The 115,343-nt window shown below is 73.7% G+C and carries 86 protein-coding genes and 2 pseudogenes (1 of these 88 running past the window's edge); 49 read left to right on the top strand and 39 right to left on the bottom strand.

Features of this window, described 5'->3' with window-relative positions; all coding sequences use genetic code 11:
* From ACWCXC_RS25985 to eccD, 9 genes are all read right to left on the bottom strand, one after another.
* A protein-coding gene (locus tag ACWCXC_RS25985; RefSeq protein WP_450890690.1) for a WXG100-like domain-containing protein crosses the window boundary here: on the bottom strand, positions 1-7,659 show its 5' portion. It extends 4,602 nt beyond the left edge of the window; the window shows 7,659 of its 12,261 coding nt (coding positions 1-7,659); the start codon lies at positions 7,657-7,659; the stop codon falls past the left edge of the window.
* 3 nt (positions 7,660-7,662) lie between these two features.
* A complete protein-coding gene (locus tag ACWCXC_RS25980) occupies positions 7,663-7,983 on the bottom strand; it encodes a WXG100 family type VII secretion target (protein ID WP_450682021.1) in 321 nt (106 codons plus the stop codon).
* Entirely contained in the window at positions 7,980-8,480 is a 501-nt protein-coding gene (locus ACWCXC_RS25975; protein ID WP_450682022.1) for a YbaB/EbfC family nucleoid-associated protein, read from the bottom strand. The genes ACWCXC_RS25980 and ACWCXC_RS25975 overlap by 4 nt, the downstream gene beginning before the upstream one ends.
* 46 nt (positions 8,481-8,526) lie before the next feature.
* The gene (locus ACWCXC_RS25970) at positions 8,527-11,421 is read right to left on the bottom strand and encodes an AAWKG family protein (RefSeq protein ID WP_450890689.1); all 2,895 of its coding nucleotides are present in this window, start codon (positions 11,419-11,421) and stop codon (positions 8,527-8,529) included.
* 65 nt (positions 11,422-11,486) lie between these two features.
* Positions 11,487-11,954: a type VII secretion system-associated protein gene (locus ACWCXC_RS25965; protein ID WP_450682024.1), complete on the bottom strand. Its 468-nt coding sequence runs from the start codon at positions 11,952-11,954 to the stop codon at positions 11,487-11,489.
* 57 nt (positions 11,955-12,011) lie between these two features.
* Positions 12,012-12,356: a WXG100 family type VII secretion target gene (locus ACWCXC_RS25960; protein WP_450682025.1), complete on the bottom strand. Its 345-nt coding sequence runs from the start codon at positions 12,354-12,356 to the stop codon at positions 12,012-12,014.
* Positions 12,357-12,442: 86 nt separating this feature from the next.
* Positions 12,443-12,790 carry a hypothetical protein gene (locus tag ACWCXC_RS25955; protein ID WP_450682026.1) on the bottom strand — a complete coding sequence of 116 codons (348 nt, stop codon included), beginning with the start codon at positions 12,788-12,790 and terminating at the stop codon, positions 12,443-12,445.
* A 198-nt stretch (positions 12,791-12,988) separates the two neighbouring features.
* Positions 12,989-14,461: a type VII secretion protein EccB gene (gene eccB, locus ACWCXC_RS25950; RefSeq protein ID WP_450890688.1), complete on the bottom strand. Its 1,473-nt coding sequence runs from the start codon at positions 14,459-14,461 to the stop codon at positions 12,989-12,991.
* 13 nt (positions 14,462-14,474) lie between these two features.
* Positions 14,475-15,863: a type VII secretion integral membrane protein EccD gene (gene eccD / locus ACWCXC_RS25945; protein ID WP_450890687.1), complete on the bottom strand. Its 1,389-nt coding sequence runs from the start codon at positions 15,861-15,863 to the stop codon at positions 14,475-14,477.
* A 363-nt stretch (positions 15,864-16,226) separates the two neighbouring features.
* Between eccD and eccCa the strand changes: the two genes are divergently transcribed.
* The gene (gene eccCa / locus ACWCXC_RS25940) at positions 16,227-20,198 is read left to right on the top strand and encodes a type VII secretion protein EccCa (RefSeq protein WP_450890686.1); all 3,972 of its coding nucleotides are present in this window, start codon (positions 16,227-16,229) and stop codon (positions 20,196-20,198) included.
* Positions 20,199-20,237: 39 nt separating this feature from the next.
* On the opposite strand, the gene ACWCXC_RS25935 is transcribed toward eccCa, so the two are convergent.
* The 5 genes from ACWCXC_RS25935 to ACWCXC_RS25915 form a co-directional block, all read right to left on the bottom strand.
* A complete protein-coding gene (locus ACWCXC_RS25935) occupies positions 20,238-21,431 on the bottom strand; it encodes a S8 family serine peptidase (protein WP_450890685.1) in 1,194 nt (397 codons plus the stop codon).
* Between the two features lie 47 nt (positions 21,432-21,478).
* Positions 21,479-24,784: a right-handed parallel beta-helix repeat-containing protein gene (locus ACWCXC_RS25930; RefSeq protein WP_450682031.1), complete on the bottom strand. Its 3,306-nt coding sequence runs from the start codon at positions 24,782-24,784 to the stop codon at positions 21,479-21,481.
* A 284-nt stretch (positions 24,785-25,068) separates the two neighbouring features.
* Positions 25,069-25,674, bottom strand: a complete 606-nt coding sequence (locus ACWCXC_RS25925; protein ID WP_450682032.1) for an Rv1733c family protein — start codon at positions 25,672-25,674, stop codon at positions 25,069-25,071.
* 135 nt (positions 25,675-25,809) lie between these two features.
* Positions 25,810-26,634, bottom strand: coding sequence for an MOSC domain-containing protein (locus tag ACWCXC_RS25920; protein WP_450682033.1), 825 nt, complete (start codon positions 26,632-26,634; stop codon positions 25,810-25,812).
* Positions 26,635-26,700: 66 nt separating this feature from the next.
* On the bottom strand, positions 26,701-27,186 hold the full coding sequence (locus tag ACWCXC_RS25915; protein ID WP_450682034.1) for a DUF6643 family protein: 486 nt from the start codon (positions 27,184-27,186) through the stop codon (positions 26,701-26,703).
* A gap of 431 nt (positions 27,187-27,617) precedes the next feature.
* Between ACWCXC_RS25915 and ACWCXC_RS25910 the strand changes: the two genes are divergently transcribed.
* The 4 genes from ACWCXC_RS25910 to ACWCXC_RS25895 all read left to right on the top strand — a co-directional run bounded on the left by ACWCXC_RS25910 (position 27,618) and on the right by ACWCXC_RS25895 (position 30,392).
* Positions 27,618-27,959, top strand: coding sequence for an ArsR/SmtB family transcription factor (locus tag ACWCXC_RS25910; protein WP_450682035.1), 342 nt, complete (start codon positions 27,618-27,620; stop codon positions 27,957-27,959).
* On the top strand, positions 27,956-28,396 hold the full coding sequence (locus tag ACWCXC_RS25905; RefSeq protein ID WP_450682036.1) for an ATP-binding protein: 441 nt from the start codon (positions 27,956-27,958) through the stop codon (positions 28,394-28,396). The genes ACWCXC_RS25910 and ACWCXC_RS25905 overlap by 4 nt, the downstream gene beginning before the upstream one ends.
* 187 nt (positions 28,397-28,583) lie before the next feature.
* Complete coding sequence (locus ACWCXC_RS25900) at positions 28,584-28,946, top strand: ArsR/SmtB family transcription factor (RefSeq protein WP_450682037.1); 363 nt, start codon at positions 28,584-28,586, stop codon at positions 28,944-28,946.
* Positions 28,947-29,036: 90 nt separating this feature from the next.
* On the top strand, positions 29,037-30,392 hold the full coding sequence (locus ACWCXC_RS25895; RefSeq protein ID WP_450890684.1) for a TerD family protein: 1,356 nt from the start codon (positions 29,037-29,039) through the stop codon (positions 30,390-30,392).
* Between the two features lie 13 nt (positions 30,393-30,405).
* On the opposite strand, the gene ACWCXC_RS25890 is transcribed toward ACWCXC_RS25895, so the two are convergent.
* On the bottom strand, positions 30,406-31,578 hold the full coding sequence (locus ACWCXC_RS25890) for a glycosyltransferase (RefSeq protein ID WP_450682039.1): 1,173 nt from the start codon (positions 31,576-31,578) through the stop codon (positions 30,406-30,408).
* Between the two features lie 58 nt (positions 31,579-31,636).
* Between ACWCXC_RS25890 and ACWCXC_RS25885 the strand changes: the two genes are divergently transcribed.
* Together ACWCXC_RS25885 and ACWCXC_RS25880 are read left to right on the top strand one after the other, a co-directional pair.
* Entirely contained in the window at positions 31,637-32,422 is a 786-nt protein-coding gene (locus ACWCXC_RS25885) for a glutamate racemase (RefSeq protein WP_450682040.1), read from the top strand.
* Positions 32,423-32,490: 68 nt separating this feature from the next.
* Positions 32,491-33,063, top strand: a complete 573-nt coding sequence (locus ACWCXC_RS25880) for a hypothetical protein (RefSeq protein ID WP_450682041.1) — start codon at positions 32,491-32,493, stop codon at positions 33,061-33,063.
* Between the two features lie 42 nt (positions 33,064-33,105).
* Here ACWCXC_RS25880 and ACWCXC_RS25875 read toward each other — a convergent pair whose 3' ends face one another.
* On the bottom strand, positions 33,106-34,131 hold the full coding sequence (locus ACWCXC_RS25875; protein WP_450890683.1) for an O-antigen ligase family protein: 1,026 nt from the start codon (positions 34,129-34,131) through the stop codon (positions 33,106-33,108).
* Positions 34,132-34,319: 188 nt separating this feature from the next.
* Between ACWCXC_RS25875 and lnt the strand changes: the two genes are divergently transcribed.
* The 3 genes from lnt (at position 34,320) to ACWCXC_RS25860 (ending at position 37,417) form a co-directional block, all read left to right on the top strand.
* A complete protein-coding gene (lnt, locus tag ACWCXC_RS25870; RefSeq protein ID WP_450890682.1) occupies positions 34,320-35,909 on the top strand; it encodes an apolipoprotein N-acyltransferase in 1,590 nt (529 codons plus the stop codon).
* A 29-nt stretch (positions 35,910-35,938) separates the two neighbouring features.
* Positions 35,939-36,421, top strand: coding sequence for an NUDIX hydrolase (locus ACWCXC_RS25865; RefSeq protein WP_450890681.1), 483 nt, complete (start codon positions 35,939-35,941; stop codon positions 36,419-36,421).
* Between the two features lie 177 nt (positions 36,422-36,598).
* The gene (locus tag ACWCXC_RS25860; protein ID WP_450890680.1) at positions 36,599-37,417 is read left to right on the top strand and encodes an SAM-dependent methyltransferase; all 819 of its coding nucleotides are present in this window, start codon (positions 36,599-36,601) and stop codon (positions 37,415-37,417) included.
* Between the two features lie 66 nt (positions 37,418-37,483).
* Here the strand turns inward: ACWCXC_RS25860 and ACWCXC_RS25855 are convergent, their stop codons facing one another.
* A complete protein-coding gene (locus ACWCXC_RS25855; RefSeq protein WP_450890679.1) occupies positions 37,484-38,578 on the bottom strand; it encodes a hypothetical protein in 1,095 nt (364 codons plus the stop codon).
* A 33-nt stretch (positions 38,579-38,611) separates the two neighbouring features.
* On the opposite strand from ACWCXC_RS25855, the pseudogene ACWCXC_RS25850 reads away from it, so the two are divergent.
* The 4 genes and pseudogenes from ACWCXC_RS25850 to ACWCXC_RS25835 all read left to right on the top strand — a co-directional run.
* Positions 38,612-39,587: pseudogene (locus tag ACWCXC_RS25850) on the top strand (glutamate synthase-related protein); the annotation flags it as partial.
* 39 nt (positions 39,588-39,626) lie between these two features.
* A complete protein-coding gene (locus ACWCXC_RS25845; RefSeq protein ID WP_450682048.1) occupies positions 39,627-40,613 on the top strand; it encodes an L-threonylcarbamoyladenylate synthase in 987 nt (328 codons plus the stop codon).
* A 53-nt stretch (positions 40,614-40,666) separates the two neighbouring features.
* Positions 40,667-41,431 (top strand): GNAT family N-acetyltransferase, encoded by a 765-nt coding sequence (locus ACWCXC_RS25840; RefSeq protein WP_450890678.1) that lies wholly within the window; start codon positions 40,667-40,669, stop codon positions 41,429-41,431.
* Complete coding sequence (locus ACWCXC_RS25835) at positions 41,410-41,763, top strand: GNAT family N-acetyltransferase (protein ID WP_450890677.1); 354 nt, start codon at positions 41,410-41,412, stop codon at positions 41,761-41,763. Before ACWCXC_RS25840 ends, ACWCXC_RS25835 begins: the two co-directional genes overlap by 22 nt.
* A 78-nt stretch (positions 41,764-41,841) precedes the next feature.
* Here the strand turns inward: ACWCXC_RS25835 and ACWCXC_RS25830 are convergent, their stop codons facing one another.
* Together ACWCXC_RS25830 and ACWCXC_RS25825 are read right to left on the bottom strand one after the other, a co-directional pair.
* Positions 41,842-43,500, bottom strand: coding sequence for an acyl-CoA dehydrogenase family protein (locus tag ACWCXC_RS25830; RefSeq protein ID WP_450682050.1), 1,659 nt, complete (start codon positions 43,498-43,500; stop codon positions 41,842-41,844).
* A 25-nt stretch (positions 43,501-43,525) separates the two neighbouring features.
* Positions 43,526-44,137: a TetR/AcrR family transcriptional regulator gene (locus ACWCXC_RS25825; protein WP_450682051.1), complete on the bottom strand. Its 612-nt coding sequence runs from the start codon at positions 44,135-44,137 to the stop codon at positions 43,526-43,528.
* A gap of 73 nt (positions 44,138-44,210) precedes the next feature.
* Between ACWCXC_RS25825 and ACWCXC_RS25820 the strand changes: the two genes are divergently transcribed.
* From ACWCXC_RS25820 to ACWCXC_RS25800, 5 genes are all read left to right on the top strand, one after another.
* Complete coding sequence (locus tag ACWCXC_RS25820) at positions 44,211-45,737, top strand: class I adenylate-forming enzyme family protein (RefSeq protein WP_450890676.1); 1,527 nt, start codon at positions 44,211-44,213, stop codon at positions 45,735-45,737.
* 59 nt (positions 45,738-45,796) lie between these two features.
* Positions 45,797-46,399, top strand: coding sequence for a TetR/AcrR family transcriptional regulator (locus ACWCXC_RS25815; RefSeq protein ID WP_450682053.1), 603 nt, complete (start codon positions 45,797-45,799; stop codon positions 46,397-46,399).
* A 282-nt stretch (positions 46,400-46,681) separates the two neighbouring features.
* Complete coding sequence (locus ACWCXC_RS25810) at positions 46,682-47,608, top strand: TauD/TfdA dioxygenase family protein (RefSeq protein WP_450890675.1); 927 nt, start codon at positions 46,682-46,684, stop codon at positions 47,606-47,608.
* A gap of 152 nt (positions 47,609-47,760) precedes the next feature.
* Entirely contained in the window at positions 47,761-49,059 is a 1,299-nt protein-coding gene (locus ACWCXC_RS25805; protein ID WP_450890674.1) for an MFS transporter, read from the top strand.
* Positions 49,060-49,112: 53 nt separating this feature from the next.
* Positions 49,113-50,825, top strand: a complete 1,713-nt coding sequence (locus ACWCXC_RS25800) for an aldehyde dehydrogenase family protein (RefSeq protein WP_450890673.1) — start codon at positions 49,113-49,115, stop codon at positions 50,823-50,825.
* A gap of 17 nt (positions 50,826-50,842) precedes the next feature.
* On the opposite strand, the gene ACWCXC_RS25795 is transcribed toward ACWCXC_RS25800, so the two are convergent.
* Positions 50,843-52,738: an alkyl/aryl-sulfatase gene (locus ACWCXC_RS25795; protein WP_450890672.1), complete on the bottom strand. Its 1,896-nt coding sequence runs from the start codon at positions 52,736-52,738 to the stop codon at positions 50,843-50,845.
* Positions 52,739-52,902: 164 nt separating this feature from the next.
* On the opposite strand from ACWCXC_RS25795, the gene ACWCXC_RS25790 reads away from it, so the two are divergent.
* From ACWCXC_RS25790 to ACWCXC_RS25765, 6 genes are all read left to right on the top strand, one after another.
* Positions 52,903-53,916: a LuxR family transcriptional regulator gene (locus ACWCXC_RS25790; protein WP_450890671.1), complete on the top strand. Its 1,014-nt coding sequence runs from the start codon at positions 52,903-52,905 to the stop codon at positions 53,914-53,916.
* A 162-nt stretch (positions 53,917-54,078) separates the two neighbouring features.
* Positions 54,079-55,575, top strand: a complete 1,497-nt coding sequence (locus ACWCXC_RS25785) for a hypothetical protein (RefSeq protein WP_450890670.1) — start codon at positions 54,079-54,081, stop codon at positions 55,573-55,575.
* Positions 55,576-55,626: 51 nt separating this feature from the next.
* Positions 55,627-56,013 carry a VOC family protein gene (locus ACWCXC_RS25780; protein ID WP_383634306.1) on the top strand — a complete coding sequence of 129 codons (387 nt, stop codon included), beginning with the start codon at positions 55,627-55,629 and terminating at the stop codon, positions 56,011-56,013.
* 119 nt (positions 56,014-56,132) lie between these two features.
* On the top strand, positions 56,133-56,750 hold the full coding sequence (locus ACWCXC_RS25775) for a TetR family transcriptional regulator (RefSeq protein ID WP_450682060.1): 618 nt from the start codon (positions 56,133-56,135) through the stop codon (positions 56,748-56,750).
* 176 nt (positions 56,751-56,926) lie between these two features.
* Complete coding sequence (locus ACWCXC_RS25770) at positions 56,927-57,862, top strand: ABC transporter ATP-binding protein (RefSeq protein WP_450890669.1); 936 nt, start codon at positions 56,927-56,929, stop codon at positions 57,860-57,862.
* Between the two features lie 86 nt (positions 57,863-57,948).
* On the top strand, positions 57,949-58,896 hold the full coding sequence (locus tag ACWCXC_RS25765; RefSeq protein WP_450890668.1) for an aminoglycoside phosphotransferase family protein: 948 nt from the start codon (positions 57,949-57,951) through the stop codon (positions 58,894-58,896).
* Here the strand turns inward: ACWCXC_RS25765 and ACWCXC_RS25760 are convergent.
* Complete coding sequence (locus ACWCXC_RS25760) at positions 58,880-59,827, bottom strand: methionyl-tRNA formyltransferase (RefSeq protein WP_450682063.1); 948 nt, start codon at positions 59,825-59,827, stop codon at positions 58,880-58,882. The genes ACWCXC_RS25765 and ACWCXC_RS25760 overlap by 17 nt on opposite strands.
* A gap of 262 nt (positions 59,828-60,089) precedes the next feature.
* On the opposite strand from ACWCXC_RS25760, the gene ACWCXC_RS25755 reads away from it, so the two are divergent.
* From ACWCXC_RS25755 to ACWCXC_RS25720, 8 genes are all read left to right on the top strand, one after another.
* A complete protein-coding gene (locus ACWCXC_RS25755) occupies positions 60,090-61,400 on the top strand; it encodes a lysine N(6)-hydroxylase/L-ornithine N(5)-oxygenase family protein (protein ID WP_450682064.1) in 1,311 nt (436 codons plus the stop codon).
* Positions 61,401-61,443: 43 nt separating this feature from the next.
* A complete protein-coding gene (locus ACWCXC_RS25750) occupies positions 61,444-62,502 on the top strand; it encodes a FecCD family ABC transporter permease (RefSeq protein WP_450890667.1) in 1,059 nt (352 codons plus the stop codon).
* On the top strand, positions 62,499-63,575 hold the full coding sequence (locus ACWCXC_RS25745; RefSeq protein WP_450890666.1) for a FecCD family ABC transporter permease: 1,077 nt from the start codon (positions 62,499-62,501) through the stop codon (positions 63,573-63,575). Before ACWCXC_RS25750 ends, ACWCXC_RS25745 begins: the two co-directional genes overlap by 4 nt.
* Positions 63,572-64,459: an ABC transporter ATP-binding protein gene (locus ACWCXC_RS25740; protein WP_450890665.1), complete on the top strand. Its 888-nt coding sequence runs from the start codon at positions 63,572-63,574 to the stop codon at positions 64,457-64,459. Before ACWCXC_RS25745 ends, ACWCXC_RS25740 begins: the two co-directional genes overlap by 4 nt.
* A 116-nt stretch (positions 64,460-64,575) precedes the next feature.
* The gene (locus ACWCXC_RS25735) at positions 64,576-65,634 is read left to right on the top strand and encodes an iron-siderophore ABC transporter substrate-binding protein (protein WP_450682068.1); all 1,059 of its coding nucleotides are present in this window, start codon (positions 64,576-64,578) and stop codon (positions 65,632-65,634) included.
* A 34-nt stretch (positions 65,635-65,668) separates the two neighbouring features.
* Positions 65,669-67,456, top strand: a complete 1,788-nt coding sequence (locus ACWCXC_RS25730) for an ABC transporter ATP-binding protein (protein ID WP_450890664.1) — start codon at positions 65,669-65,671, stop codon at positions 67,454-67,456.
* A gap of 60 nt (positions 67,457-67,516) precedes the next feature.
* On the top strand, positions 67,517-78,451 hold the full coding sequence (locus ACWCXC_RS25725; RefSeq protein ID WP_450890663.1) for an amino acid adenylation domain-containing protein: 10,935 nt from the start codon (positions 67,517-67,519) through the stop codon (positions 78,449-78,451).
* On the top strand, positions 78,438-80,138 hold the full coding sequence (locus ACWCXC_RS25720) for an ABC transporter ATP-binding protein (RefSeq protein WP_450890662.1): 1,701 nt from the start codon (positions 78,438-78,440) through the stop codon (positions 80,136-80,138). The genes ACWCXC_RS25725 and ACWCXC_RS25720 overlap by 14 nt, the downstream gene beginning before the upstream one ends.
* A 52-nt stretch (positions 80,139-80,190) precedes the next feature.
* On the opposite strand, the gene ACWCXC_RS25715 is transcribed toward ACWCXC_RS25720, so the two are convergent.
* Positions 80,191-81,282, bottom strand: coding sequence for an alpha/beta hydrolase-fold protein (locus tag ACWCXC_RS25715; protein WP_450679772.1), 1,092 nt, complete (start codon positions 81,280-81,282; stop codon positions 80,191-80,193).
* A gap of 135 nt (positions 81,283-81,417) precedes the next feature.
* Here ACWCXC_RS25715 and ACWCXC_RS25710 point away from each other — a divergent pair, with 135 nt between their 5' ends.
* Both ACWCXC_RS25710 and ACWCXC_RS25705 read left to right on the top strand, forming a co-directional pair.
* The gene (locus ACWCXC_RS25710; RefSeq protein WP_450679773.1) at positions 81,418-81,630 is read left to right on the top strand and encodes an MbtH family protein; all 213 of its coding nucleotides are present in this window, start codon (positions 81,418-81,420) and stop codon (positions 81,628-81,630) included.
* Between the two features lie 2 nt (positions 81,631-81,632).
* A complete protein-coding gene (locus ACWCXC_RS25705; RefSeq protein WP_450890661.1) occupies positions 81,633-82,127 on the top strand; it encodes a GNAT family N-acetyltransferase in 495 nt (164 codons plus the stop codon).
* A gap of 9 nt (positions 82,128-82,136) precedes the next feature.
* Here the strand turns inward: ACWCXC_RS25705 and argB are convergent, their stop codons facing one another.
* The gene (gene argB / locus ACWCXC_RS25700; protein ID WP_450890660.1) at positions 82,137-82,991 is read right to left on the bottom strand and encodes an acetylglutamate kinase; all 855 of its coding nucleotides are present in this window, start codon (positions 82,989-82,991) and stop codon (positions 82,137-82,139) included.
* A gap of 211 nt (positions 82,992-83,202) precedes the next feature.
* On the opposite strand from argB, the gene ACWCXC_RS25695 reads away from it, so the two are divergent.
* The 4 genes from ACWCXC_RS25695 (at position 83,203) to ACWCXC_RS25680 (ending at position 88,462) form a co-directional block, all read left to right on the top strand.
* Positions 83,203-83,589 carry an SAV_915 family protein gene (locus ACWCXC_RS25695; RefSeq protein ID WP_450890659.1) on the top strand — a complete coding sequence of 129 codons (387 nt, stop codon included), beginning with the start codon at positions 83,203-83,205 and terminating at the stop codon, positions 83,587-83,589.
* Positions 83,590-83,607: 18 nt separating this feature from the next.
* A complete protein-coding gene (gene lysA / locus ACWCXC_RS25690; protein ID WP_450890658.1) occupies positions 83,608-84,954 on the top strand; it encodes a diaminopimelate decarboxylase in 1,347 nt (448 codons plus the stop codon).
* Positions 84,955-85,070: 116 nt separating this feature from the next.
* On the top strand, positions 85,071-87,626 hold the full coding sequence (locus tag ACWCXC_RS25685) for an ATP-dependent Clp protease ATP-binding subunit (protein ID WP_450890657.1): 2,556 nt from the start codon (positions 85,071-85,073) through the stop codon (positions 87,624-87,626).
* A 77-nt stretch (positions 87,627-87,703) separates the two neighbouring features.
* Positions 87,704-88,462 (top strand): IclR family transcriptional regulator, encoded by a 759-nt coding sequence (locus ACWCXC_RS25680; protein ID WP_450890656.1) that lies wholly within the window; start codon positions 87,704-87,706, stop codon positions 88,460-88,462.
* A gap of 36 nt (positions 88,463-88,498) precedes the next feature.
* Here the strand turns inward: ACWCXC_RS25680 and ACWCXC_RS25675 are convergent, their stop codons facing one another.
* Positions 88,499-88,912: an organic hydroperoxide resistance protein gene (locus ACWCXC_RS25675; RefSeq protein WP_450679780.1), complete on the bottom strand. Its 414-nt coding sequence runs from the start codon at positions 88,910-88,912 to the stop codon at positions 88,499-88,501.
* A gap of 116 nt (positions 88,913-89,028) precedes the next feature.
* Here ACWCXC_RS25675 and ACWCXC_RS25670 point away from each other — a divergent pair, with 116 nt between their 5' ends.
* Entirely contained in the window at positions 89,029-89,544 is a 516-nt protein-coding gene (locus ACWCXC_RS25670) for a MarR family winged helix-turn-helix transcriptional regulator (protein ID WP_450890655.1), read from the top strand.
* Between the two features lie 122 nt (positions 89,545-89,666).
* On the top strand, positions 89,667-89,984 hold the full coding sequence (locus ACWCXC_RS25665) for a hypothetical protein (protein WP_450890654.1): 318 nt from the start codon (positions 89,667-89,669) through the stop codon (positions 89,982-89,984).
* 46 nt (positions 89,985-90,030) lie between these two features.
* Here the strand turns inward: ACWCXC_RS25665 and ACWCXC_RS25660 are convergent, their stop codons facing one another.
* From ACWCXC_RS25660 to ACWCXC_RS25645, 4 genes are all read right to left on the bottom strand, one after another.
* Complete coding sequence (locus ACWCXC_RS25660; RefSeq protein WP_450890653.1) at positions 90,031-90,663, bottom strand: class I SAM-dependent methyltransferase; 633 nt, start codon at positions 90,661-90,663, stop codon at positions 90,031-90,033.
* Positions 90,664-90,803: 140 nt separating this feature from the next.
* Positions 90,804-91,817: an NAD(P)/FAD-dependent oxidoreductase gene (locus ACWCXC_RS25655; RefSeq protein ID WP_450890652.1), complete on the bottom strand. Its 1,014-nt coding sequence runs from the start codon at positions 91,815-91,817 to the stop codon at positions 90,804-90,806.
* A complete protein-coding gene (locus ACWCXC_RS25650; protein ID WP_450890651.1) occupies positions 91,814-92,341 on the bottom strand; it encodes an isoprenylcysteine carboxyl methyltransferase family protein in 528 nt (175 codons plus the stop codon). Before ACWCXC_RS25650 ends, ACWCXC_RS25655 begins: the two co-directional genes overlap by 4 nt.
* A 13-nt stretch (positions 92,342-92,354) precedes the next feature.
* Positions 92,355-93,410 (bottom strand): type III polyketide synthase, encoded by a 1,056-nt coding sequence (locus tag ACWCXC_RS25645; protein WP_450679786.1) that lies wholly within the window; start codon positions 93,408-93,410, stop codon positions 92,355-92,357.
* 118 nt (positions 93,411-93,528) lie between these two features.
* Between ACWCXC_RS25645 and ACWCXC_RS25640 the strand changes: the two genes are divergently transcribed.
* Positions 93,529-94,401, top strand: coding sequence for a UbiA family prenyltransferase (locus ACWCXC_RS25640; RefSeq protein ID WP_450890650.1), 873 nt, complete (start codon positions 93,529-93,531; stop codon positions 94,399-94,401).
* Positions 94,402-94,462: 61 nt separating this feature from the next.
* On the opposite strand, the gene ACWCXC_RS25635 is transcribed toward ACWCXC_RS25640, so the two are convergent.
* The 3 genes from ACWCXC_RS25635 to ACWCXC_RS25625 all read right to left on the bottom strand — a co-directional run bounded on the left by ACWCXC_RS25635 (position 94,463) and on the right by ACWCXC_RS25625 (position 96,039).
* Positions 94,463-94,981 carry an HAD domain-containing protein gene (locus tag ACWCXC_RS25635; protein ID WP_450890649.1) on the bottom strand — a complete coding sequence of 173 codons (519 nt, stop codon included), beginning with the start codon at positions 94,979-94,981 and terminating at the stop codon, positions 94,463-94,465.
* 4 nt (positions 94,982-94,985) lie between these two features.
* Entirely contained in the window at positions 94,986-95,720 is a 735-nt protein-coding gene (locus tag ACWCXC_RS25630) for an SDR family NAD(P)-dependent oxidoreductase (RefSeq protein ID WP_450679789.1), read from the bottom strand.
* Positions 95,721-95,856: 136 nt separating this feature from the next.
* Positions 95,857-96,039 carry a DUF6381 family protein gene (locus ACWCXC_RS25625; protein WP_383634237.1) on the bottom strand — a complete coding sequence of 61 codons (183 nt, stop codon included), beginning with the start codon at positions 96,037-96,039 and terminating at the stop codon, positions 95,857-95,859.
* Positions 96,040-96,226: 187 nt separating this feature from the next.
* Between ACWCXC_RS25625 and ACWCXC_RS25620 the strand changes: the two genes are divergently transcribed.
* Complete coding sequence (locus ACWCXC_RS25620; RefSeq protein WP_450679790.1) at positions 96,227-96,919, top strand: ribonuclease H family protein; 693 nt, start codon at positions 96,227-96,229, stop codon at positions 96,917-96,919.
* Between the two features lie 156 nt (positions 96,920-97,075).
* Positions 97,076-97,810 carry a CDP-alcohol phosphatidyltransferase family protein gene (locus ACWCXC_RS25615; protein ID WP_450890648.1) on the top strand — a complete coding sequence of 245 codons (735 nt, stop codon included), beginning with the start codon at positions 97,076-97,078 and terminating at the stop codon, positions 97,808-97,810.
* Here ACWCXC_RS25615 and ACWCXC_RS25610 read toward each other — a convergent pair.
* The gene (locus ACWCXC_RS25610; RefSeq protein ID WP_450679792.1) at positions 97,779-98,225 is read right to left on the bottom strand and encodes an adenylyltransferase/cytidyltransferase family protein; all 447 of its coding nucleotides are present in this window, start codon (positions 98,223-98,225) and stop codon (positions 97,779-97,781) included. The two genes, ACWCXC_RS25615 and ACWCXC_RS25610, sit on opposite strands and share 32 nt — an antisense overlap.
* Positions 98,226-98,441: 216 nt before the next feature.
* On the opposite strand from ACWCXC_RS25610, the gene ACWCXC_RS25605 reads away from it, so the two are divergent.
* From ACWCXC_RS25605 to ACWCXC_RS25595, 3 genes are read left to right on the top strand one after another with little or no spacing between them, the layout of a single operon-like run.
* Positions 98,442-99,707 carry a glycosyltransferase gene (locus ACWCXC_RS25605; RefSeq protein ID WP_450890647.1) on the top strand — a complete coding sequence of 422 codons (1,266 nt, stop codon included), beginning with the start codon at positions 98,442-98,444 and terminating at the stop codon, positions 99,705-99,707.
* Complete coding sequence (locus ACWCXC_RS25600; RefSeq protein WP_450890646.1) at positions 99,704-101,425, top strand: lipopolysaccharide biosynthesis protein; 1,722 nt, start codon at positions 99,704-99,706, stop codon at positions 101,423-101,425. Before ACWCXC_RS25605 ends, ACWCXC_RS25600 begins: the two co-directional genes overlap by 4 nt.
* Positions 101,422-102,666: a hypothetical protein gene (locus ACWCXC_RS25595; RefSeq protein ID WP_450890645.1), complete on the top strand. Its 1,245-nt coding sequence runs from the start codon at positions 101,422-101,424 to the stop codon at positions 102,664-102,666. Before ACWCXC_RS25600 ends, ACWCXC_RS25595 begins: the two co-directional genes overlap by 4 nt.
* Here the strand turns inward: ACWCXC_RS25595 and ACWCXC_RS25590 are convergent.
* Entirely contained in the window at positions 102,635-104,152 is a 1,518-nt protein-coding gene (locus ACWCXC_RS25590) for a hypothetical protein (protein WP_450890644.1), read from the bottom strand. The genes ACWCXC_RS25595 and ACWCXC_RS25590 overlap by 32 nt on opposite strands.
* 105 nt (positions 104,153-104,257) lie before the next feature.
* On the opposite strand from ACWCXC_RS25590, the gene ACWCXC_RS25585 reads away from it, so the two are divergent.
* A complete protein-coding gene (locus ACWCXC_RS25585; protein ID WP_450890643.1) occupies positions 104,258-105,430 on the top strand; it encodes a glycosyltransferase in 1,173 nt (390 codons plus the stop codon).
* Here ACWCXC_RS25585 and ACWCXC_RS25580 read toward each other — a convergent pair.
* Genes ACWCXC_RS25580 through gmd form a run of 5 tightly spaced genes read right to left on the bottom strand, consistent with a single transcriptional unit; the run spans position 105,419 to position 112,968 of the window.
* Entirely contained in the window at positions 105,419-106,246 is an 828-nt protein-coding gene (locus ACWCXC_RS25580) for a glycosyltransferase family 2 protein (RefSeq protein WP_450890642.1), read from the bottom strand. The genes ACWCXC_RS25585 and ACWCXC_RS25580 overlap by 12 nt on opposite strands.
* The gene (locus ACWCXC_RS25575) at positions 106,243-106,935 is read right to left on the bottom strand and encodes a hypothetical protein (RefSeq protein ID WP_450890641.1); all 693 of its coding nucleotides are present in this window, start codon (positions 106,933-106,935) and stop codon (positions 106,243-106,245) included. Before ACWCXC_RS25575 ends, ACWCXC_RS25580 begins: the two co-directional genes overlap by 4 nt.
* Positions 106,932-109,187 carry a LamG-like jellyroll fold domain-containing protein gene (locus tag ACWCXC_RS25570; RefSeq protein ID WP_450679800.1) on the bottom strand — a complete coding sequence of 752 codons (2,256 nt, stop codon included), beginning with the start codon at positions 109,185-109,187 and terminating at the stop codon, positions 106,932-106,934. The genes ACWCXC_RS25575 and ACWCXC_RS25570 overlap by 4 nt, the downstream gene beginning before the upstream one ends.
* Positions 109,184-111,958 carry a LamG-like jellyroll fold domain-containing protein gene (locus ACWCXC_RS25565; RefSeq protein ID WP_450890640.1) on the bottom strand — a complete coding sequence of 925 codons (2,775 nt, stop codon included), beginning with the start codon at positions 111,956-111,958 and terminating at the stop codon, positions 109,184-109,186. Before ACWCXC_RS25565 ends, ACWCXC_RS25570 begins: the two co-directional genes overlap by 4 nt.
* Positions 111,955-112,968, bottom strand: a complete 1,014-nt coding sequence (gene gmd, locus ACWCXC_RS25560; RefSeq protein ID WP_450679802.1) for a GDP-mannose 4,6-dehydratase — start codon at positions 112,966-112,968, stop codon at positions 111,955-111,957. Before gmd ends, ACWCXC_RS25565 begins: the two co-directional genes overlap by 4 nt.
* A 114-nt stretch (positions 112,969-113,082) precedes the next feature.
* On the opposite strand from gmd, the gene ACWCXC_RS25555 reads away from it, so the two are divergent.
* Positions 113,083-114,066, top strand: a complete 984-nt coding sequence (locus tag ACWCXC_RS25555) for a GDP-L-fucose synthase family protein (RefSeq protein ID WP_450890639.1) — start codon at positions 113,083-113,085, stop codon at positions 114,064-114,066.
* 98 nt (positions 114,067-114,164) lie between these two features.
* On the opposite strand, the pseudogene ACWCXC_RS25550 reads toward ACWCXC_RS25555, so the two are convergent.
* Positions 114,165-115,280, bottom strand: a pseudogene (locus ACWCXC_RS25550) (sugar transferase); the annotation flags it as partial.
* Positions 115,281-115,343: the final 63 nt, after the last annotated feature.

Here is a 115,343-nt window from a genome sequence, read left to right as displayed (position 1 = left end):
CCTTCCGCTCTCCTCGGCGACGGACTGCGCGCGGTAGAGCGCCTCGACGCGGGCGGCGGGGGTGGGGTTCGTCCCCAGGTCGAGCCAGAGCTGCGGTACGGCCCCGGGCGGCGGCGCGGCCTCCGGGGCGGAGATCAGCCGGGCGACCTGGGCGGGGGTGAGATCCCTGGCATCGGGGGCGGACAGATCGAAGACCCCGTCGCCCCGGTGCGCCTGGGGGAGCACGCCGAGGCCCAGCAGGTCCCGTTCGGACACCCGCAGCACGGCGGTGCCCGTCGCGTACCTGACCGATCCGTCCGGACCGGTCAGGGTGGTGACGGTGTCCACCTCGACCTCGTACGTGCGCAGGCCCTGTGACGCGTCCGGCTGCCCGGCGGCCCCGGTCTTCTCCCAGTGCCGGGTGAGCGCGGACACCCCGCCGCCCTGTCCGCCCGGGGTGGACTGGTGCGACAGCAGGGGGACCGAACCGCCGAAGTCGAAGGCACCCTTCTCGTCCAGTGTCACCGAGACACCGAGGCCGAAAGTGCCGTTGCGGGCGGTCGAGGATCCGGAGGTGGTGCTGAATCCGGCCACCCTCAGCCGGTCGACCGTCACGCCCTTCGTGGTGTCGATCAGCCGGGGGCGGAACACCTCGGTGCGCAGGGTGACCTTGGGGTGCTTCGCCGTCCCGGTGACGGCGCCGCCCGCGCCGGCCGCGCCACGCACCGGGTCGACGGTGATCTCCCCACCGTGCAGCAGTTCGGTGAGTCGCGCCGCGGCACCGTCGGCGGTGTGCCCGCTGCCGAGGTCGCCCCCGGTCAGTTCGGGCGCCAGTTCCTGCACCGCGAGCAGCAGCTCCTGCTGGTTGCTGAGCGCGTACGCGACCTCGTTGCCGGTGGGACGGAGCGGTGTGGCCGTGGCGAGCGGACCGGTGAGCCTGGGGTCCGTGGTGCCGACTTCGTAGACCAGCTGCTCGTTCTCCGGCCGGGGCGTCAGACTCCGCTGCTGGTCGTGATCCCCGGCGAAGCGCAGCGTGACCCGCCCGGGGACGTCCTCCGTCGACGGACGGCTCGTCAGATCGGAACCCTCGATGTGCAGGTCGGCGGTGAAGACGTATCCGAGGGTGAACTCGTTGCCGCTCTCCACCCGCTGCCACACACGGTCCTCGCCCGTGACGGTCGTGGTCACGGTGTCGGTGCGGTTCGTCGAGCCGCCGGCCGTGGGGCTGAGGGTCGTCTTCCGGGAGCTCTCGCCGGAGAACGGCCGCACGATGGCGGCCGGCACCGACAGTGCCCAGCGGGTGGTGCGGCTCCGGCTCTCCGTGACGTTCGCGGGGGCGTGCGCGGAGTAGTTCTCCACCCCCGCACCGCTGTTCGCCCTGCGGCCGCGGACTCGCCGGAGCTGCTCCTTCGTCCAGGCCGGTCTGCCGTGCACCCGCACGGTGACGGTGCGGGTGACCCCACCGCCGGTGTACGGGAAGGTGAACGCCAGATGCCCGTCCCCGCCCCGGCCCGGCAGCGCGCCGAGACCCGCGGGCGAGGTGTAGTCGGCGATGCGCTGGGCCAGCCCGGGCACGTAGTTGCGGTGGCCGGGCGTGAGGCTGCCCGGCGCGTGGGCCCTCACCAGCTCGGTGAGCCGTTCGCGCAGGAGGTGCGGTCGGCGGGGGTCCTCGTTGGTGTCGGGACGGGTGGGCGCCGTGCTCCCGGAGCCCTGAGGGCTCTGTCCCCGGTGCGCGGCCGGGACGGCACCCGGGACCGGGGCCGGCAGCGGCGCGGCGAGGGGCGTCGCCTCCAGCACGGCCGCCAGCCCGAGCACGCCGTGCTCGACGAACCGGTACGGCAGCTCGGCGGTGGCCGGGACGGGTGTGCCGGTCTCCTCGGCCGCGAACGACTCCAGCATCGTCCCACCGCGCCGCAGCTGGTCGTCGGTGGCGAGGAAGGTGATCCCGCCCGGAACGCTCACCGTCCGGGTCACCGCCGCGGCGCGCTGGTTCAGCGGTGAGAGGCGCCGGTGCCCCCGGCGGACCGTGATCTCGTAGGTGATGTCCGCGCTGATCCGATGCTGGACGCCGCTCTCCGAGGGCACCCGGGTGACGTTGGTGGACGCCGACGTCGTCACCGAGTTGCTGTGTCCCCGTCCGAAGGCGAACTTGAGGTTCGCGCCGCCCGTGGTCGGCTTCGGAGCGCCGGTCACGGGCGGCGCGGAGTCCGGTGGCGGGGCGGCGGCCTGCTCCGTCTCCTGGCGGCTTCGCCCGGACTTCATGGAGATTCCCGGGCCGCCCTCGTGGGAGGACGCCTTCGTGACCTGGTGAGAGGCGCTGTCGGTGGCCCCGAGGTCCGTCTCGCCGTACTGCGTGACGGTGCCGAGGTCCTGCGGACGGGTCAGGACGGCACGCACCTCGACCACCAGGTCGGTGCCCGCCGTCACCCCCGGCACGAACAGGTCGTCGATGACGAAGACGCCCTTCACCATCTGGTGCGCGCGCGACATCAGGGCGGCGGGGGTCAGCTGCGCGTGGAGGGCCTCGTGCAGCAGCATCCCCTGGTCGGACCGGTCCCCGCCGGTCACGGTCTGCTGGACCACCGTGCCCAGGTGCAGCAGCGTGCCGACGGCGGACCTCGCGGCCCCCGTGGCGGCCGCCCACCACGACGACGGGGCGGAGGAGGTGACCCGGCGAGGGGCGGTGGCCGGCAGGGGCAGGCCGTCGGGACCGTCGGCCTCGTTCAGGTCGTTCAGTGGAATGTCGCCCGGGTACGCCCCGGGCAGGTTCGACCCCGTCGCGCCGAGGGGCCCCGCGGCCTGCTGGGCGGCGTAGTCGGGGCCCGGCCCGGACTCCGGCTCCGCCGGGGGCTCCGAGAGCTCCGCCAGGATCGCCTCGACCGCCTGGTACAGCTGCGCCCTGCCGCGTACGACGTCGACGAGGGAGCTGTCGGGCAGCAGGAACGTCTCCTCGGCCGGGGGCAGCGGGGTGCCCGACGGCAGGAGCACCGCTTCCCCGTAGGCCGTCGACGCGTTCCCGGTGCGCTTCTCCGGCACCGCGAGATCGACGTACACCGGCCGGGTGCCCGAGGTGAACGGGGCGGTGGGCAGCTCCTGGGACCCGCCGGTGAACTCCGCCGTGAAGACGGCCGGGACCCGGAAGACCTCCGTCGTCTGACCGGTCGTGATGATCATCTGGGCGTGCGAGAGCGACGAGCCGGCCGTCGAGGTCTCCGTCGACTGCCAGGTGCCTTTGTAGTCCGCCGTGAGGCCGCCCCTGAAGTGGCCGGGCGCCAGACCGGTCAGCTGGCCGCCGAGCTGGAACGTGCCCGTGCTCCCCGACGACTTCTGGCTGGTGCCGGGCACGGTGAGACTGGTGATGTTGGGCAGATGGACGTCGCTCAGCGTGGTGAGGTGAGTGGGGTTCCCGTCGGGACCGGGGAGCTTGTCCAGGGTGAGGCGGAGCTGTACACGGTCCACGCCGCCGCCGGCCCCGGGCTTGGTGAAGTGCAGCGTGGCGCCGCCGTCGACGAGCTCGTCCACGATGCCCAGGAGGCCGTGCTGCGAGCCCAGCAGCGAGAGCTTCCGCAGGTTCTCCAGCCGCGCCTTGACCAGCCGTTCGTCCATGAGGGGGCTGTCCTGTTCGCCCGGCTTCGGCAGATAGCCGTTGTCGTGGAGCCACTGGCGCGCCTGTTCCAGCACCGGTGCGACCCCGCCGCCGTGCACCCTCAGCGGGGTGGTGGTCAGTCCGAGGGCGTCCAGCCGCGCCACCTCGGTGGGTGCCTTCTTGCCCCCGCCCTCCGCGGGCTCGGTGCCCCGCGCGGTCTCCGGGGTGAGCATCCTGATCCGTACCGGGGTGGCGGGCACGGGCCGCGGCGTGCTGCGCGTTCCGTCCGCCGGGATGAACTCCACGTGGTAGACGACGTTCGCCGGGCTCAGCACATGGCCGCCGTTGGTGCGGATATTGCGTGTCAGGCTGTGCGTGGCACCGGCGCCCAGCGCGCGGTCCCCCAGCTTGCTGAAGCCGCCCTTGGGCACCACGGAGCCCCCCAGGTGGAAGTCCCGGAACGCCTTGTCCGCCTCGGCCGGCTTGGCGTTGAAGACGGGGCCCAACCCGCCGTCAACGCCGTACGCGTACGACACCTTGGCCAGCGAGTCGGCCTTCAACTGGCGCTCCAGGAAGCGCTCCAGGCTGTACTTGGGGCCGACCCGGATGTCCTGGCCCGCCCGGCCCGTCACCTCCGCGGTGACCTTGAACACGCCGAGCGCGTTGCCCTTCCTGTCCAGCAGGACCGGTGACCAGGTACCCGTTTTCCCGCCGGGGTCCTCGGTCGTGCGCTGCAGGGGGAGGGCCCCGAGAAGGTGTTCGGGGCCGAGGAACTTCTCCAGGGCGGTCAGCGAACCGGCGTCGAGCGCGGAGAGGCGGTCGCCGAACAGGGACCGCACCTCGCGCAGCAGGACGCCGGGGTCGGACATCGAATCCAGCACCCACAGCGGCGATTCGTCCAGATGTTTTCCGAGAGCGGCGGGGTCCCCGGCGTCGAGGACGTTGCCGTCCGCCGTTCCGTAGGCGGGCGTGGCGAGGTGCTCGGGGAACCACGCGGTCACCGTGCCGAGTTCCCGTACGCCCGCCCGGTCCTGCGGGATCTCGGGGAACGGGGTGGTGGCCGCCTCCCGGACCCGGCCCAGCGCGGCGTACTCGAAGGGGCTCGCCGGTTCCGAACTCCGGAGCAGACTCGTGGTGTTGACGGCACCGCTCACCGTCGTGGACAGGCTCTGCTGCTGATGGGTGACGTTGAAGGTCAACGAGGCGGGCGCCCCGGTGATGCCGAGGAAGCTCTTGATGGCGTTGAAGGTGTGGGAGAACGGATTCAGGGACACCGTGCGTACGGCGGTGGTGGAGGACGTCGACGTGCTGTCGAAGGCGGCGGCGTGCCGTTGCTCGTTGTTGTGCGGTGGCATCCGGTTGCCCGCGCCGAACACGGTGGAGGGACGCGGCCGCTCCAACTGGAGTTGTACGTCCAGCGAACGCGGTACGCCACCGACGTCCAAGGTGATCCGGTACCCGTCCCTGCTGAGCAGCATCAGACGGTTGTCCTGGAGAGCCTGCGGGGAGAGCAGTGCGGCGAGCCGGGTGACGGCGTCCGCCCGTTGCCCCGCGGTGAGCGGGCCGGCGATCTCCTCCAGCCGGGCCAGCGTCTGCTCCTGGAGACCGGCGGCCACCTCGTCCGCGAGGGGGGCGAGGTGCACGCCGCTGACGCCCTCGCCGGCCGAGGTGCCGAAGTTCCGCACCTCGTCGGAGAGCGTCGAGCGATTCGGGCCCGAGGAGGACGACACCGACGGGGTGGACTGCGGAGGCGGTGGAGGAACGGGCACCGGGACGCCGGAAGCGCTCGGGGCGACGTTCCCGTCGTCCTCGGCGTTCCCCTCCGCTTCGATGTCCAGGGTGATGTGGTGCGGGGTCTCGTCGTCGAAGGTGACGACCGTGTCCGGAGGGTTGACCGGGGGTGCCTGACTGATCGTCCACGCGGGCACGGACTGCTGGGCGGCCCGTTCCGGTTCGTCGTCCTCCTCCGACGGGGCGAGGCGGGACTCGGCGGGGGAGAGCCGGCTCTCCTCCTGCGAGAGGGTCTGGGGGGCGGACTCCTGGCTCTGCTGCCGGTTCTGGTCCTGGGCCAGGGGCTGTTCCTGGTTCTGCTCCTCCTGTTCCTGTTCCTGGTTCTGCTCCTGGTCCTGGTCCTGGTTCTGCCGCTCCTGGTCCTGGGTCGGCTGTTCCTGCACCTGCTCGGTGAGAGGCGCGGTCGACGTGGTGAGCGGGCCCGATACCGGACTGCTCGTTTCGGTGGACGAGGACGTGGTGCTCGACGACGTGCTGGTGGTGGCCGGGCCCCGGTCCTTCTGGGGGGTGGTGAGGGGTGGCGCGCCGGTGTTCGTGGCGGTCGTCGCGGTGGGGGTGCTGGACGACGCCGTCGGCGGTCCGGGCGCTTGCTGGGGCTGGGGTGAGACCACGCCGACCGGGGACGGGACCGCGTGCGGAGGGTCCTCGGAGCCGGGGAGGCCGTCGTCGTCGGGGGTGGAGCCGGGCACATCGAGGGATTCGTGGCCGTCCTCCTCGCGCAGGACCTCCGCTGTGGCGAGGGGGCTGACCTGCTCCGAGGCGTTCGGCTGGCCCGGCCGGTCGGAGTCGTTCGATCCGTTCGACAGGATCGAGGAGTTGTCGGGTCCCCCGGCGGGAGTGAGTGGTGTCGTGGAGTCCGGGACGCCGTTGGCGCCGGCTCCGCCCCCGCCGGTCGTGGCAAGCCCGGCGCCCGAGCCCGTCCCGCCCCCGGGGGACGCCGGGCCGGGCCCCGGCAGCTTCAGCCCGGCCTCCAAGAGCTTGTTGCGGGCGGCGTCGCCGAGATGCTCGCCGCCGGTCTCCAGCAGATGGCCGATCCGGCCCTCGACCATGCCTGATCCGAAGGTCAGGCCGGAGGTCTTGAAGGTGTGCTCATCGCTGAAGATCAGGTTGTACGTGCCTTCGGACACCGCGGCGTGCCCGCCCTCGAACACGCCCTTGCCCAGGCCGTGGGCGCCCGCGCCGGCCATCGACTGCAGGATGTTCCTGCCGAGGGCGTCGGCCGCTCCCCGGCTCAGCACCGTGCCCAGCGGGCCGTCCGCCACGTCGCCCAGCGGCCCGAGGGTCTTGCCCAGCGATGCGGCGAGATCCTTCTTCCCCGTGTTCTCCAGCAGCGACCGCGCCCAGTCGCGGCCGACGTCACGGGCCTCGTCGCCGCCCATGTGCTTCTTGAAGGTCTCGCCCACGGAGTGCACGAACCGGTCGCCGGCCGCCTTGCCGCCGGGCCCCGCGGTGTTCGGCAGATGGTCGGCGAAGTTCTTGGCGATGTCGTCACCGAAGGTCTTCGGCGCCTTGGGCCCCACCCCGTTCGGCCCCTTCGGTCCGTGCACCGGAGGCGGCGGGAAGGCGTTGTCGATCTGCTTGCCGAGGTTCTTGCCCCCGTCCTTGCCGAAGAGCTGCGCGAGCCCCTTGCCGAACTTGTTGCCCAGGAACTGGAACGGGCCGGCCATGAGCCCCTGGATCATCCCCGAGAGGGCCGCGCCCTTGGTGAGCGATCCGTCGTACGAGTCCCTGGAGCCCTGGTTCAGTTGCGACCACTGGACGAGGAGGTCCATGGCCACACCCATGCCCACGTTGATCACCTGATGCATGAGCAGCGTCATGACCAGCCGCCCGAGCCACGAGCGGATCAGGAACCGGACGATCGCCACCTTCGCCAGGTACGCCTGGATCGACGCGCCGAAGAAGAACGCCAGCGCCGCCGCCACCACCGCCTCGAAGAGCAGCTCCACGAGCTGGGCGATGATCATGTACTTGGTGTACTGGAGCTGGGTCGCACCCTCGCGGGTGAACTCGCCGAGAAGTTTGGCCTGGTCGGCCACCGCGTCGAAGTAGTTGAGCCCTTCCTCGCCGACAAAGCTCTTCATGGCCGCCTGGTACATGTCGGCGGCGTCCCCGTCGAAACTCTGCCTGGTGAAGCCGAGGGCTTCGGCGATCTGCTGCTTGAGGTCGTTCGACAGCTTGCCGTGCAGGTCCTTGTGGACCTCGGCCAGCTCGAACATCTTGTCCTCGTCGCCGTTCGGCGGCAGCTCGCCGGTGAGCGCGGCGAACAGCCACGCACATTCGGGCGGGAACTCCAGGGACACGGTTCAGCGCCTTCCACCGTGGTGGCTCAGGGAGTCCGTGATCTGCTGCTGCTGCCTGCCGAAGTCGTCGGCGGCGTCCTTCAGGCTCTGCGAGCTGCCGGAGAGCGCCTCGCTGAGTTCCCGGATGCCCTTCCGCGCGGCGTCGACCCCCTCCAGGTACTTCTCGGCGAACGTCTCGCCGAACTCCCCGTCGCCCCAGCAGCCGTGGTAGCTGGTGATCTTGTCGAGATAGTCGTCGCGGATCAGCTTGATCTTCTCGGCGACCTTGTCCATGTCCTCGCCGCTCTTGCCGAGCTTGTCCGTATCGACGTCCAGGGAGGTCATCGGCCGGCCGTCCCGTCCCGGAGATCGCCCGCGGCGTCCTCGTCCTCCACCAGCTCGTCCAGCAGGGCCCCCGAGGAGGGGGTCCGCGGCGCCTTCATCGGCGGTGTCGGCAGCCCGGCCTCGCGCATCGGCGCGAACAGCTCGTCCCAGTCCAGCTCCTGGAAGCCGCCCTCGGCGGTCGGGGACATCCCCGGTATGGGACCGAAGGGCCGGTACACATCGGCCAGTTGCTCGGCGGCCCGGGTCCGGGCGGTGGCGATGGTGGACATCAGGACGCTCGCCAGCTGGGCCGGGGGCATCGTCCGGTACCTGGTGCTGGGGAAGCGCAGATGCGTGAGCTGGCCCTGGGCGCCTACGGTGGCTTCCACCGTGCGGTCCTTGGACATCACGGTGGCCGAGATCCGGGAGGCCGCCGCGCCCGCCTCGGCCAGCCTGGCGCGGGTCTCCTCGAACTCCGCCAGCGCCTCCGCCAGCCGTTCTTCCATCGGGTTGCTCATCGCTGTTCCGCCGTTCTCGTCGGGTGGGGGACTGTCGCGGTCGTGGTCATCGTCCGATCACGGCCGACACCCCGCCCTCGTCCGTCCCCCAGGTGTCCTCGTCCTCGCTCACCCAAGTCGACCGCTCCCGCTCGTCGCTCTGGGTACCGCCGCCCATGCCGCCCATGCCGCCCATCGGGGGCATCATCGGCGAGCCCCCGGACGAACTGGTGGTGGCGGGGCGCCGCAGTGCCGCCGCCTCCTCGGCCGCGAGCTGGGCCGCCCGGGCGGAGCGGGCGCCGGCCGCCTCGCCCACCGCCGTCGACCGGGTGCCCTGGGCGGCGAGGCCGGCACCCGCCGCGGAGGCGCCCCCCGGGGTGAGCCCCTGGCCGCCCAGCGGGTTGAGGCCCAGCGGTGGGACCCGGCCGCCGTCGGTCCCGCCCGGGTTTGTACCGCCCGAGTAGCCTCCGCTCAGGGGGGAGCCGCCGCTCCCGGCATCCGGGTAGTCGTAGAAGTCGTCGTCCCCCCAGCCGCCGGAACCCGCCTGGCCGAGGCCGGTGCCTGCCGACCCCGTGGTCCGGCCGTACGCGTCGGTGGTGACGGTGCGCCCGTCCGGATAGGTGATCTGGTGGCCGCCGTTCTTGAGCGTCCTGTCGACGGTTCCGTCGGTGTACGTCGTGGTGCTCGTCCCGTCCGCGTGGTGCGTGGTCCGGGGGCTCGTGGTGCCCGTCGCGCCGAGGTGCTCCGTCGTCCGGTGGCCGTCGGCGTCGGTCGTGGTGTACGTGCCGTCCGGGCCGATCCTGGTGGTGCTGCCGTCCTTGTACGTCGTGGAGACGGTGCCGTCCGCGCCCACCTGGGCCACCGAGCCGTCCGCGTAGTGAATGGTCGACGTGGCCCTGCCGAGGTGCGAGACGGTCTTCGTGCCGTCCGGATCGACGGTGGTGACGGTGCCGTTCGCCGCGACGGTGGTCTTCGCTCCGTCGGCGTGCGTGGTCGTCGTCGCACCGTCCTCGCCGTAGACCGTGGTGGAGCCGTCCGGGTTCCGCGTCGTCGAACCCGGTCCGGGGTGGCTGACGGTGCTGTGACCCTGCGCGTCGGTGGTGGTGAGGGTGCCGTCGGCGGACAGCTTCGTCGACGTGCCGTCCGGGAAGCGGGTGGTCGTGGTGCCGTCCGGCGCGATGGTGGTCTTCGTGCCGTCCTGATAGGAGACGGTCTCGCTGCCGTCCTTGTTCAGCACGGTCCTCGAACCGTCCGGATTGTCCGTGACCGAGGAACCGTCCGGATAGACCGTGGTCTTCGTGCCGTCCTTGTGCGTCGTGGTGCGCGAGCCGTCGGAGTTGTACGCGGTCGTCGAGCCGTCCGGGCCCTTGACGGTCCTGCCCGCGGCCCCCGTACCCCAGCCGGCGCCCGTACCGTTCGGGGCGAGGGCGGGCGGCAGGACGCCCGGAGGGGTGGTCTCCTTGTGGCCGTCCGGGTAGGTGGTGGTCGTGGAGCCGTCGGGGTTGGTGGAGGTGACGGAGCCGTCGGGGTTGGTGACACTGCCGTCGAGCCCCGAACCGAGTCCGCCGTCGGTGCCGTTGAGACCGAGCGGGGGTATCTGCCCTGCGGTGGGGAGCTTCTGGCCGTCGGCACCGAGGCCGTCGGCACCGAGGCCGTCGCCACTGAGGCCGTCGCCACTGAGAGGGTCGCCGTCGGTCGCGTTGGGGTCCAGGTCCGGGAGACCGGTGCCGCCGTCGTCGCCGGCGCCGCCGTTCTTGAGGTCCTCCATCTTCTTCTCGGCGTCCGCCTTCTCCTTCTCGGCGTCCGCCTTGGCCTTGGCCGCCTCGTCGGCGGCGTTGGCCTCGGAGAGGGAACCGGCGCCCGGCCTGAAGGTGAAGTCCGAGGTGGCGCCCGGGTCGATCATGGCCTGGTTGAGGTCCAGCATCGCCTGCTGGGCCGCCGCGTCCAGCGAGGCGAGGTTGGCCGTCCACGCCGTGCAGGCCGCCCGGGAGAGCGCCTTCCAGCTCGCTTCCTTCGTCAGGTCGCCGTAGACCGGGTGCACGACCAGGAAGCCCGTCCCCGCCCGGGACGCGCCGGCGCCGTTCTGCTGCATCCGCCGGATGTTGTTCTCGTTGAGCCAGACGGCCACGTCGTCGAGGAGCCTGTCGAGATGGGCGGTCCCCAGCCACAGGTTTCCGGAGACCCACGCGTCCCAGGCCCGCCCGAGTGTGGTGGCGGCGTTGAAGATCGTCTGCTCCGCCCGCAGGATGCGGTCGCTCACGACGGAGTCCGAGGTGTACGAGGGCTCGCTGACGGACACGGTACCGGCGGACCCGGTCGAGGACAGTTCCTCCAGGAAGTCCTTGTATCCGACGCTCAGGGCGTCGATCAGGTCCCGGAAGACATCGGCTCCGCTGCCTTGGTACGCCGAGTACTCCCCGTCGAGGTCCTTGACCCACCCCTCCAGCACCGGGGTCCGCTCGCGGAAGTACGCCGTGACCCGGTCGAACGCCCTGGCGGTGGCGGGAAACGTCCGCAGGTCCACCGAGTCCTCGTCCGCCACGGCCTTGGCGTGCGGGTACTGCCCGCCGAACCCCGCCGTGCGGAATTCGGTCCGCAGCTTCGTCAGCGCCTCGCCGTAACCCCAGTCGAAGGCCCCCGCGTTACCCGTGTCGCTCCAGTCGGCCCCGTTCGACGAGGACCAGGGCAGCCGCAGCTCCACCGTGCAGACCGAGACGTTCTGCGAATCGGTGTCCGGAACGCCGTAGAACCTCATGGTCCGTCCGAGCGTGCCTCCGGGCGAGTCCAGATCGGGGGTCGTCTCGCGGGCTCCGTCGCCCAGGTCGATGGTGATGATCATCCACTCGCTGCCGTCGCCCGCCTCGGCGTCCGCACCGCCCACGGCCGCCACGTTGACCCGGGTCCCGCCGTCGAAGCCGGTGAGCTGCTTGACGACGGATTCCCAGCTTGAGTCGACGGCCATGGGCGGTTCGTTTCTCCCTGTGACGAAATGGCGGTGCGGGACGTGGCGGACGGGCGGGCGGTGCTTCAGCTCTGCCGGGTGGGCGCCAGGTCGGTGTTCACGGTGCGCAGGTCGTTGAGGAACGTCTGGCTCTCGATGTCCTCAAGACTGTCCTTCTGCGTCTTCTCCATGTCGGTGATCACCGTGCCCAGCTCGCGCCTGATGTCCTTGAACAGCTTGAGCTGGTCCTTCTCGACAGCGGCGAGCGAGGTGCTGGACGAGGCCAGGTAGGAGATGAACGGGGCGATCGACAGGGGGCCTTCGGCCTTGTCGTCGGCCGCGGCCAGCCTGCCCACCTTCAGCGCCGTCTTCACGTAGCCGATCTTCATCGACTCGAACTGCGCCGCGAGGGCCCCCATACCGGCCACGTCGTGCTGCGCGGTGTCGCCGATCAGGTCCGTCAGCAGCTTCACGAACCCTTCCACATCGGTGTCGAGGAACGTGCGCAGGGTCTCGGTGTCCAGATGCGACAGATCGGTCGGTGCGGGCGCCATCACTTCTCTCCATCGGCAGGTCGGGGGGGGCGTACAGGGGCCGGTAGCGGGGGCGGATCAGCCGCCGATGCGGATGCCGCCCCACTCCGAGGCGCTGCGGTTCTCGTGCCTGCGGTACAGGTCCGCGATCTCGTTCAGGGTCGAGCTGTGCCGCGTCAGAACCTGGCCGAGCTGATCGGCCGCGGTGTTCCAGCTGGTCTGGAGCCCCGCGTACGTGGCCGCGTCCGCCCCCTGCCAGGCGCCGTGCAGGCCCTGGAGCTCCTCGTTGAGGGCGGTGACGAGGGCCTTGATGCGCTGCGTCTGCAGGCGCATGTCCTCGGCGGCCTGGTCCACGCTCTTGTACTCGACGTGGATGATGCCGTCGGTCTTGTTGGAGTGGTCGTAGCCGGCGGGGATGGTCATGGCGGACTCCTTGCGGGGCGGGCGGGGAAGGCGGGCGGGGGGGCTGACGGGGTCGGTCCGGCCGGATCGGTCCGGCCGACGGCGGATCAGGTCAGCTGTTCGAAGACATCGTTGGACCTGCCGCTGCCGAGGATCGTGTCCGTGGTCTGCTGCTGCACGATCCGCTGCTGGACGCCCGTCTCCTGGAGCTTCTGCATCATCTCGCCGATGTTCTTGACGATGAGGTCCACCTGTCCGTTCCAGTCGGCGAGCAGCCGCTGGAAGGCGCCGCCGTCCTGGCCGCCATAGGCCGCCATGAGCGTGCCCATGGTGGTGCGCACCTCCTGCTGGGACTGCTGGATGCCCGACTTGACCATGCTGAGGGCGGTGTAGCCCTTCTCGTTCTCGGACTGGGCGGATGTCTGGATGCTTCCGGCGGGCGGTGGAGTCGTCATGACAGGGAGTGCCTTCCTGGAGAGCGAGGAGTGGCCACTGCTACGCGCGTGGTCATCCGATGCTAGAGATGCGGGTGTGGGGCAAACAATGATCCGGAGTTAAATCTGAGCCCTATTTGATCTTCGGCTCCCGTGCGGGCGCCGCTCGGGGCACGCGCCCGTGTCCGGTTGACGGCGGATCAGCCGGACACGGGCGATTCACGCGCAGGCCCCCGGGCCCGCGCCGGCCGTCCGCGCGGCGGGCGCGTACCCGGTCGCGACGGCGGCGTCCAGCACCGGTCCCGTCGGCAGCATGTCCAGCAGCCGCGACGGAACCGCCTGCGCGTGGCCGCCCTTGAGGCCCAGCCGCTCGACCGATGTCGCGTCCGGGAGCCGGTACTTCACCCCGACGTCCGTGACCAGGTACGTCGTCGTCCCGATCACGGAACCGCCCGCGCCCAGCGCCTGCACGAGCGCACCGCCGCCCGGCCGTATCCCCACCCCGTCCACCGGCAGGCACGCGCGCGCGATCTCGGGGCCCGCCGCCGGCGCGTCCGCGGCAGCCGCCCCCGGCAGCAGTGCGAGCCGGACCCTGGGCGACGCCCCGTCCGGCGTGATCTGCGCGCACACCGCGGTGCCGGGGCCCGGCTCCTGGACCGACGGCGTACGCGTGGGCCACTGCGCGGGGTCCCGGACGGCCGTCGCCGGAGCCCGGTGCCGCGCCAGTTGATCGGCCGTCAGCCGGATCGCGGCCGGGGCCGCGCCTCCGTACGCGAGCTTCGCCGTCCGGTCGTCCCCCAGGACGAGGGCCGCCCCCGGGGCGCTCAGCGCCCGCAGACCGGCCTTCTCCAGCAGGTAGTGCTGCGATGCCGCGCCGGGCGAGTCGAGCACGTACACCTGGCCGATGCGTCCGGCGGCGCCGCCGATGCGCGGGCCCGCCGTACCCCGCCCTTCCACGTCGGGAGCCTCCAGGTCCGGGCCCGCGGGCACGCTGTCCAGGAACGCCGCCGACACCCGCGTCGGAGTCGCCCCCGCGTAGCCGAGGGACTCGGCGGCGCCGTGTCCGCCGATCCGCAGCCGGTGGTTGCCCCACAGCGCGTACCGGCGCCCGTCCGGGCCTTCGACGAGAAGCGCGCGGCCCGCCCCGGGGGACGTCCCGGCGACGGGGAAGCCGACCCGCAGCGTGGTGACGGCGGCGCGGCCGGTGCCGTCGGGCCCGGTGTGCTCCGGCTCGTCCGCGCAGACCTGCCAGGCGCCCGTCTCCAGGTCTCCGGCGGCGGGCAGGGAGTCCGGGGCGCCGGGTATGCCGACAGGGGTGCCGTGCGGTTCCCCGCGCAGTGAGGCGCCGGACACCTGGACCGCCTTGAGCCGGTCGGCCGCGATCAGCTTCGCCGAGGCGTAGTTGCGCACCGGCCGCAGCTTGCCTCCGAGGTAGAGGTAGCGGGTGCCGGTCTCCTTCTGGACGATGAGCGCCGACTCCTGCCGCCATGCCCGGGAGCCCGCCGGGGAGATCAGGCCGAAGAGGAGGAAGCCCACCGCCAGTACGGCACCGAGGCCGATGCCCCAGGCCATGCCCCGGTTGGTGCGGCCGACGGGGGACTCCGGGGAGTCCGGGTCGCCCCGGAGCATTCCGCTGGTGAGCCGCCCCATGACGAACATGTGGGCCTGCACCTGGTCCTTGCGTGACTGCATGTGACCGCCCCCCTCAGCCCGTCGCGGTGCGCAGCGCGGAATACACGCCGAGTACCCACAGGGCGAGCGGGATCAGGGCGACCGCCGCGAGCGAGTGCGCGATGTCGGCGGCCCTGCCCCAGTGCGGGAGCATCCGGCGGCCCGGGACCGTCCAGGACGCGATGGCCGCCGTGGCGGCGAGGGCCAGCAGCGCGGCGAGGAGCGCCGGCCGTTGTCCGGGCGTGAGTACGGCGGCGGCGTGGACCGCCATCAGGACGAGCCCGTACAGGCCGGGAAGCATCACGGCGGGCCGCTGCCAGACGTTGCCGATGCCGCGTGCGTGCAGCAGCAGGAGGACCGACAGCACGGTCGCGGTCACCTGGGAGGCGGTGCCCCGGTCCACGGCCAGGGCGGTGAGCACGCCCGCGCACACCAGGCCGGTCGCCGCGTACAGGGCGGTCATCCACTCCTCGGCAAGCGCCGTGCGGGTCACCACCCGCTGGTTCGGATGGGGTTCGATGCCCTCCTGCAACTGCTCGGCGTTGGCGGGCAGCGCGGGCAGCCTCAGACCCGACAGCCGGAAGGAGATCCCCGGGACCATTCCGCCGAAGGCCACGGCGATCACGGCGACGATGCTCGCCGCGTGCGTGGCGGGGACGTCCATGGTGAGCATCAGCACCCCCCACACCGCCCCCGCGACCGCGACCACGGCGGTGCACATCAGCAGCGGGACGAAGGCCGCGACGGCGGCCACCGACAGGACCGCCCCGCCCGCCGCGGCGGCCGACGCGGCGAGCAGGCGCGAGCCCAGCAGCTGCGGGCCCGCGTCGCCCGCGGGCAGCAGCCAGCCCGCCAGGGCCAGATACGGCGCGACCAGCATCCCGAGGGCCGCACCGGCCGCCGCGTCGCCGACCGCGCGGCTCGCGGAGGCCGCCCCGAACAGCACCAGCAGGCCGGTGCCCGCCGCGACGGCGGCCCGCAGCGCGGGCGACCCGCCCGGCAGCGCCGGCACCAGCAGTCCCGCCGCGAGCAGCACCACGGCGGCGCCCCGCAGCAGCCACCGGCTGGTGCGCGCGGCCCATCCGTGGGGGCGCTCGCGCATCGTGGTGGATACCCCGTCGACCAGGTCGTCGAAGTGGATGGCGGGCAGGGCGTCGTTGCGAGGACGGAGCAGCAGGGTCTCGCCGTCGCGCAGCGACAGCGCCTCGGGCGTGCTCTCCTCGTCGAGGGGCTTCTCGCCCAGGCGTTGCAGGACCCAGCCGCCGTGCTCGATGCCCTTCTCCGCGAGACCGTCGCCGGCGTGGTCGAGCAGGATGGGCAGCAGGTCGGCGACGGGGACGTCGGCGGGGACCGCGAGATCGATCAGGCGTTCCGGTGTCCGGACCGTGAGCCGGCAGAGGCCGGGGGCGGATATGTCTGTCATGGCGGCTGGGCCACACCTCTCCGAGGGGCCGGGATTCCGAAGTGGATCTCCGCACACTACCGTTGACCCCGTGTCGGGTCGCACACCCGTTTGCCTGCGTCGTGCGCCGGACTGCCCCTTTTTGTCCGGCCGTGGTCGCCTTCTCGGCAGCGTCCGGCGCGAACAGGTCCTAGGGCGTGTGGTGAAAGTCCCGCCTGCTCGGCGACGTCTGGCACACACGCTCGCCGCGTTGTCGGAATCGCCCCGATGCATCCAGTATCGGGGCGACCCTCCGCCTTGCGATCGCACGCACCAGACGCCGCCTAGCCCGCCCTGCGGGCGGACGGCGCCACTGTCACCACACGCCCTAGGAGAGACGCCCCATTGAGCACCGTTCTGTTCCGCCGCCCTGCCCGCAGACGGGGCCCCGACATGCCCGACGGCGAGATCAGCCTCCAGGAGCCGCCCACGCTCCCGGAGGCGGAACCCAACACGTCCGCCATGTGGATGTACCTGCCGATGGGCCTGACCTCGCTCGCCATGCTGATGATGTTCATCCGTCCCGGACAGGTCACCACCTTCAGCTACTTCGCGATCGGCCTCATGCTGCTCTCGTCGGTGGCGATGATCGTCGGCCAGCTGATCCGCAGCGCGGGGGAGCGCAAGCGCAAGCTCAAGGGCGAGCGCCGCGACTATCTGCGGTACCTCGCGCAGACCCGGCGCAGGATCCGCCGCACCGTTGCCGAACAGCAGAAGGCCCTCGCCTGGCGGCACCCCGAGCCCGGCGCCCTGTGGGCCCTCGTCGGCACCAGCCGACAGTGGGAACGCCGCCCCTCGGACGAGGACTTCGCGGAGGTACGCGTCGCCGTCGGCGAGCAGAAGCTCTCCACCCGCCTGGCCCCGCTGTCCACCAAGCCCGTCGAAGACCTCGAACCGCTCTCCGCGCACGCCCTGCGCAGCTTCATCCGCGCCTACGGCACCGTCCCTGACCAGCCGATCGCCCTCTATCTGCGCGCCTGGTCGCGCGTCCTGATCGAGGGCGACGAGGACCGGGCCCGGGCCCTGGCCAGGGCCCTGGTCGCCCAACTCGCCGCCTTCCACGCGCCCGAGGAGCTGACCGTCACGCTCTGCGTCTCCGACGCCCGGCGCGCCGACTGGGAGTGGCTGAAGTGGCTTCCGCACGCCCAGCACCCCTACCAGCGCGACGGCGCGGGCGCCGCCCGCACCGTCGCCGCGGGCCTGGCCGAGCTGGAGGAACTGCTCGGCGCCGACTTCGGTGAACGCCCTCCCTTCGACCCCGAGACGCCACCGGGCCGCGAAGAGCCCTTCACCGTGATCGTCGTCGACGGCGGTTCCGTCCCCGGCGGCCACCGGCTGGACGGTCCCGGCTACCGCAACGCGGTCGTCGTCGACCTTTCGGGCGCGTTCCCCTGGAAACCCGCGCGCGGCACCCTGCGGCTGCGCCTCCGGGACGACGGCCTGCACCTGGTGCGCACCGACCGGGACCGCAAGGAGCGGACGACGCTGCTCGGGGAACCCGACGCGCTCGGTCCCGTCGCCGCCCGCGCCCTGGCCGCCAGGCTCGCCCCGTACCGCCTCGGCGGCGGCGTGGCCGCCGCCGAGCCCTTCGCCACCGACACCGAACTCACCACCCTGCTCGGCATATCCGATCTGCGCGGTCACGATCCGCAGCGGCTGTTCGACCGGCCGCTGGAGAGCCGCGAGCGGCTGCGGGTGCCGATCGCCGTCGGCGAGGACGGCCTGCCCGTCGCGCTCGACATCAAGGAGTCCGCGCAGGGCGGGATGGGACCGCACGGCATGCTCATCGGCGCCACCGGCTCCGGCAAGAGCGAACTGCTGCGCACCCTGGTCCTGGGCCTGGCCCTGACGCACTCGTCCGAGACCCTCAATCTCGTCCTCGTCGACTTCAAGGGCGGCGCCACGTTCCTCGGCATGGACGTCCTGCCGCACACCTCCGCGGTCATCACCAACCTCGCCGAGGAGACCCCGCTGGTCGGCCGCATGCAGGACGCCCTGCACGGCGAACTCGTGCGCCGCCAGGAGCTGTTGCGGCGGGCCGGCAACTACTCCTCCGTCCTGGAGTACGAGAAGGCGCGCGCCGCGGGAGTTCCCCTCGCCCCGCTGCCCTCGCTCTTCGTCGTCGTCGACGAGTTCTCCGAGCTGCTGGCCGCGCACCGGGAGTTCATGGACCTGTTCGTGATGATCGGCCGGCTCGGCCGCTCGCTGGGCGTCCATCTGCTGCTCGCCTCCCAGCGGCTGGAGGAGGGGCGCATGCACCAGCTGGAGAGCCACCTCTCCTACCGCATCGGTCTGCGCACCTTCTCCGCCATCGAGAGCCGCGGCGTCCTCGGCGTCCCCGACGCCTACCACCTGCCGCCCACGCCCGGCAGCGGGTACCTCAAGAGCGGCGTCGAGGCCCTCACCCGGTTCCGCGCCGCGTACGTCTCCGGTCCGTACACGCCGAAGCGAGGCAGCGTCCAGCAGGCACAGATCGCCCGCCAGGTGGTGCCGTGGGGCACCGGATGGGTGGTGCCCCGGACCCTGCCCGCCACCCCCGACCCCGAACCGGCGACCCCCGAGCCGGACTCCGGCGAAACCCTCCTCGCACTGGCCATCGAGCGGCTCCGGGACAGCGGCCCGCCCGCCCACCAGGTGTGGCTGCCGCCGCTCGACGCCCCGCCCGCCCTGGACGCCCTGCTGCCGCCGCTGGTACCCGACCCCGACTTCGGCCTCACCTGCGCCGGCTCGCCCGACCGGGGCATGCTGCGCGTCCCCGTCGGCATCGTCGACAAGCCCTTCGAACAGGTGCGGGACCTGCTCACCGTCGACTTCTCCGGAGCCGGCGGCCACTTCGCCGTCGCGGGCGGGCCGCAGAGCGGCAAGAGTACGGTCCTGCGCACCCTCATCACCTCGCTGGCCCTCACCCACACCCCGCGCGAAGTGCAGTTCTACTGCCTGGACTTCGGGGGCGGCGCGCTGCTGGGGCTGGCCGGGCTGCCGCACGTCGGCGGTGTCGCGGGCCGACTGGACGCCGAGCGGGTCTCCCGGACCCTGGCCGAGGTCACCTCGCTGCTCAACCGGCGCGAGGTGTTCTTCCAGGAGCGGGGCATCGACTCCATGGCGACCTACCGCAGGCGGCGGGCGGCCGGGGAATACCCGGACGAGCCCTTCGGCGACGTCTTCCTCGTCGTCGACGGCTGGTCCACGGTCCGCAACGACATGTTCGACGACGTCGCCGTCTTCAACGGTCTCGCCACCCGGGGACTCAACTACGGCATCCACCTGATGATCAGCACCTCGCGCTGGGTGGAACTCTCCTCCGCGCTGCGCGACCAGGTGGGAAACCGCCTGGAACTGCGCATGGGCGACCCGATGGACTCCGGTGTCGACATCCGCAAGGCGGCCACCGTCCCCGCCCAGCCGGGCCGCGGACTGAGCCCCGACAAGCTGCACTTCCTCACCGCGCTGCCGCGCATCGACGGCGGCGAGCGGGCGGAGGACCTCACCGAGGCACTGGCGGACCTCGTCGACGCCGTCGCCGAACACTGGGACGCCCCCGCCGCGCCGCCGGTCCGCATGCTGCCCACACAGCTGCCGTCCACCGCGCTTCCGGCCGTGGACGCGGCCCGGCCGCTGCGGATCCCGCTCGGGCTCGACGAGGCGGAGCTGGCCCCGGTCTGGCACGACTTCGAGCAGAGCCCGCACCTGATGGTCGTCGGCGACACGGAGAGCGGCAAGACCGGCGCGCTGCGCCTGATCGCCCAGCAGATCATGGCCGCGCACAGCCCGGACGAGGCCCGGATCCTGGTGGTCGACTACCGCCGCGAACTCGTCGAGGCGGTCCCGGAGGCATACCGCCTGGGCCATGCCGTCGCCGCGGACCCCCTGCGCGAACTCGTCGACGGCGTGGGGCGCGCCATGGCTGTCCGCGCGCCGGGCGAGGACATCTCACCCGCCCGCATGCGCCGGGCCGACTGGTGGACCGGCCCGCGCCTGTTCGTCCTGGTCGACGACTACGAGATGGTCGGCACCGCCTTCAACGGCCCCTTCGAACCCCTGCTGCCCCACCTCCCCCTGGGCTTCGAGGTCGGACTCCATTTCGTCGTCGCCAGGGCCGCGGCGGGCGCCTCCCGGGCGGACCCTCTGATGCGCAAGCTCCAGGAGGTCAACTCCCCGGCTCTCCAGTTGTCCTGTCCGCCGTCGGAGGGGTACGTCTTCGACAGCGTCAAGCCCCGCACTCTGCCGCCGGGGCGGGCGCTGCGCATCGCCCGCCGCAAGGCCGCACTGGTGCAGCTGGCGGTGGCCCGGGAGGTGCCGGGCGAAGTGGAGGACTGACGCCGAAGGGGCGGGTCCGGCCGCCGGGACGAGTGCCGCTCACCGGACCGCGGCCCGCTCCGGCGTGTCCCGCCGGCCGGGCCGCCACCTCCGGGACCTGCCGCGCGGCACGACCGCCCCCAGGAAGGCCACGAGCAGCACCACCGCCACCGCGCCGGCGGTGATCAGCAGCGCCGTGGAGCGGGCGCCTTCGGTGTCCGGCGCGGCGGGGAGGCGGACCGGATCGGGCGGGGCGGCCGCCGCCGGAGCGGCGCTCGCGGTGACGCCCGCCACGGCCCCGTACGGATCGAGGGCCGGGACGTCCCCCGGATAGGCGGTGCGCAGCAGCCGGGAACGCACCTGGGCCGCCGTCAGCTCCGGACGGTAGGCGCGGACGAGGGCGGCCGTGCCGGCCGTCACCGCCGCCGCCATCGAGGAGCCGGACCCCGTCCATTTGCCGTCGCCCACCGGTCCCGGACCGACCAGTGAGTCGCCCGGTGCCGTCAGATCGGCACGGGTGAATCCGGGAGCGGTGTCCGGACGTGTTCCTTGCGGCCCGGTGTCGAGGACCGCCAGGGCCCCTGCGGGGGGCGACGGCGCGGGTCGTGGTGTCGCACCGGAGGCGCCGACCGGCACGCTGTCCGCCGCCGCGGGCACGATCACCAGGGCGTCCGCGCGGGCGGCGGCCGCCAGCGCGTCTCGTACAGCCGCGTCCGCGCCGTCCATCGGTGCCGTCACCGTGATCACCTTGGCACCCGCCTCGGCGGCCTTCCGCACGCCCGCCGCCAGCCGGGCCGGGTCCGGTTCGCCCCTGGTGCCGGTGCCGCGCACCGCGAGGACGCGCGCCTGGGGCGCGACGCCGGCGAAGCCCTGACCGGCCCGCACGGCGCCGGCGATCAGCCCGGCCTGGAACGTGCCGCGGCCCACGCAGTCCTCGTCCGCGCCCTCGAGCGCGTCGACCCGGCCGGCCAGCACGGCGGGCGCGTCGCTCACCCCCGTGCCGACGACCGCGACCGTCACCCCTCGTCCGCGGGAGAGCGCCCACACCTGGTCCAGGGCGAGCGCGTTGCGCGTCCACGGGGCTTCCGAGGTGGCACGCCCCGTGAACGAGGTGCACGCCTGCCGCGCGGAGAGCCGCTCGGGAACATCCGGCAGGACCACCTGGGCCGCATCCCCGTCGTCGGCCGAGGCGGTCGGGCCCGTGAGACAGGCGAGGGTGATGGCGAGCAGCAGCGCCGCGGCGGGTCGGGGCATGGGCCGTTCCTCGATTCGGTACGGGATGACGGGGTGGGGACGCCGGGTCAGCGCGTGACCGGCAGGTCCTCCGGCAGCAGGAGCCGCAGATCGTCCAGGCTCGGCGAGGCGACCGCGCTGAGCCGCCCCGCCTGACGGGTCATCATCTGCTCCAGGGTCTGCCGTGCGAGGCGCGCGTTGCCGAACGCCCGGCCCCGGGGGAGTCCGTCGAAGTGGGTACGCAGGGCGCCGGCCGTCCCCGGCGCGCACTCGTAGCCGTTGTCGACGGCCGCCTGGCGCACGATGGTGACCAGCTCGTCGCTGGAGTAGTCGGGGAACTCGATGTGGCGCGGGAAGCGGGAGGCGAGGCCAGGGTTCGAGCCGAGGAAGCGTTCCATCTCCTCGGTGTAGCCCGCCACGATCACCACGACGTTGTCACGGTGGTCCTCCATCAGTTTCAGCAGGGTGTCCACGGCCTCCTGGCCGAAGTCCGAGGAACCGGAGCCGCCGTGCGGGGTGAGCGTGTACGCCTCGTCGATGAACAGCACTCCGCCCAGCGCGCGGGTGAAGACCTCTTTGGTGAGCTGCGCCGTGTGACCCACCCAGCGGCCCACCAGGTCCGCCCGGGACGCCTCCACCAGCTGGCCGCGCGGCAGCACCCCGAGGGAGCCCAGCAGCTCTCCGTAGAGCCGGGCCACGGTGGTCTTTCCGGTACCGGGCGGGCCCGCGAAGACCAGGTGGTTGCCGATGCGCGGGGCGGGCAGCCCGGCCTCGGTGCGGCGGCGGGCGGTGGCCAGCAGGTTGACCAGGTCGCCGACCTCGCGCTTGACGGCAGCCAGTCCCACCAGCGCGTCCAGCCGCAGCAGCGGATCGTCGCTCTTCTCGGTGCCGGGGGCCGTGACCGCCACGTCCTCGGCGGTCAGTACGGCCAGGTCGCGCTCGTTCACCTCCACCAGCCCCGCCAGCCGCGAGGCCTGACGGTCCACCATCTCCTCGAAGACCTTGCGCGCGGTGCGGCCGTTCCCGAATCCGGCGTCGCGCGGGATGGCGTCGAAGTGCGTGCGCAGCGCGGTGCGCGTGGCGGGCTCCAGCTCGTAGCCGTGTCCCGTGCACATCCGCTCGACGATGGTCACCAGCTCGTCGGAGGTGTAGTCGGTGAACTCCACACTGCGGGTGAAACGCGAGGTCAGCCCCGGGTTGGAGGCCAGGAAGCCGGCCATCTCCTGCGGGTAGCCGGCTGCCACGACCACCACGTCCTCCCGGTGGTCCTCCATGAGTTTCACCAGGGTGTCGACGGCCTCCCGGCCGAAGTCGGCACCGGAGCCGCCGCCGTCGGTGACGAGCGTGTACGCCTCGTCGATGAACAGCACCCCGCCCAGCGCCCTGGTGAACGCCTCGGTGGTCTTGATCGCGGTCCCGCCGACGACCTGTGCCACCAGATCGGCCCGGGAGACCTCCACCAGATGCCCGGAACGCAGGACACCGAGCGAGGCCAGGATCGACCCGTAGAGCCGGGCCACGGTGGTCTTGCCGGTGCCGGGCGGGCCCGCGAAGACCAGGTGGCGGCTCATGGGCGGCGCCGGCATGCCGAGGCTGGCACGCCGCTGAGCCAGCCTGTTCAGGTTGATCAGGGTCAGGACCTGCTGCTTCACGTCGTCGAGACCGATCAGCGACTGGAGTTCGGCCACCGGCCCGGTGCCCTTCTCCGGCTCGGACGCCAGGGGCACCGCTCCGCCGGGCAGCCGCCCGTCGCCCGCCGCCTCGGCACCGGCGGCACTGCCCCAGGCGTCCGGCGTGCCGTTGCCCGCGCTGGTCAGGCCTTCGACGGCCAGCCGGTCGCCCGGCACGGCCTGGCGCAGCCCGCTGCCCCGGTTGTCCCGGACCGTGCAGCCGATCAGCGACACCGGATCGGCGCCCTCGACCCGCACGCCGTCGGCGCCGGATCCGGACACCTCGCACGCGTTCAGCGCGGCCCGCGCGCCCGCGGCGACCAGCACCCCGTGCTCTGCCGCGCCGGTGATCCGGGCCCGCGCGGCGGACAGTTCTCCCTCCGCCTCGACCAGGACGCCCGCTCCGCCCGCCGCGTCGACCGAGGTGTCGCGCAGGGTCAGCGTGCCCAGGGCGCCGACGTGGACGCCGGCCCCGCCGGTGGTGCGCAGTGTGCCCCCGCCGACGTACAGGTTGCCGTGGCCCAGCACGTGCAGGGCGGACCCGCCGGAGTTCTCGACGACGCACTCCTCCAGCCGTCCCCGCCCGTCCTTGAGGACCTCCACCCCGTGCGAGGAGGACCGGACGACGACCGCGCGGCGCAGCAGCGGGTTGGCGCCTGCCCGCACGACGACGCCGGTCGCACCCGAGTCCCGCACCTCCAGCCGGTCCAGCTCGGCGGCCGAGTCCTCGTCGAGCAGCACCCCGACGGCCTTCGCGTCCTGGACCAGGGTCCCGGTCATCACCGGGGACGAGAACCCGTTCACGCGGATACCCGCGTCCTGGGCGGCGGCGAACACGCAGTCCTTGAAGACGCCCCGGCTCCGTTCCGTCACCAGCAGTCCGTGCCCGGCGGTCCGCTCGGTACGGCAGCCCGTCACGGTGGGAGAGCTGCCGGCCCCCAGCACGAACCCGTGCCCGGTGGTGTCGACGACCTTCACCTCCTCCAGCACGGTGGAACCGGTGGAGCTGACGTAGACACCGACGACCGCTTCGCGGACCGTGCCGCGCACCATGCGCGCGCTGCTGTCCTCCTCGACGGCGACCCCGGGTTTGTCGGCCGCGGATATCTCGCAGTCCTCCAGGTGCACGTGCGCCTGACCGTTGGTCAGCACGCCGTTCCCCCTGGTGTCGCGCAGTCGGCTGCCGCGCACGGTGATCCGTCCCCGCTCCCCGGCCACCACCGCGGACGTGCCCAGGTGCTCGACGAGGCAGTCCTCCAGGAAGCTCTCGCTCGCGGAGGTCGAGACCAGGCCGGCCCCCGCCGGGTTGCTCACCCGGCACTGGCGCAGCGCCAGGGATCCGCCCCCGCGCGCGAAGAGCGCCGCCCAGGACGAACCGTGCACCTCGCACCGGTCCATCGCGATCTGTCCGCGCGGCACGTCGACCACCGGCAGTTCGTCGTCGTGGCCGCGCAGTACCAGGTCACTGACCATCAGGGCGTCACCGGTGAGGGTCAGCGCGGTCCCGCGCCGGGGCGCGAGTTCCGCGGTGCCCGGACCGTCGGCCGCGGTCAGCGTGATCGCGGCCGAGACGGTGAGGGCCTCCTCGTACCGGCCGGGCCCGACGCTGACGATGGCTCCGGTACGCGCTCGCGCGACGGCCTCCGCGACGGTGCGGAAATCGCCCGAGCCGTCCGCTGCGACGGTGAGCACCTGGCGTGACACGTGACTGACCTCCCGGACCCCGTGGCCGGTGGGGCGACGGGGACACGCGGCATGTGGTGGGACTTGTGGAACGGGTGTGCCCATCATGCCTGTTGTCGCAGGTCGACCGCTATCGAGGTCCGTGGAATCGGCCCGAGGGCCCCGCCGCGACCGCCGGGACGCCGTCCTGGGAGCGAACCCGCGCGGGGGCCGTCACGCTCCTCTTCCCCCCTCGCCCCCGGGGTCTTCGCGCGCCGGTGTGACGACGGCGCGTACCGGACGCCGCGGGGATGTGTGAGAGCCCGTCAGCTCCCGGTCCCCGTTCTGCCCCAGTCCGGCCCGGCCTCGGCCCAGGCGCGGTCCAGTCGCGCGTACCGCAGACGCATCATGCGCCGGACGATCAGCCGCCGGCCGCCCTCGACGCACAGGGCGGCGAGCAGGGCCCCGCCGACCCCGGCCAGGACCGCGTTGGTGTGCGCCGTCGCGGTGTCCATCGGGCGGGAGACGAGACGGCCCGCCCGGTCCGTCCAGATCCGCACCCGCGCCCCGACCTCGGTGTCACGCGACAGGGTCCGTACGGTGGCGACCCGTGCCGTCCCGTCAGGGGCCTTCCACCGGGCCACCACTGGGGTCTGCGCGCGGTGGTCCGTGCCGGACTCCGGCTCGGCGACCAGCTGCCGGGGCGCCACCCGCCGCACCACGACGGCGGTGGTGGCCCGCCGCTCGGCGCGCTGGGCCCGCACCGCGTCCAGCAGGGCGGCGTCGGCGCGCGCCCCGCACAGCCAGCCGACCACCGGTGCCCCCACCACCAGCACGAGGAACGCGACCAGAGCCACCCACGCCTCGCGCCTGTCCGTGGCGCGGCGCAGGGGGTTGTGCCGCCAACGCCAGACTCCCGTGAGCGCTCGCACAGTCCTGCACCCCCCTTCCGTATCCGTCTTAACCCGGTACGGTGCCGGCCGCGCGCCCGGAGACCGAAGAGAGAGCAAGCTCACGCCGCTCAACGGGCCGCGTCCCGGCGGGTGTTCCGGGAGGAAGGCGCCTGCTCAGTCCAGGATCCGCAGGGGGTCGCCGACCCGGACGATCCCCGTGGTGTCGGGGACGAGGTTCACCCCGAAGCGCAGTTCGCCGTCGTGTCTGCGGTGACGGGCCAGGGTGCGCAGCGGTTCGGAGCCGCGCTGCGCGGTGCGCTGGTCGGTCGTCGTCACGACACAGCGGGCGCTCGGCCGCGCCACCCGGAACGCGACCTCCCCGATCGCGAGGCGGCGCCAGCCGTCCTCCGCCCACGGCTTTGTCCCGGACACCACGACGTTCGGCCGGAAACGGTCCATCGGCAGCGGTCCCTCGGCGGCCCGGTCGCCCGCCGCGACGAGCGCGTTCAGCGCGTCCAGCGAGGCGACGGAGGTCAGCAGCAGCGGATAGCCGTCCGCCAGACTCACCGGCTCGCCCGGCCGCGCGTACGCGGGATCGATGAAACGGCGCCGCTCCGGCGCGTCGAGATGGACCAGCCTGACCTCCGTGCCGAGGAAGGCGCCGAACCAGTCATGGGCCTCCCGCGCCGCCTCGACGACATCGAGACGGCTGCGGTGCAGCCGCACCCGGACCGTTTCCCGCGGTTTCGGGACCTCCACGGTCAGGGCGGCGCTCCCCGGCGCGGCCAGCGTGATTCCCCCGCCGGGCACGGGCGTGGCGCAGACCAGCGCCAGCCGGGGCCGCTGCCGCTGGGTGACCACCGTTCCCTCGGTGTCCACCAGCATCCAGCGTCGGTCGCCGCCGAGTCCCCATGGCTCGACGACGGCCTCCCCGACGGCGCACGCGGCCAGCGACTTGACCGGATGGACACGGACGGCGCTCAGGCCGGGAACAGACATGTCCCCATCCTGCCAGCCGCCACCCGGACGGCCCGCCGCCGTGCCCCGTGCCTCCTCGGACCGGGGCTAGTAGCCCCGGCCGCCCTGGTACGGGCGGTTGTACGGGTCCTCGTACGGGGACTGCGCGGGCGCGGGCGCGGGCCGGGGTGCGGCCGGGCGCATCGACTCGTAGCCCGTCCCCGGCGCGGGGCGCTGCTGCTGGTACGGCGGAGGGGACTGGTACCCGCCGCGGCTCGCCGCCGGCTGCTGCGGGATGTAGGGCGCCGGGGCGTGCTGGAGCTGGGCCGGCTGCATGGGCGCGTAGCTCTGCTGGGTCGCCGGCTGCGGGTAGCCGTACGACGGCGCGGGCTGGGAAGGGGCCGCGGGAAGCGCCGGCAGGGCCGACGGCAGCGCCGGCAGATAGCTGTTGCCGGTGTCGTACGCGGCGGGCACTCGGATCGGTGCGATCTGAGGCGTACCCCGCTCCGCGACCAGGGAGTCGTAGATGGGGGTGTCGGGGAAGGACGGCGCGGAGTAGTAGCCGCCGCCGTAGGTGGAGCGGGGGGAGGTCATGGCACCTAAGTTAAGCCCACGATGTGCGGATTGGGGAGTCCCAATCTCAGGCTCATCCGATTTACGCGAGTTCTCCCGTTCCGACCTGGCAAAACATCGTCGGGGAGATGGTTCGGGAGCGCGATCTACCCGCGCGTACGCACGGCCCCTCCCCGGTGCCCGGAACCCGGTGCTCCGGACGGTTTCCGGGCAGGGTGCCCAGGGGTGTGCCGCTCCTTACCGTTCTCCCGAGGCCGGCCGCCGCGAGACCCCGGCGTGCGGTGAACACCCCGTAGGAGCCGGTGCGTTCGGTCCTGGTGGCACGTCTCATTTCGTTGAATTGCAAAAGTCTGCAATTCGCTACATGCTGGGCTGGCCGTATCCGCACAGGGCGCGGTGCGCCGCCGGGGAACACCCCGGCGCGCCGTCGGGTGACAAAGGGGTCCGCGACCGTGCCGGTTCCGCTGTACCAGGCCAAGGCCGACTTCTTCCGGATGCTCGGACATCCCGTACGGATAAGGGTGCTTGAACTGCTCCAGCACGGTCCGATGCCGGTCCGGGAGCTGCGGGCCGCGATCGAGGTCGAACCCTCGGCGCTCTCCCAGCAACTGGCGGTGCTCCGCCGCTCGGGCATCGTCCACGCCACCCGGGAGGGTTCGACCGTCGTCTACGCGCTCGCCGGCGGCGACGTGGCCGAGCTGATGCGGGCCGCGCGCCGGATCCTCACCGAGATGCTGGCCGGGCAGAACGAACTCCTCGCCGCACTGCGCGGAGCCGAGGTCTCCGCCCCATGAGCACGCCCGGACCCCGGCCCGACGCCCTGCCCCTGCGGCACGTCCTGACCCTCCCCGCGATGGGCCCCGCCGTCCGGATCGCCCGCGAGACCACCGAACAGGTGCTGGCCGAATGGGGGATCAGCCGGCGCCACCGCACCGTCGGCCCGGCGCTGCTCATCGTGTCCGAACTGGTCACCAACAGCGTCCGGCACGCCGCCTCGCACTCCCCGAGCATCACCGTCCACTACGCGGCCGGCCGGGGCACCTTCGCGTTCGCCGTCCACGACCGCCACCCGCACCGGCCCGCCCTCCTGGCCGCCGTGCCACGCCCCGGGACCGGCGGCGGTGGCCTCGGCACCGTCATGGAACTCACCCTGGGCCTCGGCGGCACCGCTGTCGTACGCGGGGACGCCGACGGCGGCGGCAAGAGCATCTGGATCACCCTCCCGTTGTGAACGCGCGGCGGCGGGCTCCCGTGCGGCCCGTCCGTGATGACCCCGGCACTCCCGGGGTCATCACGGGCGGGCGGAGGCGCGAGGATGTCCTCATGGCGAACAGTTCTGGGTGGACACGGCGCACCGCGCCCCTGCGACGGCGGCCGTGCGGCACGCCGGTGATCACGGCGGGCGGGGAGCGGCAGCGGTGAGCACGCCCCTCTACCAGTTGAAGGCCGAGTTCTTCAAGACACTCGGTCATCCGGTCCGCATCCGCGTGCTGGAACTCCTGAGCACGCGCGAGCACGCCGTCTCCGAGATGCTGCCCGAGATCGGCGTCGAACCCGCCCACCTCTCCCAGCAACTGGCCGTGCTGCGCCGCGCCAACCTCGTGATCCAGCGCCGGGAGGGCTCCGCCGTCCTGTACTCCCTGGCCGACCCCCGGCTCGCGGAACTGCTGCGGGTCGCCCGGACCATCCTGTCCGGCGTCCTGGCCGGGCAGGCCGAACTCCTCGCCGATCTCAAGGCCGCCGACGCGCCGGTCGCCACCCGGCGGCGCGGCGCGCGGTGAGCGCCTGCGCGACGGGCTCCTCCCGGCGGGCCGACGCGGCCCGCCGAGGCGCTAGGTTGACCGGGAGAAGTCTCGGCAGACGGACTCGCGATGGGGGCGAGCATGACCATGCTTAAGGGAACCAACGTGCCGGTGGCGGCCCAGGCCGTCCGCGTCGAGCTGGGGTGGCGCACCGGCCCCGGCACACCGGACGTGGACGCCTCGGCACTCCTGCTTCTCGCGAACGGCAAGGTCCGCGACGACGGGGACTTCGTCTTCTACAACCAGCCCGTGCACGCCGGCGGCGCGGTCCGCCACGAGGGCAAGCGGGCCACCGCGGGGGCGGCCACCGACACGCTCGCCGTGGACCTCGCCCGGCTGGAGCCCGCCGTCGACCGCGTGGTCCTCGCCGCCTCCGCGGACGGCGGCACCTTCGGCCGGGTCGCCGGACTGTACGTACGGGTCGTGGACGCGGTCGGCGGCGCGGAACTGGCGCGCTTCGACAGCACCGACGCCACCGTCGAGACCGCCTTCATCCTCGGCGAGCTGTACCGGCGCCAGGGCGCCTGGAAGTTCCGGGCGGTCGGTCAGGGGTACGGCAGCGGACTCGAAGGGCTCGCCACGGACTTCGGCATCTCCGTCGACGAGCCGCAGCGCCCGGCGGCCCCGGTCCCGCCCGCCCCCATGCCCGCCGCCCCGCCGCCGCCCCGGCCCGCCGCCCGGGTCGCGACGCCGCCCGCGCCGCTCCCACCGCACGCCCAGCCGACCCTGGCCGCCCCCATGGCCCCGCCGGTGCCGCCCGCGCCCCCGGCCCCGCCCGCCCAGCCGGTGCGTCTGACGAAGGTGACGCTCACCAAGGACGCCCCCGCCGTCTCCCTCGCCAAGCAGGGCGGCACCTCCGGAGCGATGCGCGTCAACCTCAACTGGGAGGTGCGCAAGCAGTTCAAGGGCTGGGGCAGCAAACTCGGCCGGGCCATTGCCCAGCACGCCGACCTCGACCTCGACCTCTGCGCCCTCTACGAACTGACCGACGGCCGCAAGGGCGTCGTCCAGGCCCTCGGCAACGCCTTCGGCGCGTACCACCAGCCGCCCTACGTCGAACTCGACGGCGACGACCGCACCGGCGCCGTCGAGTCCGGTGAGAACCTGACGATCAACCTCGACCAGAAGGACCGGATCCGCCGGCTGCTGATCTTCGTCACGATCTACGAGGGCGCCCGCAGCTTCGCCGATCTGCACGCCACCGTCACCCTCCAGCCTCAGCACGGCGCCCCGATCGACTTCTCGCTCGACGAGTGCACCGTCCCCTCGACCGTCTGCGCCCTCGCCCTCATCACGAACAACGGCGGCGACCTCACCGTGCAGCGCGAGGCCCGCTACCTCGTCTGCGACCGGGGCGTCAGCCCGCAGCGCACCATCGACCGCGCCTACGGCTGGGGCATGAACTGGACGCCCGGCCGCAAATGAGCCCGGCCCGCGGTCACTGATCCGGCGCGGCCTCGGGACGGGCGTAGTGACGCCCCTTCCAGGCCGCGCCCCGGCCCCGGTAGTGCTGAACCGCCGAGTCGACCGTCATCAGCAGATACAGCAGGGCGGTGAAGGGCAGCAGCGGAGCGAGCCACAGCGACTGCCGGTAGTACCCCAGCATCGGGGTGTACGTCCCCGCCATCACGGCCCAGGCCGCGCCGCCCGCCCAGGCCGCCGCCGCGTCCCCGCCCAGCAGTCCGGCGGCGAGCATGAGCGGCGGCGCCAGATAGACGAGCGCCAGCCCGAGCACCGTACCGAGCAGCACCAGCGGATTGTGCCGCAGCTGGGCGTACGCGCTGCGCGACACCATGCGCCACAGATCACCCAGCCCCGGGTACGGGCGCACACTGTCCACCCGGTCCGCCAGCCCCAGCCAGATCCGCCCGCCGCCGCGCCGCACCGCCCGCGCCAGCGCCACGTCGTCGATCACCGCCTGCCGGATCGAGTCCGGCACCCGGGCCCGTACGGCGGCCTCCGTCCGCAGCAGGACGCAGCCGCCGGCGGCCGCCGCGGTGCGCCCCCCGTTCCGGTTGATCCACCGGAACGGGTACAGCTGCGAGAAGAAGTAGACGAACGCCGGGACGACCAGGCGCTCCCAGGCACTCTCCACGCGCAGCCGCGCCATCTGGGAGACCAGGTCGTAGCCGCCCGTCGTGGCGGCGGCCACCAGCTCCCGCAGACTGTCCGGCTCATGGGCGATGTCCGCGTCCGTGAGCAGCAGGAACTCCGGATCACGGGAGCGGGCCAGCGTGATGCCGTGCCGCACCGCCCAGAGCTTGCCCGTCCACCCGGGCCCGGGCTCGGGTGGCGAGACCACCGTGACCGGAAGACCGCCGTGCCGCACCGCCAGCGTGCGGGCCAGCTCACCGGTCCCGTCCGTGCTGCAGTCGTCGACCAGGACGATCTCCGCCGTCCCGGGATAGTCCTGCGCCAGCAGCGACGGCAGGCTCAGCGGAAGCATCTCCGCCTCGTCGCGGGCGGGGACGACGACCGCCACGGAGGGCCAGTGCGCCGGGGCCGCGCGGGCGGGGAGCCGCTGGCCGGTCCGCCAGAAGAACCCCTGTCCCAGCAGCAGCCAGACCCATGCGACCAGCGACACCACGGCGATCCAGGCAACGGCGCTCATTGCCCGAAGTCTGCCCCACCGAGCCGGAACCGCAAGGGCCGTCGACTATGGTGACCGGGTGAAGATCGCGCTCATGGACTCCGGAATCGGCCTGCTGGCCGCCGCCGCCGCAGTACGCCGGCTCAGGCCGGACGCCGATCTGGTGCTCTCCTCGGACCCCGGATCCATGCCCTGGGGACCGCGCACCCCGCAGGACGTCACCGCACGCGCCCTCGCCGTGGCCCGCGCCGCCGCCGAGCACCGCCCCGACGCCCTGATCGTCGCCTGCAACACCGCCTCCGTGCACGCGCTGGACGCCCTGCGGGCCGAGCTGGAGCCCGCGCTCCCGGTCATCGGCACCGTCCCCGCGATCAAGCCGGCCGCCGCCGCGGGCGGCTCCGTCGCCATCTGGGCCACCCCCGCCACCACCGGCAGCCCGTACCAGCGCGGACTGATCCGCGACTTCGCCGGCTCCGCCGATGTCACCGAGGTGCCCTGCCCTGGACTGGCCGACGCCGTGCAGTACGCGGACGAGGCAGGCGTCGAACGGGCGGTCGCCGCCGCCGCCGCGCTCACCCCGCCGGACGTGCGCGCCGTCGTCCTGGGCTGCACCCACTACGAGCTGGTCGCCGAGCACATCCGCGCCGCCGTCCGGCACCCCGGCCCGCCGCCCGTCGTCCTGCACGGCTCGGCCGGTGCCGTCGCCGCGCAGGCACTGCGCCGGATCGGCGCCGAACCCGCTCCGTCGGCCGAACCCTCCGGATCCCTCACCGTGCTGCTCGCCGGCACCGCCTCGGAGCTCCCGGCCGCCGCCCTGGCCTACCCGGAGGGGCGCGGCCTGGCCGCCGTCGGCTCCCCGCGCTGAGCCACACACCACCCGAGCGGGCCGCAGGACCCGCCCCCGGGGGCACGTTCTTCAGTACGCTGCTTGACATGACGGACCACCCTCGCAAAACGACGCGCAACGGTGCCGCCACTCACACCGCGGTCTGGACCGGCCGCGCCACCAACCGCACCCAATGGGTGCTCGCGGCCGCCGGAGCCGCCTGCCTGGCCCTGGGCATCCAGCTCGCCGTCAGCTCCACCTGGACCTCCGGCGGGGTGCCGCTGGCCATGTCGGTCATCGGCTGCGTGGCGGCCGGGCTGCTCATGCTCTTCGGCACCCTGGCCTTCGTGAACGTGGCGGTCCGGGTCGACGGCGACGCCCTGGAGGTGCGCTGCGGCCACATCGGCCTGCCGCGCCGCAGGATCCTGCTCACCCATGTGGTCGGGGCCGAGTTCGCGCCCAAGGTCACCCCGCGCCAGTGGGGCGGCTGGGGGTACCGCTGGCGCCCCGACCAGGGGACCGCCGTGGTGGTGCGCCGGGGCGAGGGCCTGGTGCTCCGCCTCGGCGACGGCCGGACGTTCACCGTCACGGTGGACGACGCGGAGGCCGGGGCCCGGTTCATCCGCGACCGGCTCCATCTGCCCGCGCCCGGCTCGGCCGGCTCGGCCGCGGGGACCTGACCGCGAGGACCGCGCCGCGTCCGGCGGTCGCACCCGGCCTGGTCACCCGCCGTCCGGTGCGATCGGCCGGCGGGCCGAGGCCAGCCCGGCGAGCAGGCCCGCCCCCGCCGTCACGGGGGTGAAGCTCAGCGCGTTGCCGACGCCCGCCAGCACCGCGAGCGCGGTGAGCGCCGCACCGGCCGTCAGCACCACCGGGGTGCCGCGCGGCGAGCGCCACAGCGCGTGCAGCAGCCAGGCGAACGCCGCCCCCAGCAGCACCACACCGACCACGCCCTGCTCGGCCGCCTGCTGGAGTGCCGCCGAATGCGGCTTGCCGTCCGCCCCCACCGTCTGCCGTACGGCCGGGCTCAGCTCGGCGAAACGGTCCGGCCCGATGCCCAGGACCGGATGGTCTCCGGCCAGCCGCACCGCGTCCTGCCACAGCCGCACCCGTTCGCCGGTGAACCGGCCCTCCAGCGCGGCGGTCAACCCTCCGGGCAGGACGCCCTCGGCCAGCGCCCACGACAGGCCGGCCATCAGACCGGCCACCGCCCCCAGACCGGTCAGGACCGGCAGCCGGCCGCGCATCCCGGCCGCCGCCAGCGACCACAGCAGCACACCCAGCGCCGCCAGGCACCCCGGCACGGAACCGAGCCCGAGGGCCACCCCGGCGGCACCGAGCGCCGTCAGCCGCAGGAGGAGCCGCGCTCCCTCCGAGCGGGCCGCTGCCGCCGCACAGCACGCCGCCCCGGCCGACAGCACCAGCAGCGCCGCCGTGGCACCGATGTCCCCCGGCGCGGTCCGCGCCGTCGCCGTCGCGCCCGGCAGTCCGTGCCGCCAAACGAACGCCGTCACCAGCGCGGTCAGCGCGGCGACGGCGGGGGCGGCCACCGGCAGGAGCGTCCCGCAGATCCGGCCGCAGGCGAAGCCCGCCGCGACCGCCAGCAGGGCGAGCAGGACCCCCTCGGGCCGGGTCTCCCGGCCCGCCGCGCAGATCAGCGTCCAGATCGCGCAGGCGGTGAGGATCAGGGCTCCGGCGGCGTCGGACGTGGTCCCGCTCCCGGGACCGCGCCCCGCTGGTTCAGCCATCACGTCGTCCCCCGGTCGGTGACCGTTCACGAACCGCGGCGTCGGGCCGCTTTGCGGGGGGTGGGCGACAGGGTAGCGGCCGCAGGGGGCAAAGGGGCGTGCGATGCGAGGAAACGATCCGGCGGCGGTGGTTCCGCGATCGGGGCGGGGCTCCCGTACGGCGGGCCCGCCACCGTAGACTCCGCCGGGTGAGCACCACGATCGCGCCGGTCGGCGAACCGCAGCAGCCCGCCCCCGCCCGTCCACGAGCCCTGCCGCGCCTCGCGCGGCCCGCGGCGGCGGTGGTCTCCGGCGTGCTCCTCTACCTGAGCTTCCCGCCCCGCCCCCTGTGGTGGCTGGTCCTCCCCGGGTTCGCGCTGCTCGGCTGGGTGCTCTTCGAGCGCCGGCTCCGCGCCGCCTTCGGCCTCGGTCTGCTCGCCGGTCTCGGCTTCATGCTCCCGCTGCTGCACTGGACCGGTGAGGAGGTCGGCCCCGTGCCGTGGCTGGCCCTGGCCGCCGCCGAGGCCCTGTTCGTCGCCGTCGGCTGCCTGGGCATCTCCGCGGTCACCCGGCTGCCCGCCTGGCCCTTCTGGGCCGCGGCCGTCTGGGCCCTGGACGAGGCGGTCCGGGCCCGGGTGCCGTTCGGCGGCTTCCCCTGGGGCAGGATCGCCTTCGGACAGGCCGACAGTGTGTTCCTGCCGCTCGCCGCGCTGGGCGGCACCCCGCTGCTCTCCTTCGCCGTGGTGCTCTGCGGCTTCGGACTCTTCGAGGCGGTCCGCCGCTTCCGGCTGCGGCGGACCACGGGCGAGCTGCCCCGGCTGGCCGCCGCCGCCACCGCCGCGGCCGTACTGGTGCCCGTCGCCGCGGCCGTCGCCGCACTGCCCCTGGTGGACGACTCCGCCGAGGACGGCACCGCGACCGTCGCCGCGATCCAGGGCAACGTGCCCCGGCTCGGCCTCGACTTCAACGCCCAGCGCCGCGCCGTCCTGGACAACCACGCCAAGCGCACCGAGCAGCTCGCCCGGGACGTCAAGGCGGGCAAGGTGGCCAAGCCCGACTTCGTCCTGTGGCCGGAGAACTCCTCCGACCTCGACCCCTACCGCTACGCGGACGCCCGGATCGTCATCGACGACGCGGTCAAGGCCATCGGCGTGCCCACCGTCGTCGGCGCCGTGGTCGAGCCCGACACCGGGAACCTGCGCAACACCCTCATCCAGTGGGACCCGGACAAGGGCCCCGTCGACACGTACGACAAACGCCACATTCAGCCCTTCGGCGAGTACATGCCGATGCGCTCCTTCGTCCGGATCTTCAGCTCGGACGTGGACCGGGTGCAGCGCGACTTCGGACCGGGCCACAAGGTCGGCGTCTTCGATCTCTCGGGGACCGGCGTCGGACTGGTGACGTGCTACGAGGCCGCGTTCGACGACGCCGTGCGCGACACGGTCGAGCACGGTGCCCAGCTGATCGCCGTCCCCAGCAACAACGCCACCTTCGGGCGCAGCGAGATGACCTACCAGCAGCTCGCCATGTCCCGGGTGCGCGCCGTCGAGCACAGCCGCGCCGTCGTCGTCCCCGTCACCAGCGGCGTCAGCGCGGTGATCCGCCCGGACGGCACGGTCGTACGGAAGACGAAGATGTTCACGCCGGACGCCCTCGTCGAGGAGGTGCCGCTGCGCTCCTCGCTGACGCCCGCGACCCGGATGGGCCCGCTCCCGGAGGGCCTGCTCTCGCTCCTCGCCGTGGGCGGGATCGGCTGGGTCGCGACGCGTGCGATCCGCGCCCGCCACGTCCGCTGAACGGGGGACGCGCCGCGTAGGGTCGGTACATGGCTACTCCCGACTTCATCCGCGAACTCCGCGCCACCGCCGGCCACCAGCTGCTCCTGCTCCCCGGCGTCAGCGCCGTCGTCCTCGACGACGAGGGCAGAGTGCTGCTCGGACGGCGCGCCGACACCGGCGGCTGGTCGGTCGTCGGCGGCATCTCCGAGCCCGGGGAGCAGCCCGCCGCGACGGCGGAGCGCGAGGTGTACGAGGAGACGGCCGTGCGCTGCGTGGCGGAACGGGTGGTCCTCACCCAGGCCCTGGAGCCCGTGCAGTACGCGAACGGCGACCGCTGCCAGTTCCTCGACATCACCTTCCGCTGCCGCGCCGTCGGCGGCACCGCCCGCGTCAACGACGACGAGTCCCTGGAAGTCGGCTGGTTCCCCGTCGACGCGCTGCCCCCGCTCAAGGACTTCTCGCTCCTGCGGATCGAGCAGGCGCTGACGGACGGCCCCACCTGGTTCGAACCCACCGGCACGCAGGCATGACAACGGGGGGCCGGGCAACGCACCCGGCCCCGACCGCGTCCGACGACTGAGGCGTGAGGCTCCTCGCGGATCCCCCTCCTTCCGTGCCCACCCTGGCCGAATATCGTCAGGTGGCGAACTCCCCTGTGATGAAAGGCTGTACGCGCAGGTGGGGAAGGCAAGAGGAGTGAGGATCGGATGACCGGAAGCGGTACGGACGCCACGCGGCAGCGCATCGACACGAGCCGGCCGCATCCGGCCCGGATGTACGACTGGTTCCTCGGGGGTAAGGACAATTACCCGGTCGACGAGGAGTTGGGCAGGCGGCTTCTGGACATTCAGCCGGAGATCAAGGAGTTCGCCCGGCAGAACCGCCGCTTCATGCGGCGTGCGGTGCGTCATCTGGCGGGGGACTGCGGGGTGAGTCAGTTCCTCGACATCGGGTCGGGCATTCCGACGGAGCCGAATCTGCATCAGGTGGCGCAGGCGGAGGCGGCGGACGCACGGGTGATGTACGTCGACAACGACCCGATCGTGCTGGCGCACGCGGGTGCGCTGCTGAGCGGGACGCCGGAAGGGGAGACCCGGTACATCGAGGGGGATGTGCGCGAGCCGGAGAGGGTGCTCGAACAGGCGGCGGAGATGATCGACTTCACGCGGCCGGTCGCGCTGTCGCTGATCGCACTGACGCACTTCGTCCCGGACACGGACCGCGCGCACGAGCTGGTGGCGCGGTACGTCGACGCTCTCGCGCCGGGCAGCCGGCTGATTCTGTCCCAGGCCACCGGGGACTTCGACCCCGAGGGGATGGCCAAGGGGGTGGCGACGTACGCGGCCCGGGGCGCGGTCTTCGTCCCACGCTCGCACGCGGAGGTTGTCCGGTTCTTCGACGGACTCGAACTGGCCGGGCCAGGCGTCGTGCCGCTGGACGCGTGGCGTCCCGAGTCCGGCGGGGAGGCGGGGTCCGCAGGGGAGGGGCCGGTGCCGATCTACGGGGGAGTGGCGCGCAAGGCCTGAGGCGTACGGGGAGGCCGTGGGCGGGCGACGGGGCCCCCGTGCGGGCGGGCGCCCGCGATCGGTGCGCTACCGCGACGCCAGCGCCTCGCGCACGAGCGGGACCAGCTCCCTCGCCCAGTCCTCGGACGTCCTGGCGGCGGTGTCCGGCGTGATGACCCAGGCGATCATGGGGCCGACGCGGACCCAGGTGTAGACGTAGCCGGGCTGGGTGTAGCTGAACGCCCGGTCGCCGATGTCCGCGAGTTCCGCGTCCGGCAGGCAGCCGTACATGCCGAAGAGCGCGTCCATGGCGGCGACGGCACTGGCGGTCTCGGTGCCGGAGCCGGCCATGGTGTGACCCCTGAGGCTGATCATGATGCCGTCGCCCCGGGCGCCGGACGTCGTCCTCGCGCCGGATCCGGCGTTCGCCCCGGGATCGGGATCACCCAGGCCCCAGCACCGCAGGCGGGACTCGTTGGAGAGGTCCATGGCCTCGGCCGCCTGCGGGAAGCCGTCCTTCGTCCAGCCGGCGGGCCGTGTCAACGCGGCGAGTGCCCGGTTCATCTCGCCGAACGTCAGCGACCGGGCATCCGGGTCCGACACTCCGCCGCCACCGTCGGCTGCCGACGTCCCGCCGGTCGTCCCACCGGGCATGGCGTCCTGCCCCTCCGGGGCCCCGCGCGGGGTGCTCGTGCCCGGCCGTGCCAGGGGATCGTCGTCGTCCCGCGTGGTCCGGATCACCCCGTAGACGCCGAAGGCCAGGGCCGCCACCAGGACGCCGACCAGGGTGGCGAGCGTGGCCCTGGCCGCCGGGGTGTTGGTGACGGTGACCGGCCCGATGGCGATCTGCGCGCGGCGGATCCGGGCACCGGAGCCGATCTGGATCCCGGTGTTGAGCGTGGTCTGCGGGCCCCTCAGCGCCACGTCCAGCTGGACCCCGAAGGCGGGATGCCCGGCGATGTCGGCCCGGAGCACCTCCTCCAGCGCGGACACGGCGTCGGGGTCCTCCGGACGCTCCTCCACGGCGGTCAGGGCCGCCCGCCCCTCGGGGCTGCCGCCGATCTGCCGTCGCACCAGGTCGGCCACCAGCTGACCCACGCCCGTGCCCACGGCCGTCGCCGCACCACTGGCCATCCCGGCGATCACCCGCACCGCCTCGGCCGCCACAGCATCACCCGACACGGCGCCCCCAGAGCATGCACTTGTCAACGGTGAATCAAGTATGGCTCATTCACCCTGCTCGCCGTACTGGTACTCGCCGCCGCCTTCTCCGTGGCCGCCGCGTTCACCTTCTCCACCTGGTGGTGGGTGGCGGCCGCGGTGCTGGTTCCGCCCGCCCCGACCGGTCTGTGGGACGTGACGCAGCGGCGGCATTCGGTGCTGCGGAACTATCCGGTGCTGGGGCATCTGAGATACGTACTCGAATACATCAGACCGGAGATGCAGCAGTACTTCGTGGAACGCAACTACGACGGCCGCCCCTTCGACCGCAGCGTCCGGAGCATCGTCTACCAGCGGGCGAAGGGGACGGAGGCCGAGGAGGCGTTCGGTACGGAACGCGATGTGTATCTCGCCGGATACGAGTTCCTCGTGCCGTCCATGAAGCCCGAGCCGGTGCCCGAGCGGGCCCCGACCGTCCGGGTCGGCGGGCCCGACTGCACCCGCCCCTACGACATGGCGCTGCTCAACGTCTCCGCCATGAGCTTCGGCTCCCTCTCCGCGAACGCGGTGCTCGCGCTCAACCGGGAGCGGCCGAGGGCGGATTCGCTCACGACACCGGGGAAGGAGGTCTGTCGGACCACCATCTGCGCCACGGCGGCGATCTGATCTGGGAGATCGGCACCGGCTACTTCGGCTGCCGCACCGGTGACGGCGACTTCGATCCCGACACGTTCGCCGAGAAGGCCGCGCACGCGCACGTCACATGCGTGTCGCTGAAACTCTCCCAGGGCGCGAAACCGGGCATCGGCGGGGTGCTGCCCGGCGGCAAGGTGAACGCCGAGATCGCCCGCGTACGGAGTGTTCCCGAGGGGCGGACCGTGATCTCCCCGCCCTGCCACCGGGTCTTCATCGTCGTCGACGGCGCGGAGGGCGGCACCGGGGCCGCCCCGCTGGGGTTCGCCGACAACGTCGGCATGCCCCTGACCGAGGGGCTGATCACCGTGCACAACGCCTGGTGGGCACCGGACTGGAGGGCGGCCGACCCGGACACCTTCGGGCATTCCCTAGGATGAAGGGCGTGACAGCGAGAACGAGCGACATCGAGCAGGCGGCCCGTGTGCTGCGCGCGGGCGGCCTGGTGGCCCTTCCGACCGAGACCGTCTACGGGCTGGGAGCCAACGCGGAGGACCCCGCCGCCGTCTCGCGCATCTTCCGGGTCAAGGGGCGCCCGCCGACCCACCCGCTGATCGTGCACCTGGCCGGAGCGCACCAGCTGGACGCCTGGGTCGTGGACGTGCCCGACGCCGCCCGTCTGCTGGCCGAGCACTTCTGGCCGGGTCCGCTCACGCTGGTCCTGCGGCGCGGCCCGCACGTGCCCCTCGAAGTGACCGGCGGCCTGGAGACCGTGGCGGTCCGCGTGCCCGACCACCCGGTCGCCCTCGCGCTCCTGGAAGCCTTCGGCACCGGCGTCACGGCCCCCTCCGCCAACCGCTTCGGCGCGGTCAGCCCCACCACCGCTGACGACGTCCGCGGCGAACTCGGCGACGGCGTCGACTTCGTCCTGGACGGCGGCACCTGCGCGGTCGGCATCGAGTCGACCATCGTCGACGTCACGGGCGAGGTCCCGGCCATCCTGCGCCCCGGAGGCGTCACCCGCGAGGACATCGAGGACGTCCTGGGCCACCCCGTGGACGTGCCGGTCACCAGCGGTGTGCGCGTACCGGGACAGCACCCCTCCCACTACGCTCCGCGCGCCCGCGTCGTCCTCGTCGACCCGGATCGCGCCGTCGCCGAGGCCGAACGGGCCCAGGAGGCGGGCCGGCGCGTCGGCCTGCTCCTCCCGGCCGCCCTCGCGGGCACCGACGTCACCGCGCACACCGTGCTGACGGTGCCCGCCGCACCGGCCGCGTACGCCCGCGAGCTGTACGGATTCCTCCGCGAGTTCGACCGCCGGGGCTGCGACCTCGTCATCGCGTCCCTGCCGCCGGAGGACGGACTGGGCCTGGCGATCGCCAACCGGCTCCGGCGCGCGGCGGGCCCCCGCTCCACGGACTGACCCGGCGGAACAAACCCCTGGTGCCACGGGCCGGAGACGTCAAGAATCGGCGGATGGCTGACGTGAGACTGTCCGACGGGACCATCGAGCTGACCCCGCTGGGACCGGAGGACCTGGAACCCCATCTCGCCGGCGAGGACGCGGAGCTGGCCCGCCGGCTCAACGGCGGACCCGGCACCCGCGAAGGCGTCGCCGCCTACCTGCGCCACTGCCGGGAGCAGTGGGAGACGGCCGGGCCGCTGAGGGCCTTCGGGATCCGGGCCGGGGAGGCGGGCACGCTCGCCGGGACGGTCGACCTGCGGTTCACTGCCGAGGGCCTGGGCCCGGGGGAGGTGAACGTCGCCTACGGGCTGTACCCGGTGTGGCGGGGCAGGGGCCTGGCGACCCGGGCCGTGCGGCTCGTCTGCCGGTACGCGGCGGGCGAAGGCGCGGCGCGGGCGGTGATCCGGGCCGAGCCGGACAACGCCGCCTCCCTCGCCGTGGCCCGGCGCGCCGGGTTCACCGCCTCGGGGCCCTCGGCCTCGGCGGACGGCACCGCCTTCGAGCGGTACGTCCTGGACCTGGCCGCGACCGCGCCGCCCCGGCAGAGCGTGCGCGTCGAGCACCTGGACGGGCCGGGCGCGCTGCGCGCCGAGGACGCGCTGCGGACCGTCTACGCAGAGGCGTTCGCCGGGCCCCCGTTCCACGAGACCGCGCAGGACGTCGAGGCCGCGTTCCGCCGCTTCCCGGTCCTGGCCGGCCGCGCGGCCTTCCGCGCCGTCCTGGCCAGGACGGCGCGGAAGGCGAACCGGTCGGCATGGCCTACGGCCACCCCCTGACGGCCGACACGGTCTGGTGGGACGAACTCGTCGATCCCGTCCCCGAGGCCGTGCGGCGCGAGGACGGGCAGCGCACCTTCGGCCTGATGGAGCTGGCCGTACGGGAGCCCTGGCGCGGGCAGGGGGTCGCTCGGCGGCTGCACCGGGCGCTGCTCGACTCCGTCCCGGCCGAGCGGGTCCTGCTCAATGTGCACCCCCGGAGCCTGGGGGCGCGCGCCGCCTACCGGGCCTGGGGCTACCGCACGGTCGGACCCGCGAGGAGGGTCGGCACCGGTGAGGACGCCGAACGGCTCGACCTGATGCTGCTCGATCTGGCCGCCGCGCGGAGGTAGGGGGCTCGGACACCCCCGGGGCCCCGCCCCGCCCCCCGCGCGTCCGTGGCGCGCGGGGCCGGACGGGGCCGGTCCGGGTCAGACGGGGGTGCGGGCCAGCAGCGCGGTGAAGTCCGTGCCGGTGGGCAGCGTCCCGAAGGCCAGCCCCCGGTCCCCGGCCAGCCGTGAGGCGCAGAAGGCGTCGGCGACGGCCGCCGGAGCGTGCCGGACCAGCAGCGACCCCTGGAGGACGAGCGCGGCGCGTTCGATGACGCGGCGGGCACGCAGCGGCGCGTCCTCGGTGAGGACCATCTCCCGGCGCAGCTCCCGCCAGGCGGTGTCCAGCCGGCGGTCGCCGCCGGACGCGGCGTCGATCTCCGCGGCCAGGGCCTCCAGGGACTCCGGCTCACGGGCCAGGGCCCGCAGCATGTCCAGCGCGTTGACGTTGCCGGACCCCTCCCAGATGCCGTTGAGCGGGGCCTCCCGGTAGAGCCGCGGCATGCCGGACTCCTCGTCGTACCCGTTGCCGCCGAGGCATTCCAGCGCCTCCGCCACCGCGGCGGGCTGCCGCTTGCACACCCAGTACTTGCCGACCGCCGTGGCGAGCCGGAGGAAGGCCCGCTCCCCGGCGTCCCCGCGCTGCGCCCGGTCGGCCGCCCCGGCCAGCCGCAGCGCCAGCGTCGTGGCCGCCTCCGACTCCAGCGACAGGTCCGCGATCACATTGCGCATCAGCGGCTGGTCGATGAGCTTGGCGCCGTACACCGAGCGGTGGCGGACGTGGTGCGTCGCCTGGGCGAGCGCCGCCCGGGTGCCGGAGGCCGAGCCGAGGACGCAGTCGAGACGCGTCATGGTCACCATGTCGATGATGGTGCGCACCCCGCGCCCCTCGTCGCCGACGAGCCAGGCCACCGTGTCGTCGAACTCCGGCTCGCTGCTCGCGTTCGAGCGGTTGCCGAGCTTGTCCTTGAGACGCTGGATGCGGAAGGTGTTGCGGCTCCCGTCGGGCAGCACCCGGGGGACGAGGAAGCAGGAGAGCCCGGCCGGGGCCTGGGCGAGCACCAGGAAGAGATCGTTCATCGGGGCGCTGGTGAACCACTTGTGGCCGCGCAGCCGCCAGGTCCCGTCCGGCTGCGGGGTGGCGACGGTGGTGTTGGCGCGCACGTCGGTGCCGCCCTGCTTCTCCGTCATGCCCATGCCCGCGAGCAGACCCGGCTTCTCGGCCGGGGTGCGCAGCCCCGCCTCGTACACCCTGCTGGTCAGCAGCGGCTCGTAGATCTTGGCGAGGTCGGGGGCGTGGCGCAGTGCGGGCACCGCCGCGTACGTCATGGAGACCGGGCAGCCGTGCCCCGCCTCGGCGCTGCTCCACACCATGAACCCGGCCGCGCGCGCCACGTGTGCCCCGGGGCGCTCGTCGGCCCAGGCGGCCCCGCCGAGCCCTTCGCCGATCGCCACGTCCATCAGGGAGTGGTAGGCGGGGTGGAACTCGACCTCGTCCAGGCGGTTGCCGTAGCGGTCGTGGGTGCGCAGGCGGGGTTCGTGGCGGTTGGCCTCGTCGGCCCAGCGCTGGACCTCCTCGCTGCCGGCCCGGCGGCCCAGCCGGTGCAGATCGTCGAGATACCACGGGGCGCCCTCACGGCGCACCCCTTCGAGCAGGACCGGGTCGTCGGCCACGTCGTGGCCGGTGAGCGGCGGGGCCTGGTTCGTCACCTCGTGGGTGGTGGCGGTGGGGTGGCTGTGCGGAGCGGGGCTCGCGGGCATGAGGGTCCTCCTGTGCGGTGACGGATCAGGGGCGGGGGGCGGCGCCCGCGCAGCGCAGCGCCATGGCGGCCAGCTCGTCGAGCAGGCTCTCGGTGTCGCCGACCCCGGGGTCACCGAGCGGGGCCACCAGGACCTCGCCGATCGCGCCGGTGAGCGCGGCGGCGGTGATCTCCCCGTTCTGGGGCGGCAGCAGGCCGTCGGCCATGCCCTCGCTGATCACCTCGGCGAACAGCGCGCGGTAGCGGCGGCGGAAGACGAGGCGTTCCTCGCCGACCGGGGGATCGGCGGGCGCGGCGAGCAGCGCGTAGGCCAGTCCGGGGTTCTCCAGCGCGCGGCGGGCGAAGGTCCGCACGCCCCGCACGAGCCGTTCGACCGGCGTTCCGGTGGTGGCGAGCACGGCGGAGAGCACCTCCACCTCCCGCCCCGCCGCCCGGCGGAACACCTCGACGGCGAGCGCGGACTTCGACGCGAAGTGCTGGTACACCGACCCCGCCGAGATGCCGGCGGCACCGGCGACCGCCGTCACGGAAGCCCCTGACCAGCCGACTTCCGCGACGACATCGGTCGCCCGGGTGACGAGATGCTCACGTGCCGATTCGAGGCGCTGGATTTGCGCCGGGGTCTTGCGGTAAGCCATGGAAGAAGTGAAGCATCATTCATAGTTTCCCGACAAGGGCCGGACGCGCCGGTCCTCGATCCCTGGAGCACGTGTGCATCTCAGTGCCATGCTGGACGGTGTCGTACGCTCGGCCGCCCGCGAGGAAGCCCTTGTCTACCGCGACCGGCGGTGGACCTACCGCGAGTTCGACGAGGCCGTGCGCCGTGCCGCCACCCTGCTGCGGGAGGCGGGGCTCGGCCCCGGCGACCGCCTGGCGGTGATGACGCACAACACCCCGGCCTTCCTCTTCGCCGCCTTCGGCGCCTGGCTGGCCGGGGCCACCCTGGTGCCCGTCAACCACAAGCTCCGGACCGCCGAGGTCGCGGACCAGCTGCGCCACTGCGGTGCCCGGCTCGCGGTGGTCGACCAGGAGATCGCCGAGCGGGCCACCGCCGCCGACGCGGACGTGCGCTGGCTGGTCAGCCACCCGGACGCCCCGGCGGACGAGGCACCCCAGGGCTCCTTCGAGGCGCTGCTCGCGGCGGCCTCCGTGTGGCATGGCGAGCCCGGACCGGACACCGGCATCGCCCAGATCCTGTACACCTCGGGCACCTCCGGCCGCCCGAAGGGATGCGTGCACACCCACCGGGGCATCGCCCTCACCGCCACGTACACCGCGGCCACCCTGCCCCTGCGCCGCGACGAGCGCTTCCTGGTCTGCATGCCGATCTGGCACGCCTCCCCGCTCAACAACTGGGCCCTGGGCACCCTGCTGCTCGGCGGCACGGTCGTGCTCCAGCGCGAGTACGAGCCCCGCACCATGCTGGAGACCGTGGCGCGCGAGCGGATCACCGCCGTGTTCGGCGCGCCGGTCGCCTTCATCGCCCCGGTGCAGACCGTGCCGGACTTCGACGCCTACGACCTGTCCTCGGTCCGCTCCTGGATCTACGGGGCCGGCCCGATGGACGCCGGCACCGTCCGCCGGCTCATGGAGGCGTACGGGTCGCCCGCCTTCCACCAGGTCTACGGGATGAGCGAGATGGGGCCCGTGGGGGCCTCGCTCTCGCCCGACGAGCAGGTGGAGAAGGCCGGTTCGATCGGGCGCGGCGGCATGGTCGGCGTCGATCTGCGGGTCGTGACGCCGCGGGGGACGGACGCCGCCGCCGGGGAGACGGGGGAGATCTGGCTCCGCTCGGACACCCGCATGGTCGGCTACCTCGACGACGAGGCCGCCACCGAGGCCGCGTTCGAGGACGGCTGGTACCGCAGCGGGGACCTCGGCCGGATCGACGAGGACGGGTTCGTCACCATCGTCGACCGGCTCAAGGACCTGATCATCACCGGGGGCGAGAACGTCGCCTCCCAGGAGGTCGAGGGCGCGCTGCTCGCCCACCCCGACGTCGTCGACGTCGCGGTCGTGGGACGCCCGCACCCGCAGTGGGGCGAGACGGTCGTCGCCGTCGTGGTGCCGAAGGAGGGCGCCGCGCCCGGCCTGGACGACCTCCGCGCCTGGCTGGAACCCCGCCTGGCCCGCTACAAGATCCCGCGCGAACTGGTGCTGAGCGAGGCCCTGCCCCGTACGCCCTCCGGGAAGATCACCAAGCACGTGCTGCGTGCCCGGCTGGCGGAAGGGTCCTGACGGGGCCGCCGCCGCACCCCGCGCGGGGCCGCCCGCCCCACCCGCGTAGGGTCGGCGGCATGGCCGAGGAGCGGGTGAAGGGCGTGCGCAGGGGGCCGGGACGGCCGCGCGAGGAGCGGGTGACCGGCGCCGTGCTGGACGCCGTCGTCGCGCTGGTCGCCGAGAGCGGCATGGGCGCGCTGACCATGGACGCCGTGGCGGCGCGGGCCGGGGTGAGCAAACCCGCGATGTACCGCCGCTGGTCCACCAAGCAGGATCTGATCATCGCCGCGGCCGAATCGCGCATCGGACCGCTGACCGTGCCCGACATGGGCGATTTCCGCGCCGAACTGCGCGCCGTCCTCACCGCCCGCGCCCGCGCCTACCGCCAGCCCGGCATCGACCGGCTGCTCGCCGGCGTCATCGGCTCGGCGGCCGAGGCGGGCGCGGAGCCCGGCGCCTACCGGGACTACACCGCGCGCGTGATGAGCGAGACCCGGCATCTGCTGGAGCGCGGCGTCCAGCGGGGCGACGTGCGGCCGGACGTCGACATCGACGCGGCGGCCACCCTCGTCGCGGCCTCGCTGGTGTTCCGGATGGTCGGTGAGCAGCGGCAGCCGGACGACGCGCTCGTGGACGCGGTCGTCGAGCTGATCGGGCGGGCGGTCGCGGTCCGGCCCTGAGTCGAGGGGGCGGGTCCGAGGCCCTTCGAAGGAGGGCCGGCAGCGGTCGCGGGGAGGGTACGGCCCGGGGCCGCACCCTCCCTCCGGCATGCCCGCACACCGGTCGGCGCCGCCCGCTCCCACCGGCCGACCCCCTTCGTACGCAGGGGTGTTCACGCTCCGTGGCCCCGACGGACCGGTCCCGAAGCGGAGCGGAATCTTTTCCTCCCACCCCCTTGCCCCCGCGCTGCCCAATATCGATACTGCCGGTTACGTAATCAATGTCGATTGTGGGAGGAACCCATGGCAGCCGCCATCACCGACGGCCCGAAGCCCGTACTCGACAAGCCGCTCATGCGCTACGGCCGCAGGACGCTGGACCGGCTCGCGCCCGGCACTCCCGAGACGCCCTACCGCGCCCTCGGCATCACCCCCCTGACCCCGCTCATCGGCGCGGAGATCAGCGGCGTCGACCTGACCCGGCCACTGGGCGAGGAGGTCGCCGAGGAACTGCGCCGGGCGCTGCTCGAATGGAAGGTGATCTTCTTCCGCGGGCAGACCGGGATGGAGCCGGGCCACCACCTCGACCTCGCCGCCGTCTGGGGGCCGCCGGAGGCCAACCCGTTCTTCCCGAAGGCCGGGACCGCCGGCGTCTCCCGGCTCGCCAAGGACGCCATGGCCGTCGGCAACGAGAACATCTGGCACAGCGACCACTCCTTCATGGCCGCGCCCGCCCTCGGCTCCGTCCTGCGCTCCGTCGAGGTGCCCTCCGCCGGGGGCGACACCATGTGGGCCGACATGGGTGCCGCGTACGACAACCTCTCCGAGGAGATGAAGACGCGCATCGAGTCGCTCACCGCCGTGCACGACTGGGTACCGAGCTGGGGCTCGACCATGACCGAGGAGCAGATCGCGCACTTCCGCGAGACGCTGCCGCCGGTCGAGCACCCCGTCGTGGTGCGCCACCCGCGCAGTGGCCGCAAACTCCTCTACGTCAACGAGCCGTTCACCACGCGCATCGTCGGCCTCACCGACGCCGAGAGCCGCGCCCTCCTGGACGAGCTGGTCCTCCAGGCCCGCGTCCCCGAGTTCCAGGTCCGCTTCCACTGGGAGCGGGACTCCGTGGCCGTCTGGGACAACATCGCCACCCAGCACTACGCCATCAGCGACTACTACCCGCGCCGCCGCGTCATGGAGCGCATCGCCGTCGCCGGCGTCCCGCTGTCCTGACCCCCGGGCCCCGCGTCCGGAACGCGCCGCCCGGCGCGGCCCTCCGGACGCGGCCCCGGCCCGCGCACCGCCCGGCGACCCGTGCGCGAGGTGTCCGTCCGCCCCTCGTCCGTCCGCCCCTCACCCGTCTGCCCGCTCTCCCGGAGGACCCCATGAACGCGGCTCCGACTCTGTCCCAGCAGTCCTCCACGCCCACCGGCCGCCCCGACGGCCGCCGGGCCTGGACCGTGACCGCGCTGCTGGTGGTCTTCATGATGGTGAACTTCGCGGACAAGTCCGTCCTGGGCCTGGCCGCCGACGAGATCCGTGCGGACCTGCATCTGAGCGCCACCCAGTTCGGCCTCGCCAACAGCGCGTTCTTCCTGCTCTTCTCGGTCTCCGCCGTCGTCGTCGGCCTGGTCGCCGACCGGGTCTCGTCCACGCTCCTGCTGCTGGTGATGGCGCTGCTCTGGTCGGTCGCCCAGGCGCCGGCCGCGCTCGGCGGCGGGCTCGGCGTGCTGGTCGCCTCCCGCGTCGTGCTCGGCGCGGCCGAGGGACCGGCCTTCCCCGTCGCCCAGCAGGCCACCCTCGCCTGGTTCCCCAACCACCGGCGCAATCTGCCCGGCGCCCTGATCACCCTCGGCGTCACGCTCGGGGTGATCGTCTCCGCCCCCGGCCTGTCCTGGGTCATCGAGCACCACGGCTGGCGCTCCGCGCTCTGGGTCCTCGCCGCCGCCGGACTCCTCTGGGCCGTCGCCTGGAGACTGCTCGGCGCCGACGGCGCGCACGCCACCGGCGACAGCGCGCCCGCCGCCGGGGCTCCCACGCGGAAGGCGACGCCCGTGCCGTACCGGAAGATCCTCGCCACCCGCACCTGGACCGGTGCCACGCTCGCCTACTTCACCAGCTACTGGTCCGTGGCCCTGATGCTCGTCTGGCTGCCCTCCTACCTGCGCAACGCCCTCGGTCACCCCGCGCACACCGCCTCCGTCCTGGTCGTCGCGCCCTGGGCGGTCGGCGCCGTCGCCCTGCTCGCCCAGGCCGGCATCACCGGCCGGCTCATGCGCCGGGGCGTCGGCAGCCGCCGCGCGCGCGGTCGGGTCGGCGGCTGGCTGCTCGCCCTGGGCGCCGTCTGTTTGCTCTCCCAGGCCCTGGTCGACGACCCCACCGGGAAGACCGTCCTCGTCTCGCTGGGCTTCGGCTTCGGCGGCTCGTACGCGACGGTCGCGGCGACCACCGTCGCCGAACTCGCCCCCGCCGGACGGGGAGGCGGGGCGCTCGGCGCCATGAACGCGGTCGTCACCGCCGCCGGACTCGCCGCGCCCGCCGTCGTCGGCGCCCTGGTCGACGCCCAGGGCAACCACGGCTACCACCTCGCCGTCACCCTGTCCGGAGCCCTGCTCGTCATCGGCGCCGCGGCCTCGTTCCTGCTGATCGACCCGGCCCGCGACATCGCCCGGCTCGCCCGCTGATGCCCGCACCCGACCGCCCCCGCCCCTCCGCCCCACGCCAAGGAGCCGCCCCCGTGAGCACCACCACGGAACCCGACACCGCCCCCCTCGACCGGGCCGTCACCGCCCTGCGGGCCGGCCGCGAGAGCTGGGCCGCGACCGGCACGGCCGAACGGATCGCCCTGCTGGAACGGATGATGCCGCGCATCGCCCGGGGCGCCCCGGCCATGGTCGCCGACGCCGCCCGCGCCAAGGGGTACGAGGCAACCTCCCCCTGGGCCACGGAGGACTGGGTCACCGCACCCTGGGCCCTCGCCCAGACCGTCGGCGCCTACCTCCATGTGCTGCGCCGGCTCGCCGACGGCCGCGACCCGGTGCCCGCGGGGGCCGTCCGGGAGCGCCACGGACGCACCGTCGTCGACGTCTTCCCCGCCACCGGCACGGACCGCCTGCTCCTCAACGGCTTCTCCGCCCAGGTCTGGACGCTGCCCGGCACCACCCGGGACCAGGTGCTCGCCCGCGCCGCCGGGACCTACCGGGGCCGGCCCGCCGACCCGGGTGTCGCCCTGGTGCTGGGCGCGGGCAACGTCGCCGCGATCACCCCGCTCGACATCCTGCACAAGCTCTGCCAGGACAACCAGGTCGTCCTCGCCAAGATGAACCCGGTCAACGCCTATCTGCGCCCCCACTTCGAGGCGGTCTTCCAGGAGTTCGTGGACCGGGGCTGGGTCCGCTTCGTCGACGGGGGCGCCGTTGAGGGCGCGTACCTGACCGCGCACGAGGGCATCGACACCATCCACGTGACGGGCAGCGAGCGCACCCACGACGCCATCGTCTGGGGCACCGACGAGCACGCCGCGCGCCGCCGCCGCGAGGACACCCCGCTGAACACCAAGCCGTTCACGAGCGAACTCGGCGGCGTCAGCCCCTGCATCGTCGTCCCCGGCCCCTGGAGCGACGCCGATCTGCGCTACCAGGCCGAGCACATCGTCACCAGCAAGATGAACAACTCCGGGCACAACTGCGTCGCCAGCCAGATCCTTGTGGTGCCCCGCGACTGGGACGGCACCGACCGCCTGCTCGACGAGATCCGCCGGGTCCTGCGCCGTCTCCCGGCCCGCACCGACTACTACCCCGGCGCGGCCGGCCGGCTCCGCGCCGTGGTGGACGCGCACCCCGGGGCCGAGCACCCGGCGGGCCCAGGCGGCGCCACGCTGGTCGCGGACGTCAGCGGCGAGGGCGATCCGATGCTCACCGACGAGGTGTTCGCCAGCGCCCTCGGTGTCGTCCGCCTCGAAGGCCGTGACCCGGAGACCTTCCTGCGCCGGGCCACCGACTTCGCCAACGACACCCTGCCCGGCACCCTCGGCGCGACCCTGCTCGTCCACCCGCGCACCGAACGGGCCCACCGCACCGCCGTCGACACCGCCGTGGCCGAACTGCGCTACGGCACCCTCGGGGTGAACTGCTGGTCGGCCTTCGGGTTCCTCCTCGGCTACACCCCCTGGGGCGCGTACCCCGGGCACACCCGGCAGGACATCGGCAGCGGCGTCGGCTTCGTCCACAACGCCTTCATGCTGGAGGACGTGGAGAAGACCGTGCTGCGGGCCCCGTTCGCCCCCGCGCCCCGGGGACTGCTCACCGGCGCCCCCTCGCTCTCCCCGCGACCGCCGTACTTCGTGACCAACCGGACCGGACGCACGACGATGCGGCGGCTCACCGGGTTCACCGCCGCACCGAAGGCGTCGAAACTGCCCGGCATCTTCCTCTCCGCGCTGCGCGGCTGAGCGGCCGGGCGCCGATGTCAGGGCGTCACGAGCGCGAAGTCCGGGTCCGGGGCGCAGAGATGGCCCAGCAGCTCGGCGATCCTCGCCGGGTCGCCGGTCACCTCGGCGCGCGCCGCGAGGTCCGCCGGGGCGAGCTGTCCCAGGAGAACGGACCGCAGATCCTCCTCGTCCAGGGTCACCTCGACATCGGGCTCCACGGCCGCCGGTCCGCCGGCGGCCGTGTGCGTCAGCACCCCGTTGCGCAGCCGCAGCACGATCGCGTCCCCGCCGCGCACCTTCCAGAGGACCGCAATGTCCGCGTCCCAGCTGCGCGGGCCGTCGACCCGGATGCACAGCGCGTCGAAGAGCTGGTCCAGGCCGAGCGCCCGCAGGAAGTCGGGGGAGGCGGTCGTCGTCGGCGTGCCGACCGCGCCGTCGCGCAGCTCCAGGGCGCCCATCAGGAAGAAGTTGCGCCAGGTGCCGTTCTCGCTGCCGTAGCCCAACTGCTCCAGCGCGTCCGCCTGGAGCTCCCGCGCCCCGGCGTGGTCCGGCTGTGCGAAGACGACGTGGTTGACGACCTGGACGACCCACCGGTAGTCGCCCGCCCCGAAGGACGCGCGCGCCCGGCGCACCACCTCGTCGGCGCCGCCCATGAACTCCACGTACCGCCGGGCCGCTTCGACGGGCGGGTGCTCCCACAGATGCGCCGGGTTCCCGTCGAACCAGCCCAGGTAGCGCTGGTAGATCGCCTTGGTGTTGTGGCTCACCGAACCGTAGTAGCCATGGGTGTGCCAGGCCCGCTCCAGGGCCGGGGGCATCCGCATCGCCTCGGCGATCTCCAGCGGGGTCATGCCCTCGTTGATCATCCGCAGCGTCTGGTCGTGCAGATAGGCGTAGAGGTCGCGCTGTTCCGACAGGAAGGCCAGCACCCGCTCACGGCCCCAGACCGGCCAGTGGTGGGAGGCGAAGGCCACCTCGGTCCCGTCACCGAACAGCGCGACGGCCTCCGTCAGATACCGCGCCCAGACGCGCGGGTCGCGGACCTCCGCGCCCCGCAGCGTCAGCAGGTTGTGGAGGTTGTGCGTGGCGTTCTCCGCCATGCAGAGCGCGGAGCGGCCGGGGAAGTGGATGTTCAGCTCGGACGGCGCCTCCGTGCCCGGTGTCAGCTGGAAGACCATACGGATGCCGTCGACCGTCTCCGTCTGCCCCGTACGGGTGATGTCGAGCGTCGGCGGGACGAGTCCGACCGAACCGGTCGACGTCGTCTGCCCCAGCCCGGCACCGATCTGGCCGCGCTCGCCCTTGGGCAGCGCCGCCCCGTACATGTACGCGGCGCGGCGGGCCATCGCCGTGCCCGCGTACACGTTCTCGCTCACCGCGTGCTCCAGGAAACCCTCCGGCGCGAGCACCGGCACCCCGGCCGCCACGTCCTCGTCGGTGAGGACGCCGCGCACCCCGCCGAAGTGGTCGACGTGGCTGTGCGTGTACAGCACGCCGGTCACCGGACGGTGCCCGCGGTGGCGCCGGTACAGGGCGAGCGCCGCCGCGGCCGTCTCGGCGGAGATCAGCGGGTCGATCACGAAGACGCCCCGGTCGCCCTCCACGAGCGTCATGTTCGAGAGGTCGAAGCCCCTGACCTGGTAGATCCCCTCGGTGACCTCGAACAGACCGTGGTCGCGGACCAGCCGGCTCTGCCGCCACAGGCTCGGGTTGGCCGTGGGCGGGCAGTCGTCGTCCAGGAAGCCGTAGGCGTCGAGGTCCCACACGGTCCGTCCGTCGGCCGCGCCGATGATGCTCGTGTCCGACGTGCCCAGGAACCCGCGACGGGCGTCGTCCAGATCCCGGGTGTCGTCGAACGGGAACCGGCTCAGCACCGACTCGTTGGCCCGGCCGATCGCGGGCTGGGCATCCTTGGGCGGCGTGTTCCCGGTCATCCGTGCTCCCTGTCCGTCGGAGAGCGGCCCGTCGGCCGCCCGGACCGCCAGCCTCGCCCCGGGGACGGCCGTCGGCCAGCAGGGCTGCGCCGAACGGATCACCCGAATGCCGCCGCCCGATCCGACACTTGTATGACCTGCGGGAACAGAGGAGAATCGCGCCAGTGGGGTGGACGGAGCAGGACACGCAATGGCAGGCGCTGGGTCTCGGAGCCGATGAACTCCGGGTGTACGAGGCGCTGCTCGACCCACCCGCACCCGCCTCCCGCACGGCGCTCGCCCGGCGCCTCGGACTGACGGTCCGCCGGGTGACCAACGCGCTGGCCCGGCTGGCCGGACAGGGATTCGTCCATCCGGCCCGGCGCGGCACGGCCCTTCCCGACGCCGTGGCCCCCGCCACCGCGCTGCGCAATCTGATCCATCTGCGCCAGGCCGAACTGCTGCACCGCTCCGCGGAACTGGAGGAGCTGACCGGCTCCGTCGACCGGATCGCGGCCCGGATCCAGAGCGCCGTGCCCACCGCGGGCACCACCGGGATCGAGGCGGTCCGGGGCGGCCGTGCCATCGCCGCCCGGGTGGCGTCGCTGCTGATCTCGGCGAGCGAGGAGGTCGTCCTCCTGGACCGCCCGCCGTACGCGTCGAGCGAGCCGAACGGCATGCCCGCCCCGCTCGACGTCACCGAACCGGTGCGGCGCGGGGTGCGGGTGCGGGTCGTGGTGGACCGCGAGGGGCTGCGCTTCCACGGGCGGGCCCGGGGCCTGGGCGAACTGGCCGCGCAGGGCGTACAGATACGGGTGGGCAGGGACCTGCCCACCAAGCTGATCGGGATCGACCGCCGGGTGACCCTGCTGCCGCCGACCGACGCGGCGGATCCGACGGCCTCCGCCCTGGTGGTGAGCGACGCGCTGCTGAGCAACGCCCTGGTGCCGCTGTTCGAGGGGATCTGGGAGCGCGCCCTGCCCATCGGCTCCGTGGTCGAGGAGGAGATCACCGACGAGGACCGGGAACTGCTCACCATGCTCGCCTCCGGCCTCAAGGACGAGGCGATGGCCCGGCGGCTGGACATCCACGTCCACACCGTGCGCCGCCGCATCACCCGGCTGATGCGCGCGCTGAACGCGGAGACCCGCTTCCAGGCGGGCGTCCAGGCCGCGCTGCGCGGCTGGCTCATGGCCTGACGCCGGGGTGCTCGGCAGCGCGGACCCATAATCATTTCGGTTTGTCCTGCCCCGTCCGATACGCATAGATTCCCCGGGCCTGCCGCCGGCGAGCCGTTCCCCCTCGGCTCGCGGACGCGCGGCACGGCGACCTGTCGTCATCGGCTGGGAGGCCCCGCCCACATGTCCCGAACCGTCGACCGATGGACCACCGCGCTGCGCGACGCCCGCCGGGCGGGCACCCTGTGGCCGTGGTGGCTGGCGGCCCTCGCCTCGGCCGGCGGCTACGCCGTGGCCACCGTCTTCCATCCCGGCTACCTCAGCGCCGACAGCAACACCCAGCTGGGGCAGGCGCTCGGCGACGAGCCCGTCAACGACTGGCACCCGCCCGTGATGGCGCTCGTCTGGCGGGCCGTCATCGCGGTCACCGGAGACTTCGCCTCCCTCGCCTCCCTCCAGGCCGCCCTGCTGTGGGGCTCCCTCTGGGTGCTGGCCCGGCTGGTGTGGAAGCACACCGGCAGCCGCGGCCTCTCCCTCGCCCCGCTGGCCGTCGGCTTCGCCCCGCACCTCATGAACTTCACCGGCGTCGTCTGGAAGGACGTGCACCTCGCGTACGCGCTGCTCGCGGTCCTCGCCGTAGCCCTGACCGTGCGCGACCTGCCCCCGCACCGGACGAGGACGCGCTGGGCGCTGCTCGCCCTGGGGCTGCTGCTGCTCGGCTACGCCGCCCTCGTACGCAAGAACGGCCTGCCCGCCGCGCTCCCGTTCCTCGCCCTGCTCACGCTCACCGCGTGGCCCGCCCCGGGCCGCCGCCACTGGGTGGCCGCCGCCGGGGCCTTCCTCGCGGTCGTCCTGGCCGGCGGCGCCGCCGTGGACGCCGCCACCTCGCCGCTGCCGACCCGCGTCTACGCCGTGATCCCGGTCGACGACCTCGTCCACGTCCTCACCCCCGAACAGGTGCGCGCCGCCGCTGAACAGGCGGGCGCGAGCCCCGATCTGAGGGACGGTCTGGTCACCGCCGCCACCGACTGCGCGCGGCGCGGGATCACCTCCGACGCCTACCTCCAGTGCTTCCCGCACCGCCGGCCCTTCGACGTCACCTATCTCGACCGGAACGCCGACGTCGTCGTGCGCATGTGGACCCAGCAGATGCCCCGGCACTGGAAGGGGTACGCCGAATACCGCGTCCGGGTCTTCAGCAAACTGCTGTTCCGGAGCAACCAGGTCTTCTGGAACGGCACCCGCGCCAACGCGGGCGTCGAGATCAACCCCGTGGCCCGGCGCGAGCCGCTCAACGACACGCTGCGGGCCGCGCTGGGGAACTACGTGACCGGCGCCCACCGCGATCTGCCGATGCTGTTCCAGGGCTGGTTCTGGCTGGCCGTATCGCTCGTCCTCGTCCTGCGCCGCCGGTGGGCCGGCCCCTTCGGCCGCGAACTGCGCCTGCTCGGCGCCAGCTCGCTGCTCTACATCCTGGCCTATCTGCCGACCGCCCCCGAGTCCAACTACCGCTATGTGTACTGGCCGGCGCTGGCCGGGACCGTCGCGCTGACCCTCGTCGCCGTCGGCCACGCGGCCCGGCGCCGCGCCGCGCCACCCGCCCCGGCCGCCACCCGCCCCGGCGTCCCGCAGGCCGGGGGCTCGCCCGAGACCGTGCCGGCCGCCGCGCCCGTCGGCTGACCGGCCGCCGGGACTGGCGGACCGCGCGGCCGCTCGGGCAGGCTGGCCCGTATGTACCCGGAACTGCAGAACGTGGCGATCGACTGTGCGGATGCCTATGAGCTGGCCCGGTTCTGGAGCCGGGTGCTGGGCCACCCGCTCCACGAGGAGGACGGGCCGGGCGTGACGGAGGCGGAGGTGATGCTGCCGCACGGGCCGCTGCTCCACTTCAACCAGGTTCCCGAGCCGAAGACCGTCAAGAACCGGCTGCACCTGTGCCTGCGGCCGACGACGACCCGCGAGGCGGAGGTCGCCCGGCTCCTGGAGCTGGGCGCCACCCTCGTCGACGACCTCAGGGAGCCCGACGGCACCGGCTGGGCGGTCCTCGCCGACCCCGAGGGCAATGAGTTCTGCGTCCTGCGCAGCGCCGCCGAGCGGGCGGCGACGAGCGCGTCCTGACCCGGCGGCCGGACCACGGCGGCGGAGTGGGCCCCGCGTTACCATGAGGCTTTCTGTCCACCTGGTCGAACGGTCGGCCTGGAGCGAGCGTGCCCGGCTGGTACGGAGATCGGAGCGTCGTGTCGAGTCGACCCGCGGGCCACCAGGCGATCATCGAGGCGGCCCGGCAGGAGTTCTCCGAGCAGGGGTACGGATCGACCTCGATCCGCGACATCGCCCAGCGCGCCGGCGTCAGCCTCTCCGCCCTGTACTACTACTACAAGGGCAAGCAGGAACTGCTGGTCGCCATTCTCGACGACGGGCTCGACGCCTACTTCTCCTCCTGCGAGCGGGCGCTCGACGCGGTCGGCGACGATCCGGCCGAGCGGCTGGAGGCGCTGGTCGAGGCCACCGTGCGCTTCCGCATCGACCACCGCGCGAAGAGCAGCATCGTGCTGACCGAGGGCCGCAGCCTGGAGCCCGAGCACCTGGCCCGCTACCGCGAGAACGAGGAGCGCGGCTCCCGTCAGTTCCGCGAGGTGATCGAGGACGGGGTGGCGCGGGGGCTGTTCCTCACCCCCTACCCCGACGACGCCCGGCGCGCGGTGATCGCGATGTGCAACGCGGTCGCCCAGTGGTACCGCGCCGACGGCGAGGTCGGCCCCGACGAGCTGGTCGAGCGCTACGTCGCGCTGGCGCTCGTGGTGGTCGAGTACCGTCCCCGGGCCACCCGCCGGGGCGCCGCCGCACGCGACTGACCCCTGCCGCGCCCTTCGCGTGCTCGCTTCGTGTTGGGCACGAACGGGACAAGCAGAGGGAAGCCCCGGTGCGGTCCCCTCCGGTCGCCGCGCGTTCCCCGTTCGTTCAACTCGCCGCCCCTGGCAGGGTCGTGTGCCGGTCCTAGGGTCCTTTCCGGTCTACCGGGAAGGGACTCATGGACACGCTCCCCGCCGTCCGGGCGCGCGGCATCGTCAAGAGCTTCGGTGACGTCATCGCGCTCGACGGAGTCGATCTGGAAGTGACGCGGGGGCGGATCCACGGGCTGGCCGGCCCCAACGGGGCGGGCAAGACCACCCTGCTCGGCCTGCTCCTCGGTCTCGCCACCGCCGACGCGGGCGGGCTGGAGATCCTGGGCACCCCCGTGGGCCGGGCGCTGTCGGTCCCCGAGGGCGTCGCCGGATTCGTCGACGGCCCCGGGCTCTACCCCTCGCTCACCGCCCGGCAGAACCTGTCCGCGCTCGCCGCGCTGCACGGCGCCGGCCGCGCGGACACGGCGATCGAGGAGACCCTGGAGCAGGTCGGGCTCGGCGACGTCGCCGACGACCGCACGCGCGGCTTCTCCCTCGGCATGCGCCAGCGCCTCGGACTGGCCGCCGCCCTGCTGGCCGAACCCCGGCTGCTGGTCCTGGACGAACCCGCCAACGGCCTGGACCCGGCCGGGAAGCGGCACATCCACGGCGTCCTGACCGGGCTCGCCGCCCGTGGCACCGCCGTCGTGCTCTCCAGCCACCGCATGGACGACCTGGAGGCCCTGTGCTCCGAGGTCACCATCCTGTCCACCGGACGGGTCGTCCACTCCGGGCCCCTGGACGAACTGGCCGCCCAGGACCGCGCACTCGACTACCGGGTCCTCACCTCCGACCCCGGCGCCGCGATGAAGCCGCTGGCCGCGCGGTGGAACACCTGGAAGTCCCGGCAGCGGCTGACCGGTCCCCAGGCCGTGCCGGACTTCGCCAACCCGGCGCAGATGAACCACTTCACCTGGTACGAGACGCACAACTGGAAGCAGCCCTACCCCGGTGAGAAGAAGATCTTCGCACCGCAGGACGTCCCGGGCGCGGCGATCCCGCCGCCCGAGTCCGACGGCTGATCCGACCCCCGGCGGGCCGGGGGTGGGGGTCCGGCACCGGACCCCGACCACCCCGCGTCGGCCGGATCCGGCTACGGTGGGGCGGCATGACCTCCACCGAGACCGAGATCACCGCCGAACTCGTCGTCGGGCTGCTGCGCGAGCAGCATCCCGATCTGGCCGGCCGGCCCGTCCGCCTCGGTGCGCGCGGCTGGGACAACCAGCTCTGGCGGCTGGGCGACGACCTCGCCGTACGACTGCCCTGGGCGACGGAGCGCTCCGACGAACTGCTGCGCAAGGAACACACCTGGCTGCCCGTCCTCGCCCCGAGGCTGCCCCTGCCGGTGCCCGTGCCGCAGCGCATCGGGGAGCCCTCCGCGCGCTTCCCCCGGCCCTGGACCGTCACCACCTGGGTGCCCGGGACACCCGGCGACCGGGCACCGGCCACCCGGGCGGACCACGCGGCCGAGACCCTGGCCGCCTTCCTGAGGGCGCTGCACCGTCCGGCCCCCGACTCCGCGCCGACCGGAGGATTCGGCAGGGGCGGACCGCTCTCCGCGATCTCCGACGCCGTGCTCAGGACGATCGCGACGGCCGCCGGACAGGGGCTGATCGACGACCCGGACGCCGTCCGGGCGGTCTGGGAGGACGCGGTCGCCGCACCCGTGTGGGAGGGGCCCGCGCTCTGGCTCCACGCGGACCTCCACCCGGCCAACGTCCTCACCGAGGACGGCGGTTTCTGCGGGGTGATCGACTTCGGCGACCTCTGCTGCGGCGACCCGGCGGGCGATCTGGGGTCCGCCTGGGTACTGCTGCCGGACGGGGCGATCGACCGCTTCCACGCGGCGTACGGACCGGCCGCCGACCCCGCGACCCGGCGCCGCGCCCGGGGCTGGGCCGTGGTGCAGGCGCTGACCGGCCTCTCCGTCGGCGACGCGGGGGACCACGGCCGGCCCGGCGGCAAGTCCTCCTGGGGCCCGCCCGCGCGCGCCTCGCTGCGCCGCCTCCTGGAGACGGCGCCCCGGGACGGCGGGCGGCTCAGGGCCGGCTGGTGAGATAGCCGCCCATGGTCGTGAAGTACTCCGTCGCCGCCAGCTCCCGGCCGTCCTCGGTGCGCACCCGGGTGATCGCCAGACCGCGGTTGCGGCCGGTGCGGGCGTCCGCCCCCGCGACGATCACGACGCCCTCGCCCTCGCGGTAGAAGATGCGGCCGGGCGTGCCCCCGTAGCGCCCCTGGGAGACGACGGCGGCGAGGATGTCGAGGCGGCGGCCCCGGTGGAAGGCGTAGGCGCTGGGGTAGGGCTCGGACTGGGCGCGCACCAGGCGCTCCAAGTCCTCGGCGGGCCAGTTCCAGTCGATACGGATGTCCTCGTCGGAGCGCTTGTGGAAGAAGCTCGCCTGCGAGCGGTCCTGGCGGGTGAACTCGGTCCGCCCGGACGCGATGAGGGCGAGCGCGCCGGTGGTGACCGGCGCGATGAGGTCGACGGTCTTGTGGAACAGGTCGGTCGCGGTGTCCGTCGGGCCGACCGGGACCGCCTCCTGCCGGACGATGTCGCCGGCGTCGAGTTCGTCGTTCATCAGGTGCGCGGTGACGCCCACTTCGCTCTCGCCGTTGATCAGCGCCCAGATCAGCGGGGAGAATCCGGCGTACTTCGGCAGCAGTGAGTCGTGGATGTTCAGCGTGCCGTGCCGGGGGAGGGTGAAGACGCGCGGCGGGATCCAGGTGCGCCAGTTGTTGGCCACGATGATGTCCGGATCGGCCGCGCGCAGGCGCTCGTACAGTTCGTCGTCGTCCGGCCGGTTGCGGATCAGCACCGGGACGCCGTGCTCCTCGGCGAGGTCGGCGACCGAGTCGCTCCAGATCTTCTCGTACGCGTGCTCGCTCCTGGGATGCGTCACGACCAGCACCACGTCGTGCTCGGAATCCAGCAGGGCGCGCAGGGTGCGGTGCCCCCAGGTCTGATAACCGAACATGACGACCCGCATGGGGTTCCTCCTCAGCATGGGAACGGTGCGAGGCAAGTAAAGCAAGGCTTACCTTATCCTGCAACGAGCCCTCGCGGGCGCGCAGTTGTGTCGACGTTCGCTGCCGCTTGGCCGAAATCGCTGTCCGGATCTGACCTATCGACACCGTCGCGTGATTAACTTAGCCTTACCTAAGTTCAACGGGCCGGTCCTTCGGCGTGCCCGTCCTTCGTACTGTCTCCGCACCTGGCGCGCGGCGGCTTTCCCGCACGATGGGAGTGAAATGTCACAGGTTCGTCCTGGCGACGCACCACCGGTCCACGACCTCATCGGAATCGGCTTCGGGCCGTCCAACGTGGCCATGGCGATCGCGGTCAGCGAGCACAACGCGGCGGGCGCGGGGGAGCCGTTGAACGCGCTGTTCTTCGAACGCCAGCCCAGCTTCGGCTGGCACCGCGGCATGCTCATCGACGACGCGACGATGCAGGTGTCCTTCCTCAAGGACCTGGTGACGCTGCGGAACCCCTCCAGTGCGTTCAGCTTCCTGTGCTACCTCCAGAGCAAGGGACGGCTGATCGACTTCATCAACCACAAGAACCTCTTCCCGCTCCGGGTCGAGTTCCACGACTACTTCGAGTGGGCCGCGGCGCAGGTCGACGACATGGTCGCCTACGACCACGAGGTCGTCGCCGTGACACCGGTCCTCGTCGAGGGCGTCGTGGAGTACCTGGACGTCACGGTCCGCTCCGGCCGGGGCCTCGCCGTCCACCGCGCCCGCGACCTCGTCGTGGGCACCGGGCTGCGCCCCCTCCTGCCGGACGGCGTCGAGCGCGGCGAGCGCATCTGGCACAACTCCGAACTGCTCGCCCGGATCGACGAGTTGGACGGCGCCTCGCCCCGCCGCCTGGTGGTGGTCGGGGCCGGCCAGAGCGCCGCCGAGAACGTCGCCTATCTGCACCGGCGCTTCCCCGGCGCGGAGATCTGCGCGGTCTTCTCGCGCTACGGCTACAGCCCCGCCGACGACAGCAGCTTCGCCAACAAGATATTCGACCCCGGCGCGGTCGACGAGTTCTACGCCGCCCCCGAGGGCGTCAAGCGCCGTCTGATGGACTACCACGGCAACACCAACTACTCGGTGGTGGACATCGATCTGATCGACGACCTCTACCGGCAGATGTACCAGGAGAAGGTGCTCGGAGCCGAACGGCTGCGCTTCCTCAACGTCTCGCGGCTGGAGGAGGCCAAGGAGACGCCCGACCACGTCCGGGCCACCGTCCGCTCCCTCGTCACGGGCGAGGAGACCCTGCTGGAGGCCGATCTCGTCGTCTTCGCGACCGGCTACAGCCCCGCCGACCCGCTCGCCCTGCTCGGCGACGTCGCCGGCCACTGCCTGCGCGACGAGGAGGGCCGGGTCCGCGTCGAACGCGACTACCGGATCTCCACCGACGACACCGTGCGCTGCGGCATCTACCTCCAGGGCGGTACCGAGCACACGCACGGCATCACCTCCGCGCTGCTGTCCAACACCGCCGTGCGCGTGGGCGAGATCCTCGAATCGATGCTCGCCCGGGGCTCCGCGCCCGCCCCGCGCTGACCGCTGCCGCACACCCGTGACCCGAGGGATGACGTACGCCGACATGAGCACCACCGCAGTGGAGCGCCCCGCACCCCGGGGCCCCGCCGACGCCCGCCGCAAACGGGTCGCGGGACTGGGCGCGCTGGTGGTGCTCCTCGTCCTCGCGTCCGCCGTCTCCCTGGCGGTGGGCGCGCGGGCGCTGAGCCCCGCCGAGGTCTGGCACGGACTGTTCGCCGCGCCCGAACCGGACCAGCGGCTCACCGAGATCCGGCTCATCGTCCACACCGTGCGGCTGCCGCGCACCGTCCTGGCCGTGGTCGCGGGCCTCGCGCTCGGCGTCGGCGGCGCCCTGATCCAGGGCTACACGCGCAATCCGATCGCGGACACCGGACTGCTGGGGGTGAACGCCGGCGCCTCGTTCGCGGTGGTGTCGGCGATCGCGGTGTTCGGGCTGACCGACCCGTTCCAGTACGTGTGGTTCGCCTTCGCGGGCGCGGCCGTCTCCGGCGTCGTCGTCTTCGCCCTGGCCAGTATCGGCCGCGGGGCCGGCAACCCGCTGACGCTCGCGCTGGCGGGCCAGGGCATCACGGTGTTCCTGGCGGCTACGACGACCGCCGTCGCGCTGTCGGACCAGAAGTCGCTGAACGCGCTGCGGTTCTGGAACGCCGGCTCGGTGGCGGGCGTCGGGTTCGACGTCATCGGCCCGGTGGCGGTGTTCGTCGCCCTCGGCCTGGTGGCCGCCCTGTGCGTGCTGCCCTCCCTCAATCTGCTGAACCTCGGGGACGACGTGGCGCGGGGGCTGGGCGTGGACATCGCCCGCAGCCGCACGGTCGGGATCGTCGCCGTCACGCTGCTGGCGGGCGCGGCGACGGCGGCGTGCGGACCGATCGCCTTCCTCGGGCTGATGGTGGCTCATGTGGCCCGCCATCTCACCGGTCCCGACTACCGCTGGCTCGTCCCGTACGCGGGTCTGCTCGGCGCGGTCGTCCTGCTGGTCTGCGACATCGCGGGCCGGGTGGTGGTACGGCCGGGCGAGCTTGACTCCGGTGTCGTCGTGGCGCTGCTGGGCGCCCCGTTCTTCGCGGGCCTGGTGTGGCGCGGAAAGTTCAGGAGCGCATGAACGTGACAGAGGTGCGGCGCCCGGTCCTGGCGCGGGGTGTGCGCTGGGGCGGGATGTCGGTGGTGCTGCGGCCCCGGGTCGCCCTGGTCACCCTGGCCCTGGCGGCGGTCGCCTTCCTGGTGTTCTGCCTGTCCATCGCCGTCGGGGACTTCCCGATCGCGCTGCCCCGGGTGATCGCCACCCTCTTCGGCGGGGGCGAACGCGTCGACGCCTTCGTCATCATGGACCTGCGGATGCCGCGCGCCCTGGCCGGGGCGGTCGTGGGGGTCGCGCTCGGGGTGTCCGGGGCGATCACCCAGTCCGTCGCCCGCAACCCGCTGGCCAGCCCGGACGTCCTCGGGATCACCGGCGGCGCGGGCATGGTCGCGGTGTTCCTGGTGACGGTGTCGGGCGGGGCGTCGGCGGCCGTGGCCGGCACGCTGGGACTGTCGCTGGCGGCGCTCGCCGGCGGGCTCGGGGCCGGACTGCTGGTGTACCTCCTGGCCTGGCGGCGCGGGGTGGACGGCTTCCGGCTGATCCTCATCGGGATCTCGGTGAGCGCGATGACCGAGGCCGTCACGACCTGGCTGCTGGTCGGCGCCGACATCCGGGATGTGGCCCGCGCCCAGGCCTGGCTGGTCGGTTCGCTGGACAACCGCTCCTGGGACGACGTGCGGACGGCGCTGTGGTGCTCGCTCGCCCTGCTGGTGGTCGTGGCCTGCGCGGTCTTCCCGTTCAAGCCGATGCACCTGGGCGACGACGTCGCGGCCGGCCTCGGGGTGCGCCACACCCGGGTCCGCGCCGTCCTGCTGCTGTGCGCCGTGCTGCTCGCCGCCGTCGCGGTGAGCGCGGCGGGCCCGGTGCCCTTCGTCGCCCTCGTGGCACCGCAGGTGGCGATGCGTCTGGCGCGCTGTCCCACACCGCCGTTGGTGGCCTCCGGGCTCTTCGGCGCGGTGCTGCTCACCGGCGCCGATCTGATCGCCCGAGCCGTGCTGCCCGCCTCCCTGCCCGTGGGCGTCGTGACCGCCGTGATCGGCGGCCCGTTCCTGGTGTACCTGCTGGTACGGGCGAACCTGCGGCAGGGCGCCGCATGACCGACGAGCCGGACCACCCCGACGAAGGAGCACCCGTGGCCGTCCACCCCGTCACGACCGTCCCCGAGGCCGCGCAGGCGGACCCGGGCCCCCCGCGGCTGACCGCCCGGGGCGTCACCGTCGGATACGGCGGCCGGACCGTCATCGACGGCCTGGACGTGGAGATTCCGCCCGGGGTCGTCACGACCGTCATCGGCCCCAACGGCTGCGGGAAGTCCACCCTGTTGCGGACCCTGAGCCGGCTGCTGAAACCGGCCGCCGGCACCGTGGTGCTGGACGGGGACGACATCTCCCGGCTCAGGACCCGGGACGTGGCCAGGAAGCTCGGCCTGCTGCCGCAGGCACCCGTCGCGCCCGAGGGGCTGACGGTCGCCGACCTGGTGGCGCGCGGCCGTCACCCGCACCAGAGCTGGCTGCGGCAGTGGTCCTCCGACGACGCCGACGTGGTGGCCGACGCGCTGGCGCTGACCGGGGTCTCCGAACTCGCCGACCGCCCGGTGGACTCGCTGTCCGGGGGGCAGCGCCAGCGGGTCTGGATATCGATGACCCTGGCCCAGGGCACCGATCTGCTCCTGCTCGACGAGCCGACCACGTATCTCGACCTGGCGCACGCCATCGACGTGCTCGATCTCGTGGACGATCTGCACGAGTCCGGCCGCACGGTGGTCATGGTCCTCCACGACCTCAACCTCGCGACGCGCTACAGCGACAACCTCGTGGTGATGCGCGGGGGAGAGATCCTGGCCCAGGGCCATCCGCGCGAGGTGATCACGGCCGAGCTGCTGGACGAGGCGTTCGGCCTGCGCGCCAGGGTGATCGACGATCCGGTGGGCGACCGCCCCCTGATCGTGCCCATCGGCCGCACCCACGTCCCGCTCAACTGAGGCGCGGACCAAGGAAGTAGAAGAATTTAGGCTAGGCTACCCTCATCTCATAGAGGTAAGGTTTGGCTGCCCTTACTCAAGGGCTCAGTGGACAGTGCGACAGCAAGGGAATCCGGATGCTCCTCCATAGAACGACGCCCATGAAGCCCTGGCGGCGACTGGCGGCCACCCTGTCGGCGGCGGCCCTCGGCGTCGGCCTCCTGGCGGGGTGCGGATCCGACACGAAGGACGACGCGGACAAGACGGCCGACAAGGCCCCGGCCGCCGCGGGCGCCTTCCCGGTGACCGTGGAGCACGCCTTCGGGTCCACCGAGATCACCAAGGCCCCGGAGCGCGTCGTCTCCGTCGGCTACACCGACGACCAGGCGATCCTCGCCCTCGGCATCAAGCCGGTCGGCATGGTCGACCAGTACCCCAACCCCGAGGGCACGACGCCCGACATCAACACCCAGTGGCCCTGGGTGAAGGACAAGTGGGGCGACGCCCGTCCCGAGGTCATCATGAAGAACGGTGACGCGGGCCCCAACTACGAGAAGATCGCGTCCTTGCGGCCGGATCTGATCATCGCGGTCTACTCGGAGATCGACCGGGCCGCCTACGACAAGCTCTCCAAGATCGCTCCGACGGTGGGCCGCACCAAGGCGGAGAAGGAGCCCTTCAGCGCCCCGTGGCAGGACAACGCGGTGCACATCGCCAAGGCCCTCGGCAAGGAGAAGGAGGGCAAGGACCTGGTCGCCGGCATCCAGACGAAGCTGGACGCCGCCGCGAAGGCCCACCCCGAGTTCGCGAAGCAGACCGCCGTCCCGCTCTCCTGGTACGACAACTCGGTCGCGCCGTTCACCACCACCGACGTCCGGGGACGCCTGGTGACCGGCATCGGCTACCAGGGCGCCACGGAGATCGACAAGATCGCCGGCGGGAAGTTCTACACCAAGCTCTCGCCCGAACGCATGGACCTGGTCGACGTCGACCGCATCTTCGTGATCAACGACAAGGCCGACACGGAAGCCCTCAAGAAGTCCCCGCTCTTCGCCAACCTCAAGGCGGTCAAGGAGGGCCGGGTCTCCTACCTCCTGGACAGCGAGGGCCCGGCCGTCGGCGCCGCCATGTCCCAGGGGACGCTGCTGTCGCTGCCGTACGCGATCGACGAACTCGTGAAGTCGGCCGCCCCGTGACCCCCTTCGCCCGGCACACCCCGGACGTTCTCGGGTGAGCGCCGCCACGTCCCGCGCCGTCCCGGCCGCCCTGTCCACGGCGACCGGCCGGGAGGCCGCCCGATGGCTCGCGGAGCACTGCCGCGCGATGCCGTGGCTGACGGCGGCCACCGTGGGCACCACGGTGGCCGGGGCGGCGCTCCAGGTGCTCCCGGTGCTGCTGCTCGGCCAGGTGGTCGACGGCGTGACCGGGGGCGAGCCCCGGTCCCTGCTGGTCAGGATCGGTGTCCTGATGGTGGCCGCCGCGCTGTTCGGCGCGGTGGCCACCGCGGCGTCGACGTACCTCATCGGACGGCTCGGCGCGGACCTGCTCGCCCGGCTGCGGGAGCGCGCCGTGCGCGCGGTCCTGGCGATGCCCAGCGCCCGCATCGAGCAGGTGGGGCGGGGGGACGTGCTGTCCCGGGTCGGTGACGACGTCGCCGTGCTGTCGCGGGGCATCCGCTCCGCCGTCCCCACCGTGTTCACCGCCGGGGTGCTGGTGGCCATCGCGACCCTGGGCATGTTCGGTCTCGACTGGCGGCTCGGACTGGCCGGGGCCGGAGCGCTGCCCGCGTACGCGTTGGCCCTGCGCTGGTACCTGCCCCGCTCCGCCCCCCTCTACCGCCGGCAGCGGGCCGCCCAGGCCGACCGGGCCCAGGCCCTGATCAGCGGACTCGACGGGATCGACACGGTCCGCGCCTACCGGCTGGAGGGCGCGTTCCGGGAGAAGGTCACGGAGGAGTCCTGGCGGGTGCGGAACCTCGGCATCGACGTCTTCCGCTTCTTCGGGCGCTTCGTCGGCCGGGAGAACCGCGCCGAGTTCATCGGTCTGGTGCTGATCCTCCTGGTCGGGTACGCGCTCCTGGAGGGCGGATCGGCCACGCTCGGGGAGGTGGCGGCCGCCCCGCTGATGTTCCACCGGCTGTTCACCCCGCTCGGCGCCATCATGTTCACCTTCGACGAGGCGCAGAAGTCCGGCGCCTCCCTGACCCGGCTGGTCGGCGTCGTGGGGGAGGACGCCCAGGAGCGCCTGGTGGGGGACGGCGGGGTCGACGCCCCCGAGGCCGCGTCCCACCCCGTCTCGGTGGAGAAGCTGACCTTCGGCTACCCCGGCTCCGAGGAGCCGGTGCTGCGGGACGTCAGTCTGACGATCCCGGCCGGGAGTTCGCTCGCCCTGGTCGGGGCGACCGGGGCCGGGAAATCCACCCTGGCCGCGCTGATCGCGGGCATCGGGACGCCCTGGAGCGGTGCGGTGCGCATCGGGCCGCACGATCTGGCGGATCTGGACGAGGCGGGCGCACGGGCGCTGGTGAGCATCCTGACGCAGGAGACGCACGTCTTCTCCGGGCCGCTCGCCGACGATCTGCGCCTGGCCGCCCCGGAGGCGACCGACGACGAACTGGCCGACGCGCTGCGGACCGTGGGCGCGGCCTCCTGGGTGGAAGGGCTGCCCGAGGGGACGCGGACCGCCGTCGGTGAGGGCGGTGAGCGGCTGGACGGCACCACGGTCGCCCGGATCGCGCTGGCCCGGCTGGTGCTGGGGCGGGCCCCGGTCGTCGTGCTCGACGAGTCGACCGCGGAGGCCGGCAGCGAGGGCGCTGCCGAACTGGAACGCGCGGTGCTGGCCGCCTGCGCGGGCCGCACCACCCTGTTCGTGGCGCACCGGCTGACCCAGGCGATGGCCGCGGACCGGATCGCCGTCCTGGACGCCGGACGCGTGGTGGAACAGGGCACGCACGACGAACTGGTGGCCCTGGGCGGCCGGTACGCGCGCCTGTGGCGGGCCTGGCGAGAAGGTAGTTAGGTAAGCCTTAGTTAGGCTAGGCTAAGTCGCATATCTCGGATGGGGAAGCGGAGTCTTACCATGATGGAACCGGTCGCTCGTCTCGTACGGCTCTCCGACCCCGGACTGGCGGATCTGCGCCGCCGGACCGGGGAGCACACGGACCGGGCCCTGACCGAGGCATGCGCCATCGCCCTCTCCCACTGGGCGACCGGCCGGAGCCCCGAGGGCATCGACCTCACCCCCGCCACCCTCTTCGCCGACGTCATCGGCTGGGCCGGCAACGGCGGTCGGGCCCCCGCCGGCTGGGAGGCCGACCCGGAGGCCCGCACCGTCGCCGTCCCCGAAGGTGTCGACCTGTCCGAGGCGCAGCGCGCCCTCGACGACCTCGCGGACTTTCCCGACCGCCCGCTCGGCACCGTCGGCCCCTCCGGGCGCGCCGAACGCCTCGCCGCGCTCGCCGCATGGAACGACACCGACGCCGACCGCGAACGGCCCACTCTGGTCGAGATGTTCCGCGACCGGGCGCGGGAGCGCCCCGACGCCGTCGCGATCACCGACGAGCACCGTAGCCTGACCTACCGTCAGACGGCCGAGATGTCCGCCCAGTTGGCCCACCATCTGCGGGAGCGCGGACTGGCCGCCGAACAGGTGGTGGGCATCTCCCTGGACCGCTCCGCCGACATGGTCGTCGCCCTGCTCGGCGTACTCCAGGCCGGCTGCGCCTTCGTCCCCCTCGATCCGCGCTGGCCGGCCGCCCGCCGGGCCGTCGTCGTCGAGGACGCCCGCGTCGTGCTCCAGCTCAACAGCTCGGGCAGCCATGCCCCGGACGAACCGCCGGCCGTCGCCGTCGACCTCGGGGACTGGGGCTTCACCGCCCACCCCACCGAGGCGCCCCCGGTCACGATCCCCGGCCCCGCCCTCGCGTACGTCATCTTCACCTCCGGCTCCACCGGCCGCCCCAAGGGGGCGATGATCCGTCACGAGGCCATCAGCGAACGCCTGTTGTGGCAGGTGAACGAGATCCTGGGCTTCGGGCACGACGACGCCTCGCTGTTCAAGGCGCCGCTCTCGTTCGACATCTCCATCAACGAGATCTTCCTCCCGCTGGTGTGCGGCGGCCGGCTGGTCGTCCTGCGCCCCGACGGCGAACGCGACCCGCACCACCTTCTCGGCGTCATCGCCGACCAGCGCGTCACCTTCACCTATCTGGTCTCCTCCATGCTGGACGTCCTGCTGGAGATCGCCGGGGACTCGGGCCGGCTGGACAGCCTGCGGCACGTGTGGTGCGGGGGCGAGGTGCTGACCCCCGAGCTGTACGAGCGCTTCCGCACCCGACTCGACATCCCGATGTACCACGGCTACGGTCCCGCCGAGACGACGATCGGGGTCTCCCACGTCATCTACCGGGGCGCCGCCGAACGCCTGTCGACCTCGATCGGCCGGGCCAACCCCAACACCCGGCTCTACGTCCTCGACGACGAACTGCGCCCCGTCCCCACCGGAGTCGGCGGCGAACTCTACGTCGGCGGCTTCCTCCTGGGCCGCGGCTACGTCAACGCGCCCGCACTGACCGCCTCCCGCTTCGTCGCCAACCCCTTCGCCACCGACGGATCACGCCTCTACCGGACCGGCGACCTCGCCCGCTACGCCCCCGACGGCACGCTCGACTTCCTCGGCCGCGCCGACAACCAGGTCAAGATCCGCGGCATGCGCCTGGAACTGGAGGACGTCGAGGCGGGCCTCGCCGAACACCCCGGCGTACGGCACAGCTGCGTCGTCGCCCGGAAGAACACCGCGGGCGGCAGCTATCTCGTCGGCTACGTGATCCCCGCCGCCGGGCACGAGGAGCTGACGTCCGACGACGTGAGGGCCTGGGCCGAGGCCCACATGGTCGCGTACATGGTCCCCGCCCATCTGGTCGTCCTCGGCGAGTTCCCGCTCACCGCCAACGGCAAGACGGACCGCGCCGCCCTTCCCGACCCCGTCGTCACCACCGGCCCTCTCCTCGCCCCCGCCACCGAGAACGAACGCCTGGTCTGCGCCGCCGTCGCCGCCGTGCTCCGCCTCGACGCGGTCGGCACGGACCAGGACTTCTTCCGGCTCGGCGGCGACAGCATCCTGGCGATCTCGCTGCTGAGCGCCCTGCGCGCGGCGGGCCTCCATGTGACGGCGCGGCAGATCTTCACCCACAGCGTCGTCGGCGCGCTCGCCGCCGTGGCGAGCCGCGAGGAACCTGCCGCCGCCCCCGACGACGACGTGCCGACCGGCACCGTCAGCGGATCGCCCGTCGTGCGCTGGCTCGGCACCACCACCGACGCCGTCGACGGCTTCGTGCAGTCGGTGGTCCTGAACACCCCGGCCGGGCTGACCGACGACGCCCTCGACACGCTCCTCACCGCACTGGTGCGCCGCCACGCCATGCTCCGCGCCCGGCTGGTGCGCGGCGACCACTGGGGCTTCGAGATACCCGGGGCGGAGGAGGCCGTGGCCGGCTGGGAGAGCAGCGACCTCCTCCCCCTCGACGCCTGCGTCGACCTCGCCACCCGCGCCCTCGACCCCGACCGGGGCGTGATGCTGCGTGCCGTCCGGCGGCCGGCGGACCGGCAGGTCGTGATCGTCGTCCACCACACCGTCGTCGACGGCGTGTCCTGGCGGATCCTCATGGACGACCTGGCCGCCGGATGGCGCCGCCGCACCGCGGGCGAATCCGTGGACGACACCCCGGCCGGCACCTCCTTCAGGCGCTGGACCGAACTGCTGGAACAGACCGCCTTCGACGCCGACCGCGCCCACTGGGCCCGCCCGCTGCCCGGCACCGACCAGCCGCTCGGCCGGCGCGCGCTCACCGCCTCCGACACCGTCGCCCGCGAACGCGCCCGCACGCTCACCCTCGACCCCGCCACCACCGCCGCGCTGCTCGGCGACGTCCCCGCCCGCTTCCACGCCGGCGTCAACGACGTCCTGCTCACCGCCCTGGCAGTGGCCCTGGCCGGGTGGCGCCGCGACCTCGGCCAGGACCAGACCTTCGCCCACATCGAACTGGAGGGCCACGGCCGCGAAGGGCGCTTCGTCACCGCACCCGAGCCCGATCTCTCGCGCACCGTGGGCTGGTTCACCACCCTGTTCCCGGTGACCGTCGACCCCGGCACCGCCGCCGACCCCACCACCCCCGACCACCTCACCGCCGCCCTCAAGGCCGTCAAGGACGCACTGGCCCGGGTCCCCTCCAACGGACTCTCCTACGGCGTGCTGCGCCATCTCCACGACACCCCGTTCGACGCCCCCGCCCCACAGGTCCTCTTCAACTACCTCGGCCGCTTCGACTCCGGCGGCGCCGGGGACTGGCAGCTCGCCACGGCCACCGGACAACTCGGCGAGAAGCGCGACCCCGGCATGCGCCTGCCGCGCGCCCTGGAGTTCAACCTCATCGCCGAACCGGCCGGCGACGACAGCGGCGGATACGCCCTCGTCACCACGATCACCTGGCCCGACGGCGTCTTCACCGACGACGACATCACCACGATCGCCGGCCATCTGCGTACGGCCCTGATCGGACTCGCCGCCCTCGAAACCGGCGGCCACTCACCCGGCGACTTCCCCGCGCTCCCGCTCACCCAGGACGACGTCGACGCCCTCGACGGCCCCGCCCTCCTCGACATCCTGCCGCTGACCCCGCTCCAGGAAGGGCTGTACTTCCACTCCGTCTACGACGACGACGCGGCCGGCAGCTACGTCGAACAGCAACTGCTCACCCTGGAGGGCGAGGTGGACACCGGCCGGCTCGCCGCGGCCGCCACCCGGCTCCTCGCGCTGTACCCCAACCTCGCCGCACGGTTCGTCGCCCTCGCGGACGGCCGGGTCGTCTCCGTCCTGGAGAGCGGCGTCGAGGCACCCTTCACCGTGCTCGACCGCCCCGGCATCACCGACGAGGAGATCGCCGCCCTCGCCGAGGCGGACCGCCGCGCCGGATTCGACCTGGCCGCCGGACCGCTGATGCGCTGCACCCTGGTGCGCGGCGGCCCCGGCCGCACCGTGCTCGTCCAGACCGTGCACCACATCGTGGCCGACGGCTGGTCCGTCCCGCCGATGCTGCGCACCCTGCTGGCCGAGTACCACCGGCCGGGCGGTGAGTACCGCACCGGCGGCTTCGCGGACTACGTGCACGCGCTCGCCGCCCACGACGACGAGGCGGCCGACCGCGTCTGGGACGAGGAACTGGCCGGCCTGCCCGGTCCCTCGCTCGTCGCCGAGGGACACACCCCCTCCGACCGCTTCGCCGACTGCGTCCGCGTCCCGGAGACCGACATCGACGCGGCCGTCCGCGCGGCCGGGGTGCCCCTGAGCGTCGCCGTGCACAGCGCCTGGGCCGTGACGCTCGGCTCCCTGCTGCACGCCGACGACGTCGTCCTCGGCTCCACCGTCTCCGGCCGCGACGCCGACGTCCCCGGCATCGCGGACATGGTCGGCCTGTTCATCAACACCATCCCCGTCCGGGCCCGCTGGAGCGCCACCACCACCGCCGGACAGCTCCTCGCCCGGGTGCGGGCGCACCAGAGCGCCGTCCTGCCCCACCAGCACGTCTCGCCCGCCGCCCTCGGCCGCCGCACCGGCGCGCGCTTCGACACCCTGGTGGTGTTCGACGTCGCCACCGACGTCGAGGCCCTGCGCCGCCCCGGCGACACGCTCGCGATCACCCGGATCGTCAACGAGGGCGCCCCGCACTACCCGTTGACCCTCGTCGTGGAGCGCACCGCCGACGGCCGCCCGCGCTTCAACCTCATCCACGACGGCGCGCTGCTGCGCACCGAGGGCGCCACGGCGCTCCTCGACCGCTTCCTGCGCACCCTCACAGCCCTGCTCACCCGGCCGGACACCCCGGTCGCGCGGATCGCGGCCGAGGACGTCCGCCGCCCCGAGCCGTTCACCCCGACCACCCTGGACGCGCTGTTCGACACCGCCGCGCGCCGCGACCCGGCGGCCGTCGCCGTCACCCAGTGCGCCCTGGACGGAACGACCCGCTCCCTCACCTACGGCGAACTCGCCACGGCCAAGGACGCGTTGGCCGACGCCCTGCGCGCGGCGGGCGTGGCCCCCGGCACCCGGGTCGCCGTCGCCGTGCCGCGCTCCCTCGACCAGGTCGTCGCGCTCCTCGCCGTCGTCTCGGCCGGCGGCGCGTACGTCCCGCTCGACCTCGCCTACCCCGACGAGCGGCTGGCGTACGTCCTGGAGGACGCCGCCCCCGAGGCCGTCCTGGTCGACCGCGCCCAGCGCGAGCGCTTCGCCCGCCTCCTGGAACGGACCGGCTCCCCGGCCCGGGTCCTCGTGCTGGGCGAGGAGCGACGGCACACCGGAGCACCCGTCCCGGCCGCCGCACGGCCCGGCCCCGGCGACCCGGCGTACGTCATCTACACCTCGGGCTCCACCGGTCGCCCCAAGGGCGTCGCCGTCCCGCACTCCGCCGTGGTGGCGCTGCTCGCGCACACCCGGCCCGACATGGGCTTCGGCCCGCACGACGTCTGGGTCCAGTTCCACTCGTACTCCTTCGACTTCGCGGTCTGGGAGCTGTGGGGCGCACTCGTCCACGGCGGCGAACTGCTGGTGCCGGACTACGCCCTGACGCGCTCCCCGGTGGACTTCCACCGGCTGGTCCGCGAGCGCGGGGTGACCGTGCTCAACCAGACCCCCTCGGCCTTCTACCGGTTCATCGAGGCCGACCGGCACTCCGCCGAGCCGGTCACCTCGCTGCGCCGGATCGTCTTCGGCGGCGAGGCCCTGGACCCGGCGCGGCTGCGCGGCTGGACCGAGCGGTACGGCACGGCCCGGCCCGAACTCGTCAACATGTACGGCATCACCGAGACCACCGTCCACGTCACCCACCGGGTCCTTCGTGACGACGACCTCGGCGCCGGCGTCAGCCCCATCGGCGGACCGGTCCCGGGTCTGACGACGCACCTCCTGGACGAGCGGCTGCGCCCCGTCCCGCCGGGCCGGGTGGGCGCGATCTATGTCGCGGGCGACCAGGTGGCGCTGGGCTATCTCGGCCGGACCGGGCTGACCGCGGGCCGCTTCGTCGCGGACCCGTTCGCCGCCGACGGCTCCCGGATGTACCACACGGGCGATCTGGCGCGCCGCACCCTGGACGGGGAGCTGGAGTTCGCCGGACGCGCCGACGACCAGGTCCAGCTCAAGGGCTTCCGGATCGAGCTCGGCGAGGTCGAGTCCGTGATCAGGTCGCTGGAGGGCGTCACCGACGCCGCCGTCACCGTGGCGGACGCCGGTGACCATCTCGTCGCCCATGTCGTCGGCCGGGTGCCGGACGACCTCACCGCCCTGCTGGCCGCCGCGCTGCCCGCGCACATGGTGCCGGGCCGCACGCGCCGGATCGAGGCGCTGCCCCTGACCGTCAACGGCAAGCTGGACCGCAGGGCGCTCGCCGAGGCCGCCGCCCGCGACGCGGACCCGGCCGCCCCGGACGCCGGCCCGCCCGCCGCGCCGGACGGCGCGGCGCTCGACGCCCTGACCGAGGTCTTCGCCGCCGGGCTGCCGGACGCCGACGTGGACGCCGACACCGACTTCTTCGCGGCCGGCGGCGACAGCATCCTCGCCATCACCGTGATCAACCGGGCCCGCGCCCTCGGCCTCGCCATCGCGCCCCGGGACGTCTTCCTCCACAAGACCCCGCGCGCGCTCGCCGCCGCGCTCGCTGCGCGGACACCGGGGTCCGCCCCCGCCGCCCCGGCCCACCGCGCGGACGGACCGCTCGTCCCGACCCCGGTCATGCTGCGCCGGCGCGAACTCGGCGGCTCCCTCGCCCGGTTCGCCCAGGCCCGCGCCCTGACCGTCCCCGGGGGAGTCTCCCTCGCGGACATCGAGCGCGCCGTGAACACCGTCGTGGCCGCCCACCCCATGCTCCGCCTCGCCCTGGACGTACGCCACGGCGTCTGGTCCCTGCGCACCGAGGCCCCCCGCCCGGTCCTTCTCGCGCGGCCCGGTGCCGGGGACGCCACCGCCACGCACGCCGACGACGCGACCGCCGCCGCGAACGAGGCCGCCGGGCGGCTCGATCCGGAGCGGGGCGAGACCGTCGCGTTCACCTGGCTCGCCGCGAGCCGGACCCTGGTCGTCACCGCGCACCACCTCGCCGTGGACGCGGTCTCCTGGCTGATCCTGCTGGACGACCTGGACACGGCCCTGCGCGGGGCGCCGCTCGCCCCGCCCACCACGTCCTACGCCGAGTACGCCGAGGCGCTGAGCACCCGGGCCTCGGCGGCGGGCGGAGACCCCGCCCCCTGGATGGCCGCGCTCGCCGCGCCCCCGCTGCTGCCCGCCGTGACCGGGCTGCGCGAGAGCGTCGTGGTCCTCGACCCGGAGACCAGCGACCGGGTGACCCGCACCGCGCCGGCCGCCCTGGGCCTCGGCCTGACCGAACTGCTCTGCGGCGCCCTGCGCACCGCCCTGACCCGGATCCAGGCCACGCCCACCGATCTCGCGATCGACCTGGAGCGGCACGGCCGGGTCCCCGTCGCGGACCACCACGACTACAGCCGTACCGTCGGCTGGTTCACCGCGATCGCCCCGGTCCGCCTCACCGCGCACACCGACCCGATCGAGGCCGCCCGCGAGCTGACCGCCCGTCAGCCGGACGAGGAGGGCCACCTCGCGTACGGCCAACTGCGCTATCTCAACCCGCAGACGGCCCCGCTGCTCACCGCCCGCCCGCAGGTGCTCTTCAACTACCTCGGCCGGGGCGGCGAGTCCCGGGCGCCGGCGATCACCGGCGCCGACGAGGGCGCGCCGTACGCCGTCGAGGTCAACGCCTGGACCGACGACACCACCGGATCGCTGCACGCCTCCTTCCTCCTGGCCGACACCCTCCCCGGCGACCCGGCCGCCCACTGGCGGAGCGCGCTGGAGGAGATCGCGGACGCCGCCGCGACGGCCGAGCGCACCGCGCCGGTCGGCCCCCTCCAGCGCGGCCTGTACTTCCAGGCCCAGCTGGCGGACGCGGACACCGCCGGCCACTACGTGGCCCAGAGCCGCTTCGCCTTCGACCGGCGCCTGGACCCCGACGCGCTCGCCGAGGCCATGGCGGCCGTGATCGCCCGGCACCCCGGCGTCGGCGCCGGATTCGCCACCGACGACGAAGGCACCCCCGTGCAGCTCCTCGGGGCGGGGCGGCGCGTCCCGGTCCGCGTCGTCGAGGTGGACGGCCCGGCCGAGGCGGACGCCCTGTGCGCCGAGGACCGCACCACCGGCTTCGACCCCGCGCGCCCGCCGCTGGTGCGGCTCACCGTGCTGCGGCTCCCCGGCGGGTGCGACACCCTGCTGCTGAGCTACCACCTGCTCCTGTGGGACGGCTGGTCGCGGGAGATCCTGCTGCGCGACCTCTTCGAGGCATACCGCCGCGTCCTGGCGGGCGAACCGCTGGACACGGCCCCGGCCCGGCCCGGCTTCGAGGACCACGTCCGGGCCCTTGCCCGCCGCGACCCGTCCGCCGCCGAAGGCTTCTGGGCCGCGCACCTCGCCCCGCTCAGCGGGCCCACCCTGCTCGCCGGTGCCCGGCCCGTCCTCACCGGCACGCTGCCCGTTCCGCTCGTGCGCACGCTGTCCGCCGCGCTCTCGGACCGGCTGCGCACGGCCGCGCGGGCCCACGGCGTCACCTTGAACACGGTGCTGACCGGTGCGTTCGGACTGCTGCTCGGCGCGCACACCGGACGCTCCGACGCGGTGTTCGGCGTGACCGTCTCGGGCCGCGACGGCGAGGGGCTCTCCGACATCGTCGGCGTCCTGCTCAACACCGTGCCGATGTGGACCCGCGCCCGGCCCGACGCCACCGTCCGGGAGTATCTGACCGGCATCCAGGAGAGCCGGGCCGCGGCGATGGACCACGAGCACCTGGGGCTCGGCGAGATCCAGCGGGCCGCCGGGCACGACACCCTGTTCGACAACCTGTTCGTGCTCCAGAACTTCCTGGACCTCGACGCGCTCGCCGCGATGAACGCCCGCCACGGCATCACCTCCGTACACGCCGACGACTCGACGCACTACCCGTTCACCTGGGTCGTCACCCCCGGCGAACGGCTCACCGTCAAGCTGGAGCACCGCGAGGACGACCCGGAGCGGGCCCGGCACCTGCTCGACGGCTATCTGCGGGTCCTGGAGGACCTGGCGGACGCCACCGGACCGCTCGGCGCCCTCCCCGGACTCGGCACCCTCGCGGCTCCCGCCGAGGCCACGGACATCGGCACGGACACCGTCGTCGACCGCTTCGACGCGGCGGCCGACCGGCACCCCGAGCGGACCGCCCTGGTGGCCCACGGCGCGACCCTCACCTTCGGCGGACTGCGCGACCGCAGCCGGGCCCTCGCGGGGGTGCTCGCCGCACGCGGCATCGGGCCCGAGCGGACCGTCGCCCTGGCCGTCCCGCGCTCCCTCGACTCCCTCGTGGCGCTCTTCGCCGTCCTGCGGACCGGAGCCGCCTACGTCCCCCTCGAACTCGACCACCCGGACGAGCGGATCGCCGCGATCCTCGACGAGGCCCGCCCCGACACGATCCTCACGGTGAGCGCGGTCGCCCCCCGACTGACCGGCGACCTCATCGAACTGGACCGCCCGCTGCCGCCCGCCGAACCGCTGCGCACCTTCGACCCGGACGACCCGGACCGGCTGCGCCACCCCGCGTACACGATCTTCACCTCGGGCTCGACGGGCCGGCCCAAGGGGGTGGTGACCGAGTACGCCGGACTCACCAACATGCTGATCAACCATCAGAGGCGGATCTTCCGACCGGTCCTCGCCGAGCACGGCCACCGCACCTTCCGCATCGCGCACACCGTGTCGTTCGCCTTCGACATGTCCTGGGAGGAACTGCTCTGGCTGGCCGACGGCCACGAGGTGCACATCTGCGACGAGGAACTGCGCCGCGACGCGCCCCGGCTGGTCGCCTACTGCCGGGAGCACGGCATCGACGTCGTCAACGTCACCCCGACCTACGCCGGACAGCTGGTCGCGGAAGGACTGCTCGACGACCCGGAGCGGCGGCCCGCCCTGGTGCTGCTGGGCGGCGAGGCCGTCACCCCGTCCCTCTGGCAGCGGCTCGCCACCACACCGGGCACGGTCGGCTACAACCTCTACGGGCCGACCGAATACACCATCAACACTCTCGGCGTCGGCACCTTCGAATGCCCCGACCCGGTGGTCGGCGTCCCGATCGACAACACCGAGGTGTACGTGCTCGATCCGTGGCTGCGCCCGCTGCCGGACGGGGCGCCGGGCGAGCTGTACGTCTCCGGCGTGGGCATCGCCCGCGGCTACCTGGGACAGCCCGCGCTCACGGCCGAACGCTTCGTCGCCTGCCCGTTCGCCGCGCCCGGCACCCGCATGTACCGCACCGGCGACCTGGTCGTGCGGCGCCCCGACGGCAACCTGAGCTATCTGGGCCGCACCGACCAGCAGGTCAAGATCCGGGGCCACCGGGTGGAACCCGGCGAGGTGGAGGCCGCGTTCGCCGCCCACCGGGCGGTGCGGTTCGCCGCCGCCGTCGCCCAGCCCGACCCCACGACCGAGGGGACGTATCTGCTCGCCGCCTATCTGGTGCTCGACGGGGCGGAACTGGCCGACGTCGCCGCCGAGGTGGGCGCCTCGCTCCCCGACTTCCTGCGCCCCACCCACTACGCGGAGGTCGACCGGATCCCGCTGACCGTCAACGGCAAGGCCGACACCAAGGCCCTCCCGCCCGCCCGGCCCCTGGGCGTCCTGACCGGCACCGCCGACCGGGCGCCGCGCCCCGGAACCGAGACCGAGGTCTGCGCCTTCTTCGCCGAGGCGCTGGACCTGGACGACGACGAGGTCGGCGCGGTCAGCGACTTCGTCGCCCTCGGCGGACACTCCATGGTCGCGGTCCGGCTGGTCGGGCTGCTGCGCCGTGAGTACGGTCCGGTGATCACGATCCGCGAACTGCTCACCCTGCGCACCCCCGAAGCGATTGCCGGTCACCTCGATGCACACTCCTGACAAGCGGCGGACCGCCCAGGGCGCCGCCATCCTGCGCACCGCGCTGCGCCGCAACATCGGCGCCATGGCCCGGGGCACCATCCTCATGGGGCTCTACCAGGCGGGGGAGACGGCCTTCCCCATCGCCCTCGGCCTGATCGTCGAGCACACCCTGCGCGAGCGGAGCGCCGGTTCGCTGGGGCTCGCGATCGGGGCGCTGGCCGTCATCATCACGACGGTGTCGCTGTCCTGGCGCTTCGGCATGCGGGTGCTCCAGAAGGCCAACACGACCGAGGCGCACCGCTGGCGGGTCCAGGTCGCCTCCTGCGGACTGGAGCCCGTGGGCCGCGACATCGGTCTGAAGTCCGGCGAGGTGCTGACCGTCGCCACCGAGGACGCGGACTCGACCGCCGACATCATCGAGGTGGTGCCGCTGCTGATCAGCTCCCTGGTCGCGGTGCTCGTCGCGGCGGTCGCCCTGGGCCTCGCGGACCCGCGCCTGGGCCTGCTGGTGATCGTGGGGACCGTCGTCATCCTGTCGATCCTGAGCGTGATGTCCCGGCGGATCGGCGCGAGCACCCAGGAGCAGCAGGCCCGGGTCGCCCGCGCCGGCGCCAAGGTCGCGGACCTCATCACGGGGCTGCGCCCGCTGCACGGCTTCGGGGGCAACCACGCCGCGTACGTCTCCTACCGCGAGGTCAGCGCGGAGGCCAGGCGCCAGGCCGTCACCGTCGCCCGGATCAACGGCGCCTATGCGGGCGTCGCCCTCGCGCTGAACGCGGCCCTCGCCGCCGCCGTGACCCTCACGGCCGGCTGGCTGGCCTTCGAGGGGCGGATCACCATCGGGGAACTCGTCATGGCGGTGGGCCTGGCGCAGTTCATCATGGAACCGCTGAAGATGTTCTCGGAGATGCCCAAGTACGTCATGATGGCCCGCGCGTCCGCCGAGCGGATGGCCCTGGTCCTGGGCGCGCCGCCGCTCGCGGAGCCGGGGACGGACGGCCCGCCGCCCGGCGGCGGGCTGGAGCTCGACGGGGTCAGCCACGGAGAGCTGCGCGGACTGGAACTACGGGTCGCGCAGGGCGAGTTCGTCGCGATCACCGCCTACCGTCCGCGCGCGGCCGCCGATCTCGTCGCGGTGCTGGCCCTGAACGTGCCTCCGGCGGCCTACGAGGGGCAGGTGCGCCTCGGCGGTGTGCCGCTCGCGGACCTCTCGGCCGAGGCGGTGCGCGGGCATCTGCTGGTGAACCCGTCCGACGCGGAGATCTTCGCCGGCACCCTGCGCAGCAACATCGACCCCTCGGGCACCGCGCGGAACGTGGCGGAGGCCGTGGAGGCGTCGATGCTCACCGATGTGGTGGCGCTGCACCGCGAGGGACTGGACCACGCCGTGCGCGACCGGGGCGCCAACCTCTCCGGGGGCCAGCGCCAGCGCCTCTCGCTGGCCCGCGCGCTCGCCGCCGACGCCGAGATCCTGGTGCTGCACGACCCGACGACCGCCGTGGACGCGGTCACCGAACAGCTCATCGCGCGCAATCTGGCGACGCTGCGGCGGGGCCGCACCACCGTCGTGCTCACCAGCAGCCCGGCCGTGCTGGACGCCGCCGACCGGGTGCTGGTCCTGGACGACGGCGTCGTCGCGGCCGAGGACACCCACCGCAACCTCCTGGCCCGCGACGAGGCGTACTGCCGGGCGGTCGCCCGGTGACCGGGGCCGGGGCGCCGCGCGGCGCCCCGGCCCCGGCCGGTGGGGGCCCGGTTCAGCCGAGCGCCCAGGCGACGTCCCGGAGCAGGGCGTGCCGCCAGCCCGCGCGGTCGTGACCGGACGGCGAGCGCGAGACGCGTACGGTGGCGCCGGCCTCCTCGGTCAGCGCCTCCACCGGGGCGCAGTGCGGCAGCATCCGCTCCTCGTGCTCGCCCACGTCGAAGGCGATCCGCAGCCCGGACAGACCGGGCCGCTCCCGCAGCCGCGCGGCGAGCGCGCCGCCCGCCGGCCCGCCCAGCGGATCGGGCAGGTCCATGACCCCGGGGCCCCACCAGAAGGAGCCCGACTGGCAGGCGACGCGCGAGACGAGACCGGGGAACTCCAGCGCCGCGTACAGCGCCGAGAGCCCGCCGAGGCTCTGTCCGGCCACGACCGTCCGGTCCGTCTCCGCGATCACGCCCGATCCGGCGACCAGCGGCAGCAGTTCGTCGCGGACGGCCTCCCACAGGGCGGGCCGGCAGGTGAACTCGGCGGCCCGGTCCTTCGCGGGCAGGAAGACGAGCGTGACGGGGGGCATCGCCCCGGCCCCGGCCGCCGCGTCGAACGCGGTCATGGCCGGATGGAGATGGAGCCAGTCATCTCCGTCGAGCAGCAGCACCACCGGCCCGCCCCCGGCCACCGGATGGACGCGCACGGTGCGCCGCCCGCCGAGGCGCGCGCTGTTCCAGCGCAGCCGGGTGAGCGGCAGCGGCAGGACGTCGTCGGCGCCCACGAGCGGCCAGTACGGCGAGGGCGGGGTGTCCGGGGTCGCCGTGAGCGAACGGTCCGGGCCCGCCCCTGCCGGGTTGGACGGATCGGCGTACGCGTCGCCGTCCACGAGGAACCAGTAGGTGGACCGGAGCCGCCGGGGCCGCTCCACCTCCGCGTACCAGCAGTCCGTCCCTTCCCGGCGGCGCAGCGGCAGCGGCTCGGGCACGCCCTCGAAGCAGAGGGCGGCGGGCGCCGGGCCGCGCCACAGGAACAGGGCGGTCCAGCCCTCGCCGGACGGGGCGTACGCCGGGGTGCGGGCCGCCGCCCAGAAGGCGTCCGAGCCCGGGACGCCGGACAGGCCGAAGGCGGCGAAGGGGGAGTCCGCTGCGGCGGTCACGGCCGGAGCCGTTCGGTTTCCGGGGGCATCGCTGTCTCCTTGTGGAAGGGAAAGGGGAGGAGCTAAGCTCCTCTCAATTAAGGGGAGCCTAACCTAAGTTTGACCTCCCTGTCCGTTCCGAGGAGGCACGTCCGTATGAGCACCAATCCGTTCGACGACCCCGACGGCCGGTTCCTGGTCCTGGTCAACGACGAGGGCCAGCATTCGCTGTGGCCGTCCTTCGCGCAGGTGCCGGGCGGCTGGACGGTCGCCTTCCCGGAGAACACCCGCGCGGCCTGTGTGGAGTACGTCGAGGCCAACTGGACCGATCTGCGGCCCCGTTCGCTCGTCACGCCCGTGGAGCGCTGACCTTGCGCCTCGCTCCGCCCCTCGCACCCGCCCCGGTCGTGCGGCGGGCCTGGCCGCGCGACGCCGCCCGACTCGCCGCGCTCTCCCGGCCGTTCGTGCGCAGCGGCGCCCTGCGCGAGCGACCGGCGTCCCTGTACGCGGCGCGCGCGGCCGACTTCCTGGTGGTGTGCGGGCCGCGGGGCGGCCTCGACGGCTGTGTCGGACTGCGGGTGTACCCGGCCGGCCCCGACGGCGCCGAGGGCGGCGCGGGCGTCCTGTACAACTTCTGCGTCGCCGCCGGGCGGCAGGGCGGCGGTCTGGGCGGGGCACTGCTGCGCTCCGCCCTGGACCGGGCGCGCTCCCGGTCGCTGACCGCGCTGTTCACCGCCACGACCGGGGACGGCCGGCTCTTCGGCCGCCATGGGTTCGCCTCCGCCGAACCGGACCGGGCACCGCGTGCCTGGGTGTGCGAGCTGGACCCCCGGCGCGGCGCCCGGATTCTCCGACGGGCCCTGTGAGCACGGGTGTTACGCCGTGAGGGCGGGGGAGGGGGCGGCGCTGCCGGCGACCACGGTCGTGCCGTGCCCCTCCTCGTCCGCGACGCCCCGCAGCAGCGCGTGCTCCACCCGGCCGTCGACCACCCTGGCCCGGCCGACCCCGCCGCGCACCGCCCTCAGGCAGCCCTCCATCTTCGGCAGCATCCCGCTCGCCAGCCCCGGCAGCAGCCCGGCCAGCGCGTCCGCCGTGAGCAGCCCGATCACCTCGGTGCTGTGCGGCCAGTCCGCGTACAGCCCCGCGACATCGGTCAGCACGACCAGCCGCTCGGCCCCCAGTGCCACGGCCAGCGCCGAGGCGGCCAGATCGGCGTTGACGTTGTAGACCCGTCCGTCCTCGCCCCGGGCGACGGGGGAGACGACCGGGATGTGGCCCCGGTCCAGCAGCCCTCGCACCATCCCAGGGTTGACGTCCACGACGTCCCCGACCAGCCCGAGGTCCACCGGCCGGCCGTCCGGCCCCGTCGTGCGCCGTACGGCCGTCATGGTGTGCGCGTCCTCGCCCGTCAGCCCCACGGCGAACGGCCCGTGGGCGTTGATCTCCCCGACCAGCTCCCGCTGGATGCGTCCGGACAGCACCATGCGGACCACGTCCATCGTCTCCCGCGTGGTCACCCGCAGCCCCGCCTCGAAGCGCGTCTCCAGGCCGAGGCGGTCGAGCATCGCGCTGATCTGCGGACCACCGCCGTGCACGACGACCGGGCGCAGTCCGCGTCGCCGCAGTTCCACGACGTCCCGGGCGAAGTGCCGTTGCAGACGCGCGTCGACCATCGCGTTGCCGCCGAACTTGACGACGATCACACGGTGGTGCGCACCGGCCGGTTCCATGGCCCACTCCCTCGGGTCGGTTAATTAGCCGAGCCTAACCTAAGTGGGTGGGAAGGGTGGGGTGGATCCGGCCACGTCAAACCCACGTCAGGGAGCGGCCGTTATGGATCAGGGCAACGTCAACGGAACACCCACCGGCCCCACGGCGGATTTAGCGTCACAGGAGAGCGTCCGGCCGACCGGGCCGACGCGACGCCCCACGAGGAGAGCCATGAACGACCACCCGCGCGCCGAGGACCCCGACCCGCTGCGAACCGGCCGGACCGGAGCGCTGTACGTTCCGGTCCGGTGTGGACACCCGGCCGACCGCATCCGCCTGTTCCGCACGCCGCTGGGCGCGCGCACCGCCGTCGCCTTCACCAGCGCACCGCGCCTCACCCGGACCCTGGGCCGGCGGCAGGACTGGACCCGGCTCTCCGAAGCGGCCCTCCGCTCCCTCCTCGCCCCGCTCGACGGCGTCGGCCTCGTCGTCGACCCGCCCCTCGCGGCCCCCGCCCCCGCCGGGACGCCGGCCGCCCGCCCGGCCCGAGGTCCCCACGGCCCCGCTCCCGTCCGGGTCCCCGCCGCCCCGCCCCTCGTGCCCGCCCCGAGCGCCTGACCCGCCGAGGAACCCGCCATGACCCCAGAACCCACGGGGACCGCCACGGCGACCCGTACCCGTCCCCCGGCCGGACTCTCCGTCTGGCCCGCCTCCGCCCGCGTCACCGGCCACGGGGACGTCGCCGTCGCCGGGGTGTCGCTTGCCCGCACCGCCGAACGCTTCGGAACCCCCCTCTACCTCCTCGACGAGGACGAGGTGCGCCGCCGCTGCCGCGCCTACCGCGAGGCCTTCCCCGGCGCCGAGGTGGCCTATGCCGCGAAGGCCTTCCTGTGCCGCGCCCTCGTGCACTGGATACGCGACGAGGGACTCGGCCTCGACGTCTGCTCCGCCGGCGAGCTGGAGCTCGCCGTCACCGCCGGCTTCCCGCCCGACCGCGTCCTTCTGCACGGCAATGCCAAGACCCCCGAGGACCTGGCCACCGCCCTGCGCCTGCGCGTCGGCCGCATCGTCATCGACAGCACCGGGGAGATCGCCCGTCTCGCCGCACTCGTCCCGCACGGCGACCGGCAGAAGGTGCTCCTGCGCGTCGTCCCCGGCGTCGAGGCCGGCGGCCACGCGGCCGTCCGCACCGGAACGGACGGCCAGAAGTTCGGCCTCTCCCTCACCGACGGCAGCGCCCTGCACGCCGTCTCCCGAGTCCTCGGCCAGACCCGGCTCCAACTGGCCGGACTGCACTGCCACATCGGCTCGCAGATTCCCGGCACCGCGCCCTACCTCACCGCACTGCGCCGGGCCGTCGGCGTCCTGGCCCTGATCCGGGACCGGCACGGGACCGTCCTGCCCGAACTCGACATGGGCGGCGGCCACGCCGTCGCCCACCGCCCCGGCGAGCCCGCCCAGGACATCAGGGACCTCAGCACCCGGATGCGTGCCGCGCTGTCGGAGGAGTGCGCCGCCGTCGGACTGCCCGTCCCCCGGCTCACCGTCGAACCGGGCCGCGCCCTGGTCGGCCCCGCAGGCGTCGCTGTCTACCGCGTCCTCGCCGTCAAGCGGAGCGGCCCACGCGTCTTCGTGGCCGTGGACGGCGGGATGAGCGACAACCCCCGCCCGGCGCTGTACGGGGTGCGCTACGCGCCCCGGCTCATAGGCCGCCGCTCCACCGTCGGCCCGTGCGCGGTAACCGTCGTCGGACGGCACTGCGAGGCGGGCGACGTCCTCGCCGCCGACGCAGAACTGCCGGCGGACGTGCGCCCCGGGGACCTGATCGCCGTACCGGTGGCGGGGGCCTACCAGCTGTCCATGGCCTCCACCTACAACGCCGTGGGCCGCCCGCCCGTCGTCGCCGTCCGCGACGGCCGGGCCCGGCTGCTGGTGCGCCGGGAGACCCTGGCCGATCTGAGCAGCCGCGACATCGGACTCTGAGGGCCGCCGCCCGGGGCCGCCGAACGGTCCCGGGCGGCGGTTCCTCTCCGTTTGCGCAGGCGTGGGCCTCGGGTTTCAGTGGGAGGCGACCCCCTGCCGCCCGTCTGGAGCTGACCATGTCGATGGCGTTCGGTTCACCCTTCGGATCGTCCGACCCCTTCAGCGAGATGCTGGACCGGTTCTTCGGCATGTCACCGGCCTCCTCGCCGCCCGCCGTGCAGCGGGTGCCGATCGGACGGCTGCTGACCGAGTCCTCGCACGAACTGCTCGGCCTCGCCACTCGCAAGGCGTCCGAGAACGGCACCACCGACCTCGACACCGAGCACCTGCTGTGGGCGGCCACTCAGGTGGACCCCGCGCGCGGACTCCTCACCCGGGCGGGCGTCGACGCCGACGCGCTCGCGGGCCGCATCGACGAGGTGCTGCCCCGCGAGTCGGCCGAACCCTCCTCGCAGCCGGGCCTCACCCCGGCGGCCAAGCGGACCCTCGCCGCCGCCTACGCGGGATCGCGGGCCGCCGGCGTCTCCTACATCGGCCCCGAGCACATCCTCGCCGCCCTCCTGGAGGACCCCGACTCGGGCGCCTCCCGCTTCCTGGGCGCCCAGGACCTGGACCCCGGGAAGCTGCGCGGCCTCACCGAGCAGGCCGCCCGTGCGGAGGGCGCCCCCGCCGGCGGACAGCAGCCCGCCACCACCCTCGACGAGTTCGGCCGGGACCTCACCGAGGAGGCCCGCGCCGGCCGGCTCGACCCCGTGGTCGGGCGGAGCGAGGAGATCGAGCAGACCGTCGAGATCCTGTCGCGCCGCTCCAAGAACAACCCCGTGCTCATCGGCGAGCCCGGGGTCGGCAAGACCGCCATCGTGGAGGGACTGGCCCAGCGCATCGTGGCCGGCGAGGTCCCCGACAGCCTCAAGGACAAGCGGGTCGTCTCGCTGGACCTGTCCGGCATGGTGGCGGGCGCCCAGTACCGGGGCCAGTTCGAGGAACGGCTGAAGAAGGTCATCGAGGACGTCCAGCAGTCCGGCGGGAACATCATCCTGTTCATCGACGAGCTCCACACCGTCGTCGGCGCCGGCGCCACGGGTGAGGGCGCGATGGACGCGGGCAACATGCTCAAACCCGCGCTCGCCCGCGGCGAACTGCACGTCGTCGGCGCGACGACGATCGACGAGTACCGCAAGCACGTCGAGAAGGACGCCGCCCTCGAACGCCGCTTCCAGCCCGTCCTCATCCCCGAACCGACGGTCGAGGAGACGGTGCAGATCCTTGAAGGACTGCGCGACGCCTACGAGGCGCACCACCAGGTCCGCTTCGCCGACGGCGCCCTCACCGCGGCGGCCGAACTCTCCGACCGCTACGTCAGCGACCGGTTCCTGCCGGACAAGGCGATCGACCTGATGGACCAGGCGGGCGCCCGTGTCCGGCTGCGCAGCTCGGGCCGCTCCACCGAGGTCGTCAGCCGCGAGGACCGCCTCGCCAAACTGCGCAGGGAGAAGGACCAGGCCGTCGCCGCCGAGGAGTTCGAGAAGGCATCCGACCTGAAGCGGCGGATCGCCGAGGTGGAGGGCGAACTCGCCGGGATCGAGGAACGCCGCGAGGGCGTCGTCTCGGTCACCGCCGCCGACATCGCCGACATCGTCTCTCGCCGCACCGGCATCCCCGTCTCGCAGCTCACCGCGGGCGAGAAGGAACGCCTGCTGCGCCTGGAGGAGGAGATGCACGCCCGCATCGTCGGCCAGGACGAGGCCGTCACCGCGGTCTCCGAGGCGGTGCGCCGCAACCGCGCGGGCATGGGCGACCCGAACCGCCCGGTCGGCTCCTTCCTCTTCCTCGGCCCCACGGGCGTCGGCAAGACCGAACTGGCCAAGACGCTCGCCGAGCTGCTCTTCGGCGCCGACGACCGCATGGTCCGCTTCGACATGAGCGAGTTCCAGGAGAAGCACACCGTCGCCCGGCTGGTCGGCGCGCCTCCCGGATACGTCGGTTACGAGGAGGCCGGACAGCTCACCGAGAAGGTCCGCCGCATGCCGTACAGCGTGGTGCTCTTCGACGAGGTGGAGAAGGCGCACCCCGATGTGTTCAACACCCTGCTCCAGATCCTCGACGACGGCCGGCTCACGGACGCGCAGGGCCGTACGGTCGACTTCCGGCACTGCGTCGTCATCATGACGTCGAACATCGGCGCCCACCGCATCCTCGGCCACGAGGGCGACGCGGCGGAGCTGAAGGACGAGCTGATGGGCGACCTGCGCGGGCGCTTCCTGCCGGAGTTCCTCAACCGCATCGACGACATCATCGTCTTCCACAGCCTCACCGAGGACGATCTCTCCCGCATCGTCGAGCATCTGCTGGACGGCAGCAGGCACCGCGTCCGCGCCCAGGGCCTGACCCTCGACGTGACCGAGGCCGCCACGAAGCTCCTCGTCGCCCACGGATACCAGCCGGAGTTCGGCGCCCGGCCGCTGCGCCGGACGATCCAGACGGAGCTGGACAACCGGGTGGCGGCGCTGCTCCTGGGCGGTGAGGCCGATCCGGGCGACACGATCGTCGCCGACGTCCGGAACGACACCCTGCACTGCACGATCCGCAAGGGCGAGGGCGCGCCGGCCGCCCCGTCCGACGAGAACGGGTCGGACGGGGCGGACAGGCCGGACGCGGGGCGGGCCGCCTGAGGCGCGGCGGGCCGGCGCCCGCCGGAGGACGCCCGGGACGCGTTGCCGGTCCCGGGCGTCCGGGTGATGCTGGGGGCATGGCTGACCACCCCGGCCCCGAGCCCGTCGCCGCCGCCCGGCGTGCGCTCCGCCTGCTGGAGGCGGCCGGGGCGTACCACGGCGAGGCGACCGCGCGGCAGCTGGCGCAGGCGTCCGGGCTCTCCCCCTCGGCGGTCGAGGAGCTGCTGCCCGCGCTGGCCGGGGACGGCTATCTGGCACGGCTGGGGGACGGCACCTTCGCACTGGCCGAGGACGCGCCGGGAGCGGGCGGCCGCGGGGGCGGACCGGCCCCGCTGAGCCGCGTCCGCCCCGCCCTGACGGCCCTGCGCAACGATCTCGGCGCCGCCGTCTACCTCACGCTGTACGAGGAGGGCGAGATCCGGGTCCTGGAGATCGTCGACAGCGCCCGCACCCCCAGGGTCGACCTCTGGGTGGGCTTCGAGGACGCCGGGCACGCCACGGCCCTCGGCAAGAGCGTGCTGCGCGAACTGGACGAGGAGGCGCGCGCCGAGTACCTGTCCAGGCACACGCTGACGGGACTGACGCCCCGGACCCTCACGCACCGCGACGCGCTCCTCCGGGAACTCGACGCCCCGTCCGCCTCGCCGCTGGTCATGGACCGGGAGGAGTACGCGCGGGGGACGACCTGCATCGCGGTGCCGGTGTACCGGGGCGAGCAGGTGGGCTCGCTCGGGATCTCCTTCAGGTCGGACCGGATGTACCGCTCCTCCCTGGTCAGGGCCGGGCTGACGTCCTGCGCGATCCGGGTCTCCCGGGGGCTGTCCCTGCCGGGCTGACCGGGCGGACGTCCCGGCGCCGCCCCCGGAGGGCGGCTACTCGACGACCAGCTCGACCGGGATGTTGCCCCGCGTGGCGTTCGAGTACGGGCAGACCTGGTGGGCCTGCTCGACCAGCGCGCGGCCGGTCTCCGCGTCGAGCGCGTCGGGCAGCTCCACGCGCAGGGTGACCGCAAGGGCGAAGCCCTCGCCCTCCTTGCCGATCCCGACCTCGCCGGTCACCGCGGCGTCGGTGACGTCCACGCCGGCCCGGCGGCCCACGACGCCCAGCGCGCTCGCGAAGCAGGCGGCGTATCCGGCGGCGAAGAGCTGCTCCGGATTGGTGCCCCGGCCGCTGCCGCCCATCTCGGCCGGAACGGCCAGCTGGAGGTCCAGACGGCCGTCGGAGCTGACGGCGCGGCCGTCGCGGCCGTGGGTGGCGGTGGCGACGGCGGTATAGAGCGCGTCCATGGGAAACCGTTCCTCTCGGTCCTGGTGCGGGCGGGGTTCCGCCCGCACCACCGAAGTGAATCACACAATTGAATTGTGCACAATCAAATGGGGTGTGCGGAGCTATGCTGGGAGCCATGACCGCAACGCCCAGCCCCGCCCGCCCGGACCAGGGCGGGGCCACCGCCGGGACCGAGGCCGACCACCTCCGTCTGGACCGGCAGATCTGCTTCTCGCTGAACGCCGCCTCACGCGCCTTCGGCGGTGTCTACCGGGTGCTCCTGAAGGACCTGGGACTCACCTATCCCCAGTACCTCGTGATGCTGGTCCTCTGGGAGCACGGCGCACTCCCGGTCAAGACCCTGGGGGAGCACCTGCGCCTGGATTCCGGAACGCTCTCGCCGCTCCTCAAGCGGCTGGAGGCGGCCGGACTGGTCCGCCGCGAGCGCAGCGCGGCGGACGAGCGCTCGGTGCACGCGCACCTCACGGAGGAGGGCGCGGCCCTGCGCGAGCGGGCCCTGTCCGTCCCCCGCCGCATCGCCGCCGCCACCGGATTCGGCCTCGACGAGATCAACGACCTGCGCGCCCGCCTCGACCGGCTCACGGCCGCCCTGGACGCGGCGCGGCTGGACGGGGACGCGCCCCACCCCTGACGGAACCGCCGCGCGGCACGGGGCGTCGGAAGGGGTGTTCCGCGCTTTCCGGCGGTGGACCGGCGGGCCGGGGGGCGTGCGGCGACCCGTCGCCGCCCCGAAGGGGGGGGGCGGGTGGCGGCATGGCTGACGGCAGATTCGACGACGTGCGGCACCTGGCCTGCGCGATCGGGGCCGCGGCGCTCCTCCTCGGGGCGCTGTTCTTCCTCCTTCCCCAGCGCGGCCTGCGGTGCGGGGACGAGGGCGTGATGGTCGACGGCCAGTGCCTCACCCGGCCCTCGGAGCCGGGCAACCGCCGCTCGGCCCCCCGGCCCGTGACGGACGAGGATCTCGACGCTTACCGGGACGGTCAGCGCGAGGCGGGAGCGGTGTTCCTGATCGCCGGCCCGGCGCTCGTCGCCGGCGTCTACCTCGTCACCTTCCGCCGCCGCCCCCGGTGAACCCTGGTGCGGGAGCGGCCCGCACCCGTGCCCCGCCCCCCGGTGCTCAGTCCCGGCGCGCCAGCAGGAACAGCTGGGGCTCCGGGACCGCCTCCGGGAGCGCCGGGACGAACATGATGCTGTCCTGGTCCAGGACCGTGAACCCGGCCTTCTCGACCGCCGCGAGGAACGCGTCCTCGCCGAAGCTGGTCACGTTGACCGCCTGGCCCATGAACGTGCCGTCCACCCCCTCCACGTCCAACGGCACGGTCGCCACCACCAGATGGCCGCCGGGGCGCAGCACCCGCGCCGCCGTCCGCAGGATGCCGGCCTGCTCGTCGCGCGACAGCTGGAGCAGCGCGAAGTACACGCACACCGCGTCGAACGAAGCGTCCTCCAGCGGGACGTCGCGGATGTCGGCGCACCGGAACTCCGCCGCCGGAACCTGGCGTGAGGCCAGCTCCACCATCACCGGCGAAACGTCCACTCCCAGCACATGGTGACCGGCGTCGGTCAGCGTCTGCGCCGTCGGCCGCCCCGTGCCGCTGCCGATGTCGAGCACCCGGCTGCCCGGGGCGAGATGCGCGAGCAGCCGCTCCAGCGAGGCGCGGTGGCCCGCCGATGCGCCGAACGCCCGCTCGTAGTCGGCGCCGAGCGCGTCGAACACCGATGCTGCGGTGGGGTGCTGACCTGATTCCATCGAGGAATCCCTTCTCCCGTGACGGTCCCGCCACGGTACGCGGACCACGGCCGGCGCGGAGCCCCTCCGACGGAGCCCCGGCCCCGGTCGTGCCCCGAAACCACCCGTGCGCAGTCACCGGCCCCGCGGCGCGGGGCCCGCTACTGGAGCGCCCGGACCGCCGTACGGAACACGGCGGGGGCCCGGTGGGCGGCGGGCACCAGGAGCCGGGCCGTGCCCGGACGCCGGGCCACCGCCAACAGCGCTGCCGTCAGTACGCGGTGACGCCGGGTCAGCCGGGCCCAGACCGCCGGGTAGTCCTGCGGCCGCCCGGCGGCCACCGCGTCCACCGCCGCCCGCGCCGTCGCCACCGCGAGCGCCACGCCCTCGCCGGTCAGCGCGTCGACATAGCCCGCGGCGTCACCGGCCAGCAGCACCCGCCCCGCCCACGGCGTGCGCGCGCGCCGGCGCAGGGGGCCCGCCCCGCGCACCGGGCCGTCCTCCCGGCCGGCCAGCACGGCGGCCAGCTCCGGGAAGTCCGCCAGCTGGCTCGCGTGCGCGCGGCGCTCCTGGCTCAGCACGGCCACGCCCACCAGATCCCCGCCCAGCGGGGTGACGTACGCCTCCCCGCGCGCCGACCAGTGGACCTCCACGAACGGGGTCCACGGCGGCACACGGAAGTGCCGGCGCTGCCCGTAGCGCCGCACCGGGGACACCGGGCCGTCCAGACCGAGCCCCCGGCGCACGGGGGAGTGCAGCCCGTCGGCGGCGATCAGCCAGCGCGCCGTCAGCCCGCAGGCCGTGACCCGGTCCCGGTCCTGCCGGACCCCGGTGACCTTCCCCGGCACCATCCGCACCCCGAGCGCCACCGCCCGCTCGTACAACGCCGTGTGCAGGACGGTGCGCCGGACGCCGAGCCCGGCCGCGCCGGTGAAGTCGGCCTCCGCGCTCCGGGCCCCGCGCACATAGCGGATGCCGCGCAGCGGATGACCGGCCGGCTCCACCCCGAGGGCGCGCAGGGCGGCGACCCCGCTGGGCATGATGCCCTCGCCGCACGCCTTGTCCACGGGCACCGGACGGGGCTCCACCACCACCGCCTCCAGGCCGAGCCCGGCCGCCCGGACGGCGGCCGCCAGCCCGGCGGGCCCGCCGCCCGCCACGAGCACGTCGATCACGCGGCGGCACCCCCGCCGGACGCGGCGGCCAGCGCGGCCTCCTCGCACCGCACCCGCACCGCCATCAGCGCCGCGTTCAGCACGGTGAACACCACCGCCGTCACCCACGCCCCGTGCACCAGCGGAAGCGCCAGCCCCTCGGCGGCGACCGCCACGTAGTTGGGATGGCGCAGCAGCCGGTACGGCCCGCCCGTCACCAGGGGCAGCCCCGGCACCACGACGACACGCGTGTTCCACCGGTGCCCCAGCGTCCTGATGCACCACCAGCGCAGCGCCTGCGCCGCCACGACCACCGCCGTCATCGTCCAGCCCACCACCGGCACGAACGGGCGGCCGGCCAGGCCCGTCTCCACCAGGCAGCCCGCCAGCAGCCCCGTGTGCAGGGCGACCATCGCCGGATAGTGGCCGCGCCCCGACTCCCTCCCGCCCCGGGCCCGCGCCCATCGCGTGTTGCGCAGCGCCACCGCGAGTTCCGCGAGCCGTTCGGCCGCCACGGCCAGCACCAGCGCGGCGTACCAGATCATCCGTCCCTCCGACCTACCAGCGCAGCAGCACCAGTTCGCAGCAGAAGCCGGGCCCCATCGCCATCAGCAGACCCGGAGAACCCGGTTCGGGACGCCGCCGCCCCAGCGTGTCCCGCAGGACGTGCAGCACGGAGGAGGACGACAGATTGCCCACCTCGGCCAGCGAGCGCCAGGTGACGTCGAGCGCCCCCTCGGGCAGGTCCAGCACCTCGGAGACGGCCTCCAGCACCTTGGGTCCGCCGGGATGGCAGACCCAGTGGGCGACGTCCTTCGGCTTCAGGCCGTGCTCGGCGAGGAAATCCCTTACGTCGTCGGCCAGATAGCGGCGCACCACGTCCGGGACCCCCGGATCGAGCACCACCCCGAACCCGGAGTCACGGACGTCCCAGCCCATCACGTGCTCGGTGTCCGGATACATCCGGCTCCGCGTGGCCACGACCTCGGGGCCCCGCTCCACCGCCCGGTCCGCGCCCACCGCCACGACGGCCGCCGCGCCGTCCCCGAACAGCGCGGTCGCCACCAGGTTCGCGGGCGAGCGGTCGCCCCGCTGGAAGGTCAGCGAGCACAGCTCCACCGAGAGCAGCACCGCGACCTCGTCCGGATGGCCGAGCAGATAGTCGTGCAGCCGCGCCACGCCCGCCGCCCCGGCCACACAGCCCAGCCCGAAGACCGGCAGCCGCTTCACGTCCGGGCGCAGCCCCAGCCGCCCCACGAGCCGGGCGTCCACGGAGGGCGCGGCCACCCCGGTGACCGAGGTGAAGATCAGCAGGTCCACGTCCCTCGGCCGGAGCCCCGCCGCGCCCAGCGCCCCGCGCACCGCGTCACCGCCCAGACCCACGGCCGACCGGACGAACACGTCGTTGGCGTCCCCGAACCCGCGCAGCCCGGCGTACCGCTCCAGGGGCAGCACCATGTGCCGGGTCCGCACCCGGGCGTTCGTGTGCAGGCGGTCCAGGACCCGCCGGTCGGCGCCCGGCGGCAGACAGGTGCGCGCCACCATGTCGGTGACCTCGCGCTGGGCGTGGCGGTACGGGGCCAGAGTGCCGTGCACGGCGGCGATCCGGGTCATCCGGGGTCCTTGGGGGAAGACGTCATGGCCCCATGCCTGCCCCGCCCGCCGGGCGCGCCACCGGAAACAACCCGTGCGGCTGTCACGCCGGCCGGTGCGCGGTGCCTACGCTCGGCCGATGGGCACCCCGCGACCCCCGCACGCCTGGACCACGACGGCCGCCGCGCCGCCGCGCCGGTCCGTGGCGCTCCTGCGCTCCTGCCACCCCGGTCCGGTCGCGGCCGTGACGTTCACCGCGGGCGCCCTCGGCGCGGGCGTCGGCCTGGACGCGGCCCGCACCGCGCTGCTCGTCGCCGCCGTGCTCTGCGGGCAGCTCTCGGTCGGCTGGTGCAACGACGCCGTCGACGCCCGCCGCGACGCGGCGGCGGGGCGGACGGACAAACCGGTGTCCGACGGCCGGGTCGGCCGCGCCACCGTCTGGGCGGCGGCCGGCTGCGCAGCCCTGCTCTGCGTCCCGCTCTCCTGGGCCTGCGGCCCGCTCGCCGGAACGCTGCACCTGGGCGCGGTCGCGGCGGCCTGGGCGTACAACCTGCGGCTCAAGGCCACCGCCCTGTCCTGGCTCCCCTACGCCCTCGGCTTCGGCGTCCTGCCGGCCGTGGCCGCCCTGACCCTGCCGGCCCGTCCGGCCCCGGCCTGGTGGGCCGTCACCGCGGGCGCCCTCCTCGGCATCGCCGCCCATCTGGGTGACGTGCTGCCCGACATCCACGCCGACCTGCGGGCAGGTGTACGGGGTCTGCCGCACCGTCTCGGGGCCCGTACCACCGCCCTTCTCCTGCCCCTTCCCCTCCTCGCGGCCTCGGTGGTCCTCGCCCTCGGCCCGCCCGGCCCGCCGGGCCCCTGGGGCACCCTCACCCTGGTCCTCGCACCCCCGGCCGCGCTCGCGGGTCTGCTCCTGGCCCCCGTCCACCGCAAGGCCCCCCTGGCCGCGGCCGCCCTCCTCGCCGCGGCCGACGTCACCCTCCTCCTGGCAAGCGGGACAGCCCCGCTCTGACGCACCGGGCCCGGTCACCGCGCAGGCTCCGCCACCGGGACGGTCCGCGCGGTGCGCGTGCTCACACCGTCCGGAGCCAGTCGTCGATCAGCCGCAGATCACCGGCGGTCAGGCCCACGGCCGGTGCGACACGGTGGAGCAGCGCGCGCCCGGCGTGCCGCTCGGCCACCCACCGCCGGTCCGCCCCGGTGATCTCGTCGTCCACCCAGACGAACGGCCGGCCCGCCGCCAGGGCGACCAGCGCCCGCGTCTTCCAGTGGAGTCCGGCCCGCGCGTCCGCCTCGTCCGTCTCCGACGGCGCGGGCCAGTGGACGACGGGGAGGGCCGGAAGCCCGAGACGCGGGGCGACCAGCGCGTTGGCGTCGTCCTCCCAGGTCGTCGCCCAGACGGCCTCGCAGGGCAGCGCCGCCAACCGGGGGCCCAGCGCCGGATCGATCCGCGCGAGCAGCGGGTGGTCCCTGCCGCCCGGCGGCCACGGACCTCCGAGGTGCTCCCGGTGGCCGCCCTCGCGCGGTCCGAACGGGATCAGCGGCCCGTCGACGTCGAGGAAGAGCAGCGGCGGCTCCCCGGGGCCCGTCACGGCCTCACCGTCCGCCCGCCACCCGCAGCACCGTGCCCGTGGTGTACGAGGCGTCGGCGGAGAGGAGCCAGGCGACCGCGTTCGCGATCTCCTCGGGGGTGCCGGGGCGGCCGAGGGGGATGCCTGCGGCGGCCTTGTCGGGGCGGGCCGGATCGGCGTGGAACCCGGTGCGGATGATGCCGGGGGCCACGGCGTTGACGCGGATGCCGGCCGGGGCGGCCTCCTTGGACAGGCCGACGGTGAGGGTGTCGACGGCCGCCTTCGCGGCGGCGTAGTGGACGTACTCGCCCGGGCTGCCGAGGGTCGCGGCGGCGGAGGAGAGATTGACGATCGCGCCGCCCCCCGTCGCGGTCAGATCGCGCACCGCGCGGCGGGCGCAGAGCAGATAGCCGAGGACGTTGACGTCCAGGGCGCGCCGCAGCCCCTCGGTGTCGGCCTCGGCGAGCGGACCCACCGGACCGCTGATCCCGGCGTTGTTGACCAGGCCGGTCACGGGGCCGATCTCCGCGGCGGCGGTGTCGAAGAGCAGGTCCACCGCCGCCTCGTCGGCCGTGTCGGCCCGCACGGCCACACAGCGCCGGCCGGCCGTGCGAACCCGGGCGGCGACCGACTCGGCCGCGTCGGCGTCCGAGCGGTAGCCCAGGGCGATGTCGTGACCGTCGGCGGCCAGACGGACGCAGACCGCCGCCCCGATGCCCCGGCTCCCGCCCGTGACGACGGTGACCTGCTGACGGCTCATGAGGACCCCCGGGTTCCCGCACGGGGGCGCCTTGCCCCCGGCCGGGCCATCGTAGGCGGCGGGCGGCCCGGACAGCGGAGGGGGCCACGCCCGTGGAGGAGGGCGGCGGCCCCGGGACGTGCGGGGGAGCGGCCCCCTACCGGGGGACCCCGCCCACCGGGAGGTCCGTCCCCCGCTCGCTGCGCTCCAGGAGGTTCCGGGACCGCTCCCGGAGCCGGCGCCGCTGCTCCGGGTCGCGGGTGCGCTCGGCGGCCTCGGCCATGTGCCGGGCCGTCTCACGCAGCTGCGCGGCGGAGACGGTCGCTTCTGCAACGCTCATCGTTCACTCCTCGCACGGTGGGCACGAAACGGGTCCCCCCAGGGAAGCAGCGCCGCGGGAGAGCCGCACGGCGAAACGCTACGGAGGGTGAGACCGGCAGGCCGGACGGACCGCGAGGGCCGCTGGAGACCGGCGCCGCCGCGCACCCGGATCCGGGCCCCGGCCCGGCGCTGGCATGATCGGGGGCATGAACGAGCGCATGATCGCCGCGTGTGACGGGGCGTCGAAGGGAAATCCGGGACCGGCCGCCTGGGCCTACGTGGTGGCCGGCGCCGACGGCACGCCGCTGCGGTGGGAGGCGGGACCGCTCGGGACCGCGACCAACAACATCGCCGAGCTGACCGCCCTGCGGGAACTGCTGGAGTCCGTCGACCCCGCCGTGGCGCTCGAAGTCCGCATGGACTCCCAGTACGCGATGAACGCCGTGACCAAGTGGCTCCCCGGCTGGAAGCGCAACGGCTGGAAGACGTCGGCCGGCAAGCCCGTCGCCAACCGGGAGCTGGTCGTCGCCATCGACACCCTGCTCACCGGCCGCACCGTCGACTTCGTCTACGTCCCCGCCCACCAGGTCGGCGGCGACCCGCTGAACGCCATCGCCGACCAGGCTGCCAGCGAGGCCGCCGTCGCCCAGGCCCCGGCCGGCACCTCGCGCGACGGAGCCGAGCCGCCCGCGCCCGCCCCGGGCCGCGCCACCGGGACACCCAGGACCCGCACCGCGCCGAAGAAGCGCTCCGGCGGCTCCGCCCGCACCTCGACGGCCACCATCCGCGCCCGGTACGCGGGTCGCTGCCACTGCGGAAAGCCCTATGCGGCCCAGGAGATGATCGCCAAGAACGACCACGGCTGGGGCCACCCGGAGTGCCGCACCGCCACCGCCTGACCCTTCGGGGCCCCGCCCGGCGGGGACGTCCACCGGACACCTGCCGCCGATCCCGCCCGCACGGCCGGGTCCGCGTGCCATGATGCGGCTCCGGTGGGCAACGGCCAGGGGCCGTGCCGCCGGAGCTGTGCGGGACCGCGACACGCTGGGGGGCGTATGGAAGGCACGGGAACGGTGCTGCGTGAGCTGCGCGGGGCGCAGAAGACCGCCAAGGGGGTGTCGCTGTACTCGCGGTACGTCAACCGGCCCGCCGGGCGGATCTTCGCCGCCGCGGCCTACCGGCTGCGGATGACGCCCAATCAGGTCACCCTGGTCAGCGCGGTGTTCACCTTCTCCGGACTCGCGGTGGTGGCCCTGGCGCGGCCCGGGTGGGGGACCGCGGTCCTCGTCTACGTGGCCCTCGCCGTCGGATTCGCGTTGGACTCGGCCGACGGGCAGCTCGCCCGGCTCACCGGACGCGGCGGCCCCGACGGCGAATGGCTGGACCACGTCGTCGACTGCGCCAAGATGATCCTGGTCCACACCGTCGTGCTGATCGCGTTCCACCGCTTCTTCGCGCTGCCGGGCGACGGCTGGCTGCTCCTGCCGCTCGGCTTCCTCTTCGTCGCCGTGCTCACCTTCTGCGCCGGACTCCTGCGCGAACAGCTCGGCAAGGCCGCCGCCCGTACCGCCCCGCCCTCGGCCGCCGCCCCGGCGGCCCCGGTCTCCCGGCTGCGCGCCGTGGCGCTGCTGCCCGCCGACTACGGCGTGTTCTGCCTGATCTTCCTGCTGCTCGGCGACGAGACGGCGTTCCGCACCGGATACGCCGTACTCGCCGCCGTGCACGCGCTGTTCCTCGTGGCGTTCCTCGCCAAGTGGTTCAGGGAGCTGAGAGCGCTCCGCCCGGACTGACCAGCGTGTCCAGCACCCGGCGCAGCTGGGTGCTGGACGTGTGCACGGTGTACGGGAAGTAGACGACCTCGACGCCGACCTCCGCGAAGTCCCGCTCGAGCCGCAGCCCCTTCTCCGTGCCCCGCCAGTCGTCCCCCTTGAAGATCACGTCGAACCTGACCTGCTGCCAGGTCTCGACCTTGTCCGGGACCGTCTCGACGAACGCCGCGTCCACGTACCGCACGCTGCGCACGATCTCCAGCCGCTCCGGCAGCGGAATCACCGGGCGGTGGCCCTTGGCGAGTTCCGCCATCTCGTCCGAGACGACCCCCGCGACCAGGTAGTCGCACTGGCTGCGGGCATGTCTGAGGATGTTGAGGTGACCCACGTGGAACAGGTCGTAGACCCCCGGCGCGTAGCCGACCCTGTGCACCATCCGTTCTCTCCCCCCACGGTGTGAACGTGATGACCTAGGCCCACCGGTCGGTTTCCGGACATGGCATCCGGTCCGGTGGGATATCGGTATCGGTGTTGATGGTGGAACGACCTTACTGTGAAGACCACTTGCTCATCACGTGAACGGATAAGCTCACTTTTGGGGGCCGTTCCTTGGGGGGAACGCAGGTGGCTCCGGGGGGAAGGCGATCGTCCGATGCCGGAAACAGCGCACCGTGAACCGTGGAAGGGCCGCCGTCTGCTGGTGGTCTCGACGAACTACGCACCGGAGGTGACCGGCATAGGGCCGTACGCCGCCCAGCTCGCCGAGCACTGGGCCGCCGCCGGGGCCCGGACGCATGTCCTCACCGGCATGCCCCACTACCCGTCCTGGCGGACCGATCCCGCCTACCGGGGCGTGTGGCGCACCCGGGAGGAGCGCGGCGGCGTCACCGTCCACCGGCGGCGCCACTACGTGCCGTCCCGTCAGACGGCGCTGCGCCGCGCCCTGTTCGAGGCCAGTGTGCTCGTCCACGGGCTGGCCGCCCCGCCGCCCGGAGTGCGGCCCGACGCGGTGGTCGCCCAGCTGCCGAGCCTGGCCGGCGGCGTCATCGGCGCCCGGCTCGCCCGCCGCCACGGCGTCCCGTACATCCCCGTCGTCCAGGACCTCATGGGCGCGGCCGCCGCGCAGAGCGGCATCCGGGGCGGGGACCGGGCCGCCGCCCTCGCCGCGCGCGCGGAACGCCACGCCCTCACCGCCGCGACCCTCGTCGGCGTCATCCACGAGAGCTTCGTCCCCCGGATCACCGCCTACGGCGTGCCCCGTGAGCGCGTCCGCCTGGTCCCCAACTGGAGCCATGTGCGGGCCCCTTCGGCCGACCGCGACGTCACCAGGGCCCGTCTCGGCTGGCGGGAGGGCACCCCCGTGGTCCTGCACTCCGGGAACATGGGGCTCAAACAGGGCCTGGAGGTCCTGGTCGACGCCGCCCGGATCGCCCCCGACATACGCGTCGTGCTGATGGGCGACGGCAACCAGCGCGAGGCCCTGCGCGCCCGCGCCGCCGGACTGCCCAACCTGGACTTCCTGCCGCCCGCCGGCCAGGACGAGTTCACCGACATCCTGGCCGCCGCCGATGTGCTCGCCGTGACCCAGCGCGCCTCCGTCCTCGACATGAGCGTGCCCTCCAAGCTCACCTCGTACTTCGTCTCGGGCCGCCCCGTCGTCGCCTCCGTCGCCGAGGGCGGCGGCACCGCCCAGGAGGTGCAGCGCTCCGGCGCCGGACTCCTCGTCGCACCCGAGGACCCGGCCGCCGTCCTCGCCGCCGTCCGCAAACTCGTCGAGGAGCCGGCGGCGGCCGGTGAACTCGGCGCCCGCGGGCCCGGATACGTCGCCCGCCACCTGGGCCGCGAGGCCGCGCTCGCCCGCTTCGACGCACTGCTCGCCGAGGTACTTCAGGACGCCGATGGGAGAAGCCCCCGATGACCCACCCGATCCGCGCCCTGGAGGAGCAGGACGAACCCGCCCTGCTCCGGGACCAGTTCCGCCAGTTGCTGCGCTACCGGTCCCTGCTCGCCCTCGGTGTCGTCCTCGGGCTGCTCGGCGGCGGCTGGCTCGCCCTGAGCGGCGAGGACACCTACACCTCCACCGGTGAGGTGTCCGTACGCTCCGCCACCTCCGACCCCTTCGCCGCGGGCGCCTCGGCCGACAAGGGCATCAACATCGGCTCCGAACGCCAGACCGCCGTCAGTGACGTCGTCGGCACCGTCGCCGTCGCCACCCTCGCCAAGAGCGGGGACACCGTGGAGGTCGGGACCCTGCTCTCCGGCCTCCAGGTCACCAACCCGCCCAACACCCTCGTGCTCCGCTTCTCCTACACGGGCCGCACCCCCGAACAGGCCAGGGCCCGCGCCCAGGCCCTGGCCGAGGCGTATCTGGAGATACGGCGCGAGCGCACCGAGGACAGCATCGACAACATGGTCGACGGCTACCGCGTCCAGCTGGGGCCGCTCACCGAGCAGCGCGACCGGCTCGCCCAGCAGGAGACCGGCACCACCGGCGACGACGTCAGCAGCGCCCGCGCCAACCTCATCGTCTCCATCTCCGAACTCAACCGGAAGATCTCCGAGCTGAGGGCCCTGGACACCACACCCGGCTATCTCAACAAGAAGCCCGTGGCCCCCGAGAACCCCAGCGGCCCCGGACTGCCGCTGCTCCTCGGGCTCGGCGGAGTCGTCGGGCTCGCGCTCGGTCTGCTGCTGTCCTGGGTGCGGCTCGTCTTCGACCCCGCCGTCCGCTCCACCCGCGAACTCGTCCGCTCGCTCGGCGCCCCACTGCTCGGCACCCTGCCCAGGGAACGGAGCGCGCCCGGCGCCCTGCTCGCCATCGGCCGCAGCGGCAGCCGGCTCGCCGAGGAGTACCGCGCCGTCGCCTTCCGCCTCGCCTACGACCCCTCGTTCGCCGAACGCCGCCGGCTCCTCGTCACCGCCCCGCGCGGCGACAACGCCATGGCGACCGCCGCCGCCGCCAACCTCGCCGCCGCCTTCGCCGAGATGGGCCGCGACGTCCTGCTCGTCGAGGCCGATCTGCGCACCCCCACCCTCGCCGGCTCCCTCGGCGCCGCCACCCGGGGCGGCCGTCCCAGCTGGGCCGTCGAACCGGGCGGCCGGGGCTGGCCCGCCGACAGCCGCAGCAACGTGGACGTCCCCGGCTCCGGCGCGTTCACCCTGATCGCCGGCCGCCGCACCGACAACGTCCCCCGCGCCCTGACCTCCGCCCCGGTGGGCCGCATCCTCGCCGAGGGCGGCCGGCCCGGAGCCGTCGTCATCGTCCTGGCGCCCCCCGTCCTCTCGTACGCCGACGCCGTCGCCCTCATCGACCGCGTCGAGGGCGTCGTGGTCGTCTGCGAACCCCGCGAGGTCCACCGCAGCGACCTGGAACGCATCCGCGAGATCATCACCGCCGCCGGCGGCACCGTGCTCGGCACCCTCCTCCACCCCGGCCACGGCCGCCGCGAGCGCCGGGCCCTGCGCAGGGCCCGGCGCGCCGAACCACGGACCGGCGCCCGCACCCGTGACGAGGGCCCGCGCCCCCGGCACGAGGGACCCGAACGCGACGGACACCCCGGAGACCCCACCGAGACGCTCGGCCTGCGCACCCTGGACCCGGGCGGCGACCACAGCGGCACCGCCGGACGCCGATGAGGGCACGCACGGCGGTCGTCTGCTCCGTCGCCGACCAGGGGGTCACCGCCCTCACCAACATCCTGGTCCTCGTGGTGGCCGCCCGGCTCTCCACCGTCGCCGACTTCGCCCGCTTCTCCGCCGTCTACCTCGTCTTCACCGTGCTCCTCGGGATCTCCGGCGCCTACACGGGCCAGCCCCTCGTGCTGCACCGGGGACAGGACCCCGCCACGCGCGGCGCCTGCCGCTCCGCCGTCGCCTTCACCCTGCTCGCAGCGACCGCCGCCGGCGGGGCGCTCGCCGCCGTCTGCGCCCTGCTGCCGGGGCAGACCGCGACGGCCCTCACCGTCCTCGGGCTCGTCCTGCCCGCCGTCCTCGGCCAGGACACCGCCCGCTACGCCTTCGCCACCCTGCACGCCCAGCACCTGGCCCTGACCGCCGACACACTCCGGCTGGTCTGTGTGACCGGCGCCCTGTCCGTCCAGCCGCACGGCGCCCCCGCCGCCCGCCTCGTCCTCGTCTGGGGACTCTCCGCCCTGCCCGCGCTCCTGCTGTCGCTGGCCGTCCTGCGGCGCCGGACCGCCGGCACCCCGGTGCGCCTCGGCCCGCTGCTGGGCAGGGGACACCTCGGCCGCCGGTTCGTCGTCGAATTCGGGGTGGGCAACGCGAGCAGCCAGCTCTCCGTCCTCGGCCTCGGAGCCGTCGGCAACCCCCTGGTCGTCGGCGCCCTGCGCGGCGCCACCACCCTCTTCGGACCGCTGAACGTGCTGTTCACCTCGGCGACCGGCTTCGGCCCGCCGCTCCTGGGACGCCTCGCCGGCCCTCGCCGCCAGATCCGGGCCACCGCCGCGCTCGCCGCCGTCCTGGCGCTCACCGCGGCCGGCTGGGCCACCGTCCTCGCCCTGCTGCCCCCCTCGGCGGGCCGCCACCTCCTCGGCGACACCTGGCCGGCCGCCTCCGCCCTGCTCCCCGCGACCGGCAGCCAGTACGCCGCCATGGCCGTCGGCACCTGCGGACTCCTGGCACTGCGGCTGCTCGACCCCCGCGCCACCCTCTCCATCCAGGTGGTCTTCTCACTCGCCGCCGTCGGCTTCCTCATCGGCGGTTATCTCGTCGGCGGCATCATGGGCGCCGCCTGGGGGCTGTGCCTGGGCTCCGTCTGCAAGGCCGTCGCCACCTGGACCCGGGTGGCGACACTCGCCCGAGGGGGCGCGCCCGAACACCCCGCCGTCAACGCGTCCGCCGCTGGCTCCGCTCCGTGAAACTCGTGACCAGCGCCAGGCACAACGCCCCGATCGCCAGCTTCCCCACCGCCTGGAGCAGCGGACCGCGCAGCAGGATGAAGGTGTAGCCGGCGATCAGCGGCGCCACGATCGCCAGCACACTGCCCGGCCCCGGACCCTCCCGCGTCACCGCGCGCGCGTACCGGCGGTCGGTGCGCGCCGCCGCGTACCCCACCAGAGCCAGCCCCCCGACCAGCCCCGGCGCCCCGAAGTCCACCCACAGCTCCGTCCACAGCGGCGCCGAGAGGTTGGTCATGTTCATCCCCATCCACTGGCCGACCCGCACCCCGGTGTCCTCCGGCTTGCCGCTCCACGCCGAACGCGGCACGAAGAACAGCGCCGAGCCCGCGAGCTGGCGGCCGTAGGTGTGGCCCCGGCTGTCCACCCAGGTGATGGTGTTGGCGAACATCACCGTCTGGTCGTAGTCCTTCGTCGCCAGCGGCTCGAAGACCGACGAGGACTGCACCGGGCGGTATCCCTCGTCGTCGTACCGGAACCGGTCGGCGTACGGGAACAGCACCAGCGCCCCGATCACCCCCAGGGCCAGCACCGAGCGGTACATCGCCGCGCTGCTCGGGAACGCCGTGAACAGCAGGGAGACCAGCACCGTCAGGAACCAGTAACGGGCATTGGACACCGGATTGTTGACCACGAGATTGAGCGCCGCCAGCGCGCACCACACCAGCACCGCCGCGGGCGAGCGCCGGGCCCGGCGCGAGGTCACCAGCCGGCGGGTGCAGAACAGCAGCGCCAGCAGCGCCGGCACCGTGCCGAACCCCTTCAGGAACGCCGAGCCCACATTGGACTCGGCCGACGCCACCCCGCTCTGGGCGACCGAGGCGCTGATCTCCTGACGGCTGGTGAAGAACACCGCGGGGCCGCCCAGCTTCAGCACGTAGTAGCCGCTCGCCGCGAACGCCAGCACGATCAGCAGCCGCAGCCGCACCGGATGCGCGACCGCCGGGCCCCGCCCGGCCCGCCCCGGCGCGCGCCGCCGCAGCGGACGCCGGGACGCCAGCAGCGCCCCCAGGTCGAAGGCGGCGCACCCCACCAGGACCAGCGCGATCGCCATGACCAGATGGGCGCGCGGCCCCACCATCGGCGTCGGGGTCTGCCCGATCACCGCCTGCGCGAACGGCGCCACCCCCAGCGCGATGTACACGAACATCCAGAACACGCCCTGGAGCAGCCGCCGCCGGGTGGACAGGATCATCGTCGCCAGCCGGGCGCCCGAGTAACAGGTCAGCACCAGCTGGAGCCAGTACGCCGTGTCCCGGACGCCGGTGCCGGGCTGGGCGGCGATCAGCGCGGGCAGGAAGCAGACCAGCCCCAGGATCAGCGGCACCGCCAGCGCCCGGGACAGCATCGCCCAGGACAGCGGCCTCGCGACCGGCTCCACCGGGGGACGCGGACCGCCGCCCCGCCCGGCGGGCGCGGACGGGATCGCCTCGTGCACGGACGTCATCTGCCCCCCGTTCCGTGAACCTGCCAACACCTTAACGAATCAACCCACTTGGGGTGATGTGATGACTAGTCTGTGAACAGTCGGACGAGGGTGAGGGGAACCCCGGTGAAGATCCTGCACATCGTCACACTGCACACCCCGGACCACGCCTTCGGCGGTCCGACCCGGGTCGCGCTGAACCTCTCCAAGGTGCAGCGCGCCGGAGGCGACGACGCCAGGATCATGGCGCTCGGCGACGGATTCGACGGCGCCCTGCCGGCCGAGGTCGAGGGCGTGCCCGTCCACCTCTTCCAGGCCCGCCATCTGCTGCCGATGTTCGAGGTCAGCGGCATCACCTCGCTGCCGCTGCTGCGCGCCGCACGCCGGATGATGCGCGGCGCCGACCTCGTCCACGTCCATCTGATGCGCGATCTGGTGACGCTGCCCGCCGCCCTCCTCGCGCTGGCCTCCCGCACCCCGCTGGTCGTCCAGACCCATGGCATGGTCGACCCGACCGAGAAGCGCGTCGCCCAGCTCACCGACCTCCTCGGGGTGCGGCGGGTGCTGCGCGGCGCCGACGCGGTGCTCCACCTCACCGAGGCCGAACGGCTCGATGTGAACGCGGTGGCCGCCCCGGTCGCCCTCACCCGCACCGTCCGGCTGGTCAACGGCGTCCGCCCGCAGGAGGTCAAGCCCGACCGCGACCCCGGCCGCCCGCCCACGGTGCTCTTCCTCGCCCGGATCCAGCAGCGCAAGCGCCCCGAGGACTTCGTCGCCGCCATGCCCGCCGTGCTGGCCGAGCACCCCGGAGCCCGCTTCGTCCTCGCCGGACCCGACACCGGGGCCCTGCCCGGCACCCTGGCCCTCGCCCGGCGCCTGGGCGTGCTGGACTCCCTCGACCACGTCGGACCGCTCGGCCACGAGGAGGTCCTCGCCGCCGGACGCCGGGCCGATGTGTACGTGCTGCCGTCGATCGAGGAACCGCTGGGCGTCTCGGTCCTGGAGGCGATGTCGGTGGGCACGCCCGTCGTCGTGACCCGCACCTGCGGGCTCGGCCCCGATGTCGCCCGCGCCGGGGCCGGCCGGGTCATCGACAGCCGGCCCGGCGAGGACGAGGCCAACGCCGCGAAGGTCGCGCGGGCCGTGCTCGACCTCCTGGAGCCGCGGGCCAACGCCGAGGCCGGGCGGGCGGCCTGGAAGCTCGTCAACGACGAGTTCACCATCGAAGCGGTGACCCGCACGCTCCGGCGGACCTACGAGGACGTGGTCCGCCGGAGGAGCGCCGGTTCACCGCGCTGAACCCTCCCGGGACTTCAGCGCGATCTGCCACCGGTAGAAGCTCATCGCCAGGGCGAAGTCGAACCCGGCCCGCCCGTCAAGGAAGCCCCTCCGGTACAGATACATGTACGCGAACGACACCAGCGGCTTGAACGGCGCCTTGTGGAACAGCTGCCCCTGCCGCGACTTGACCCGGCGCACCTGCTCCTTGACCTCCGGATGGTGCTCCAGCCACGCCTCCCAGTCCGAGTAGCGGTTGTGCCGCTCGAACCAGGCCGTCACCGGGTCCAGGTCCTGGTGCTCGATCGGGTGGCGCAGCGTGCCGGTGGTCTCGGCGACCGGCTGGTAGTGGCCCTCCACCTCGCCGATGCCCGGCGCGTCGAGGTCCCCCACCTCCGGATAGCGGGCCCGGGTCCGGTCGGTCAGGGACCGCTTGCGGATGGTGTAGCCGTGCCGCAGCCGCTTTCCGGAGAACCAGTACCCGAGCGGGATGTCGTACGCGGCCGGCTTCGGCGCGTCCGGATCGGCGAAGACCTCCCGCAGTTCCGCCAGCAGTCCGGGGCTCAGCCGCTCGTCCCCGTCGAGGAGCAGGATCCAGTCCAGATCGGTGCGGACGTGGTCCAGGCACCACTGCTTCTTGCGGGGATGGCCCCCGTCCCAGGTGTACAGCACGACCTCGGCCCCGCACTCGGCGGCGATCTTGGCCGTGTCGTCGGTGCTGTGCGAGTCGACGACGACCACCGCCTCGAAGTGGCCGAGGACCGACCGGACCGCCTCGGCGATGTTGAGCCCCTCGTTCTTCGTGGGGATCGCCACGGCTATCGGCAGTTTGCTCATCCCTTGTCCTTTTCGGGGAGCCAGGCGTAGCAGCCTGTGGAGGTGAAGGTGCGGGCCGAGGACGGAATCGTGAGCGTGCTCGGCCGTCCGTCCGTGGAGGAGCCGGAGGCCAGCTCCTTGCCGCCGGCCCCGGTGAGCTGCCAGGAGCACGCCGTGGTCGGGCTGACGTCGCGGTAGCGCCCGGGGCGAAGGGCCCGGCCCTGGTACGTGCCGTCGGCGTAGCCCCCGGCCGCCCGGTCCACCAGGCCCTGGTGGGCGGTGCACAGATGCGCCACGGCCGCTTTCGCGTCCGCGACCTCTCCGGTGACGATCGCGCCGACGGCCACCTCCGGATCGGCCCGGACCAGATAGCTGAGCCGGTCGCAGGTCTCCTGCCCGGTCTGGAGCACGGCCGCCGGGTCCATGCCCCGGGGCACCCGGTCGGTCAGATACTCCTTCTGCCGCTTGGTGAACGTGCCCGTGGCCGGAGTCAGTTCGTCGCTCGGGACCTTGGGACCGCTGCCGGCGGGGGCGGTGGGGCCGGCCGGCTCCCCGCCCCCGGCCGCCGGGCTCGCGGCCGGGGACGGCGAGGCGGCGGCCGCCGCGCGGGGCGTGTCCTTCGCTCCGCCGTCCGGCGACGGGGAGCCGCAGGCGGCCAGCGCCGCCGTCAGAACGATGACGGCGGCGCCGGCCGGGAACGGATGTCTCATCCACCCGTCCCCAGTGCGTAGTGGGCGGCGACCTGCGAGGCGCTGAGCGCGGCCGGGTAGACCGCCGTCTCGTCGATCTGCCCGGCGAAGAAGTTGCTCGTGGGACGGTTCGGCCAGTTGGCGAGGTTGTCGCCGCCGACCCGCCAGTACCCCGCGAAGCTCTGGTTGTTGGTGTACAGGATGTTGGAGGCGCGCAGTTGGCCGTCGACGTAGAGGGCCATGCCCCGCGGGCCCTGAGTGGCGACCACGTGGTGCCAGTTGCCGTCGTTGTAGGCGGCGGTGGTGGCCACCGTACGGCGGCCGCCCGAGCTGTACACGCCGAACGTCAGCCGTCCGTCGTTGCGCATGTAGACGTGCTTGTCGACCGTGCCGCTGTTCTCCATGGTCAGATTGCTGAAACCGATGATCCTTCCCCCTCGCACGGTCGTCGTCCTGATCCACGTCTCCAGCGAGAACGCGGTGGGCTGGGCATGCCGCCGGTTGCTGTACGCGTACTCGTCCGTGCCGTTGAAGCCGATCGCGGTGGACGGGCCGGGCACGGCGGCCGGCGTCTGCCGGTAGGCCGGCCCGTTGCGCAGGAAGCCGTTGTTCAGATTGCCGGAGGCGTCGGCGGCGAACGTCGAGACGCCCTCGTCGTAACGCCAGTACAGCGAGGCGCCGTCGGCGATCACCCGGGACGGATACGGCTCCGGGTCCGAGGCCACCACCGCCGTCACCGCAGGCGACTTGGCACTGGTGTTGGTGCCGTCGCTCGCGCTGATCCGGTACGTATGGGTCTCGCCCGGCGCCACGTCCCGGTCCGTCCACGTCAGCTGGGGGCGGTCCCAGAAGACGGAGTAGCCGGTCACCGTGTGCACGGGGGTGCTGGCCCCGTCCTTGTAGATGCGGTAGGTGAGCTCCCCGTCGTCGGTGTCGAAACTGGTCTGCCAGTTCACGTCCACCTCACCCGGGCGGACCGTGGAGACACTGGCGTTGGGCACCCAGGGCGCCCCCGTGTCCGGGCCGTCGGCGAAGCGGGTCAGTCCCTGCTGGCCGGACCCGTTGACGGTGGTGAACTCGCCGCCCACCCACAGGTAGTGGCGTCCGCCCTTGTCCGTCTGCGCCATCACCCGGGGGCCGACCGGCTCACCGATCCCGTCGTTGGTGTCCGGGAACCACGGCAGCAGCTTCGGGTCGTTCACCGCCTGGGCCAGCAGATGTTTGCGCGGCTGGTCGGGGAACTCGCCCATCGACGCGCAGTCGTGGGCGTGGCTGCCGCTGTACAGCACCCCCGCGTGGACCAGGATCGCCTGGGTGGCGCCCAGGCAGGTGTCGCGCCACACCTGGTCGAAGGTGCCGAGGTCGAGCGCGATCCGGCCGTCGAACACCCCGCCGCCCGTGCCCTCGTTGGCGGTGTAGAACTGGGTGGCGTCCGAGGTGAGGTCCTGCACCGTCGAGGTGTTCGGGATGAACCCCGGATAGCTCCTGGCCACGGCGCCCGTGGTGGCGTCCACCACGGCCAGCGCGTGCGAACTCGTCCCGTTGACGGTGAAGAAGTCCCCGCCGATCACCAGGTGACGGCCGTCCGGGGTCAGCTCGACCGCCCGGCCCACCTCGTCGGTGTTCGCCGTGAACGGCTTGAGCTGCGCGTCCGTGGTCACCGCGGCGAACTTGTTCCGGGTCTGCCCGGCGACGCTGTTGAAGTCACCGCCGAGGTACACCGTGTCGTCGGTGACCGCGAGCGCCCGCACGGTCGCCGACACCGCGACCTTGAAGTCCTGCCGGGGTGTGCAGGTGGCTGTGTCGACGGCGGCGATGTTGCTCACGCCGACCCCGTTCACGGACCCGAACTGGCCGCCCGCGTACAGCGTGGCGCCGTCCGGGGAGAGCACCAGCGAGCGCACCGTCGCGGTCCCCGACGACAGGGTGAAGGACAGGCTGCACCCTGTCGGCGCGCCCGTCGCCGCGTCGAAGGCGGCGAAGTTGACCGCGGACTGCTCCGAGGTCCCGGCCGCCGCCCCGGGCGGCCGGATGGTGGAGAAGGTGCCGCCCGCGTAGACCGTCCCGTCGGCGGAGGCGGCCATGGACCAGACGATGCCGTTGGTCTGCCAGGTGGACAGGTCGTCGGCCGTGAGGGAGACCGGCGGGGTGAGCGCCGATGCCGGGGATCCCGAGGCGGCGGCGCTCAGCGCGCCGGCGAGCAGACAGAGCGCGCCGGCCGCGGCCCGCAGCCGGCCGCGTCTTTGTCCGTGCCCCGTGGTGGGGTTCATCATTCAGCTCCGAAGGTGAGAACGAGCTGCGGCCGCCAGGCCGCGGTGGCGATCTCGCCCGACCAGATGCGCAGACTGTCCGTTCCGCTTCCGGTGAGGGCGAGTGAGTAGGCGGAGCCCAGGGCCCCGCCCAGAGCCGGCGCGTCCAGTTCCACCGAGTAGTCCGTGGAGACGGCGGTCGCGCCGGAGATGGTCCCCAGCACCGTCGCTGCGAGCGACGGCCGGGAGGCGTAGGTGACGGTCGACTCGGTCCACGCGCCGGTCACCGGCACGAGGGTGTGGGGGTCGGCCGAGCCGGCCGTCGGATCGGAGGAGGTGCGGAAGGTGAGCCGGGCAGCCGTCAGCCGCTGCCCGGCCGGTGCCCGGGGCAGCGCGAAGCGCAGATAGCCGAGATACGGGGTGCTGCCCCGGGAGGCGAGCTGGTTGTCGTCGTACGTGGTGTTCGGGGCGACGCCGTTGACGTAGGCGTCCTCCGCCGGGGTGAGCGCCACCGTGGTCCCCCCGGGCTGCGGCGGGGTGTCCGCCAGCGCGTGGTGCGCGGCCACCTGCGCCGCGCTCAGCGCCGTCGGGTAGAGCGCGGTCTCGTCGACCCGCCCGGCGACGTAGCCGCTGGTCGGGCGGTTCGGCCAGGCCGCGGACATGGCGTCCCCGCCCACCCGCCAGTAGCCGTTGTACGAGCGGTTCCCCGTGGTGGTGTTGGCGGCGACCTGCGCCCCGTCCACGTACAGCCGCATCCCGGCCGGTCCCTGGGTGGCCACGGCGTGGTGCCAGACGTCGTCGTTGTACGAGGCCGCCGAGGTGAGCGTCGGGCGGGTGCTGCCGGTCTGCACCCCGAAGGCGAGACGCCCGTCGTCGGTCAGATAGAGGATCTTGTCGGAGATGGAGCTGGTGTGGCCCTGGGCGGTGCCGATGTTGTTGCCGTACCCGACCAGGCGCCCGCCCCGGGTGGTCGCCGTGCGGAACCAGGTCTCGATGGAGTACGGCGACGGCGAGGTGTAGTGGTGCAGCCGGTCGCTGTAGACGTACTGATCGGTGCCGTCGAGCGTCAGGGCGGCGGAGCCGGCCACGGCGGACGGGGCCGAGCGGTATCCGGGCCCGTTCATGTACACCCCGCCGTCGCCTCCGTCCGAGGCGTCGGCGGCGAAGGAGCCGCCCGCCTCGTCGTAGCGCCAGTACAGCTCCGCCCCGTCGGCCAGCACCCGCTCCGCGTACGGACTCGCCGCACCGGCCGCGGTGACGGAGGCGCCCGGTGAGAGGGCGCTGGTGGTGCGGCCGTCGCTCGCGGTGACCCGGTAGGTGTAGGTCCGCCCGGTCACCACACCGGTGTCCGTGAAGGTGAGCTGGGGCCGGCTGTAGAAGAGGGACGAACCCGTCGTCGTGTAGACCGGGGCGGAAGCGCCGTCGCGGTACACCCGGTAGGTGAGCAGGCTGTCGTCCAGGTCCAGGCTCGCCCGCCAGCTCACCCGCACCTGCCCGGTGCGCGGCGCGGACACGCTGACCACCGGCACCGAGGGCGCCCCCGTGTCCGGGCTCGTGGCGAACCGGGTCAGCGACTGCTGCGCCGTCCCGTTGACCGTGGTGAACTCGCCGCCCACCCACAGGAAGTCGCGTCCGCCCCGCGAGGCCACGGTCAGCGCGCGCGGCCCCACCGGCTCCCCGATGCCGTCGTTGGTGTCCGGCCACCAGCCGAGCATCGCCGGATCGTCCACCTTCTGCGCGGTCAGATGCCTGCGCACCTGGTTGGGGAAGCCGCCCATGGTCGAGCAGTCGTGGACGTGGCTGCCGGCGTACAGGACCCCCTGGTACACCCGCAGGGCCTGGGTGGCGCCCTGGCAGGTGTCCCGCCACCGCTGGCCGAAGCCGGCCAGGTCCATCGCCAGCCGGCCGTCGAACGAGGCGCCGCCCGCGCCCTCGCCCGCCGCGTACCAGCCCCCGGACGCGGAATCGGTGACGATGTCCTTGATCACCGCCGAGGCGGGGATGAAGTTGTCCGGGTACGCCCGGGTCACCGCGCCCGTGTCCGCGCCGGTCACCGCGAGCGCGTGGGAGGCCGTCCCGCCCACGGTGAAGAAGTCCCCGCCGATCAGCACGTCGTGCCCGTCCGGGGTGACCTTCAGGGCGCGGCCGGGGGCGTCGGCGCTCGGATTCCACCCGGTCAGCGCGCCGGACGGCGTCACGGCGGCGAAGAACCGGCGTGCGGTCCCGTTCACCGTCTGGAAGTCGCCGCCCGCGTACACCGTGCCGTCCGCCGCCACGTCCAGCGCCCGCACGGTCGCCCCGAAGCCCGGCGCGAACCCGGGGCGCGGGGCGCACGTCGCGGTGTCGATCGCCACCAGGCCGTTGACCGCCCTCCCGTTCACCGCGTTGAAGTAGCCGCCCGCGTACAGCGTCGAGCGGTCCGGGGAGACGGCGAGCGCGCGGACCGTCGCGGTGCCGGAGGTCCGGGTGAAGGAGAGCGAACAGCCCGTGGGCGCCCCGGTCCCGGCGTCGAAGGCGGCGAAGTTCACCGCCGACGCGCCGCTCCCCGGGGCTGAGCCGGCCGGACGCACCCGGGTGAAGGTGCCGCCCGCGTAGACCACCCCGTCGGCCTCCGCCAGCGTCCAGACGATGCCGTTGGTCTGGTACGTCGGCAGGTCGTCGGCGGTGAACGCGACCGGGGGAGTGAGGGCGGCGGCCGGGGGAGCGGAGGCGGCGGAGGCGGTGAGCACCCCGGCCGCCAGCGCCAGGACGGTGGCGACCACCCCGCCGCGCCGGGCCCGCCCCGGGCCTCTCACCGGTCCACCCGCACGGCCGCGCCCGTCAACTGGTCGGCCAGCAGCCGGACATCGGCGTCGACCATGATCCGGGCCAGCTCCCCGGCCCGCACGGCCGGCTTCCAGCCCAGCAGCTCCGCCGCCTTGGAGGCGTCCCCGATCAGCGCGTCGACCTCGCTGGGCCGCTCGTACTTGGCGTCGTAGCGGACGTGCTCGCGCCAGTCGAGACCGGCGTGCTCGAAGGCGTACTCCAGGAACTGCCGGACGCTGACCCCCTCGCCGGTCGCCACCACGTAGTCGTCCGGGGTGTCGCACTGGAGCATCCGCCACATCGCGTCGACGTACTCCGGCGCGTACCCCCAGTCGCGCACCGCGTCCAGGTTGCCCAGGTGGAGATGGCTCTGGAGCCCGGCCTTGATCCGGGCCACCCCCCGGGTGATCTTCCGGGTCACGAAGGTCTCGCCGCGCCTGGGCGACTCGTGGTTGAAGAGGATCCCGTTGACCGCGAACATCCCGTACGCCTCGCGGTAGTTGACGGTCGCCCAGTACGAGTAGACCTTGGCGACGCTGTACGGGCTGCGCGGGTGGAACGGGGTGTGCTCGTTCTGCGGCGGCGGGCTGGCGCCGAACATCTCCGAGGAGGACGCCTGGTAGATCCTGGTCTCCACCCCGCTGGCCCGCACCGCCTCCAGCAGCCGGATCGTGCCGAGCCCCGTGACGTCACCGGTGTAGAGCGGCGCGTCGAAGGAGACCCGGACATGGGACTGCGCGCCCAGGTTGTAGACCTCGTCCGGCCGGATGTCGCGCAGCAGGTTCACCAGCGCCACCCCGTCCGCGAGATCGGCGTGGTGCAAGACGAAGGAGCGGTGCTCCTCCTCGGGTCCCTGGTAGATGTGGTCGATCCGCTCGGTGTTGAAGCTCGACGAGCGGCGGATCAGCCCGTGGACCGTGTAGCCCTTCTGGAGCAGCAGTTCCGACAGGTACGAACCGTCCTGCCCCGTCACACCGGTGATGAGCGCGGTCTTCCCCATGTGTCCCCCCTTCTGTGGTCGCCGGAACGGCGATCGGTCACCGAAATGTCAAGACTTGAGCGTTCTGTTGTAAAACGTCACCTCATCGGAACGGCGCTGGCACAATTCCGAGCCATGACGACTGATCTCCCCGGCCCTTCCCAGGAATCCGTTCCGTCCCTGCTACGTCCGGGCGCCCGGGTGTTCGTCGCCGGCCACCGGGGACTGGTGGGATCGGCGCTGGTGCGCCGCCTCACCGCCGACGGCCACGACGTCCTCACCCGGGGCCGCGAGGCGCTCGATCTGCGCGACGCCGAGCGCACCGCCGCCTTCCTCCGCGACACCCGCCCCGACGCCGTGGTGCTCGCCGCCGCCCGGGTCGGCGGGATCATGGCCAACAGCACGTATCCGGTGCAGTTCCTGGAGGACAACCTCCGCATCCAGCTGAGCGTGATCGCCGGCGCGCACGCCGCCGGAATCCCTCGGCTGCTCTTCCTCGGTTCCTCCTGCATCTACCCCCGGCTGGCCCCCCAGCCCATCCCCGAGAGCGCCCTGCTCACCGGCCCGCTGGAGCCGACCAACGAGGCGTACGCCCTCGCGAAGATCGCCGGCATCGTGCAGACCCGCTCCTACCGCAGGCAGTACGGCGCCTCGTACATCAGCGCCATGCCGACCAATCTCTACGGACCCGGCGACAACTTCGACCTGGAGAGCTCGCACGTGCTGCCCGCGCTGATCCGCCGCTTCCACGAAGCGGTGCGGGACGGCGCGCCGGAGGTGGTGCTGTGGGGCTCGGGAACCCCCCGGCGCGAATTCCTCCACGTCGACGACCTCGCCGCCGCCTGCGTCCTGCTGCTGGAGCGCTACGACGCGGAGGAACCGGTCAACATAGGCACCGGCGAGGACCTGACGATCCGTGAACTCGCGGAAAACGTCGCGGAGGTGACCGGCTACCGGGGTGCCGTGCGATGGGACGCGCAGAAGCCGGACGGCACCCCGCGCAAACTCCTGGACGTCTCCCGGCTCACCTCCCTCGGCTTCGCCCCCCGGGTACCACTGCGCGAGGGCATCGCCCGCACCTACACCGGCTGGCTGGAGGAGCGCGGCACCCCGCGCTGACCCGCGCCGCCCGCCCGGCGCCCCCGCCGGACGGTCCGCCGCCGGTGCGCGGCGGGCCGCCCGGCCCGTTCCCCTTCTCCCCATCCGGCCCGCCGCCCTCAGTACGCCCCGCGGCCGTCGGTGACGGCGCGCAGCGTCCGGGCCATGAGCCCCATGTCCGTGGCCACCGACCAGTTGTCGACGTACCAGAGATCCAGCGAGACGGTCTCCTGCCAGGACAGGTCCGACCGGCCGCTGACCTGCCACAGGCCGGTGAGCCCCGGCTTGACCGCGAGCCGCCGCAGCTCCCGCTCGTCGTAGCGGGACACCTCGTCGGGCAGCGGCGGGCGCGGACCGACCAGGGACATGTCACCGCGTAACACATTGAAGAGCTGGGGCAGTTCGTCCAGGGACGAGCGGCGCAGCAGCCGGCCCACCCGGGTCACCCGGGGGTCCCGGCGCATCTTGAACATCGGGCCGTCGGTCTCGTTCGCGGCCGCCAGCCGCGCCCGGTGCCGTTCGGCGTCCGCCACCATCGTGCGGAACTTCCACATGGTGAACGGGCGGTTGTGCTGCCCGTGGCGGACCTGGCGGTGGAAGACGGGCCCGGCCGAGGTGAGCCGCACCGCGACGGCCACCGCCAGCAGCAGGGGCGCCAGCGCGAGCAGACCGAGGGCTGCGCCGGTCCGGTCCACCGCCGCCTTGAGCGCCGGCTGCGGTCCGTGCCGCAGCGGCGGCTCGATGTGCAGCAGCGTGAGCCCCGCCGCCGACGCGGGACGGACCCGGCGCTCGGAGATCTCCGAGAGGTGCGAGAGGACGCAGAGATCCAGCCCGCCGTCGTGCAGTGCCCAGGACAGCCGGCGCAACCGCTCCTCGGCGAGACGGGCGCCCGGCACCACCAGGGCCAGATCCGCCTCGTACGCGAAGGCCGTGCCCAGCACCGTCGAGGCGTCGTCGTCGGCGGGCTCCGGGGCCAGCCGCCCCGGGACCGGGGTCTCGCAGCCCAGGGCCGCCGTGCCGACCGGAAGGGCCGCCACCACCCGGTAGCCGTGATCCGACCGGGAGGCCAGCAGCCGCACCGCCCGGTCCACCCCCGCGGCCTCGCCGACCACCAGCACCCGGCGCACCGCGCTGCGCGGCCGGGACCACGGCAGCCGCCGCACGCCTCCGGCCGCCAGGGCCACCAGGAGTCCGGGCAGCAGCGCGACGACCACGGTCGCCGGGTCGACCGGGGCGGGGACAACGACACTGAGCCGTGGCGGCATGGCGGACACGTCCGTTCATCGAGGGGGGAGCCT

This window comes from Streptomyces sp. NPDC001515, assembly GCF_053597115.1.
Note: the sequence above shows the minus strand (reverse complement) of the source record. Positions and strands in the feature narration are given on the sequence as shown.

What these genes read in the sequence shown, in the direction of transcription:
- ACWCXC_RS25980 (WP_450682021.1), bottom strand. Translation starts at nt 7,983, where the DNA reads ATGACCTCCCTGGACGTCGATACGGACAAGCTCGGCAAGAGCGGCGAG.
- ACWCXC_RS25975 (WP_450682022.1), bottom strand. Translation starts at nt 8,480, where the DNA reads ATGAGCAACCCGATGGAAGAACGGCTGGCGGAGGCGCTGGCGGAGTTC.
- ACWCXC_RS25970 (WP_450890689.1), bottom strand. Translation starts at nt 11,421, where the DNA reads ATGGCCGTCGACTCAAGCTGGGAATCCGTCGTCAAGCAGCTCACCGGC.
- ACWCXC_RS25965 (WP_450682024.1), bottom strand. Translation starts at nt 11,954, where the DNA reads ATGGCGCCCGCACCGACCGATCTGTCGCATCTGGACACCGAGACCCTG.
- ACWCXC_RS25960 (WP_450682025.1), bottom strand. Translation starts at nt 12,356, where the DNA reads ATGACCATCCCCGCCGGCTACGACCACTCCAACAAGACCGACGGCATC.
- ACWCXC_RS25955 (WP_450682026.1), bottom strand. Translation starts at nt 12,790, where the DNA reads ATGACGACTCCACCGCCCGCCGGAAGCATCCAGACATCCGCCCAGTCC.
- eccB (WP_450890688.1), bottom strand. Translation starts at nt 14,461, where the DNA reads ATGCAGTCACGCAAGGACCAGGTGCAGGCCCACATGTTCGTCATGGGG.
- eccD (WP_450890687.1), bottom strand. Translation starts at nt 15,863, where the DNA reads ATGACAGACATATCCGCCCCCGGCCTCTGCCGGCTCACGGTCCGGACA.
- ACWCXC_RS25935 (WP_450890685.1), bottom strand. Translation starts at nt 21,431, where the DNA reads ATGCCCCGACCCGCCGCGGCGCTGCTGCTCGCCATCACCCTCGCCTGT.
- ACWCXC_RS25920 (WP_450682033.1), bottom strand. Translation starts at nt 26,634, where the DNA reads ATGTCTGTTCCCGGCCTGAGCGCCGTCCGTGTCCATCCGGTCAAGTCG.
- ACWCXC_RS25915 (WP_450682034.1), bottom strand. Translation starts at nt 27,186, where the DNA reads ATGACCTCCCCCCGCTCCACCTACGGCGGCGGCTACTACTCCGCGCCG.
- ACWCXC_RS25905 (WP_450682036.1), top strand. Translation starts at nt 27,956, where the DNA reads ATGAGCACGCCCGGACCCCGGCCCGACGCCCTGCCCCTGCGGCACGTC.
- ACWCXC_RS25895 (WP_450890684.1), top strand. Translation starts at nt 29,037, where the DNA reads ATGGGGGCGAGCATGACCATGCTTAAGGGAACCAACGTGCCGGTGGCG.
- ACWCXC_RS25890 (WP_450682039.1), bottom strand. Translation starts at nt 31,578, where the DNA reads ATGAGCGCCGTTGCCTGGATCGCCGTGGTGTCGCTGGTCGCATGGGTC.
- ACWCXC_RS25880 (WP_450682041.1), top strand. Translation starts at nt 32,491, where the DNA reads ATGACGGACCACCCTCGCAAAACGACGCGCAACGGTGCCGCCACTCAC.
- ACWCXC_RS25875 (WP_450890683.1), bottom strand. Translation starts at nt 34,131, where the DNA reads ATGGCTGAACCAGCGGGGCGCGGTCCCGGGAGCGGGACCACGTCCGAC.
- ACWCXC_RS25865 (WP_450890681.1), top strand. Translation starts at nt 35,939, where the DNA reads ATGGCTACTCCCGACTTCATCCGCGAACTCCGCGCCACCGCCGGCCAC.
- ACWCXC_RS25860 (WP_450890680.1), top strand. Translation starts at nt 36,599, where the DNA reads ATGACCGGAAGCGGTACGGACGCCACGCGGCAGCGCATCGACACGAGC.
- ACWCXC_RS25845 (WP_450682048.1), top strand. Translation starts at nt 39,627, where the DNA reads ATGAAGGGCGTGACAGCGAGAACGAGCGACATCGAGCAGGCGGCCCGT.
- ACWCXC_RS25840 (WP_450890678.1), top strand. Translation starts at nt 40,667, where the DNA reads ATGGCTGACGTGAGACTGTCCGACGGGACCATCGAGCTGACCCCGCTG.
- ACWCXC_RS25835 (WP_450890677.1), top strand. Translation starts at nt 41,410, where the DNA reads ATGGCCTACGGCCACCCCCTGACGGCCGACACGGTCTGGTGGGACGAA.
- ACWCXC_RS25830 (WP_450682050.1), bottom strand. Translation starts at nt 43,500, where the DNA reads ATGCCCGCGAGCCCCGCTCCGCACAGCCACCCCACCGCCACCACCCAC.
- ACWCXC_RS25825 (WP_450682051.1), bottom strand. Translation starts at nt 44,137, where the DNA reads ATGGCTTACCGCAAGACCCCGGCGCAAATCCAGCGCCTCGAATCGGCA.
- ACWCXC_RS25815 (WP_450682053.1), top strand. Translation starts at nt 45,797, where the DNA reads ATGGCCGAGGAGCGGGTGAAGGGCGTGCGCAGGGGGCCGGGACGGCCG.
- ACWCXC_RS25810 (WP_450890675.1), top strand. Translation starts at nt 46,682, where the DNA reads ATGGCAGCCGCCATCACCGACGGCCCGAAGCCCGTACTCGACAAGCCG.
- ACWCXC_RS25805 (WP_450890674.1), top strand. Translation starts at nt 47,761, where the DNA reads ATGAACGCGGCTCCGACTCTGTCCCAGCAGTCCTCCACGCCCACCGGC.
- ACWCXC_RS25795 (WP_450890672.1), bottom strand. Translation starts at nt 52,738, where the DNA reads ATGACCGGGAACACGCCGCCCAAGGATGCCCAGCCCGCGATCGGCCGG.
- ACWCXC_RS25785 (WP_450890670.1), top strand. Translation starts at nt 54,079, where the DNA reads ATGTCCCGAACCGTCGACCGATGGACCACCGCGCTGCGCGACGCCCGC.
- ACWCXC_RS25780 (WP_383634306.1), top strand. Translation starts at nt 55,627, where the DNA reads ATGTACCCGGAACTGCAGAACGTGGCGATCGACTGTGCGGATGCCTAT.
- ACWCXC_RS25770 (WP_450890669.1), top strand. Translation starts at nt 56,927, where the DNA reads ATGGACACGCTCCCCGCCGTCCGGGCGCGCGGCATCGTCAAGAGCTTC.
- ACWCXC_RS25765 (WP_450890668.1), top strand. Translation starts at nt 57,949, where the DNA reads ATGACCTCCACCGAGACCGAGATCACCGCCGAACTCGTCGTCGGGCTG.
- ACWCXC_RS25760 (WP_450682063.1), bottom strand. Translation starts at nt 59,827, where the DNA reads ATGCGGGTCGTCATGTTCGGTTATCAGACCTGGGGGCACCGCACCCTG.
- ACWCXC_RS25755 (WP_450682064.1), top strand. Translation starts at nt 60,090, where the DNA reads ATGTCACAGGTTCGTCCTGGCGACGCACCACCGGTCCACGACCTCATC.
- ACWCXC_RS25750 (WP_450890667.1), top strand. Translation starts at nt 61,444, where the DNA reads ATGAGCACCACCGCAGTGGAGCGCCCCGCACCCCGGGGCCCCGCCGAC.
- ACWCXC_RS25745 (WP_450890666.1), top strand. Translation starts at nt 62,499, where the DNA reads ATGAACGTGACAGAGGTGCGGCGCCCGGTCCTGGCGCGGGGTGTGCGC.
- ACWCXC_RS25740 (WP_450890665.1), top strand. Translation starts at nt 63,572, where the DNA reads ATGACCGACGAGCCGGACCACCCCGACGAAGGAGCACCCGTGGCCGTC.
- ACWCXC_RS25735 (WP_450682068.1), top strand. Translation starts at nt 64,576, where the DNA reads ATGCTCCTCCATAGAACGACGCCCATGAAGCCCTGGCGGCGACTGGCG.
- ACWCXC_RS25725 (WP_450890663.1), top strand. Translation starts at nt 67,517, where the DNA reads ATGATGGAACCGGTCGCTCGTCTCGTACGGCTCTCCGACCCCGGACTG.
- ACWCXC_RS25720 (WP_450890662.1), top strand. Translation starts at nt 78,438, where the DNA reads ATGCACACTCCTGACAAGCGGCGGACCGCCCAGGGCGCCGCCATCCTG.
- ACWCXC_RS25710 (WP_450679773.1), top strand. Translation starts at nt 81,418, where the DNA reads ATGAGCACCAATCCGTTCGACGACCCCGACGGCCGGTTCCTGGTCCTG.
- argB (WP_450890660.1), bottom strand. Translation starts at nt 82,991, where the DNA reads ATGGAACCGGCCGGTGCGCACCACCGTGTGATCGTCGTCAAGTTCGGC.
- ACWCXC_RS25695 (WP_450890659.1), top strand. Translation starts at nt 83,203, where the DNA reads ATGAACGACCACCCGCGCGCCGAGGACCCCGACCCGCTGCGAACCGGC.
- lysA (WP_450890658.1), top strand. Translation starts at nt 83,608, where the DNA reads ATGACCCCAGAACCCACGGGGACCGCCACGGCGACCCGTACCCGTCCC.
- ACWCXC_RS25685 (WP_450890657.1), top strand. Translation starts at nt 85,071, where the DNA reads ATGTCGATGGCGTTCGGTTCACCCTTCGGATCGTCCGACCCCTTCAGC.
- ACWCXC_RS25680 (WP_450890656.1), top strand. Translation starts at nt 87,704, where the DNA reads ATGGCTGACCACCCCGGCCCCGAGCCCGTCGCCGCCGCCCGGCGTGCG.
- ACWCXC_RS25675 (WP_450679780.1), bottom strand. Translation starts at nt 88,912, where the DNA reads ATGGACGCGCTCTATACCGCCGTCGCCACCGCCACCCACGGCCGCGAC.
- ACWCXC_RS25670 (WP_450890655.1), top strand. Translation starts at nt 89,029, where the DNA reads ATGACCGCAACGCCCAGCCCCGCCCGCCCGGACCAGGGCGGGGCCACC.
- ACWCXC_RS25665 (WP_450890654.1), top strand. Translation starts at nt 89,667, where the DNA reads ATGGCTGACGGCAGATTCGACGACGTGCGGCACCTGGCCTGCGCGATC.
- ACWCXC_RS25660 (WP_450890653.1), bottom strand. Translation starts at nt 90,663, where the DNA reads ATGGAATCAGGTCAGCACCCCACCGCAGCATCGGTGTTCGACGCGCTC.
- ACWCXC_RS25650 (WP_450890651.1), bottom strand. Translation starts at nt 92,341, where the DNA reads ATGATCTGGTACGCCGCGCTGGTGCTGGCCGTGGCGGCCGAACGGCTC.
- ACWCXC_RS25645 (WP_450679786.1), bottom strand. Translation starts at nt 93,410, where the DNA reads ATGACCCGGATCGCCGCCGTGCACGGCACTCTGGCCCCGTACCGCCAC.
- ACWCXC_RS25640 (WP_450890650.1), top strand. Translation starts at nt 93,529, where the DNA reads ATGGGCACCCCGCGACCCCCGCACGCCTGGACCACGACGGCCGCCGCG.
- ACWCXC_RS25630 (WP_450679789.1), bottom strand. Translation starts at nt 95,720, where the DNA reads ATGAGCCGTCAGCAGGTCACCGTCGTCACGGGCGGGAGCCGGGGCATC.
- ACWCXC_RS25625 (WP_383634237.1), bottom strand. Translation starts at nt 96,039, where the DNA reads ATGAGCGTTGCAGAAGCGACCGTCTCCGCCGCGCAGCTGCGTGAGACG.
- ACWCXC_RS25620 (WP_450679790.1), top strand. Translation starts at nt 96,227, where the DNA reads ATGAACGAGCGCATGATCGCCGCGTGTGACGGGGCGTCGAAGGGAAAT.
- ACWCXC_RS25615 (WP_450890648.1), top strand. Translation starts at nt 97,076, where the DNA reads ATGGAAGGCACGGGAACGGTGCTGCGTGAGCTGCGCGGGGCGCAGAAG.
- ACWCXC_RS25610 (WP_450679792.1), bottom strand. Translation starts at nt 98,225, where the DNA reads ATGGTGCACAGGGTCGGCTACGCGCCGGGGGTCTACGACCTGTTCCAC.
- ACWCXC_RS25605 (WP_450890647.1), top strand. Translation starts at nt 98,442, where the DNA reads ATGCCGGAAACAGCGCACCGTGAACCGTGGAAGGGCCGCCGTCTGCTG.
- ACWCXC_RS25600 (WP_450890646.1), top strand. Translation starts at nt 99,704, where the DNA reads ATGACCCACCCGATCCGCGCCCTGGAGGAGCAGGACGAACCCGCCCTG.
- ACWCXC_RS25595 (WP_450890645.1), top strand. Translation starts at nt 101,422, where the DNA reads ATGAGGGCACGCACGGCGGTCGTCTGCTCCGTCGCCGACCAGGGGGTC.
- ACWCXC_RS25590 (WP_450890644.1), bottom strand. Translation starts at nt 104,152, where the DNA reads ATGACGTCCGTGCACGAGGCGATCCCGTCCGCGCCCGCCGGGCGGGGC.
- ACWCXC_RS25580 (WP_450890642.1), bottom strand. Translation starts at nt 106,246, where the DNA reads ATGAGCAAACTGCCGATAGCCGTGGCGATCCCCACGAAGAACGAGGGG.
- ACWCXC_RS25575 (WP_450890641.1), bottom strand. Translation starts at nt 106,935, where the DNA reads ATGAGACATCCGTTCCCGGCCGGCGCCGCCGTCATCGTTCTGACGGCG.
- ACWCXC_RS25570 (WP_450679800.1), bottom strand. Translation starts at nt 109,187, where the DNA reads ATGATGAACCCCACCACGGGGCACGGACAAAGACGCGGCCGGCTGCGG.
- gmd (WP_450679802.1), bottom strand. Translation starts at nt 112,968, where the DNA reads ATGGGGAAGACCGCGCTCATCACCGGTGTGACGGGGCAGGACGGTTCG.
- ACWCXC_RS25555 (WP_450890639.1), top strand. Translation starts at nt 113,083, where the DNA reads ATGACGACTGATCTCCCCGGCCCTTCCCAGGAATCCGTTCCGTCCCTG.